Source organism: Devosia lacusdianchii, assembly GCF_022429625.1.
Taxonomy (GTDB): Bacteria; Pseudomonadota; Alphaproteobacteria; order Rhizobiales; family Devosiaceae; genus Devosia; species Devosia lacusdianchii.
Genome location: NZ_CP092483.1, coordinates 3604871 through 3702500, shown reverse-complemented (window position 1 = coordinate 3702500; position 97630 = coordinate 3604871). Strand labels below are relative to the sequence as shown.

Here is a 97630-nt window from a genome sequence, read left to right as displayed (position 1 = left end):
ACCTCGATGTCGGCTCATCACATCCTGGGGCTGGAGCAGGTCCCAAGGGTATGGCTGTTCGCCATTTAAAGTGGTACGTGAGCTGGGTTTAGAACGTCGTGAGACAGTTCGGTCCCTATCTGCCGTGGGTGTAGGAATATTGAGAAGAGCTGACCCTAGTACGAGAGGACCGGGTTGGACGAACCTCTGGTGGACCTGTTGTGGCGCCAGCCGCATTGCAGGGTAGCTAAGTTCGGACGGGATAACTGCTGAAAGCATCTAAGCAGGAAGCCTCCTTCAAAACTAGTATTCCCTTGAGAGCCGTGGAAGACCACCACGTCGATAGGCCGGGTGTGGAAGCGTAGCAATATGTGAAGCTTACCGGTACTAATAGCTCGATTGGCTTGATCGTTCTCATTAATCTATGTCCGCATAGACTGTGAAATACGATCGGTTCAGAAATACACCAGACATTGCTTCTTGCATGGGAAAGCAATGTCCGAATAACAAAACCAGAATTCACTCATACGTTTTTCGCTGACCTTGTGGTTTTTGCGAGGAGCCCAAGACCCGATCCCATCCCGAACTCGACCGTCAAATTCCTCCGCGCCAATGGTACTAAGTCTCAAGGCTTGGGAGAGTAGGTCGCTGCAAGGTCTGCCAAAAACGTATGATCTCTTTATGATGTCGAAACGAAATATGAAGACCCCTCACTGGAAACAGTGAGGGGTTTTTGCGTTCTGGGCTTGCCGCGGCCCTACGTGTTCTGCCTCAGGGCAGGGGGGGCGAGCAGCCGGAACGCCATTTGGCTTCCGCAAGCACAGCTGCGGTCACAACCGGAAGCTGCTATCCGCGAGGGGTAGCCACTTCGGACCCTTTTCGAAGATCTCATCGCGGTGACGTTCGAGATATCTGGCGTCGGGCCAGAACTGAACATTTCTGGGAAATTCGATGCGCTCGAAATTGGCAAACAGTGCTCGGGTGTCCCGCCCCGCTTGTCTGGCAATGAGCAGATCGCCGCTGTTGGTAAGGCTGATCAGGCCCTGGTCCCATTGATTGTTTACGTCCTTGCTCATTGGCAGCACGTTCTGAATGCTCTCCGGCCCACCCGCCGAACGCGGCCACAGATGCCCAACGTCGGTTCCAAATGCCAAGCCGTTCAAGCTCGGAAAACTACAGCGGATGAAGGCGCATCGCGGCCCGTATACATCGATCATCTCAAAACGGAGCTCTCGGTATCGGACTGGCTTGAGGGTCACGCGAGGCAATGGCGATGGCTCGAAACGTTGGGCTTCCTGTTCACCGAAGCCATTTGCAATGGCGCCGAGGGTCGCCAGCCCTCGGTAGTGCTCCTCGGCGACGAGCCGGATCGGGTGGGAATAGGTGTAGAAGGGCATCTCTCCTGCCCCTAAGGCGCGAAGCTCGTGCAGGGTGATTGCGCGGTCTAGAAACCTTTGATCGTGCAATGGCAGCCAATAAGAGCCTCGGTCCGAGGCATCAGGCACGGCCTCCCCCAACATGGCGGTGCCATAGTAGCCGCGCACATTCTCGCCTCGTGATGCGAAGAGCAATGCGTCATGTCCTGCAGCATCCAAGGCGGCTCGCAGGCTGAACCGACGCAGGCGGATCGCGCCGCGCTCGACATCGAGTTGCTCAGCACGGACGTTCAGTACGTAGGAGACCATAGTCCCTGATAGTACGTATGGAGCTGTTAGCACTCGCTAAACGGGCTGTGCCGTCAGGCAAGTATTGAATGTCCGTGCGTCAAGTCGCCCGATTTTGGGGCGCGTCAGTTCTGCGCTTTCAAAAACTCCAACACGGCAGCGTTGAAGGTCGCCGGGCGCTGCAGAGGAGCGAAGTGGCTGACGCCCGGTAGGGTGACCAACTTGGCGCTTGGTATGGTGGCGGTGAGATACCGCGCATGCTCGGGGCGGATGAACTCCTCGAATTCGGCTTGGACGATGGTGAAGGGACGCGACAGCGTGGCCAGATCGGCGGCGCCATAGTTCGGCTGGCTCCGCTGCATGGCGCCGACCGCTTCCACGAAGGGGCCGAAATCGTCTGGCGTTGCAGACAAGGCGGCATAGTCCTTGCCGTGACGCGAAAAGCAGCGGTCAATGACCGGGGTGCCGACAAAGGGCAGGGTACCGGTGTCATCCACATTGCAGGCAAAGAACATCACGCCGGTGGCGCGCTCCGGAGCCATGTCCGCGAGGACAAGGGCTATGCAGGCGCCGTCGCTCCAACCAACAAAAGCGGCCCGGTCGATCGACAGATGATCGAGAACGGCGAGAACATCGCCGGCCATCAGTTCATAGCTATAGGGGCGATCGTCACGCGTGCTGCGGCCGTGGCCGCGGCTGTCGATCGCAACTGTCCGGTACCCTGCGGCGAGCAAAGCCGGCACCTGATAGCCCCAATTGCCGGCGTGGCCGAGGCCGCCATGCAGGAGGACAACGGCAGGGCCAGTTCCGTGGCTGGCGTACCAGATCCGCGCGCCATCATGCGTGATGTGGCCACGGTCCGTCGTGTCCGGCAGCTCCGGCGCACCGTCTCGGGCAAAAAGGAAGAGATCGTCGTCGGAGAAGCCGACGGCTGTGGTCAGCAGGGCCTTGGCATAATTGGTGACGGAGCGACGATAGCGCGGCAGGTGGCCAGCCATCGCGCCGAGCGCGCGCGAGAGACCTTCGCGCTCGCGGCCGAGATCGGCCAGGAGCAGGGACTCAAACACCGCCAGTGCGTCGTCGAGGTCATCGCTGGCCTGAAGCCGCTCGGCGTGCAGCAGAGCCAAGCCCTCATCGGCACGGCCGAGATTGCGCAGCGTGCTCGCCAGTTGAATGGACGCCTGGCGACGCAAGGATGGCTCGAGGCCCAGACGCATGGCTGCTTCATAAAGCGGCGCGGCCGATGCCTCTTCGCCGATCGAGTCATCCGCGGAGGCCAGTTCAAACGCAGCGCGTGCATCACCCTGTGGGCGTTCCGTGGTCAGTGCGACCATACGGGCCAGAAAATCGGCGCCCGAAAGCGCATCAAACTCGGCCCAGAGAGCGGCGATCCGCGCCTCCCAAGCCTGTATTCCATCATAATTGGCCATTAGGTCTTCCTTTCGATCGAAAGTGCGCCGCTGCGGTTGAACCTTGTCACCGCCCCAGCGTATCCACATGGGTGGTCGTCTTGCCCGTGCGGTTTTCGACCTTTGTCCAGTTCAAGCTGTCGGAATATTCAATGCGAATCTTCATTCTGCTCTTCGCCCTCATGCTGTCATCGGCACCGGTACTGGCGCAATCGCCATTGCTACCCGCCGCCAGCGCCGAGACGACGAGCAGCGATGCCAGCATCGACGAGTTGGTTCGCATCATCGAGAATGACGAAACCCGGGCAGCGCTGATCGAGCGGCTGAAGCAGGGGAGCGCGAGCGTGGCGCCTGCGGAAGAGGCGCCGGCCGATCTCAGCATCGTCCGCCAGCTGGCCGAATATACCCGTGCGGCGGCAGAGGGCACATCGGCGACTTTGCGCTCTGTCGGCCAGGTATTCATCGATCTGCAGGAGGGATTGAGCGGGACCCAAGATGCCGATCTCAGCGCGTTTCTGACCGTGACGGCCGGCGTCGTGCTGGTGGGCGCGGCGCTGTTTGGCAGCTTTCTGGCCCTGCGTATTGTTGTCATCGCCTTGCAGCGGCAGATTGCCGGCCGGGTGGCCGGACGTGGGTGGATCGCGCGGATCGGCGGCGCCATCGGGGGATTGCTGGTGGATCTCGGTAGCGTGCTGCTGGCCTGGGGCATCGGCTATTTCGTGGCCCTGACCTTTGTGGGCGACGCGCCGGGCCGCATGGGCATCAATCAATCGTTGCTGCTCAACGCATTCCTTCTGGTCGAGATGGTGAAGCTGGTGGCGCGGACGGCGCTGTCGCCCCGCTTCGCGGCCCTGCGGCTCATTCCGGTCAGCGACGATAATGCGGCCTATTGGTCGTTCTGGCTGGCGCGGATCATTTCGCTCATCGGCTACACCTTCCTGTTCGTGTCGCCATTGCTGGCCGCCAATTTAGCGCCCGGCATTGCGGCGGCGGTGCAGGTGCTGGTCATGGCAACGGCGGTCATCATCGGCATCATCGTGGTGATGCAGAACAAGAACGATGTTCGGACCTGGCTGGTGGGCCTGGCTGAACGGCGCGGCAATGACGGCTATGGCCAGTTGCTGCTGCTACTGGGGCGCTATTGGCATGTGGTCGCCATCGCCTATCTCCTGGCGCTGCTGGTGGTGTGGTTTGCCAACCCGGACCAGGCGCTGCCCTTCATGCTGGCGGCTACCATCCAGTCGGTCGTGGCGATCGTGGTGGGTGTCGTCATCGTCGGGTTCATTCGCCGCTTTGTGAGTGTCGGCTTGCGGCTGCCAGAGGATATCAAGCAGCGATTGCCGCTGCTTGAAACGAGGCTCCAGGCTTTTGTGCCGACGGTCATGCAGGTTGTCCGCTGGATCGTGATCGCCGGGGTGGTGCTGGCAATTGCTCAGGCATGGTCGCTGTTCAACTTTGTCGGCTGGATCAGCAGCAATGACGGTCAGCAGGTTGCTGGTGCTACGATTTCCGCAGCGCTCATCATCATCTTCTGTTTCCTGCTCTACCTGGCGGTTTCGTCCTGGGTCGAATATCGGCTCAACAACACAATCAATGTGCCGACGTCGCGTGAGAAGACGCTGCTGAACCTGTTCAAGAACGCCTTTACCGTGGCGCTGGCCGTGTTCGGATTGATGCTGGCTCTGGGCCAGATCGGGGTCAATATCGCGCCGCTGCTGGCCGGCGCCGGGGTCATCGGCCTCGCCATCGGGTTTGGCGCTCAGAAGCTGGTGCAGGACATCATCACCGGCATCTTCATCCAGTTCGAGAATGTCATGAACGAGGGCGACGTGGTGGAGGCGGCCGGCAAATCGGGTGTGGTGGAAAAGCTCACCATTCGCTCGGTCACCATTCGCGACATGACCGGCACCGTGCACCTGATCCCGTTCTCATCGGTCGACCAGGTGAGCAATATGGTGCGCGGCTTCTCCTTCTACGTGGCCGAGTTCGAGGTGGCGCGCGACAGCGACATCGAGGAGGTCAAGCAGGCAATGCGCGATGCCTTCGCCAAGGTGATGGAAAGCGAGCACAGCAGCGTCATCCTCGACGATCTGGATCTGCAAGGGCTGATCGCGATCACGCCGGCCTCGATGAGCCTGCGGGCGCGCGTCAAAACGTTGGCGGGCAAGCAATGGGCCCCTGGCCGGCTCTATACCGAGCTGGTCATGCGCCTGTTCGACGAGCGTGGCATCTCGACGCCGACGCAACGCGTCTCCTATGTCCGCAGCTCCAACAAGGCCCTGCCATTCGATGAGGCCGCGCTGGCCGAGTGAAGCGTTTGTGATCGGCAGCGCCCGTTGCCTTAAGGCGATCTTAATTTGATCGGTTAAAATAGTGATACGCGCCTGTTGCGGCACAGGCTGCGCGTGCGAGCAGGGCCGGCAGAGCCGGCAGGTTCGTTCGTGACCTTTGTAAGTGCGTATCGCGAGGCCCGTCATGACCCTTGTCGTCGGCAAGAACTCTTCCCTATTCCGTCGCCTGGCGGCGCTGGCGATCGCCGGCGCACTGAGCCTTGGCGCGGTAGCACCGGCTTTGGCCAATAGCGCCGATTTCGTGCGCGGCCTCTGGCCACTGGCCGAGGCGCGCGGCGTCAGCCGATCGGCGTTCGAGGCGGCCTTTGCCGGCTACAATTACATGCCCAAGATCATGGAGCTGACGCGCAAGCAGCCGGAATTCAGCCAGACGGTGCAGCAGTATGTCGACCGCCGCGTCACCAATGCGCAGGCGGCGAAGGGCCAAGCCATGCGCGGGGAATGGGCGCAGACGCTTGGCGGGGCACAGCAGCGCTGGGGCGTGCAGCCCGAAATCGTCCTCGCCATCTGGGGCATGGAAACCAATTTCGGCGGCTTCATGGGCGGCGAGAACACCATCCATGCGCTGGCGACGCTGACCGAAGGCGGCTATCGCGCCGACTTTTTCCGTGGCGAGCTGCTGACGGCCCTGCGCATTGTGTCCGATGGGCATGTAAGCCCCGGTAACATGGTTGGCTCCTGGGCCGGTGCCATGGGGCATACGCAGTTCATGCCGTCGAGCTTCATGGCTTATGCCGTCGATTACAATGGCGACGGGCGCAAGGATATCTGGAACTCAGTGCAGGATGCGCTGGGCTCCACCGCCAATTATCTCAACAATTTCAAGTGGCGCCCCGGCGAAACCTGGGGCTATGAGGTCAAGCTGCCCAACGGTTTCGACTTCGCCCGCGCCCGGCAGATGGAGCGCGCGCCGCTGAGCCAGTGGCAGGCCATGGGCATCCAGCGCGTCTCCGGCAAACCCTTCCCCCGCGCCAGCGATGTGGGCCGGCTTTACATGCCGGCCGGCGCCGCTGGCCCGACCTTCCTGTTGCTACCTAACTTTGATGTGATCAAGCGCTACAATAATTCCGACAGCTACGCCTTGGCCGTCGGCCATCTGGCTGACAGGATTATCGGCGGCGGTGGCTTTGCGACGCCTTGGCCGGCTGGCGACTATGCGCTGACCAAAGCGCAGAAGGCGGAACTGCAGACCCTGCTGGGCCGGGCCGGTTTTGATGTTGGTTCGCCGGACGGCGTCATCGGTCCCAAGACCAGGGCGGCAGTGCTGGCCTACCAGACCCGCATGGGCCTGCCCGCCGACGGCTACATTTCCGGACGGCTGCTCGATACGCTCAAGCGTTAACCTGTCGTTAACCAGTTGGGGGCACCCTGTTACCGCTTAAGTAGAGGGCAGGCCAGTCTCCACACGTTCGAGGCGCCTGCCCTCGCCCATTCCGGGGCGCCACAAAATCCCCGGTTTTGGTCGCTAGGCAACAGCCTCCCCATTAGAACCATATGCCCATGTCCAGACTGATCTCGCCGTTCCGCCGCGCATTGATATTGCTTTTGGCGCTTGCCATCCTCCCCGTGCCTGCCTTCGCGCTATCGGTGATGGACCCGTTCAACCTGCCGGCGGCAATGGATGCCGGGACGGTCAAGGTGGGTGATGGCATCGCCTATGCCGATGGCCAGCGCCACAAGCTCGACGTTTACGCACCCGAGGCGCGTGGCGCGGCGGCGCCGGTGGTGTTCTTCATCTATGGCGGCGGCTGGAACCGGGGTGAGCGCAGCGACTACCAGTTCGTTGGTCGGGCCCTGGCCTCGCGCGGCTTCGTCGTTGTCATCGCCGACTATCGCCTCGTGCCCGAGGTGCAGTATCCGGAATTCCTCGAAGACAGCGCCAGCGCGCTCAAATGGGTGCAGGACAATATCGCCCAGTATGGCGGCGATCCCAACCGGCTGTTCCTCGCCGGCCACTCGGCGGGGGCCTATAATGCGGTGATGCTGTCGCTCGATCCGTCCTTCCTGCGGGAGTATGGCGTGACCATGCCGATCCTGGGGGTTGCGGCGCTGTCGGGGCCATACGATTTCTATCCGTTCGAATATGGCGAGGTGCAGAACGCTTTTGGCGCCGCGCCCAATCCGCAGGGCACCCAGCCGATCAATCTCGTCACCAACCAGACGCCACCCATGTATCTGGCGACCGGCACGACTGATCCCATCGTGCGGATGCAGAATACCGAGCGTTTCGCCCAGAAGCTCCAGGAGAGCGGCGTCTGGGTCACCACCCGCTATTACGAAGGCTTCGGACATATGGAGCCGGTGATCGCCATGGGCTCGCTATGGCGCTGGCGCATGCCTGTCCTTGACGACATGGTGGCCTTCTTCCAGATGTTCGGCGCCTTTCCCAGCGGCGTGCCCTATGTGGCAGTGGCCCCCGACCCGCCGGAGCAGCTGCCTGAATCAATCGCGCCGATGGACCAGATCGTCGACCAGCTGAACGCGATGTTCCAGCCGATCGAGAAGTGATGGATCTCCCTTCAAGCGTGGAAATCCGCTGATAGCTCTCATCCTGAGCTTGTCGAAGGACGAGGGCGTGGCAAGATGGTGTCACGCCTCGTGGTTCGACGGGCTCACCATGAGGCTATTGCATGTCTGCCGCCGACCATCTCCGATTTTCCGGTGCAGCCGCTGAGACGCAGCGCGGCGCGCTCGAAGCCATCATCCGTGCCCAGCCGGTGCTGATGGATGTGCTTGAAGGGCTGCGCTCCCTGGCGCTGCCTGATCATCTGCTGGTGGCCGGGGCTATCTACAACGAAGTCTGGAACTATCTGACCAGCCGGCCGGCGCTGACCGGGGTCAACGATATCGATGTGTTCTACTTCGATGCCAGCGATACGGGCTGGGACGCCGAAGATCGGGTGATCAAAGCGCTGGACCAGCGCTTTGCCGGCCTGCCAGTGCCGGTGCAAGTGCGCAATCAGGCGCGGGTGCATTTGTGGTTCGAACAGAAATTCGGCAGCCCGTTCAGTCCATTGACATCGTCGGCCGAGATGCTGGGGCGCTATGCATCCAAGACGCATGCCGTTGGTGCCCGGCTTGACGACGATGGCAGAATGGCGATCGTCGCGCCTTTCGGGCTCGATGACTTGTTCTCATTCCGCATGGTGCCCAATCCGGTACTCGACAACAGGGTGTCGCACACTGCCAAGGGCCTGCGTGCCAAGACCATCTGGCCGGAGCTGACGCTCATTCCTTGGCCGGAGTAGCGACGATAGGGTCCATCCGCACCGAAGCGGCCGAGCGGCGGACCGGGCCATGGAATACGGCCTCGATATTGTTGCCATCGGGATCGAGTACGAAGGCGCCGTAATAACCGGGGTGGTAATGGCGCTCGCCGGGCGCGCCATTGTCGGTGCCACCCGCCGCCAATGCGGCCCGGTGAAAGGCGTCGACCATCTGCCGATCCTTGGCCTGGAAGGCCAGATGCACATGGGTGGGCACGGTCTTGGCGTCGGCGGCATCGACAAACAGCTCATCGACCTGAAACCAGTTGCTGCCGGATTGCTCGATCTTGATGCCAAGCACGGCGAACACCGCCTCATAGAAATAGCGCGTGTTGACGAAGTTCTGCGCGCGCAGGTGAACGTGGTCGATCAGGCGGCCGGCGTGCCAGGTCATGGTTGTCTCTCCTTGCCCGGCATTAATGCGCGGTGTAAGACGCCGTTGCTAGCCGAAAAGCTAAGCCGGTATGGTAAGTCCGGCGTCTACCGATCCCCTCGCGGATCTGTCCTGCGCCGGAGGCGCAAGTGACCCACGGCAAGTTCGTCTCGGAATGTTTCCGGGATGGTCTTGCTTGTCGAGGTCCCGGTGTACCGCTTTCCCCTTGATGATCCGCATGCGCGCGCGCCGCCTGGCGCCGCTCCGCGCGCCCATTCTTCCCAATTTCTTGAAAGACAAAAAATGAAACTCAATCACGCCAATCTGGCCGTTGCCGATGTCGGCGCCACGGTCGCCTTCTTCGAACGTTTTCTCGGCCTTTCGCTCTTGGCCAATCGCAACAATGCCTTCGCCGTCCTCGACGACGGTCATGGCTTCACCTTCAATCTGATGGTCGCGGCCAAGGGCGAGACCGTCAGCTATTCGCGCAATTTCCACATCGGCTTCTTCGTCGCCGATGAGGCCGCGGTGCGCAGCAAGCATGTCGAATTGCTGGCTGCCGGTGTTGAAGCGGGCGAGGTGCAGTTCTACAAGCGCGGCCCCACTGGCAGCGTCGGCTTCTATTGCATGACCCCCGGCGCCTTCCTCATCGAGGTCGCCGCCAACCTCTAGCGCAAAACAAACCGCCCGATCGATGGATCGGGCGGTTCCAAATTCGTGGCCTGATGCCTATTCTGCTTCGTCGGCCGAAGCTGAATTGAGCTGGCCGTACTTCTCGACGCCGATCTTGTCGAGCAGTTCGAGCTGGGTTTCGAGGAAGTCGATATGGCCTTCCTCGTCGGTCAGCAATTCTTCGAACAGGTTCTTGGAAACATAGTCGCCAAGCTGTTCGCACAGCTCGCGGCTCGCCTTGTAGGCGGCGCGGGCGTCGTACTCGCCGGCCAGGTCGGCCTCGAGCACTTCCTTGATCGTCTGGCCGATTCGCAACGGCGCCACGCGCTGCAGGTTCGGATGACCTTCCAGGAAAATAATGCGCTCGATCAAACGATCGGCGTGGTGCATTTCTTCAATGGATTCAGCACGTTCCTTGGTGGCCAGCTTCTTGTAGCCCCAATCGTCGAGAAGACGATAATGGACCCAGTACTGGTTGACTGCGCCAAGTTCGAGGAAGAGGGCCTCGTTAAGCCGCTCGATGACTTGTGCTTCGCCTTTCACGACGTACTCCACTCTGCTGTTTCTTGAGCTTCTCCAGGCCGGTCTGGATGTGAACCAGATCCGCCGCCGGGTGGGCTTGCTGCGAGTGGTAGTTTTCGGTGACGCGGACGATAATGTCCACCACATTCGGCACGCAACCGCCGCATTTGGCGCGACGGTCAAGCTCGTTATAGACCTTGGCCGGAACCACCAATTGCCACGGATCAGCTTTCAGAAGGTCGAGGACGATATCCTCGATCTCCTTGGACGTGATCATGTTGCATTGGCAGACGAGCATGGGTGCCGAAATGAACGAGTGGAGCTTGCTGGGCGCATAAAGCGACTCCATTAGCTGAATGTCAATGTCCGATTATGTCGCATTCCTACCGGAATGCGCCGTACTCGGGCCACGCTGCGGCTGCGCCGCGCCTGTGGTCATAAGTTCGGTGGGCTAAGCTTTCGGGCGAGCGTCCAACCATTGCGACAGCATCTCGGCCGGCATGGGGCGGGCCATGTAATAGCCCTGGCCCTCGGCGCAGCCCAATTCGCGCAGGTGGGCATAGGCGTGGGCGGTCTCGATGCCTTCGGCGCAGACGCGGAAGCCCAGCCCCGTGGCGATCGAGATCACGTGGCGGAGCAGGAAGTCGTCATCGCCCGGTTCCTGCAATGGCCGCACGAAGGACTGGTCGATCTTGAGCACGTCGGCGGGGATGCGCGCCAGATAGGAGAGGTTGGAGTAACCCGAGCCGAAATCGTCGAGCGCGACGTCGATGCCGGCGTCGCGCAGATGGCCAAGCTGCAGCACGGCACGCGCCGAGTTGGTGGCCAGGGTGCCTTCGGTGAATTCCAGCTCGATATGGTGCGGCTCGAGCCCGGCCGCATCGCAGCGGTACAGCAGTACGTCGTCGAAGCCGGCTTCCGACAGGTTGACTGGCGAGGCGTTGATCGACATGCGCAGATCGTGCCCGGCGTCCAGAAAACGCCGGTTCTGGGCCATGGCGCGCAGCATGACCCAATCGGTCAGCGGGCCGATCAGCGCTGTCTGCTCGGCGAGGGGAATGAATTCGGCTGGCGGAATAGGGCCCAGCTCGGGGTGGTTCCAGCGCAGCAGCGCTTCGGCCCCATGGCAGCGGCCGGTCTGCAGTTCGATGCGGGGCTGGTAATGCAGCATCAATTGGTCGGGCGCCGCCATGGCCTGCGGCAAGTCGGCGAGGATGCGGAAGGCGCGCAGGTGCGCTGCGTCGGATTGGTGGTTGTAGAAGGCCACGCCATTGTCGGAGCGGCGGCTGTCCTGCGCCGCCACGAGGGCGGCACGCAGGGATTCCGCAGCGCCGCGCTCCAGGTCGAAGGGCACGAGACCCACGCCGACCTGCGACTTGATCGGGATGGCATTGACGGTGATGGCACCTGCGAATGCGCCCGCGATCACCTGGGCGATCTCTGGATGGCGCTCGGGGTCATCGACCGGAACTGCGGCAATGAAGCTGAGGACGCTCACATGGTAGAGAGTGGTGCCCGACGGCAGGAGCGAGGCCAACAAGTCGGCGCCGGCGCGGACGAAATCTTCGGCAAAGGCCATGCCGAGTGCGCGCAGGATCTCGTTATAGTGCTTGGCGTCGGCCAGCGTGACCAGCATCAGCACGGCGGATTGGCCGGGTCGGGCAAAATCGCTGAAATGATCGATGAATTGCAGTCTGTTGGGTAACCGGGTCACGTGGTCGTAGCGACCAAGTTGACTGAGGAATGCCGCCTCGAAATGGGAGAACGCTGCCCCATGACTGGTCGTGTCGTCTGCTTGCCGCGCCGGCTCGTTCACGCGACTGCCCCCCCTGACCCCGTTCTGGGGCTAATGTCAGACAATTTGCCGCAAGGCTCTTAAGCCTCGGTGAATCCCTGTATCTCCATGGTAGCAATCGGAAACAATCTTAGCGCTTGCCTCGTATCTTGGTGCACACAGCGGGGCGCACATGGCCATTTCCATTCTCGGCATCATCAACTTCCTCAGCCCCAAGGACCGCGCCTCGCGCCGGCTGGCGCGCGATGTTCCCTACGGGCAGGCGAGGCGGCAGAAGCTCGATATCTATGCGCCCGGCAAGGCCGATGCACCGTTGCCTGTGGTGTTCTTCGTCTATGGCGGCTCGTGGAGCGATGGCGATCGCCGCAATTACGGCTTTGTCGGCAGGGCGCTCGCGGCGCAGGGTTTCGTCACCGTGGTCGCCGATTACCGCCTGGTGCCGGAGATCGAATATCCAGGCTTCCTCGCCGATTGCGCGCAGGCATTTGACTGGGTCATCGACAATATTGCGCACTATGGCGGGGATGCCCAACGGGTGGCGGTGATGGGCCATTCCGCCGGCGCCTACAATGCGCTGATGCTGGTGCTCGATCCGGCCTATCTGGCGGCGAAAGGATTGCTGGCCCATGTGCGCTGCGCCGTCGGATTGTCAGGCCCCTACGACTTCTTCCCCTTCGATGGCCCGATCAGCCTCCGCACGTTCGGGGCGGTGACGCAGCCGGAGCAGACGCAGCCGATCAATCACGTGACTGCATCCGCGCCGCCGATGCTGCTGGCGAGCGGCGACAAGGATGCGCTGGTCTATCCCCGCAACACGGTGGCGCTTGCCGCGAGGCTGCGTCACGCCGGCGTTGCGGCGGAAGAGGTGCATTATCCGGGGCTCGGTCACCCGGGCACGTTGATGGCGCTGGGTCGGCCCTTGCGCCGCATCGCGCCGGTGCTGGCCGACGTCACCGCCTATCTGCGGCGCCACCTCGGCTAACCTTACCCCACAAGCGGACTTGCCCACCAAAAGGGGTTCGCTAGAGTGTGGCCGCGGCCGGACGACCGGCGGGAGACAAGCCATGACCGAATTTGCACGCCTTCTGGGACGTGGCATAGCGCGCGCCGGACTGATGCTGTCGGTCCCCCTTACGCTGATGGTAGGACCGGCCCTTGCCGGGCCAGAATTCGACGCCTGCGCCGCCGAAGCATCGAGCCAGTTTGAAACCGGCTTTGCCGATATTGGCCGCGAGACCTGGGAGATCGACGCGGACGCAGCCATAGCCGCCTGCCGCAAGGCGCTCGAAGCCGAGCCCAATTCGGCCCAGCTCAAGGGTTGGTTGGCGCGGGCCTATTTTGCCGCCGGCGATACCGATAGCGCCGTACCGCTGTTCGAAGAGGCAGCGGCCGAGGGACATGTCGTGGCCTTGGCCATTCTTGGCGACATGCTGACCACCGGCGACGGTGTCGAGCAGGATATGGAGCGCGGCGCGCGGCTGCTGACGCAGGGCGCCGAGGCCGGTTTCGCGCTGGCACAGAACAGTCTCGGCCTCTCCTATGATTTCGGTGAGGGCCTGGCCCAGGATTACACGCAGGCTGCGCGTTGGTATCGCGCCGCGGCCGAGCAGGGCATGAGCAAGGCCCAGTCCAATCTCGGCCTCATGTACCAGGATGGGCTGGGCGTGGACCGCGATTATGTGGCGGCGGCGGCCTGGTTCGAGCTCTCGGTGGCGCAGGGCGATCCGTCCGGTCAGGTCAACCTCGGCAAGCTGCTGCAAGATGGGCTAGGCCAGCCCGCCGACCCCGTACGGGCGGCCGACCTCTATCGGCTCGCGGCCGACCAGGACGATATGTATGCCCAGAACAATCTGGGCTTCCTCACCGAAAATGGCATTGGCATGGAAGCGGACGCCAAAGCCGCAGCCGTCCTCTACCAGAAGGCGGCCGACCAAGGGCTGACGCTGGCCAAGCACAATCTGGCGCTGCTCTACGAGGACGGCGACGGTGTGGAGCAGGATTATGGCCGCGCGCTGGAACTTTACCGCGAAGCCGCCGAAGGTGGCGAGATGCGGGCAGCGGTCAACCTGGGCTTGCTCTATCTCGATGGCCTGGGCACCAAGGTCGACTACGCGCAGGCGCTCAAATGGACGCAATTGGCTGCCGATGACGGCCAGCCGATCGCGCTCAACAATCTGGGCCATATCTATGAGAACGGCCTGGGCGTCGAGGCGGACCGGCAAGCGGCGATCGACTATTACCAGCGGTCGGCCGATCAGGGCTACGAGCTGGCGGCCGACAATCTGGCGCGGCTGACCGAAGCCGATGCTGAGCCCGCGGCCGTGCCGGGTGGCGGCAAGACCAAGACGAAATAGCCTATTCGGCCTTGCCCTGCTGGCGGCGCGCGGCGATCACCGCGGCCGATGCGGCGGTGCGGTGCGAGGACGAGAAGAACTCGCGATGGGCCAGGATGAGGATGGTGGCGATACAGGCCACGATGGGCAGCCATTCGGACACGAACCAGGCCACGGTCGCGACCGAGAAATAGTAGGCGCGGATACCGCTGTTGAAGTTGCGGGCGCCGAGCGCATTCATGCGGGTAATGGCCTCGATTTCTTCCTCGCTGGTCGGGGTAGAATGGTCGATGGCGCCCAGCATGATGCAGAAGTGATTGAACTGGCGCAACGACAGCGTGAAGGCGAAGAAGGCCAGCACGAACATGGTCAGCATCACAACCAGGTGCAATTGCACGTCGAGCGTGGTGTAGACCCGGCCGATCGACAGGGAATCGAGCGCTTCCATCAGCGAGGAAAGCTGGCCAAATACGGCGAAGATCGCCAGGATCAGCAGCACGGCGGTGGAGGCGAGGAAGCTCACAGAGCCCATGATGTTGCCCGAGAGGATCGCGTCGAACGGCGATTCCCGCAGCGTCGCATTGGCCACCCAGCGGCGGCGCTGCATGTTCATGATCGTCGATAGCGACGGCCGCAGCTTTTCCACCTGCGGCACGATGATGTTGTAGGCGAAGTAACAGATCAGCGGGAACAGCGTGGAGATGAGCGTCATCGACAAGGTGCAGCCCCGCAAATCGTGTTCGCCCTTTATAGCGCGGCGGCTGCAAAAGGCGACGGGTCGCGCTCCGCTATCCAAGGGTACGGGGATAGCGGCGGTGGATGGCGTCGATCTCGGCCAACAGTTCCGGCGCTAGCGTCACCTGCAACGCACCCAGCGAATTGGCGAGCTGGGCCGTGCTGGTGGCGCCGACAATCACCGAGGTGACGAAGGGCCTGGTCAGCGCGAAGGCTATGGCCATCTGCGCCGGATCAAGGCCGTGGCGGGTGGCCAGGGCGTAATAAGCCTTGGCGGCGGTTTCGGAATATTCGTTGAGGCGCCAAAAACTCTTCTGGTAGTCGGCGCGGCTACCCTTGGGCACCTGGCCGTCGAAATATTTGCCGGTGAGCAGGCCGGCGGCCAGCGGCGAATAGGCGAGGAGGCCCACATTCTCGTGGTGGCTGAGTTCGGCAAGGTCGAGATCGAAATGCCGGCGCAGCAGGTTGTACTCGTTCTGCACCGAAACCAGCCGTGGCAGGCCCTTGGCTTCGGCAATGCGCAGCCATTGGCTGATGCCCCAGGTGGTCTCGTTGGAAACGCCGGCATGGCGCAGCTTGCCTTCCTTGATTAGGGCGCCAAGCGTTTCCAGCATGTCCTCGATATTGTCGAGAACGTCGGCCGTATCCTGCTCATGCGGCGCATAGGTCCAGGCGCCGTCGAAATTGTAGCTGCCGCGGCTGGCCCAATGGATCTGGTAGAGATCGAGATAGTCGGTCTTGAGCCGCTGGAGGCTCTGCTCAAAGGCGATGCGGATCGAGGCGCCGTCGGCGCGACGCCCCTCGCGCAGGAATGAGCTGCCGCCACCGCCGATCTTGCTCGCGATGATCCACTGGTCGCGCTTGCCGGTCCGCTGCAGCCAACTCCCAATGATTTCCTCAGTGCGGCCCGAGGTCTGGGGGCTGCCGGGCACCGCATAGAGCTCGGCCGTATCCATGAAATTGACACCGGCGTCGAGCGCCATGTCCATCTGGGCATGGCCTTCGGCCTCGGTATTCTGGCTGCCCCAGGTCATGGTGCCCAGGCAAATCTCGGTGACCCGCAGGTCGGTGCGGCCAAGCGGCTTCAATTTCATGGAGGAAAGTCCCGATCGTGACGGAGGGTGGTGCCACACTAGCCGATGGGAGCGGAATTGGTAGGCGTTGGGCGCAGAAAATCAGACCGTCAAAAAAGCGTCACGCGACGCCGTTTTGGGGTTGAGCTATCCGTCCTGAGCCCCTATATACGCCTCACGTCGCGACCACGGTCGCACAGATGACGCGCCCAACCGGCATTGTTATCGACTTTGACGCGGGATGGAGCAGCCCGGTAGCTCGTCAGGCTCATAACCTGAAGGTCGCAGGTTCAAATCCTGCTCCCGCAACCAAAAAGGCCCAGTGAACTCAACGAGTTCGCTGGGCCTTTCCTTTTGCGGTCAGCGAAAGTTCGGTTGCGGGAGGAACTGCTGCTCAGCGGCGACCGCCAGAGGGTGGCGCTGGGCCAGCGGCAGGTCGCGGATGACCGGCCAGGTTGTATCGACCAGCGGGTGTCCGGTCTGCCAGTCGGGCAGGCCGTCGCGACGCCGCAGCGCCTGAACCGCCAGCAGTTCTACAGGAAATACCTGGTCGAAATAGTGTTCGAACTCGTAGGAGGTCCGGTCGGTACCGAACTTGCTGCGGGTGACGTGAAACTCGGCCGCAGCCTGCATTGCCAGCTGAAACGCGCCCATGTCCTCGCGTCGCCAGGTCCGCAGCAGGTCCTCGTATTGAGGTATGAGCGGCTGCGTCGGTTGGAAGGACGTTTCAATCCCGAAGCTTTCGGCGAACAGCCGGATCAGGAATGGGTCGACCGTACCATGCCGAAGCAGCCGGCGATCGGCATGGCGCAGGCGATGGTCCTTCTCGGCCATGGCGACATAGAATTCGGCACAGACGCGAGCCCCATGCCAGTCCGATAACAGCAGCGGGCCGGCAGCGTGCAGGCCGCACCAGAACTCTTGCGGCGTATTGGTGTCCTCGTCCGGATTGGTCACGACATAGGCGCCCTGAAGTCGGACCAGCAGGGCATTGAGATCAATGGTCCAGCCGATGAAGGTGGCCAGATCGGTGGCATCACCGCGTCCGAAGGCGTCACAGGCGGCGATGCTGTAATGGTTGGCCAGGAACATCAGCGCGGTGCCGATCTTGCCCGCCGGCGCCGCCTCGGCCAGCTTTCCGGCGAGGTAGTCCAGGTCACCCTGCAGTTTGCCGGGGCGGTCGGGATAGGCCAGCCACTCGGCTGACCTGCGGATAATGTTCTTTTGCCGGGGATGCAGCTTGGCAGGTTTCACGCTATTGGCCTCAGGCGAACTCGTCGCTCACCAGAGGCCGCGCGATGTCGGCGGCAATGTGGCTCGGTGCTGCCGCTATTGCCCCTGGGTCACAAAGGCATTGGTGTAGTAGGCCGAGAAATCCGGGCGGGTGGTGAGCACGTTGCCGTTGACGTCCTTGAGGATGCCGGCGCTGAGCATGTAGTCGCCGAGAGCTTCCATCTTGGCGCTGTCGATGGTGCCGATGACGCCGTCGGCCGTTGCCAGGTAGTGGCCGTCGATCAGGGTCTTCAGTGACGCCAGGATGAAGGCGCGGTCGGTCAGGGCGTCCCGATTGGCGGCGATGATGATGTCCGCGGCTTCCTCGGGATGCTCGATGGTATAGGCATAGCCGGCTTTGGTCGTCGCGATGAAGGCGGCGGCGGTATCGGTATTGGCATCGAGATAGGCCTGGCTCGAGCCGATGAAGGTCGTGTGCTGGTCGGGCACGCCGAAATCGGCGTAGCGGAAGGCGCGTTGCGGATCGCCATCCAGCTCGGCCTTGACGCCCTCCCAGGTATAGACTTCGAGGGTGAAGTCGACAGCGCCATTGGCGAGGGCCTCATAGGCCGAGGTGCCCAGGGTGACGGTCTCGAAATTGCCCTCGCCGCCGTCGAAACGGATCATGCTGGCGATCAGCGCATTTTCCCACTCGCTGCCGAAGCCGCCATAGGTCAGGCCGTCGAGGTCCTTGGGGCGCTGGATATCGGTGCGCTCGTCGTTGAACACCAATCTGCCGGTTTCTGTCTGCACCACGGCGTAAGCCGCGACGAGATCGGCGCCGGCGCTGCGCTTGGCGTAGAGGCTGATGGTGCCGACAATGCCGAAATCGGCCACGCCATTGGCAATCAGCGTCCCGGCTGACGTGTCGCTATAGGGCAGGATTTCAACGTCGAGCCCGGCGTCGGCATAGAAGCCCTTGGCCTCGGCGACATAGAGACCGATGTGATTGGTATTGGGCGTCCAGTCGAGAGCGACGGTGACCGGCGTCGATTGCGCGGCGGCTGGACCCCCGAGCAACAGGCTGGCGATCGCGGAAATGATGATCTGGCGGCGATTGGGCATGGCTGGTCCTTCAGTGGGCAGGTTTGAGCAGGGTCTTGAGGATGTCGGCCTCGATGGCGCTGGCCTCGGAGGCGGCCAGGTCGCGGCGCGGGCGGGGCAGGGGCACGACGATTTCGCGCAGGATGCGGGCCGGGCGGTGGGTCAGCACATAGATACGGTCGGACAGAAACACGGCCTCGCGCACATCGTGGGTGATGAGCAACGCCGTCCAGTTGTGGTGTTGCCACATGGTTTCGAGCCAATGCTGCATGCCGGTGCGGGTCAGCGCGTCGAGGGCGCCGAAGGGTTCGTCGAGCAGCAGCATGGGCCGATCCTGCACCACGGTGCGCAGCAGCGCCGCACGCTGGCGCATGCCACCGGAGAGTTGGGCCGGGTAGTGGTGCTCGAAACCGTCGAGGCCGAATTCGGCGAAGAGTGGCGCGACGGCTTGGCGCGCCGCCTTCCGCGACAGCCCCTGCACCTCGAGGCCCAAGGCGGTATTGTCGATGATGCTGCGCCAGGGCATGAGCGCGTCGTGCTGCGGCATGAAGGCGAAGGGGCGGCTCGTCCGGGACAGCGGCGCGCCGTCGAAGACGATATCGCCGCCACTGGGCGTCAGCCCGCCCGTCAGCAGCCGGAACAGCGTCGATTTGCCAGCGCCGGATGGACCGAGGATCGACACGAATTCACCCGGCTGAACATGCAGCGAAATGTCGGCGAGCACGTCGGCGTCGCCGAAGCTCTTGCGGAGATGGAGCAGGTCGAGGCGGGGCGGGGTCATGGCTTGCGGCGCTCCTCGAGCCGCGTCCATGGTGTGACGAGGCGCTGGATGAGCACGGTGCTGCCAAACAGCACCAGCGTCAGGCAAGCGCTGACCAGCACGGCGGCCAGCACGAGATCGGGCCGGAAATTGTTCTTGGCGTTGAGGATGTAGATGCCCAGGCCCTTGGCCGCGCCGGCATACTCGGCGAAAATCGCGCCCACCACTGCATAGGTGATGGAAATCCTCAGCCCGGCGAAGAAATAGGGCAGCGCGGACGGCAGACGTGCCAGGCGGAAGATACGCAGCCGCGAAGCGCCCATCGAGGCCAACAGCGCCTCGATATCGTCATCGGTCGCCTCATAGCCCTGTACCAAGGCCACGAGCATGGGAAAGAAGGTGACCAGCGCCACCAGCATGATCTTGGGCAGGAGGCCAAAGCCGAACCACAGCACTACCAGCGGTGCGATGGCGACCAGTGGCAGGGTCTGGCTGATGATGAAGACGGGGAACAGCGCCCGGCGCAGCGGTTGCCAGAAATCGATCAGCACCGACAGTACAAAGGCAGCGAGCAGCGAGCAGCCGAAGCCCAACAGTGTCGCGGTCAGCGTCGGCAGCGTGTTCTGGAATAGGGCGTCGCTATGCTGGATGGTCTGGGCCAGCACGCGCGAGGGGGCGGGCAGGGTGGTGGGGGAGATGCCTGATGTGTTGGCATAGATCTCCCAGGCCAGCAGCACGGCGCCGACCGACAGAAAAGCCGGGGCGGTTCTGGCAAAAATGGACGCGAGGGCGCGCGGGAGCGACGATAGCTTGGACATGGCTGACCTTGGTCGGGGCGAATGCGGACGCGCCGCTCAGCGCAGCGAGGGGCTGTTCGCAGAGACCGTCAGGTCGATTGTCACATGGCCTTCAGGCGGTCCAAACCGGCAGAGGGCGGCCTGCACCGTGGCGAAAACCGCGCCGGCATCGCCACCCAGCTTGGTGCAGAAATTCTTGGCGCGATCGAAGGTGCCGGACTGCTTGAGAAAGTCGATGCAGCCGTAGATTTCGTCCATGTGGTCGTCGGTATCCATCACATAGAGCGAGAATTGCGCGGCGCTGGACATATCGGTCACCGGCGCGCCCGCCACGGCCTGCAGCGCCAGTTGCTTGCGCTGATCGAGTGGCAGAACGGGGCCGCCATATTCGGTGGTGTAGCAAACCGCGTCGTCTGGCTCGCCGGGGCAGCCGCGCGAAATGGTGGCATGCAGTACGCAATGCGTACCGCTTTTCGCCGCCGCGACGAACAGGTCGCGCATGGCCGGAAACAGCACTTCGGGTGCACCGACCAGCAAGGTCGAGATGTCGTCAGTCTGGACCTGCAGGCGGTCACGATAGGGATCGAGGGCGCTCAGGGCCCCGAGAATGACACCGACAAAATCGTCGGCCATAGGGTAGAGAGAAATCTGTGCGCCAGAATACATAGCCCCGCCTCGCTCCGCTGGTATTACCCAGATCAGCTAATAGGGTTTACGGGCTTGGCGTCCGCGTCTCAGCCCCGGCTATACGGAGCACCCCTGTGGATGGGCGCAATCAATCACAGCGCGCGCTGCGCCGCAAGCGGTTGATTTTGGTGCTACGGTCCGATGGCCCGGCGCAAATTGCCGCTGGCGGCATCCAGCATCTGTTCGGCCGCGCGGCGATCAGCGGATTGGCTGAGCATCACCGTCGCCAGCTTGATGCTGCCATCGGCGGCGTCGAGCGTTGCCAGCGCGGTGTCATAGTCGGTGCCGGTGAGTGTCGCGATCATCTTTGCCGCCCGGTCGCGCAGTTTGACATTGGTGGGGCGCATCTCGACCATCAGGCCGCGATAGACGAAACCCAGCTTGATCATGACGCCGGTGGAAATAGCGTTGAGCGCTGCCTTCTGCGCCGTGCCGGCCTTCATGCGGGTCGAGCCGGACAGTACCTCGATGCCGGTTTCGATCAGGATGGGTATGTCGCAGACCTCGCCGATGCGGCCGCCGCGATTGTTGTAGATGCCGATGGTCAGCGCCCCCTTGCTGCGGGCATGGATCAGCCCGGCAATGGCATAGGGCGTGCGACCGCTGGCGGCGAGGCCGATGACCACGTCGTCGGGGCCGACATCGACTTCGTCGAGCGCGGCGATGGCCAGTTCTTCACGATCCTCGGCGCCTTCGACGGCTCGGAAGATGGCGCCCTGGCCGCCGGCCATCAGGTTGATGGCGCGCTCATAAGGCCAGTTGAAGGTGGGCGGCAACTCGGCAGCGTCCTGACCCGAAATACGGCCAGACGTGCCGGCGCCGAGATAGATCAGCCTTCCACCCCGGGCCAGTCGTTCGCTACCCTGGTCGATGGCCGTGGCAATGGGCGCACTGGCCGCTTGCACTGCGGCAATGGCGGCGAACTGACCCTCGACGATGGCGGCGACCAGGTCGGTGCTCGACCAGTCCTCCAGCGTGGCATAGCGCGAGGAGGCGGATTCGGTGGTGCTCATGGTCTGGCCTCGGTCTGATAGTTTTGCCGTGCCCATTGGGCAGCGTGGGCGGCGGCGTCGATCTGGGGAAAGCTGACAACGGCGCCCGGCAATTCGGCTTCTATGCCTGATTTGATCGCTGGATGCAGCGTGACGATGCCGCCGATAAAGGCGATAGGCAGCGGGCCGACGCGCGCGATCAGCGCCTTGGCCAGCCGCGCCAATTCCGCGGCGGCGCGCCTGATAATGTCGGTGGCGAGCGGGTCGCCGGCGGTTGCGGCGCGCGCCACGGCGGGGGCCAGCGTGCCGATGCGGCCACGATCGCTGCCATAGACGAAGCTGCGGGTTTCGCTCCAGCCGGTGCCGCCCACTTCCGCGAAAAGCTCGGCGGCGAGCCGCTCGGCCTCGGCCGGGCCGCCAGTTTCGTCGATGCGGCGATAGAGTTGATCGAGGGCGGTGAGCGCAATCCAGGTGCCCGAGCCGCCGTCATCGATCAGCAATCCCCGGCCACCGACGCGGATCAGGCTGCCGTCGGCACGCAGATGCAGACCGATTGAGCCGGTGCCGGCCGATACGAGATGCCCCGTGCCGGGCGCGAAGGTGGCGCGGAAGGCCAGGTCCATGTCGTCGCCCAGCAACACCATGGCCGGCTCGATGGCAAACAGCGCGCCGACCAGGTTGCGCGCTTCGGCATGCACAGCCTCGCCCAGGCCGGTAATGCCCAGGCATGCGGCGATGGGCGCATGCTGGCGTGCGCGGTCGGCAATGCCGGCCAGCGTGGCGGTCAGCCGTTCGCGCTCGACGGGGTTGAACAGGTGCCCGGTGGCGCCCGCCGCCGATCCGCGATCGATTACGATGCCGGTGTCATCAACAATCACCCAGCGCGACGCCGTCCCGCCGGTGTCTATGCCGAGGAAGGTACTCATTTCTTACCCCGCCCGATGGGAGCGAAGAAGGCGCTTGTCTCGATCATCCCGCCACGGCCCGCGCAAACCCCCGCGTAATCTCACGCGGGTTGGTGATCATCGTCCCCACCACCACGGCATAGGCGCCTGCGTCGATCGCGGCCCGGGCCAGTTCGGGTGTGTTGAAGCGACCCTCGGCGATAACAGGCACTGGGATGTGGGCGGCCAGGTTGCGGATCAAGTCCAGATCGGGCGTTTCGGGCTTGGGCTCAGTATATTCGGTGTAACCGGACAGCGTCGTCGAGACGTAGGTCGCGCCGAGTTCGGCGGCCAGCATACCCTCTTCGAGCGTGGATATATCGGCGAAGGTTTCGAGGCCCAGCTCGCCGTGGATGCGGGCGATGAGCTCGGCCGGCGCATCGCCATGCCGGGGGCGGGGCGTGCAGTCGAGCGCGATGATATCGGCGCCGGCCTCGGCCAGCTCTTTCGCCGCAGCGAATGTGGGCGTGATGTAAACCGGCACGTCGGCGGAAAACACCTTGTGGATGCCGATGACCGGCAGGCCGGCCGCCTTGACGGCGCGCACATCATCGGGGCCGTTGGCGCGAATGGCCCGGGCGCCGCCGTCGCGAGCGGCCAGGGCCATGGCGCCCATGAAAACAGATCCATGCAATGGATTATCGGCCCGTGCCTGGCACGAGACGATGAGGCTTCCCCGCTCCAGCTTCACTTGATGGCTCCCGAGGTCATGCCCGAGATGAACTGGCGCGACAGCACGATGTAGATGAGGATGATCGGCGCGGCCGAGAGCGTGAGCCCGGCGAACAGCACGCCATAGTCGGTGGCATATTCACCCATGAAGGTGGTGAGCCCCTGCGGCAGAGTCTTAAGGGCGTCGTTCTGGATGAAGACCAACGGAAAGAAGAAGTCGTTCCAGATCGGCACCACGTTCTGGATGCCGGCAATGACCATGGCCGGGCGCACCAGCGGCAGCATGATGGCCCACATGATGCGTGGCTCGCTGGCGCCGTCCATGCGGGCGGCATCCTCCAGCTCGTTGGGCAGGGTGCGGATGAAGCCGGTCATGATGAAAACGGTCGAGGGCAGGCCCATGGCCGTATAGACGAAGATCAGGCTGAGCTGATTGTTGAGAATGCCGAGGTCGCGCATCAGCATGAACAGCGGAATGATGGCGAGCTTGAGCGGCAGGGTCAGCCCGGCGATGAAGAACATCAGGATGAAGCCGGCGCCGAAGAATTCGTAGCGCGCCAGCGCATAGGCCGCCATCGTCCCCAGCGTCAGGATCAGCGCCATGGAGGCCCCGGTGATGACGAACGAATTGAGCAGGTATTGCAGGAAGTTGGTTTCGGTCCAGATCTTGGCGAAATTGATGAGGTTGGCAAAATCGGGGATGCTGAACGGCGCGGTGAAGATCTGCTGCGTCGACTTGAACGCCGAAAACACCATGATCAGGATCGGCACCAGCATGATGAAGGTGTTGGCGATGAGGATGATCTGGATCAGCCCGTCGCGGCCCAGCGTACCGATAATGCCCTTGCGATCGTAATAGGTCGTCTCCGCTGCGCTCATAGCTGGATCTCCCTGGCCCGCAGGCGGACGGTGACGACGCCGGCGATGACGGCGATGAACAGGAAAATCATCACGGCGAGGGCGCTGCCGAGGCCGAAATCCTGCTGACCGGACGAGACGTTGCCGAAGGCTGTGCGATAGAAATAGAGGCCCAATACGTCAGTCGAGCCAAAGGGCGAGCCATCGAGTCCAGCCATGATATAGGGCAGTTCGAACCAGTTGAAGGCGCCGACGAAGAGCAGGACGAAGACCACTGTCGTGCTCGGCGCCACCAGCGGCCAGACGATCTTGACGATCTTGACCCATTCGCTGCGCGTTTCCATGCGCACGGCGTCGAGGATTTCGGTGGGAATACGCTGCATGCCGGCCAGGAAGACCAGGGTGGGGAAGCCCACCATGTGCCAGGCATTGGCGATGATCAGCGCCCACAGCGCCGTCGAGCTCTGGCCCAGCCAGGGCTGCGCCAGTTCGGCCAGGCCCATGCCCTTGAGGCTGATATTCACCACGCCGAACAGCGGGTGCAGGAACAGCTTGAACAGGTAACCCACGATGATGGTCGACAGCACCACCGGCAGGAACACCGCCACGCGGTGGAATTTGGCGCCGGGCAGCTCGCGCCACAGTGCATAGGCGAGGAAGAAGCCGAGGCCGTTCTGCAGTACCATCAGGGCGAAGAACACGATGATGTTGTGGCTGAAGGCATTGCGCGTCCAGCTCGCATAGGGCTCTTCGAACAGCACGATGCGGAAATTTTCGAACCACACGAACTCGCCGCGCAGCAGTCCTTGCCAGTCGAAGAAGGCATAGGCGAAGGCCGAAACGATCGGATAGACGATGAACAGCGCCACAAAGGCCAGCGGCGGCACGATCAGCGCGGTAATCCACAGGCCACGGCCGGTCGGGCGAAGGTTGGGCATTGCTTGCGTCTATCCTGGATAATCACCCGGTACGGCAGTCGACACCCTCCCCCTTGTGGGGAGGGATCAAGGGTGGGGGTGAGCCGCGAGCACTGCACTCTCGGAGCGATACCCCCACCCTGCTCGATGTACGGACTTAGCAAGCTAAGTCCTATCTCGCATCCCTCCCCACAAGGGGAGGGCTGTAGTGGCGTGATTAGTCCTGGAACGGAGCGTACCAGGCCTTGAGACCGTCGGTGATCACCTTGCCGGCTTCTTCCGGCGTGGTTTCGCCGGCGAACAGCTTTTGGACTTCCTGCTGCACCAGCACCGAGCCCGAGGGCTCGCCAAAGCGGAAATGCACCAGGAACAGGTAGGGGATGGCGCTCTTGTTCAGCTCGGCGACTTCGGCCAGCAGCGGGTTGTCGAAGGTGACGCCCGGCACGGTCGAGATGTTGTTGAGCTGGTTGGCGAAGGCCTGACCGAATTCCTGGCTGGCGACGAAGTTCAGGAACTTCATCGCCGCTTCCTTGTTGGCGCCGGCAGCGTTGGCGGCATAGCCACCGTCGAAGTAGAGGCCAACGAGCTTTTCGTCCTCGGCGGTACGGCCCGGGGCGGCGAACACGCCCAGTTCGATCTCGGGGTTCTGCGTCTTGAAGGTGGTCAGTTCATACGAACCGCCGCCGAACATGGCCGCCATGCCCGAGGAGAACAGCTGCTGGGCGCTGGGATAATCCAGGCCGATGAAGCCGTCCGGGAAGTACTGGCTGAGCTCCTTGAGGCCGGTCAGGGCGCCGGTGAAGCGGTCGTCGGTGAAGTCGGTCGTGCCGGCGACGATCTCGTCGACAAAGGCCTTGCCCATCAGCGAGGAGGTGAAGTCGAAGGTCACCGTCTCGTTCTGCCAGGCGGTAGCCGTGCCGTTGGCGAACGGCATGATGCCGGCGTCCTTGAGCTTCTGGCTCAGGGCCAGGAACTCGTCCCAGGTCTGGGGTTCGCTGAGGCCATTATCGTCGAAGATCTTCTTGTTGTAGATCACCAGCTGGGTCTGGCTGGCGAACGGCACCGCATAGAGCTTCTGGTCGGCGCGCACGGTTTCGGCGGCGAGGGCCGCCGGTGCGAAGTCGGCCAGGGCCGGAATGGCTTCCACCGTCAGCGGCTCGAGATAGCCGGCCGTCGCCACGTTCTCCAGGCCACCATAGGCGCGCACCATCATCAGGTCCGGGCCGGTGCCGCCGGCCAGGGCCGTCGACAGGATGGTGTTGTAATTGGCGGCTTCGAATGTCTCGAACTTCACGGTGATGCCGGGATTGGCGGCCTCGAACGTGTCGATGAACTGCTCATACTGGGCGCGGTCTTCCTGCCGCCAGCTCCAGAAGGTCAGGTCCTGCGCCAGTGCCGGCGCGGCAACCATGACGGCCATCAGGCCAACGCCGATACGAATGAAATTGCTTGTCACTTTTCTTCCCTCTCTGTTCGAAACGTTTTTTGTTTTTGGATGGACATGATCCACGGATTTACGCGGATAACCGTCGGCCATCCTCGGCGGAAAAGAAATGCAGTGCCCCGGCATCGACCAGGAGGCCTACATGCTCGTCAGGCTCATAGAGGTCGTTGGGCAAGGTGCGGATGCCCACCAGCGTCCCGTCGGCCAGGCGTGCATAGACGAAGGCGTTCTCGCCCAGATATTCGGTGTAGATGACGGTTGCCGGAATGGCGTTGGCGGTGGGTTCGCGCGTCAGCGACAGCCCATCCGGCCGGACGCCGAGCTTCATCGGCCCATCGCCCGTCGGCAAGCCGGGTAGCGCGATATCGGCGCCGCCAATGCCCACATGGCCGGCTTTGCGCACGACATCGATCAGCGCCATTTTGGGCGAGCCGATAAAGCTGGCGACGAAGGTATTGGCCGGGGTCTCGTAGAGCTCGCGCGGGCTGCCAACCTGCTCGATGCGCCCCTGGTTCATCACCACGATGCGGTCGGCCAGTGTCATGGCTTCGACCTGGTCGTGGGTGACATAGATCATGGTGCCGCCGATCTGGCGGTGGAGGCGCGCGATTTCGAGGCGGACGTCGGAGCGTAAGGCGGCATCGAGATTGCTGAGCGGTTCATCGAGCAGGAACACGTCGGGCTTGCGCACCAAAGCCCGGCCGATGGCGACGCGCTGGCGCTGGCCGCCGCTGAGTTCGCGCGGCTTGCGCTGCAGCAGCGGCTCGAGCCGCAGCATGCGGGCGGCCTCGGCAATCCGGTCCTCGACCTCCTGCTTGCTCAGGCCCATGAGCCGGGCGCCGAAGGCCATGTTCTCGTAAACGTCCATGTGCGGATAGAGCGCATAGCTCTGGAACACCATGGCGATGCCGCGCTGGGAGGGGTGCACTTCATTCATGCGCTTGCCATTGAGCACGAACTCGCCGTCCGAAATCGGATCCAGGCCTGCGATCAGTCGCAGTAGCGTGGATTTGCCACAGCCGGAGGGGCCGACAAACACCACGAATTCGCGGTCGCCGATCTCCAGGTCGATGCCGTGCAGGACTGCGGTATTCTTGAAGCGCTTCTTGACGCCGCGCAGCGAAAGTTTGGCCAAGCTTCCTCCTTGGGTGACGCCGAAAGGGCGATACCCGCCTCCCTGAGGCCTTCCTCATCGGCCGTGGGAATACTGAATTCCAAAAATGACGACTGTCAAGAATAAAATATTACATCGCACTGATGTCGACACAAATGACCAACAGTAGAAACCGGGTCAGGCCTTGAGCACGGTAACGGCCAGCTCGCTCTTGTGGACATAATCCTGCGCATCGGCCTGTTGGCGCACGAGCAGAATGAACAGCATGTCCATGATCATCAGCTGTGCATCGCGCGAAGTGATCGCCGAGGATCGGACGCGTTCTTCGTCGGCGACGGTGAACAGGTGGATGTCGGCAATATCTAACAGTGGATTGGGCTGCATGCCCGTCACCGAAATGACCTTGGCGCCGCGTTGCCTGGCAACCTCGGCGATGCGCACGATTTCAAGGCTTCGCCCCGAATGCGAGAGGGCGAGCAGCACGTCCTGCCCATTGAGGGCCGACGCATTGGCGATCTGGATATGGCTGTCGCTATCCATCAGCACCGAGCGTCCGAGCTTGAGCAGCTTGTAGGAGAAATCGCGGGCCACGAGCGCCGAAGCTCCTACCCCCGCAAGCTGGACCTTGCGCGCATTGGCCAGCGCGTCGAGGGCCGCATCGATGGTCTGTTCGGAATTGGCGGCCGAGGTTTCGCGCATGGACAACAGCTTGCTGCCGATCAGCTTCTGCAGGATGGTCATGTAACTATCGCTGCCATCGATCGTGCCGTGGATTACGCCACCCGGCGCATGCCATTCCAGCGCCTTGGCCTTGTTTACGGCCAGCTTGAGCTGCTGGTAACCGCCGTAACCGAGCTTCTGGCTGAACTTGACCACGCTTGATTGACTGCGGCCGCTCGCCTCAGCCAGGGCAGCAGAAGACATGGTCAGCATCTGTTCGGGATGCTCGATGATGAACTCGGCGATCTGCCGGTCGGCAGTCGTCAGGGAATCAAGTTGGGCGCTCAGAGACTTGAGTATCGACATGCTTTCCCTCGCGGGCCGGACGGCGCGTAAGCACTAGCCAATGGCCGGCTAAATGCAATCGGTGCTCTGCACTCGGGGCTCTCGGACGGTCATCCTGCACCACACTGGCTTCGTTTGGAATATAATATTCCGTCTTGTGTTCATATGCAGAATTGTTCCTCCCAATGTCGCGGCGGATTTTTGCGCGAGGACACGATGGCAGAGAGCGTGGCGAAACGGGGCGGTCAGACGAGGACGTAGCGCGCCTCGCACACGCCATCGGTGGCGAGATAAACGATACTCGCGGTCAGCTCGGGCGCCGATCGGCCAACATTCTCTTGGTGGCGGAGATTGTCGATCGCCAGCTTGGCGAGGGCGATAGCGAGGCGCAGATGGATTTCGTCGGGCCCGGCATCCCCGGCGGGTTCGGGCTGGTACACTGTGGTTGGAAACGGATACATGGCTGATCCCTGAAGTAGCGGCGACTTGCTTCATGGTCGGGAACCTTGATTGCAGGATCATTGCCGCCAATCTCTTGCCAGGGTTGGCGCGCTGGCACTGTGCAATGCTGGTGCAATCTGGAAATGCCACAGGCCCGGCGGGGGAAGCGTGCGCATGCGTTTGCTGTTGGTCGAGGACGAGCCTGAAATGGCCGCCAATCTGAATGCAGCGCTGGTCAACCATGGGATCGTGGTCGATTGGGTCTCGACGCTGCAAGTGGCCGAAGAAGCCGTGGCCGAGCGATTGCATGATGCGGTCTTGCTCGATCGCAAGCTGCCTGATGGCGACGGGCTGTCCTTCATCACCTATTTGCGACGCAAGCGGCCCGGCGTTCCGGTCATCGTGCTGTCGGCACTCGACAGCAGTACAGACCGCGTCGCCGGTCTCGACGTCGGGGCCGACGACTATCTGGGTAAGCCGTTTTCGGTTGACGAATTGATGGCGCGGCTGCGGGCTGTGTTGCGGCGTGGCCCGGACATGGCGCAGGGCGAGGCCAAGGTCGGCAATCTGGTGTTCGACCTTGTCAGCCGCGAGGCGAGGGTCGCGGGCGCATCGCTCGCCTTGCGGCGGCGCGAGCTCCTGGTGCTCGAGGCGTTGATGCGCCGGTCGGGCCGCACGGTGGTCCGTACTGTGCTCGAGGAAGCGGTTTTCGGGTTCAACGACGAGATCCAGTCCAACTCGCTCGACGCCCATGTGTCGCGTCTGCGCAAAAAACTGGCGGATGGGCAGAGCAGCGCCGAGATTCACGCCATTCGCGGTATCGGCTATCTGATCAAGGAGCGGCAATGACCCGGGTTCGGCGCAAGTCGCTGCGGCGGGAGCTGACGGTAAAGCTCATTGTCCTGCAGAGCCTGACCTTGATCATCCTTGCCGTTGCCTCACAGTTTGCCGACTTTGTCGGCAACGGCGATCGCAGCGCCGAACTGCTCGATCCGACCTATTCGCGCGCCATCGCCGCGGCGGTGTCGCGCGGGCCGGACGGCGGCCTGCTGGTCGCCGAAGACAAGCTGGCCGAGCTTCGGGCCGAGGCTCCCGATCTCTGGTTTGTGGTGCAGGGCGAGGATGGCAGGTGGCTGGCCGCGGGCGTGGTGCCCGAGGTTCACGCCGCGCTGAGCCAGCATCTTGATAGCGTCGATTTCGCCGATATCCGCGACAAGCGTCCCGGTTCCCCCGGCGCAGCCAGCCTGCGGGTCGAGAATGCCGATGCGGGCCGGCTGCATGTGCTCTATGGCAACGCCCCGCTTTTGGGGATCGGGCTGGCCTTCGTCGATTTCTTCAGCACGTTTGTCGGTCCGGTGCTTCTGCTGGTCCTGATGGGCCTGGCGGTAGTGATGCTGATCACCACGCCATTGATCGTGCGCAGCGCCACCAAGGGCATCGTCGCTGCGGTGCAGAGTGCGGAGGGCATCGATATCGAACAGCGCGGCACCCGCCTGCCGACGGCGCAGGTGCCGGCAGAAGTCGCGGCTCTGGTCGTTGCCATCAATGCGGCCCTGGAGCGGCTCGACGAGGGGTACGAGCGTCAGCAGATGTTCCTGGCCGATGCCGCCCATGAGCTCAAGACGCCGATCGCCATCCTGCAAAGCCGGATCGAACTGGCGCCCGATGACCGGGCCCGGGCACGGCTGCTGCTCGATGTCGGGCGGCTGTCCAATATGGCCGAGACGCTGCTCGATATGCAGCGTCTCAAACATCGCGGCCTCAGCGGGCAGAGCGCCGATATCGTGAGCGTCTTCGCCCAGGTGGCCGCCGATCTGGCGCCGCTGGCGATCAGCGCCGGCTATGAGCTGTCGTTCGAAAGCGAGGTCAGGCATGCGGTGGTCAATGGCGACGCCAATGCGATCGAGCGCGCCTTGACCAATCTGGTGCAGAACGCCATTGCCCATGGCGCCAATCGCGGCAACATCGCCATCCGCGTGCGCAGTGACCACCGCGTGGACGTGTGCGATGATGGTCCCGGCATTCCCAGCGAGCAGCGCGACCTCATTTTCCAGCCGTTTCATCGGCTGAAGCCGCAAGATCGCGGGTCGGGCCTGGGCCTCAGCCTGGTGCGGGAAATCATGCACCGGCATGGCGGCTCGGTGTCGGTAAGGGCCAGCGATAGCGGCGGCGCCTGCTTCAGTCTGCGCTTCCCGCAGCCCGCCTGATCCGGGTTCGGATCGTTAACCCGCGCCGTGCAATGTCCGTGCAATTTGGCCCACCCATGGTCCGCCTCGCTGCGAGCGGGGCGCCGTTGGGGGGCCTCGATGGGCGATCGCGTGCAGCGTTTGCGTCCGTCATCGAACCTGGAGTTGCCGATGCGTCCTGCCCGCGTGAAAATCGCCGCGTCATTGTCCGTGCTGATCGCCGCCCTGCCTGCCGTGGCCGCGGAGTTCGACAGCTATGGCGCCGCACCTGCGGAATTCCCTGAAGCCACGTTTCAGCCCGACCTGATCATCGAACTGGGTCTGGGCACTGGCTACGCGCCGCTTTACGACGGCTCGTCCAAATATGGCCCAACCTTCAGCCCGATCATCGGCCTCGAACTGCTGGTCATTCCCGGCATCATCGAGATCGGCGGCGACGAGCGGCAAGGCGGCTTCTCCTTCGCACCGGCGCTCAGCATTGCCGGCGAACGCAAGAGCGAGGACAATGTGCATCTGCTTGGGCTGCCCAATATCGACGCCACTTACGCCCCGGGTCTGCGCGTCGGCTATGAATGGGGCGCGGCGGAAATCTATGGCGAGCTGCGCTATGCCTTTGGCGGGGCGCAGGGACTGCTGGGCGATGTCGGCGTCAATCTCACGGCGCAGCTGACGCCCGAACTTGAGATCGTCGGTGGTCCGGTGGTCAGCTTCGCGTCCGAGAACTACATGGACACCTATTTCGGTGTGACGGCGGCCGGCTCGGCTGCAACCGGCGGGCGCCTGGCCGCCTACGATCCGACCGGCGGCATCAAATCGGCCGGGCTCAATCTGTCGGCGCGCTACGAATTCATGCCCGACACGTTCATCAGCGCCAATGCGTCCTATACCCGGTTGATGGGCAGCGCAGCCGACTCCCCCATTGTCGAGAAGGATGCGGTCAATCAGTTTGTCGTCGGCATCGGCCTCTCGCGGCGCTTCACGCTCGATCTGTACTGATCAAATCGGCGGCTGTGGTCAGGCAGCCGCCTTGAGGCGCGGATCGAGCGTATCGCGCAGCGCATCGCCCAAGAGGTTGAAGCCGAAGGACAGGATGAGGATGGCAAAGCCGGCGAAGACGGCTGGCCATGGCGACAGCAGCAGGAAGTTGCGGCCCTCCGACAGCATCAGGCCCAGCGATGGGACGGGAGGCTGCGCACCAAGCCCGAGGAAGGACAGCGAGGCCTCGACCAGGATCGCCGCCGACAACAAAAGGCTCGTCTGCACCAGCACCACCGAGGCCAGATTGGGCAGCAGGTGGATGAAGATGATACGCCCATCGGAGGCGCCGATGGCGCGGGCGCTGTTGACATACTCGCTCTCGCAGATCACCAGCGCCGGCCCGCGCAGCAGGCGGGCAAAGATCGGCGTATAGACGATGGCAATGGCCAGGGCCGCGCTCCATGGGCTCGGACCCAGGACGGCGATGACGCCGATGGCCAGGAGCATGATGGGGAAGGCGAAGAGCACATCCATGATGCGCATGACTATGCGGTCGAACCAGCCGCCATAATAGGCCGCCAGCATGCCAAGTGTACCGCCGGCCAACAGGGCCAGCAACACAGCGGTGACGCAGGTCAGCAGCGAGGTACCATAGCCATAGACGATGCGTGCCAGCACATCGCGGCCGAGCTGGTCGGTGCCCAGCCAGTTGACGAGGTTGGGGCCCTTCATGCGCTGCACGACCACCTGGGTATAGGGGCTCTGGAAGCCGAGCACCGGCGCGAAGACGGCGATCAGCACCTGCAGCGTCACGAGGACGATGGCGAAGGTCAGCAGCTTGTTGCGGGCCATCCAGCTCATCGGCGTGACACCCGCGGATCGATGACGGCATAGAGCAGGTCGACGATGAAATTCACGATGACGAAGGCAAAGGTCATGACCAGGATGGTGGCCTGCACCAGTGGGTAATTGCGTTCGGCAATGGCGCCCAGCACCAGTCGCCCCAGCCCGGGTATGGCGAAGACCTGTTCGATGACGATGGCGCCGCCGAGCAGATAACCGGCCGAAACGCCGACGCTGGTGATGAAGGGGATCAGCGCATTGCGCAGAGCGTGGCGATAAACGATACGCCGCTTGCTGGCGCCCTTGGCCTTGGCGGTGCGGATATAGTCCTGGCTCAACGCATCGAGCATGGCCGAGCGCACTAGGCGGGAAAGATTGGCCAGCATGGGCAGCGACAGGGCGATAACAGGCAGGATCATGCGTTGCAGATTGCCGAGCGGGTCCTCGGTGAACGGCACATAGCCCAGCGCCTGCACGCCGGGCAGGAGCTTGGCGACGAGAAAGATCGAGACGATGCCGAGCCAGAACGAGGGGATGGTCAGCCCGGCAATGGCGCCGATGCGCACCGCCACTTCGGCGCCCTTGCCACGTGCCGTGGCCATGAAGGCGCCGATGGGAATGGACAAGCCCGCACCGACCAGCACGGAGAGCAGGGTCAATTCGAAGGTCGGCCAGATATTGGCGGCGATCTCGCTCATGACCGGCCGGCCGGTCCAGATCGAGGTGCCCAAGTCGCCGCGCAGAGCGCCGGTGATCCAGTTCCAATATTGCACCAGCAGCGGTTGATCGAGCCCGACCCGGGCGCGCAATTCGGCCATGCGCTCCGGGGTAATTTCGGTATTGGCGCCCAGCATGATGGCGACGGCATCGCCGGGGATGAGGCGGATCATCATGAACACCACCAGCGACACGCCAAACAGCACGACGACGAGGTCGATCAGGCGGTTGGTGAGGAAGCGGTGGGGCATGGGCAGATACTCAATGAGGCTGGTGCGCGAGGCCCACCCCCTCCTGGCCTCCCCCATCAAGGGGGAGGTACAAGTCAGTGGGTTGAACTGCATCGTGCCCCAAGAGTGGAGCGAACACCTCCCCATGATGGGGGAGGCCGGGAGGGGGTGGGCTATGCATCGAAGCCCACGGCTCCAACTACTCAGCCACGGTCACATTCACGAGGCTCGTCAGCCGGCCGTTCGGGTAAATCTCGAACCCGCTGACGCCGTCGGCCACTGCCGTATATAGCGTGCCATAGGCGATATGCGCGGCCGGACCGTCGCAGGCCAGCTTGGCCTGGACCTGGTCGTAGATGGCCTTGCGCGCCGCCGGGTCGATGGTAGAGCGGCCTTCGTCGAGCCAGGCGTCGAGCTCGGCATCCTCATACTTGAAGACGTTGGTCGAGCCGCCGCCACGGAAGGTGCGGTAGAAATATTCGTCCGGATCGGGGCTGCCGCCATTGGCGGAGACGAACATGTCGAACTCCGAATTGCGCCAGGATTGCACGAAGTCGCCGATTTCCTGGGTGATGAGTTCGACCTCGATACCGCCGGCCGCCAGCTGCTGCTGCACCACCTGGGCGATGTCGCGGGTATCCTGCCGCGGCAGCACGTTCATGGTGACCTTCAGTGGCGTGGTGACACCGGCTTCGGCGAGCAGCGCCTTGGCCTTTTCGACGTCCGGCGTGTAGCAGGCGAAGGTCGAGGGATCGACGGCCCAGTTGACCAAAGCCGGCGAGAGCGGGCCGGCCGGCACACCGGCGCCGAACAGGGCGCCGTCGATGATTTCCTGGCGATTGATCAGGTAGTTGATGGCCTCGCGCACCTTGGCATTGCCGAAGGGCTCGCGGCTCGCGTTCACGCCGAGCAGAGTATAGGCGATGTCGCGCGTTTCCTGCATGGTGACGCCGGGCTGGCCCTGCAATTGCAGCGCTGTAGCGGGGTCGATGGCCGGAAGCAGGTCATACTCGCCGGTGGTGATGCCGACCTGTCGGGTTGCCGCTTCCGGCACGAAGTTGAACCGGACCTCGTCGAGTTTGGGCTGACCCTCGATGTAGTAATCGGGGTTTTTGGCGAGACCGATGAAGCCGTTGGGCTGCCATTCGTCGAACTTGAACGGGCCGGTGCCAATGGGGGTCTGTTGCAGGCCCTCGGCATTGGTCTCGACCTCAGCCGGAACGATGGCGATGCCGGCCAGCGACGACAGGATCGGCGCGAAGGGCGCGTCGAGCGTCAGCTTGATCGTCGTGGGGTCGACCACTTCGATACCGGTAATGGGGGTGACGCGGCTGGCCAGCGGCGATGCGATGGCTTCGGCCTGCACGCGGCGGATCGAGGCGGCGACGTCTTCGGCGTCGAAGGTCGAGCCGTCATGGAACTTGACGCCGTCATGCAGCTTGAAGGTGTAGCTGACGCCGTCCTCGGAAATTTCCCAGCTTTCGGCCAGCGCCGGCACCACGGCCAGGTTCTTGTCGATGGCGGTCAGGCCTTCGTAAATGTTGCTCTGCACGATCACCACCGAGTTGAAGGCGGTGATCAGATGCGGGTCGAGGCCGGCTGGCGAAGAGTCGATGGCGACGTCCAGCGTCGCAGCCAAAGCGGCGCCGGTCAGCACGGTCGAAGCGAGCAGCGCGATACCAATTTTCTTGAACGTCATGATGCCTCCAAATGTGTCGTGCCGCTTGCTGCGGCTTATCCTTCGCAACGAAAGACCAATCTCAGACCAGTCTGGACTTATGCCACGCTATGGTACTAACTCAGGGTGTGCAAGCGGTTGCGCAATGCGCTTAGTCGATGGATTTGATGCCCGAAATTGCCCTGCTCTCCATCGAAAATCTCAACATTGCCGTGGGCAAACGGGCGGTGATCGAGGGCGTGTCGCTGACCATCCGTGCCGGCGAAATGCTGGGGCTGGTCGGCGAGTCGGGCTGCGGAAAGTCGGTCACGGCGCTGTCGATTATGCGGCTCCTGGCCGAGCCGCCGATGCGCATCGAAAGCGGCGCCATCCGCTTCGAGGGCAAGGATATCCTGGCGCTGGACGAGGCCGCACTGCAGCGCCTGCGGGGCGATGATATCGCCATGATTTTCCAGGAGCCGATGACCAGCCTCAATCCGGTCTTCACTATCGGCAACCAGATCGCCGAGGTGGTGCTGCTGCATCGCAAGGTGTCGCGGGCCGAGGCCGACCAGCGGGCCGTGGACCTGCTCACCCGCGTCGGCATTCCGGCCCCGGCCAACGCCATGGGGCGTTATCCGCACCAGCTTTCCGGTGGCCAGCGCCAGCGCGTCATGATCGCCATGGCGCTGGCTTGCGATCCCAAACTGCTGGTTGCCGACGAGCCGACAACGGCGCTTGACGTGACCGTGCAGGCGCAAATTCTCGATCTCATCGATGACCTGCGGCGCGAGACCGGTATGGCCGTGCTGCTCATCACCCACGACCTGGGTGTGGTGTCGCAATATTGCGACCGGGTCGCGGTCATGTATGGCGGGCGCGTGGTCGAGGAAGCGCCGGCTGCCGAGCTCTTCGCCCATCCGCGGCATCGCTATACCGAGGCGCTGCTGGCGACCATTCCTGCCTCCAATCCACCCGGCACGCTTCTCCCGGCTATCCCTGGCACCGTGCCCCCGCCCGGCAATCGGCCCGATGGCTGCACCTTCCACCCGCGCTGCCATGCCGTGGTCGAAGCTTGCCCAAAACAGATGCCGGAACTGGTCGGCCACAGCCACCTTGCCCGGTGCTGGAATCCAGCCGCATGAGCCTGCTCGAACTCGACCATCTCAGCAAAGTCTATCCCGGCGGCGTTCGGGCAGTGACCGATGTGTCGCTTGCCATTGAAGCTGGCGAAGTCCTCGGGGTGGTTGGCGAGTCCGGTTGCGGCAAGTCAACGCTCGGTCGCACCCTGCTACGGCTGATCGAACCGAGCAGCGGCACCATCCGCTTCGAGGGCGAAGACCTGCCCAAGCTCAGCCGCGGTCGGATGAAGGCGATCCGCCGGCAGATGCAGATCATTTTCCAGGACCCGTTCGGCTCGCTCAATCCGCGCCATACCGCTGGCTACATCATTGGCGAGCCGCTGGTGGTGCATGGTATAGGCGACCGCGCCTCGCGCCGCCAACGCGTCGCCGCGCTGCTGGCACTGGTCGGCCTGCCGCCGGGCTCCGAGAAGCGCTATCCGCACGAATTTTCCGGCGGCCAGCGCCAGCGCATCGCGATTGCGCGGGCTCTCGCGCTCGATCCAAAACTGCTGGTGGCCGATGAGGCGGTGTCGGCGCTCGACGTGTCGATCCAGAGCCAGATCATCAACCTGATTGCCGAGCTGCAAAAGCGGCTGGGGCTGGCGATCATGTTCATCAGTCACGACCTGTCGGTGATCCGTCACGTTAGCGATCGCATCGCTGTCATGTATCTGGGCCGCATTGTCGAGATCGGGCCGACCGAGCAGATCATGACCCGGCCGCGCCACCCCTATACGCAGGCTTTGCTGTCGGCGATTCCGCGCCCTGGCCTCACCCGATCAGACAGAATCGTGCTCAAAGGGGAGCTGCCGGACCCGGCCAATCCGCCCTCGGGCTGCGCCTTTCACACCCGTTGTCCAAAGGTCATGGAGGTGTGCCACCAGGTGCTGCCGGTTCTGGGCAAAGTGCGGCGAGACATCGAACAGGAGGAGGGTGACGTCGCCTGTCACCTCTATAGCGAATGACCCTCAGTAAACTGCTCGACCGCGCCTGGGCGCCGGTTGCCGAACGCATTGATGCCGGCCGCATACCGGGCGCCGTGCTCGGCCTTGTCAGCGCCGACGGAACGGTCAAGACCCGCCATGCCGGGCAAGCCCAGCTCGTTCCCAAGCCGCGCCCGATGCGCGAATATACCTGGTTCGACTTGGCCTCGCTGACCAAGGTCATCTACACGACGCCGGCCATTCTGAAGCTGGCGGAAGCGGGCACGATCGACCTCGATGCGCCGATCACCACGGTGCTGCCCGATCTCAGGCACTACAATCTCGACGCCTGGGAGCGGAAAGTCACGTTCCGCCAATGCCTTGGTCACCAGACGCCGTTTCCGGCGGTCGAGCCGATCTATACATATGGCCGCGATCCGGACCTGCTGCGGACCTTCGTGCTGCAGCGCGAATGGCAGGCCGGACCCTCGGTCTATTCCGACATCAATTTCATTCTCCTCGGCTTCGTCATCGAACGGCTGGCCAAGAAGAAAATCCGCGAACTCGACGCTGGCGAGGGCTTTGACTGGGAGGCCGAGCCGATCGAAGCCGCCGCCACCGAAGACTGCTATTGGCGCCATCGTGTGCTGGTCGGCGAAGTGCATGACGATAACTGTGCTGCTCTCCAAGGCTCCGGCCATGCCGGGCTTTTCGGCCCAGTGACCTCGGTGCTCGACTTCGCCAAGGGCCTGCTCGACGGCACCGGTGCTTCCGCGGAGGCCATCAGGCTGATGCGGACCCCTTTGTCTTCGCGCCGCACCCATGGCTGGGAGCATCCCCATGACGGCTGGTCGGGCGGCGACCATTGCGGCACAGAGGTCATCGGCCATACCGGGTTTACCGGCACGGGGCTGTGGATCGATTTCGAGGCTGGCCATGCCTGGACGTTGCTGACCAATCGCGTGCATCCGACCCGGCACTTCGACAGCGGCATCGGCCTGCTTCGTCGCGCCGTGGGCGATGCCATCAACGGAGCCTGACATGGAGCCGATCTGGGCGATTGGGCTGATGACCGGCACGGTGCTCGACGGCAATGTCGACGTCGCGCTGATCCGCACCGATGGCGAGCGCATCTTCGAATTCGGCGACTACAAGCTCATGCCCTACGGTGGCGAGCTGCGCGCCATGCTGGTCGAGACGCTGGCTGCGGCGCGGCAGTGGAATTTCGAAGGTCCCGATCCGGCGATTTTCGCCGAAGCCGAGCGGGCTCTGACGATTGCGCAAGCTGACGCCGTCCTTCAATTCATGGCAGGGCAATCCGTCTATTTTTCCGATGTCACCATAGTCGGCTTTCATGGGCAAAGCGTGCTGCACAGGGCGCCCCAGCCGGGCCGCATCGGCGCGACGCGGCAATTGGGCGACGGCCAGCTGATGGCCGATGCCTTCGGTAAGCCGGTGGCCTACGACTTCCGCAGCGCCGATGTGGCGGCCGGCGGACAGGGCGCACCGCTCTCGGCCATCTATCATCAGGCCCTGCTGCGCGGCCTGGATGCCAAGGGCGAGACAGCGGTGCTCAATCTGGGTGGCGTCGCCAACATCACCTGGTGGGACGGCGCCGATCATCTCATCGCCTTCGATACCGGCCCGGCCAATGCGCCGATCAACGATTTCGTCAGCGGGCTGGGCCTGGGCGATATGGACCGCGACGGGGCGCTGGCTTTGTCGGGCACGGTCGATGAAGCGCGCCTGGTTGAACTGCTCAAGCACCCCTACCTGACCGCCGCCTATCCCAAGTCGCTCGATCGCTTCGACTTCACCGCCGATATGGCCAAGGGATGCAATGCCGCCGATGGTGCAGCTCTGTTGACGGCGTTCACCACCTCCGCTGTAGGCAAGGCGCTCGACATGCTGCCGCGCCGGCCGGAGCGGCTGATCGTCTGCGGGGGTGGACGTCACAACCCGGCAATCATGGCCATGCTGCCGGAACGGGCGCGGGTCGAGGTGCTGCCGGCCGAAGCAGTGGGCTGGCGCGGTGATGCGATCGAGGCCGAGTGCTTCGCGCTGCTGGCGGTGCGCGCCTTGCGCGGTCTGCCCATCAGCTTTCCCACTACCACTGGGGTTCCCGAGCCGATGACGGGTGGCCGATTGGCCGGCCTAGGCTGGCCGCGCCCGTGGCGACCGGGCGGTGATGATACAGGCAGCCACGATTAGCGCGCCGCCCACCCAAAGCTGCGGGCCGGGGATTTCGCCGAAGAACAAAAAGCCGAACAAGCCGGCCCAGATCAGGCCGGTATAGTCGAGCACGGCAAAGACTGACACCGGCATGCGCTTGAGGCCGTTGATCAGCACCAGGAAGCCGACGGCGCCGAAGAAGCCGATCAAGGCGATCTGACCCCAGACCATCGCATCCGGTATCGAGACCGGGCCGAAGGCTAGGGGCGAGATGATGATCGCCGCGAACAGCGTTTGCGCCAGGGTCATCGCCGCCGCGCCTTCATTGCTGGAATGGTGTTTGAGGATGACCAGTGTGATCGCGTAGCTCAGCGGCGCGAGTACGGCCGCGATCCAGGCGAGTGTGTCGGTGGCGCCGGCGAGGTCCACAGGCGAGCCGGCGAAGATGATCACCGCCGACCCGGCTGCGCCAAGCCCGAGCGCGATCCACGGGCCGGCGCCGACATGCTCTTTGAAGATTATCGCGCCGAGCACGGTCACATAGACCGGCGCCGTCATGCCCAGCGCCGCGACGACGGCCAGCGGCAGCCGGGCGATGGCATAGAAAAACAGCGTTGCGGTAACCACCAGCATGATGGCGCGTAGCAAATGGCGGCGCAGGTTCTCACGCCTGGGCCAGTCGCCGCGCGTGAGCACGATCCACAAAGCCAGCCAGATGGCGGCGCCCAGGCAACGAACGAACACGACCTGGAAGGTCGTCAAGTTTGCGCCAAGCGCCTTGGCGACGGCGTCCATGGCGCAGAGCAGCACGATGCCCGCCGCCCCCAATGCAATAGCACCGTCCGTCGATTTCATGGGAATCTCTTGGCTAGAAAGCTGCGCGTCCGACCTTCCGGGAAGTCGGGCAACTCGCCGAAGACCTCATAGCCCGCCTGCCGGTAGACCCTAAGCGCGGTCGGATTGAAGGTGTCGATATAGGCGCCGTGGCAGCCGCGTATCCGCGCTTCGGTCTCGGCTAGAGCTAGCATTTGGGCCGCGTAACCTTGCCCGCGCTGCCCCTCGGCCAGCCAGAGCCACTGCACGTAAAGCCAGCCCCAGGCGGTGTAACCAGAGAGGCCTCCATGCACTGTCTCGCCATCGCGTAGGATCACCGCCAATGCCCGCCGATTGGCTGGTCCGACGTCGTGTTCATTGAACCCCGTCAGCCCTTTCCCAATCGTCTCAAGATCGGCTGGATCGGGCGTTTCTGTGATGATGAGATCGAGGGGCATAGCTTTGGCGATAAAGTGTTTGCCCAGAGCGGGCAAGCCGGCTTCGCCTTGAAGCGTCCGCCCATCCGTGGCAAGCACCGCTCGATCTCAACGCTTCCAGGGTATGGCATGCGCTCCGCAGTTCTCCTTTTTGCTCTTGTTGCGGCGCTGGCGATGACAGCCGTCGCGCCGGAAGCGGGCAACATCCTCTATCTTGCTGCGGGAGGTATTGGCCTATTGCTGCTGCGCCCAGCCGATGGCGCTGTGATCAGGCGGCCGATCGTCTGGATGCCTCTGTTGGGTATTGCCCTGCTGGCAGTGGCCTATCCCATTGGCGCGGGATCGACCTCTGGCCTGATCGGCGTGGTATTTGTCGCGCCGTTCCTGGCGGTGATTCCACTCGTTGCGCTTGCCAGAACGGATGGCGCAGTACATCTGCCGTTCGTTCCGACGCTAAGCCTTGCCGGCAGCGCCGGAGCGGCGGCGATGGCGACGAACGAATTTCTGCTGACCGGCGTAGAGCGGGCGGGCGAAAGCGTCGCCAATCCTATCCATTTCGCCGATGTGGCGCTGGCGCTGGGCTTCCTGTCCTTGCTCGGGCTGACTTCGAACAAAGGCGCCTGGCGCTATGCGTTCCTGCTTGGCCCCATGTTTGCAGGCTTAGCCATCGCCCTTTCGGGCACGCGCGGCGCCGTGGTCGCCGAGGTCGCCATGGCTGCCGTCGCCGTCATCCTGGTGGCTTCGCTTGGCCTGGTTCAGCGCCGGACAATGATTGTCGGTGCCTTGGCCGGCGTCGGCGTTATCGCGGTCGCTCTGCTTGCCGGGCTTGGACAGACCTCGGCCGTTCAGCGCGTTCTCGTTGATCTGGGTGATCTGGCCCGTTTCAGTCTACCAACCGACTTATCTACCTCCATCCGCCTCAACATGTACGAAAGTGGTTTCAGGGCATTCCTCGCGTCGCCGATCTTTGGTCACGGCCCGCTTAACTTTGTCGCCGTTGCCGACAGCCTCGCCGCCGTCCCGTTCGGCGCTGCGCCGCACCTGCATAACGATCTCGCCGATTTTGCCGCCAGCGCCGGGATACTGGGCCTGCTGGCCTACGCGATGCTGTTGCTCGCCCCTGTCGTCGAAGCGATCACCGCCCCAGATTCAGCGCACAAGCGCGGGGTGATTGTCGTCGCGGCGACGCTGACCGCGGGCTATTTCGTGATGGGGCTGACCAACGCCATGTTCGGCATCCTCACCGTGACGGTGGTCTATACGGCCATCTGCGTCGTCGTAGCCATGGCCACACAGGCCGAGGCGTAGTGCCTCAGCACGCCACGACGTTGACGGCCAATCCGGCCAGGCTGGTTTCCTTATAGCGCTCGCTCATGTCGAGGCCGGTCTGGCGCATGGTCTCGATGCAGGCGTCGAGCGGTACCGCGTGGGTGCCGTCGCCCTTGAGGGCCAGCGAGGCGGCGGTGACAGCTTTGACGGCGCCAAAGGCATTGCGCTCAATGCACGGGATCTGCACCAGCCCCGCCACGGGATCGCAGGTCATGCCCAGATGGTGCTCAAGCGCGATTTCGGCGGCGTTCTCCACCTGCTCCGGTGTGCCGCCCATAATGGCGCAAAGGCCCGCCGCGGCCATGGCGGAGGCGGAGCCGACTTCGCCCTGGCAGCCTACTTCAGCGCCGGAAATGGAGGCATTGTGCTTGATGATGCCGCCGATGGCGGCGGCGGTCAGCAAATAGTCGCGCACAGCCTGCGGGCCGGCGGCGGCATTGAACTTGAGGAAATACTTCATCACCGCGGGAATGACCCCGGCGGCGCCATTGGTCGGGGCGGTCACCACGCGCCCGCCGCCAGCATTTTCTTCGTTCACGGCCATGGCATAAAGACTCAGCCAGTCATTGGCCATGAGTGGGGTGAGTTCGTTGCTCCGCCACTGCGCATCGAGCTGCAGGAAAATGCCGCGTGCCCGGCGCTTGACGTTGAGCCCGCCGGGCATAATGCCCTCCTGGCTGATGCCGCGATCGATGCAGCCGCTCATCACGGACCAGATTTCGTCGATGCCGCGATCGAGCGATAGCCGATTGCGCGTCGCCTCTTCGTTGGCCCGCTTCATTCCGGCGATGGAGAGGCCCGACCTCGCGGCCATGGCCAGCATGTCCTTGGCATGGGCAAAGGGGTAGGGCACATCGGCTTGAGCCGGCGAGGCATCCTTGAGCGCCTCGAGTTCCTCGGCACTGACAACGAAGCCGCCGCCAATCGAATAGTAGGCGCGGCGCAGCAGGAGCTGGCCGTCGGTGTCGTAGGCGGCAAACTGCAGGCCGTTGGGGTGGCCGGGCAGGGGCGTCTTCTTGTCGAAGACGAGATCGATCTGCGGGCGGAACCGGTAGGCGGGGTGGTCGGGTGGTTGCACCGACCCGGTGGCCTCGACGCCGGCGATAATCGTGTCCATCGTGTCCGGATCGACCGTCTTGGGGTCCTGCCCGCAGAGGCCCAGGATCACTGCGCGGCCACTGCCGTGGCCGATGCCGGTAAAGGCGAGCGAGCCGTGCAGGCTGGCGGTCAATGCCGCCGGTCGTGCATTGGCAGCGCGGGGCCAGTCATTGGTCCGCAATTCATCAAGGAAACGCCGGGCAGCGGTCATCGGCCCCATCGTGTGGGAGCTCGATGGGCCGATGCCGATCTTGAAGACGTCGAAAATCGAAAGGAACATGGCCGGCATAGTGCATGAAAGGCTTCGGTCGGCAATCAACATAAGGTCGATATTGTTCTCGAAACGGCAACAGTGCGTGGCGCGCGCCGTGATTGCGCCACGTGGCGACGTGGCCGATATGTGGGCCAACAGCAAAGGAGACAGGTTATGGCCGGGTATCAGTATCGCGAAGGGCAAGGCGCCACTGCCGACGCGCCCCTGTTTTTCGTATTTCACGGCACGGGTGGCGACGAAAACCAGTTCTTTGATCTCGCCGGGGAATTGGTGCCCGGTGCGCGCGTGATCGCGCCGCGCGGCGATGTCAGCGAGGGCGGCGCCCTGCGCTATTTCCGTCGTACCGGCGAGGGAGTGTTCGACATGGACGATCTGGCCCGCCGCGCGGCGGCCATGGTTGATTTCGTGGCGACCACCAAAGCACGATATGAAGGGGCCAAGTTGATCGGCCTCGGTTATTCGAACGGCGCCAATATCCTGGCGACGGTGCAGTTTGGCGCCCCGGATCTGTTCGATGCCACCGTCCTGATGCACCCGTTGATCCCGTTTGCGCCGCCGAAAGCCGATTTTGTGGGGAGGCGGGTGTTGATCACCGCGGGGCAGCGCGATCCCATGGCGCCTGCCTCGACCACCCAGCAACTGGCGGATTACTTCACCGCCAGCGGGGCCGAGGCATCGCTTTTCTGGCATGCGGGCGGGCACGAACTGCGGCAGGAAGAACTGCTGGAAACGCAGCGATTTCTGACGCCGTTTCGTGGCTGACGCTTGCTCCCATCGTAAGGTCCGGCAATATGGCGCCGAACCGGAGGATGGATATGATACGGGCAGTCGGATTGGCGCTGATCCTGGTATTGGCAGTTTCGAGCGGGGCATCGGCGCAGGTTCAGCGTAACATAGTGGAGGCCACGCTCTGGGAGTACGAGCAGGTCGTAGGCCAAGCGCTGGGCCAAGAGGCGGCGCGGTGCCTCTCCGCCGATAGTGCGCGCTGGAATACTGCGCTGTTCACGACCTGCCGAAGCGACGCCTGTTTCAACGCCGCTTACGCCGATCGACTTTCGAGCTTGCTGGTCTTTCTGCCCGAGGCCGAGCCAGTCGAAGGGTTGGACTTCGTCACCACGCCGCAACTCGTTGCAATCGTCGCGCCGGAGGCCGAGACCGCAGAGCCAGCCGATGACTTTGCCGCGCCGGAGTTTGAAGTTCAGGGTACGCTGGTCCATGCCAGCGCCGACAAGAAGCATATGGGCCTGGCGGTGCAAACGGGCGGCGGCCCAGCCATGGTGATCGTCCCCGACATGGATATCGGCAATCAACCCAGCCATGCCCTATTGCAGTCGTTGATTGCCGAGGAGCAGGAACAGCAGTTTCTGGTTGTCGGTGGCGTTGCCGAGACCGAGAATGCCCTCGATTTCAAGACCAATCATTGCCGGTTCGTCTATCGCATGCCCATACCCGATAACTAAACGAGGCCATGTTCCTGCATGGCCCGGTCTTCGTCCGGCGTGACATAAGCGAAGATCTTGGCGCTGCCGTCGGCTGTCGTGACGAAGTAGAAATTGGTGAAGGTCACATGCCCGCTTTTGCCGGCTTTGTTGGTGTAGGCAAAATCCCAGTCGACATCGGCGATGGCGTGTAGCCCATCAAGTTCGGTCACCTTCAGGCCTTTGATGGTCATGTGCTTGCCGCCGACCTCGCGGTAGCGGGCATAGCCGGTCGGGACCACTTCCCGGAACTTTGCGTCGTTGGCGCCGCCCATCACGCCTTTGGGGCTGGAGCCGACGAAGTAGGCAGCAAAGGACCTGACGATGCCGTCGAGATCTTCTCTCGGCGGGTTCTGCAAGGCGTTGTCGGCGCGTTGACCATAGGCATCAAACAGCGCGCGAACCTTGGTTTCGAGCGGGCTCATGGGCGGTCTCCTCTGGTTGTGGAGTAGAACGCGGCAATGGCAGCAGGGTTCACATCGCAATAAGGAGCAATGTGTTAACGGCTTTTACAGGCACAAACGCTATGTCTGAAAGGCCGACCGAGCGAAGGTCGGGACCTGTTGCCAGCGAGGCGCCAAATCCACGGCCTTCGACACCAGATCGCCAGCAGCTTGCGGGTGCGCGTGCTGATATTCGTGCTGCTCGGCTTCGCCGTGGTGGCGGTGCCGGCCTATGTTGCGTTTCAGTGGATCGTCGGGACGACGGTCGTTCAGCTTGGCACGCTGTTCGCGGAAAAGCAGGTGCTCTACGACCGCTATCGCGGACAGGAAGCTCTGACGCGCGAAGTGTCGCTGGCCGAAGCGCTGGCGGGTTCGCAATCGATCCGCGACTGGGCCCGTAACGAGACGGACCCTATCCTCAAGCGCCGAGGGATAGCGGAGCTCGAACATTTCCGGCAGTCCTTCGTGGACAAGAGCTACTTCTTCGTCATCGGCGCTTCGGGCAATTACTATTTCAACGATGCCGGCAATTCCTACGCGGGTGACCAGTTCCGCTACACGCTCGACCCCAGTAATCCGACCGATGCCTGGTATTACGCCACCCTCAAGGCTGGTCCGGGCTGCCATCTCAATGCCGACAGCAACGCCAATCTGGGCGAGACCAAGGTCTGGATGAACTGCGTCATCCTCGAGGGCGGCGACGTGCTGGGTATTTTGGGCACCGGCATAGACCTCACCGCCTTCGTCCAGGAGGTGGTCAATGTCCCGCAGGTGGGCGTCACCTCGATGTTCGTCGATCGGCAGGGCGTGGTCCGGGCGCATCGCGACCAGAGCCTGATCGATCTGCCCAGTGTGACGCAGGAAATGGCGGGCCAAAGCACGGTGTTCAACCTGCTGGACCGGCCAGGCGATCAGCAGGCCCTGCGGAGCCTGATGGACGAGGTTGCGGCTGGCGGCGAGCTGGTCGGGTCGCGTTTCATGCAGATGGGCGGCAAGCAGATGCTGGTTGGCGTCGGTTATCTCGACAAGCTCGGCTGGTTCAACATCACGGTAATGGACATCGACACCATTATCGACAAACGCCTGTTCGCGCCTATCGGGCTGCTGCTGGCGGCGGTGGCGGGCCTGGTGGCCGCCCTAATGGCGCTGGTGTTCAAGCGGCAGGTGCTGGACCGGCTGCGTCGCCTGGAGAACGTGGTTCGCAGCGCGCGCGCCGGTGATTATGCTCCGGCGCTGAGGATGGGCGAGCAGCATCAGGATGAAGTCGGGCGGCTTTCGGCGGCCTTCACCGAAATGGCTGTTGCAGTCAGCGACAATACAAGGGCGCTGGAGGCCCGTGTGCAGGAGCGTACGCTGGAGCTCGAGCAGCTGGTCTTCCGCGATGGACAGACGGGCATCGCCAACCGGCGCGGTTTCATGGCCGCCTTTGGCGCCGCCGGCGCTGCGCAGCGGCATGGCCTGATCATGGTCGATATCGACCACTTCAAGGCCATCAACGACAATTTCGGCCATGCTGCGGGCGATGCGGTGGTGATCGAGATCGCCCGACGCATCGCAACGGCCATTGGCAGCGAGAATGTCTGTGCGCGCTGGGGCGGTGACGAGTTCATCATCCTGCTGCGCGATAGCGCGCCGCATTTGTTGCGGGCCTCCGCCTTCGCGGTGATTGCCGGCATCAGCGAGCGCGCCGTCGAGCTGCCGGAAGGGCGGGCGGTGATCGTCACGGCCAGCCTCGGCGCCTGCCTGGTCGAGCCAGGAGACTCGATCGAGACGGCGACTGAAATGGCCGACGCGGCGCTCTACATCGCCAAAGGCGAGGGGCGCAACAAGGTGTCCATCCTGGATCGCGAAAGCGCTTGGAACCTGGCCCCCAAAACCGCGCTGCACCAGTAGGTTCCAGGCGGTTGACGCCTCGTCCTCCACCTGCCAGCGTGCGCGGCGTTCGCCAAAGGAGTGTCCCATGATCGTTCGTCCATTCGCCGCGGCTGCGGTGCTATTGGGGCTGCCGGCCTCGCCGGCCTTCGCCGCCAGCTTCGATTGCAGCAAGGCGGCAACGCCTTTCGAGCGCGCCATTTGCGACACGCCCGCGCTTTCGGCCGCCGACGAGCTGCTGGCCAAGGCATTCGCGACGGCGACGGGTGGGCTGACCAAGGAATCCGTCGTGGCGATGCGCGCCGACCAGCGCAACTGGCTCGATTACGCGCAGGCCGTCTGCACCGACGACGCCAAGCCGCTGACATCGGGCAGCTATGACGAGACGGCCAGCGCGTGTATTGCCGAGCAGTTCCGCTCGCGCAGCACGACCTTGGAACAGAGCCGAATGCTAGGCGGACATCGGTTCTACCTGCAAAGCAATTATGGCGCGCTCCCTGACCCCAACGAGGCCGACAATCCGGATTCCTATTGGAAGGTCGCGAGCCACGAAACGGTTCTGCCACTGCTCGATGCCGATGACCCGCTTGCCGAGGGCTTCAATGCCTATACCCTTGGTTTGGGCGAGGGTCTGTCCGACGGTGATGAGGGTGAATTCGATGCATCTGCTGACTCCGAGGTCAGCATGGTGGTCAAGGAGGTTGCCGGGACCAGTCGCATAACTCTTGAGGTCAGCAGTTATTGGTACGGCCACGGCGCGGCGCACGGCAATTGGGGTGTGAGCTATCGCCACTACTACATTCCCGAGGCGCGGGAAGTGATCGCCGGCGATATCTTCAACGGCGACGATTGGGCCAGCGTGCTGACCGACGCTGCCTGGGAGCAGTTGCAGGCGCAGCACAAGGAATGGCTCGACGTGGATTCCGCCGGCGACATCGCCGAGATCGTCGCCGACCCCACGCGCTGGAGCTTTTCAGACGATTATGGTCTGGTGATCCAGTTCCAGCCCTACGAGATCGCGGCCTATGCCTATGGCGCGCCGACGGTCACCATACCTTGGGAGAAGCTCGACGCCATCAAGGCCGAGACGCAGGAAAGCGTTCGTTTCGGCTACTAAGGCTTAGGCAAGCAGGTCGGCCCATTCCGGATGCCGGCGGAACTGCGCCACCACATAGGAGCAGACCGGCTTGATCTTGAAGCCGTTCTGCCGCGCATCGGTGATGGCGTGGTTGACCAGCTTGGCGGCAATGCCGCGCCCCTCGAAGGCGGGCGGTACGCCGGTGTGATCGATGATGATGCTGTCGTTCTCGCCCTTGCGGAAGGTCATCTCGGCTTCGGCGGTGGGCGAGAGTTTGATGACGTAGCGGCCGCGGGTGGGGCCGTCCTCGCGTTCGACCGTCAGTTCATTGTCGTTCATCAATTTCGTCCCGCTGGTGCAATCATGGACATATGGGCGAGGCCGGGCCCCGTGGCAAGGCGCGGTTCATCACCTCAAGCGCGCGTGATCTCTTCCTGGAGCTCGGGGAACAGCGAGCGCTCGACCAGGAACGGGTGAATGGCCAAAGCGCGGGTCATGGCCTCGATGGCAAGCGATTGTTCGCCCCGGCTTTTGTAGATCACCGCCCGACCCACCAAAGCCCCGAAGTGACGCGGCTCGAATTCCAGCACCTTCTCGATATCGGCCAGCGACGCCTCGTTATTGCCCAGCAGGTAATAGAGCGTCGCCCGCTGGTTCCAGCCCTCGGCATAGGTTGGGTAGTCCACGACAATGTCGTCAAGCAGCGTGATGGCATCGGGGAAGGCGGCGCGCTGACGCAGCATCAGCACATCCTGCATCTTCGATGCCAACACCGGATCGGCCGGTGTGGTCCAGTAGATCCAGATTTGCTGGGCAATCTGGCGGGCAACCGTCTCGTCGGGGGCCGATTTCAACTGTGCAAAAAGAGCGTCGAGGGCCGCGGCCTCCCGCTCGGTTTGCGCCATGGCGGGGGCGAAAGCGGCAACAGCGCCTACGGACCCGAAAAGGGCCAGCAGAACGAACCGATAACGGGCGATCCAGCGGCGCATGCAAGGAGAGTGATCCTCTTTCGCGCCGCCTGCAAGCCCGGCGTCGGATTAGTGCGCGGCGTCCTGTTTGCCCCAGCGCGCCTGCAGCGAGCGGCCGAAGCCGCCCAGCCATGGGGCGAAGAACAGCAGGATGCGGCGGTGGTAATGCACCAGGATGAACAGGCCCGCCAGGATGAGCGTGCCGAAGACGATCACCAGTTCGAGCGACAGGCCGATCGATTTGAGCCAGGCTGTCAGCAACATGCCGGGCAGGATGTGCGCCGCTGCCCAGGCGAAGGCGGAGGTGACGTTGATGATGGTGAAGTGGCCATACTTCATGCCCATGATGCCGGCGACGCCTGGAATGACGGCTTTGACACCCGGAATGAAGCGGCCGATGAAGACCGCCTTGCCGCCGTGTTTGGCGAAGAAGATCTCACCCCGCGCTATGAGATCGCGGTGATTGCGGAAGGGCCAGACCTCCTTGATCGAATCCTTGAGGAAGTGACCGATCGTGTAGGAAATGGCGTCGCCGATAATGGCGCCGATGACGGCTGCGAAATAGACTTCCCAGAAGGGCAGGCGGCCTTCGGCGATGATGCCGCCGGCCATCAGCAGCACGGGCGTTGACGGCACGAAGAGCCCGAGAATGAACACCGCCTCGCCGATGGCGACCGCGAAGATGAACCAGAAGGTCAGCCAGAAGTTGCCCGATATGGCATCGAGAAAGGTTTCGAGGTAGGTCGAGATGGTGTGGAAGAACTCGAACATGGCCGGTTGATCTCATTGCGCGGGAAGAACGGTGCGCAACGCCCACCGACAGTTGACTTATGGCGGTCGGCTCGTCGAGGCTCAAGAGCAATAATGTCGGAGTATCCCGGATGAGTGCGCTTGAATATCACATGATCGCCACAGGGCCCCGCCCGGTGGCGCCGTTTTCTCATGCCGTTGAGGCCGATGGTTGGGTGTTTGTGACGGGGCAGATGCCCACGGACCCCGCTGCGCCGGATGCTCCGCTGCCAGCCGGTATCGAAGCGCAGACGCGCCGGGTCATCGACAACCTCAAGGTGGTGCTTGGCGGCATCGGGCTGGGGCTCGAGCACGTCACCATGGCGCGCATTTATCTGACGCAGTTCGAACGTGACTATGCCGCGCTTAATACGCTCTGGCCGACATTCTTCGCGCCGGGCAAGCTGCCCGCTCGCACCACGATCGGCGTCACGGCGCTGGCCGTCGGCGCGCTCGTGGAGATCGATCTGGTGGCGCGGCGGCCCTAGTGCGTACCCCACCTCTCCCTAGGGGGAGAGGTCGACCCTCTTGGGTCGGGTGAGGGGGCCTTCCCCAAGCACCTCACCCAGTAAAGGCCCCCTCACCCGTCGCTACGCGCCGACCTCTCCCCTAAGGGAGAGGTGAAGGGTGCCGACCTAAGTCCGGCCGAACTCGTCCTCGATGCGGATGATGTCGTCCTCGCCCAGATAGGAGCCGGTCTGGACCTCGATGAGCTCCAGTTCGATCTTGCCCGGATTGGTCAGACGATGGGTGCAGCCGAGCGGCAGGTAGATCGACTGGTTTTCGCTCAGCGTGGTGATGGTGCCGTCAATGGTCACTTCAGCGGTGCCGCGCACCACGATCCAGTGTTCGGCGCGGTGGTGATGCTTTTGCAGGCTGAGCTTTTTGCCCGGCTTCACGAACAGCCGCTTCACTTGGAAGCGCTCGCCGCTCAGCACGGACGAATAGCCGCCCCAGGGCCGATAGGCGGTCTTGTGTATCTCTGTGAGTGGCGCGGTCGCCTTGGCGGCGCGCAGGGTCTTGACCATGGCGCCGACCTTCTGCGCCTCGGACAGCTTGCCGACATAGATGGCGTCGCTGGTGGCGATGACGGCGACGTCCTCGAGGCCGCTGACAGCAATGTGGGCGTGATCGCTGACGATCAATGAGCCATTCACGTTGTCGAGCGTCACAGCGCCCTGGGTGACATTGTTGGCGGCATCCTTGGCGGCGTTCTTCCAGACGGCGTCCCAGCTGCCGAGATCGGACCAGGCAAAGTTGACGGCGATGACGGCGGCCTTCGTGGTTTTCTCGAAGATGGCGTAATCGACCGAGATGTTGGGGGCCGTCTCGAAGGCGGCCTGATCGAGGCGAATGAAGTCGAGGTCGACCTTGGCGGCATCGACCGATGCACGCGCGGCTGCCAGCGTCTCCGGCGCCAGCGTCGCGCATTCGTCGAGGAAGGCGCCAGCACCGATCATGAACATGCCGGAGTTCCACAGATAGCCACCTTCGGCCAGCATTTGTTCGGCCTTGGGCAGATCAGGCTTTTCAACGAAGCGCTCGACCGGGCTGGCGCCGGCGCCGATCTGCGCGCGGGACTTGATGTAGCCGTAACCGGTCTCGGGATGGGTCGGAACGATGCCGAAAGTGACCAGCGAACCCTTGGCGGCGGCACTGGCGGCCTGTTGGACCGCGTCGCGATAACCGGCATCGATTACCACGTCATGATCGGACGGCAGGATGTGCAGCACAGCATCGGGCCCAAACCGCTTGCTGGCAAAGGCCGCAGCGGCGGCGATCGCCACGGCGGTATTGCGCGCGACCGGTTCCAGCAGCACACCGGCGAGCGGCGCCGCAAGTTCGGCGGCCTGCTCGGCCACGATAAATCGATATTCGGAATTGGTGATAACAATGGCCGGTGCATAGATCGCCGGGTCGGCCACGCGGTGCAGCGTCTGCTGGAACAGGCTGGTGGAGCCGGTCAGCGCCAGGAACTGCTTGGGGCGGGCGGCGCGCGACATGGGCCAGAGCCGCGTGCCCTGGCCGCCGGCCAGGATGACGGGAACGATCAATTTTGTCATGGCAGGCAGCCTTTTACACGGAACACGATCTTCTGGCGTTCGGTGTCGATAGCATTTTCGCCTTGAGAAAACGTCAAGCCGAACGCGCCAATCGCTGCCTAAAAATGCACCGGCGCTAATAGCGCCGGTGCCAATGTTCTTCTCAGGCCGAGTAGGCCTTGACGTTCTGGCGCTGCTCGCCGAGGCCGTCGATGCCCAGATGCATGACGTTACCGGGCTTGAGCCAGACCGGGTTTGGCTTGATGCCCATGCCGACGCCCGGCGGGGTGCCGGTGGTGATGATATCGCCGGGCTGCAGGCTCATGAACTGGCTGACATAGGAGACGACATTGGCGACGCCGAAGATCATCGTCTTGGTGGAGCCATTCTGGTAGCGATGGCCGTCGACGTCGAGCCACATGCCCAGCTGCTGCGGGTCAGCAACTTCGTCCTTGGTCACCATCCAGGGGCCGATGGGGCCGAAGGTGTCGCAACCCTTGCCCTTGTCCCACTGGCCGCCGCGCTCGGTCTGGAAGTGGCGCTCGGAGACGTCGTTGACGACGCAATAGCCGGCCACATGGTCCATGGCGTCGGCCTCGTCGACATAGCGGGCTTCCTTGCCGATGATGACGCCGAGCTCGACTTCCCAATCCGGCTTGATGGCGTTCTTGGGGATGATCACATCGTCATTGGGGCCGATAATGGCGCTGGTGGCCTTGAAGAAGATGATCGGCTCGGCCGGTATCGGCGCGCCCGTTTCGGCGGCGTGGTCGGCATAGTTGAGGCCGATGCAGATGAACTTGCCGACATTGGCCACGCAGGGGCCGATGCGATCGCCGGCATCGAGCTTGGGCAGCACGCCGATATCGACGGCGCGGATCTTGGCCAGGCCTTCCGGTGTCAGCGCCTCGCCGCCAATGTCCTGCACGATGCTGGACAGGTCGCGGATGGTGCCGTCGTCTGCCAGGATGGCGGGCTTTTCAGCGCCCTTGGCGCCAACGCGGAGCAATTTCATATCGGTAAGTCCCTTTGCCGTTTGACATCGCTTTAGCGGCTAACATGTTAGCCTGTCGAGGGCGACCTTGGTTCAATCCGTTCGATCGCGCGGCATTTACGCTTTGGGTCGGATAATACCCTTCTTGAGGATGATGTTGCCGTAGAGGCGGCTCTCGCCAGTCTGGACGATGGCATAGCCTTGCTTGACCCGGTCATAGAAGGCGAACCGCTCAAGCGAGCCGAGGCCCATCTTGGGTTCGTGCTGGCGCACGATCGCCTCAAACGCATCCATCACCGGTTCACGCTTGCCGGCATCGCCAACCACCTGCATGCAGATGGCGGCTTCATCGACGAAATCGTCGAGCGGCATCAGCGTCAGGATGGCGTCGAGCACGTCGGTGGCCGAAATGCCGTCGAGCCGCACCAAAGCGGGGCCCGCCGCATCGGCCGGATAGTTGGCGTCGACGATGGCGATCTCATCGCCATGACCCATGGCCCGAAGGATGCCGAGCAGATCAGGGCCGAGGATCGGCGGTATGTTCTTGAGCATGTTGTCTCCTTGGGCGGTGTCGCGCCGCCGTTGTATCATCCTGCCACATCATTCCCGCGCAGACGGGAATGACGCCTGGGGGATCTCCTACCCAAACGGGAAGCTGTCCTTGTCGGTGCCCAGTGTTTCACCGTCGGCGAACAAAGACGGGCGCTCGCGGGCAAAGGCGAAGAGTTCGACCATGACCGCGTCGATATGGGCGCGGATGGCTTTGGTCGCCTGATCCTGATTGCCGGCCAGGATGCCATCGAAGATGGCCTGGTGTTCGGCAATGGTCAGCGCCAGGCGGCGCGGGGTGATGATCAGCCGGCGGGCGCGATCGAGATTGGCCCGCGCGCTATCGATGATCGTCTTGATCTTGGTGAAGCGCATCGAGCGGAAGATGATGTCGTGGAAGTCGATATCAATCTGGTGGAATGCTTCAGCATCGTCGCGGTCGGCCGCCTCGCGCTGAGCCGCCATATTGGCGTGCAGCGCCTCGACCAGCTCGGGCTCGTGCGCGCCGATCAGCACACGCAGGGCCTCCGACTCCAGCGCTTTGCGGATCAGCATGTATTCGCGGACATCAGCAATGCGCACCAGCGAAACGGTCGAGCCGCGCTGCGGCGCGATATCGACCAGCCCTTCGATCTGCAGTCGCGCCAGCGCCTCACTGACCGGAAACCGCGAGACGCCGAGTTCGGCGCAGATCAGCGATTTGTCGATGACACTGCCCGGCGGCAGGGCCAGGGTGACAATGGCCTGGCGGATGGCATTGGTCACATCCGCCGTGACGCTGCCGCGGGCAAGTGTCGTCGGCCGGACCAGAAAAGAATAGGGACTTGCTTCCGTTCTCATGCTAACATGTTAGTTAGTGCCGTGGTGCTTTACAACGCCCATCGCTGCCAATTGCGAGCGCAATCTGGCGGCAAATGGGGACGGCGTAAAGCGAAGTTGAGACCCGTCCCCCGAAAGCTTGTCATGTCTGAAACGATGATCCGCCCCCAGGCCCGTACGCTGGTGCTCAATGCATCAGACAATATCGCGGTGGCTCTGGCCAATCTCGAACCTGGTTCCGAAACGCCGCAGTGCGTCAACATTGTCCGTCGCGTGCCGCGCGGACACAAGTTCGCCACGCGTGGCATTCGCGCCGGCGAGGCGGTCGTCAAATTCGGGCAGATCATCGGCTTTGCCAAGGAAGCGATTCCGCCGGGCGACTGGGTGCATGAGCACAATTGCGGCATGGGCGGCGAAGATGGCTCGCTCAAGCACGACTATGCCTTTGCCGAAGGCGCGGTGGCCCCTGACATGATCCCGCTGGCGCAGCGCTCCACTTTCGAGGGCTATCGCCGGGCCAATGGCCAGGTGGGCACGCGCAATTATGTCGGTATCCTCACCTCGGTGAACTGTTCGGCGACGGTGGCCAAGTTCATCGCCGAGGGCATCAACCGCTCCGGCATTCTCGACGACTATCCCGAAATTGACGGCGTGGTGCCCTTCGTGCACGGCACCGGCTGCGGCATGGAAAGCCGGGGCGAGGGGTTCGACATCCTCAAGCGCACGCAATGGGGCTACACCTCCAATCCCAATCTGGGCGCCGCCATGCTGGTCGGCCTGGGCTGCGAAGTGTTCCAGATCGGCCGCATGAAGGAGATGTATGGCATTATCGAGAGCGACACGTTCCAGACCATGACTATCCAGGAGAGCGGCGGCACCAAGAAGATCATCGAATGGGGCATCGAGCGCATGAAGGAAATGCTGCCGGTGGCCGCACGCGCCAAACGCGAGACCATCGATGCGTCCGAGCTGACGCTGGCCCTGCAGTGCGGCGGCTCTGACGGGTATTCGGGCATCACGGCCAATCCGGCGCTCGGCTATGCCGCCGATATCCTGGTGCGCAATGGCGGCACCGCCATCCTCAGCGAAACCCCGGAAATCTACGGCGCCGAACACCTGCTGACGCGTCGCGCCGTGTCGCGCGAGGTCGGCGAAAAGCTGATCAGCCGCATCCACTGGTGGGAAGACTACACCCAGCGCAACCATGGCGAGATGAACAACAATCCATCCCCCGGCAATAAGCTGGGCGGGTTGACGACCATTCTCGAAAAGTCGCTGGGCGCAGCGGCCAAGGGCGGCACGACGCCGCTCACCGCCGTCTATGAATATGCCGAAAAGGTCACCGAGAAGGGCTTCGTCTTCATGGACACGCCGGGCTTCGATCCGGTGTCGGCAACGGGGCAGGTGGCTGGCGGCGCCAATATCCTGGCCTTCACCACCGGGCGCGGCTCGGCCTATGGCTGCAAGCCGGTGCCATCGATCAAGCTCGCTACCAATTCGGACATGTATGCAAGGATGACCGAGGACATGGACATCAATTGCGGCGATATCGTCGAGGGCGTTTCCATTGAGCAGAAGGGCCAGGAGATTTTCGACTTGATGCTGCGGGTCGCCTCGGGCGAGAAGACCAAGTCGGAAGCCCTGGGCTATGGCGACAACGAATTCGTGCCGTGGCAGGTCGGGGCAACGATGTGAGCACGCAGCAGAAAACGGTCGACTATATCCTCGAACAGAGCGCTGGTGCCGGCGGCATGACGGCCAAGAAAATGTTCGGCGAATACGGCATGTATTGCGACGGCAAGGTCATGGCCTTCATCTGCGACGACCAGCTGTTCATCAAACCGACTGAAGCTGGCCGCGCCCATCTCGGCGAGGTCACCGAGGCCGAAGCCTATCCGGGTTCGAAGATGTATTTCCTCATCGACGGTGACCGCTGGGATGATGCCGATTGGCTCGCTGGTCTGGTCCGGGTGACGGCTGCCGCGCTACCGATGCCTAAGCCCAAAAGGCCGAAGGCCTAGCCTGTGACCTCTTCGGGCTCCGCATTGGCGCGAGCGAAAAAGATCGAAACCTTGACGCCAGCGCCGGGTACTGAGTCCACGGTTACCTTGGCCTTGGCGTTCTGGCCCAGCGAGTGAACGATCAACGCGCTGAGCTTGCCCGGCTTGGGCCAGTTCACGCCTTCCGCCAAGCCGACGCCATCATCGGAGATGGTGACGCGGCAGCCGGTTTCGTCGACCAGCGAATGCAGCGTGATGGTGCCGCCGTCGCGGCCGACAAAGGCATACTTCAGCGCATTGATCATTAGCTCGTTGACCACGAGCCCTGTCGGCATCGCCACATTGACCGATACGGGCCAGGTGTCGACCTGCAGGTTGAGCCGGATGCCCTCCACGGCATGTGCCGCCATCACCGCGGATGCCACCTGGCTAAGATAGACACCGAGGTCGACGCTTTCGGCGTGCCCGTCCTCGGACAGCGATTGGTAGAGTAGCGCCAGCGAACTGATGCGCCCCGCAAGGCGCTGAAAGGCCTGGCTGCCGGTATCGTCGGGCATGTTGCGCGCTTCCAGCCGGATCAGCGCGGTGATCATCTGCAGGTTGTTTTTGACGCGGTGCTGCAGTTCGCGCAGCAGCGTGTCCTTTTCCTGGATCTGGGTCTTGAGGTCGGCCTCGCCCTCCGGTGTCCGCGCGCTCGTTTCCGCCAGGGCGACCAGCCGGAATGCCGGCTTGCCTACATCGTCCTCTATGACGTTGGACCAGGCGTCGACGGTGATTGATCCTTCGCCGCGCTCGATGATGAAAGTGCCGATATAGTCGTCGCGCAGGGCCACGGCCTGACTGAGCGGTTCGCCGTCAGTGCTGGCGACGGCGTCGGGTGGCAAGGCTGCCCAAGGCTTGCCTTCCAGGCGCCCCGCAGGCGTCCCGATCAGCCGCTCGAACTCGATATTGGCGTAGGAAAGTCGTTCCTGGGGGTGCAGATCGGCCACCGCAACACCGAAGGGCACGTGGTCGAGAAACTGCTTGAACCGGTCGCTTTCCAGCGCGTCGGCCAGGTTTGGCGTGTCGAGCAGCTCTTCGACTGGAGCCGTCTCATGATCTTTGTCGGTCAATACAAAATTCCGCCTCTACGCTGCCCCTCGCCAATCATAGCATGATCGATCGGCGTCTGGGCAGGGATTACCGCATTCGAGCGGCCTTCAGGCGAGTCGGTAAACCGATCCCGATCGATCGGCGCTTGCCCTTGCGTCACCAACGTCGCCAACGGCGTACGAAGCCACGCGCTCCAACCGGTCGAGCGGCAAATCCCGCCGATCGGGATCACCGATCAGCACGGCCATTCCGGCCGCCCGGCAAAGCTGCAAAAACGGCAGCATCAGCCGGCCAACCTCGGCATTGTAGAACACGTCCCCTGCTGCAATCAGGTCGAAGCCTTCAGGCGCTTCGGCCAGATCGACATCGGTCAATGAGATCACAACCCCATTAGCTTCTGCGTTGAGAGCAATCGCCGCCTGGCCGTTCGGATCAATTTCCGCGGCGAACGCCCTTGCCCCGGTCCTGGCCGCCGCAATCCCGACAAGGCCCGAACCGGCTCCGAGGTCGAGCACGCGTTTGTCCGTCACCGCTTCCGGGTACGCCCGAAAATGATGCGCCAGGGCCAATCCGCCCGCCCATTGATAGGCCCAGTAGGGTGGTGGCGGATCGGGGTCGTCGCGATCGGCTAAACGAGACAGCCGACTACCGGGATGGGCGGTATAGAGCCTGATCTCCGGCAGCGACGGCACGGGTTCGAGCCGCAGGTTTTGCGTGATGAACGCCGCCCGATCGAACCTCAAGGGCGCTGCAGGCCCGTCGCGCCGACATAGATCGACATCAGGTACTGGCTGGAGGTGATGAACAGCCGGTTGCGTCGCGGTCCGCCAAAGGTGACGTTGGAGGTCGACTGGCCGGTGCGGATACGGCCGAGCAGACCACCGGCCGGGTCGTAGACATTCACATTGGGGCCGGCACTGGTCCAGATATTGCCATCGGTATCGAGCCGGAAGCCATCGGGCAGGCCGCTGTCGATATGGGCAAAGATATCCGGATTGGTCAGCCGGTCGCCATTGACGGCGAACTTGCGGATATAGGCCGGCACGTCGGGGTTGTGGCTGCGACCGGTATCGGAAACGTAGAGGATGCTCTCGTCGGCCGAAAAGGCCAGGCCGTTCGGCTTGGCGAAGTCGTCGGCGACGACGGTCAACGCGCCATTGGCGGGATCGAAGCGATAGACATAGCAGCCGTCCTGCTCCTGGTCCGACTTGTAACCTTCGTAATCGGTCAGGATGCCGTAAGTGGGATCGGTGAACCAGATGGTGCCGTCGGATTTGACCACGACGTCATTGGGCGAATTGAGGCGCTTGCCCTGGTAGCGGTCGACCAGCGTGGTGACGGTTCCGTCCAGCTCGGTGCGCAAAACCGCCCGCGCGCCATGCGAGCACGATATCAGCCGGCCCTCGCGGTCGCGGGTATTGCCGTTGATGTAATTGGACGGCGCGCGGAAGGGCGCGACGCCGACATCGGGTATCCAGCGCAGCAAGCGGTCGTTCGGAATGTCGCTCCAGACCAGGTAATTGCCATCGCCGAACCAGACCGGGCCCTCGGCCCAGCGGCATTGGTCATACAGCACCTCAAGCGCTGCGCTGCCATGCGTCATGGCCCCGAACTTTCTATCGATGACCTCGAGCGCCGCGCCGCCTTCTGCCATTGTCGTCCTCCATTTTGCCGGCATTTGATGGGTAAGCCGGGAATCATGCAAGGGCTACCCACCGGCCGTCACCCTCGGGCTTGACCTGAGGGTTCTGCACTTGCGGCGGCTTCACCAAGTATAGACCCCTCGGGTCAAGCCCGAGGGCGACGATCGGGGACGAGGGTAGCACCTGCGAGCTATCCCGCTTATCCCCGCCCCCAGAAACTGTGCCATCCTCTCCCCATCACCCCGGATTGACGGGTGGCGCTGCAGCGAACTGCGGCCGGGGTGGTGCCGGGCCGTGCGTCGCTGCGCGTGCAGGTTCGAGTACTGGCCGGCTGCGGCGAGCGTCCGCAGTCCGCGATCCCCGAGTACTGTTCCAAAAACCGGCAACCCCGAGGCGGCTAACGTCTCATACAAATTCATACACGGGGCGGTGGCCGCCTCGGGGCCCGCTCGTTGACGATAACCGCGATCCAGGCGGCAAACTTGGCTGCGCCACTCCACCGATTGACGACTAACATGTTAGTTGCTACGGCAAGTCAAACCGGAGTTTCCGCATGCCCGCGCTCGATAAGATCCTCACCGTTGACGAGATGAAGACGGCTGCGCGCCGCCGGGTGCCCAAGATGTTCTTCGAGTATGCCGATAGCGGCAGCTATACCGAAGGCACCTATCGCGACAACGAGAGCGACTTCAACAAGATCAAGCTCAAGCAGAAGGTCGCGGTCAATCTCGAGGGCCGCAACCTCAAGACCACGATGCTGGGCAAAGAGATCACCATGCCGGTGGCCATCGCGCCGGCGGCGACCGGCGGCATGCAGGTGGCCGATGGCGAGATCAAGGCGGCCAAGGCGGCCGAGAAATACGGCATTCCCTTCGCGCTCTCGACCATGAGCGTGTGCTCGATCGAGGACATTGCCGAGAATACCAGCGCGCCGTTCTGGTTCCAGCTCTACGTCATGCGGGATCGGGCCTTCATCGAGCGGTTGATTGACCGCGCCAAGGCGGCCAAGTGCTCGGCGCTGGTGCTGACCATGGACCTGCAGATCCTGGGGCAGCGGCACAAGGACATCCATAACGGGCTGTCGACACCGCCCAAGTTCAATGCCTATTCGGTCTGGCAGATGATGCAGCACCCGCTGTGGTGCCTGGGCATGCTGGGAACGAAGCGGCACACCTTCCGCAATATCGTTGGGCATGTTGGCGGCGACCACGACCTGGCCTCGCTCTCGGCGTGGACCGCATCGCAATTCGACCCGACGCTGAATTGGGCCGACATCGCCTGGGTCAAGAAGCGCTTTGGCGGTCCCGTCATCGTCAAGGGCGTTCTAGACCCGGATGACGCCATCGCAGCGGTCGACAATGGTGCCGACGCGGTGATCGTTTCCAACCACGGCGGGCGGCAACTCGACGGCGCGCCGTCGACCATCCGGGTGCTGCCCGAGATTGTCGATGCCATCGGCAAGCGGACCGAGGTTTATCTCGATAGCGGTATCCGCTCCGGTCAGGACGTCCTCAAGGCCATGGCCTATGGCGCCAAGGGGACGTTCATCGGCCGCCCCATGCTCTATGGCCTGGGTGCGGGCGGCGAAGCCGGCGTCACCCGCGTGCTCGACATCATCCGCAAGGAACTCGACACGACCATGGCCCTGTGCGGCGAACGCGACATTCTCAATGTCGGCCTGCACAATATCTACTCCAACGACATTCCCAAACGGAACGCGCCGGTGGTTATCCCCGATACATCCGGTCGGCGCTAACATCGCCCTCGGTGAGCTGGTCATAGACTGCGCCGGCCACTGCCTTCATCTGCGCTTCCGGCAAGGTGCCGACCACCGTGCAGGTGATGCGAGCATTGGCCCAGTAAAAGGCCTCGGCGCCTTCGTATTGGGTGAACTGATAGGCCGGTTGGCGGTCGGGCAGGGCGGCGGTGACGTAGATGGTGATCCGATCCTTGGCGGCATTCTCATACATCAGTTGTGCAGCCCGGCCGCCCTTGTCCGGCTCACCGGGCAGCAGGCGTCCGCCGACCAGGGTAAAGCCCTGGGCATTGAGGTCCGGCATGCCGAGCGGCGTGGCCAGGCGGTTGGACAGCCAGGTGGACAGATGTTCGCTGTCATTGCTGGCGACTTCCACGGCATGCCGGTTTTCGGCGACATAGACTGTGTGGGCGTTGACCGCGTCGGCGATCAGGGAGGCGCTGGCGGGGCGGGCGTCGAAGAGCGGCCGCGCGAACCAGCCTGCGCCCAGGCCGAGGCCGACCAGCACGATGGCGGCGGCCGCCCAGCCCCAGGAATTGGCGCGGCGGCGGCTCAGTTCGGCCGCCAGGCGGCGTGGCTTGAGGCGGGCCGGAACGGCTTCAGCGCCAGCTGGGGCGAAGAGGGTCTTGATGGCGTCGGTCTGGCGCTGCAGCAGCGCCACTTCCGCCGCTGCGTCCGGATTGGTCGTCAACGCGGTCTCGACGGTGGCGCGCTCGTCAGCGTCGAGTTGCCCATCGGCATAGGCCATCAACATGTCGCGGGTGACCTCGCTCATTTGACCGTCCTCAGATGGGGCTCGACCGGAGAGCCGGTGATTACGCGCAAGGTGGCGCGGGCCCGCCCCAGGCGGCTCATCAGCGTGCCCATCGGCACCTTCAGAATGCCGGCGGCTTCGGCATAGGGCAGGCCTTCGAGGGCAACGAGCAGCAAGGCTTCCTTTTGCTCCAGTGGCAATGTGTCGATGGCACGGGCCATTTCGGCCAGCGCGATATGGCCCGGCTGCGGGGCCGGGGTCGATGGCTCGGGAACCGCATCGATGTCGACGGTCTCGCCCCTTCTATGGGAGGAACGAAGCGCATTGCGATAAAGGTTCAGCAGGATCGTAAACAGCCAGGCGCGGACCGGCCCTGACGGACGGAACAGGCCGCGCCTGGAGATGGCGCGTTCGAGGCAGTCCTGAACCAGATCGTCGGCCAGGTCGGCATTGCGCGTCAGCGCCCGGGCATAGCGCCGCAGGGCCGGTACGCAGGCTTCGACCTGATCGAGAAACTGATCCACAGACAGCCTAGAGCTTATTCGACGGCAACATGCCAGACGCCACCGACGCCGTCACCTTTGGTCTCGCCGGCCGCCATGTCCTCGTACCAGTAGTACAGCGGCCAGCCCTTATAGGCCCACATGGTCGAGCCATCGTCGCGGGTCACAACGGTGAAGTCGCCTTCGGGAGCTGCACCGGCTTCGGCCATCAGCGGGGGCCATTTGACGGCGCAGTCACCGTTGCAGACGCTCTTGCCGTCGCCATTGGTGTCCTTGTCGAAGGTATAGAGCACCATGCCGTTGGCATCGGTCAGCAGCATTTTGCCGCCGATGTCGGTCGATTTCACAGCGCCGCCCAGATAGTCGGCAGCGAAGGCAGGCATGGCAAGCAGAGCAAGCGCGGCGGCGCCGGCGAGGATCGAACGGAACTTCATGGGATTTTCCCTCCATGTTACGGGGCCGTCGTCGCAGCCCTCACAGGCGTCAACACCGGCCCCTCGCCTTTAATCCTCCGCGGACGAAATACGCCTAAACTTTCGAGCGAGAGCCAATCGTTGATTTGCAAATGAGTTTGAGCATGCCATTGATTGCGCGACGCAAACGACAAGGGAGGGTCGGACGTGTCGATAGTGTTGCGCGTCATACGCGCCATCGATGAGATCAGCCGCATCTTTGGCCTCATTGCCATCTGGATGGTGCTGTTTTCTGCACTACTGACCGCGTTCTATGCGGCGTTCCGCTATTCCAGCAGTGCCATGCTCTGGTTCGACCGCACGAATAATGTTGCGATCTTCGGCTGGGCGGTCAGCGCCTTCGGGCGCAATTCCAACTCGCTGGTCGAGGCGGTGCAGTACATGTTTGCCGCGATGGTGATGTTCGGCGGCGCCTGGGCGCTCAAGATCAACGAGCATGTTCGGGTCGATCTGATCTATGGCGCCATCAGCGAGAAGGCGCGGACCTGGATCGACCTGCTCGGCGGCCTATTCTTCCTGATGCCGCTCTGCATCCTGATGATCTATTTTACCTGGGGCTGGGCGCTACAGGCCTTCGTGCGCAATGAGGGTTCGCTGAATGCGGGCGGTTTGCCCCTTTGGCCGATGCGTTTCATGATCCCCATCGGCTTCGCGATTCTCGGGCTCCAGGGCATTGCCGAGATCGTCAAATGCATCCTGGCACTCACTACCAATTACGTGCGTGAATTCGCCTATGAGAAACCGCTGCAATGATTGATTTCATTCGCGCCAATATGGCGCCGTTGATGTTCGGTGGGCTGATCCTGTTCATGGTGATCGGCTATCCGGCCGCCTTCGCCCTGGCTGCGGTCGGGCTGTTCTTCGGGCTCGCCGCCATCGAGTTGGGGATGATATCGCCCAATTTCATGGGCAACCTGACTTATCAGCTGTTTGGCGTGCTCAATAACCAGCTCCTCCTGGCCATTCCGTTCTTTACCTTCATGGGGGTGATCCTCGAAAAGTCGGGTCTTGCAGAAGATCTTCTCGAGGGTTTCGGGCAGCTGTTCGGTGGCGTGCGCGGTGGCCTTTCCTATGCGGTGATCCTCGTTGGCGCCGTGCTTGGCGCCATTACCGGCACAGTGGCGGCCTCGGTGATCGCCATGGGGCTGATCTCGCTGCCGATCATGACGCGCTATGGCTATTCCACCCGGCACGCCACCGGTGTCATCGCTGCCTCGGGCACCATCACCCAGCTCATTCCGCCCTCGCTGGTGCTGATCGTGCTGGCTGACCAACTGCAGCGCTCCCCGGGCGACATGTATATCGGGGCCACAGGCGCCTCGATCGTGCAGGTGCTGCTGTTCGCCGGTTGGGTGTTTATTCTCTCGATCATCCGCCCGCAGGATGTGCCGGCGCTCCCGCCCGAAGCTCGCACGCTGCGCGGCTGGGCGCTGGCCGGCAAGGTGGCTCGCGGCATCATCCCGTCTCTGGCGCTGATTTTCCTTGTGCTCGGCACGATCTTCCTCGGCCTGGTTACGCCAACCGAGGCGGGGGCGATGGGCGTGGTCGGTGCGATGGTGCTTGCCTGGTTCAACAAGCGCCTGACCTGGAAACTGATGTGGTCGGGCATGGAATCGACCATGCGGCTCACGGCCATGGTGGTCTTCATCCTGTTGGGCGCGCGGGTATTTTCGCTGATCTTCCAGGGCGTCGGCGGCGGTCACTGGATCGAAGATATGCTGACCAACCTGCCGGGTGGCGTCGTTGGCTTCCTGATCTTCGTCAATATCTTCGTCTTCGTTCTGGCGTTCTTTCTCGACTTCTTCGAGATCGCCTTCATCGTCATCCCGCTGCTGGCGCCGGTGGCCGATGCGCTTGGGATCGATCTCGTTTGGTTCGGGGTGATGATCTGCGCCAATATGCAGACAAGTTTCATGCATCCACCCTTCGGTTTCGCACTGTTCTATCTGCGAAGTATTGCGCCCCGCGAAACGGTCAAGACGCGCGACATCTATCTGGGTGCGATCCCGTGGCTGGTGTTACAACTCATCCTGGTCGGGCTGCTCATTGCCTTCCCGGAATTGGTGACCTTTTTCCTCGACAAAGGTCCCGAGGTCGATCTGAACACCATCCAGATCACCCTGCCACCTGCGGGCGGGGGCGACCTGACGGCGCCACCGGCGTTCGATCTCAGCGCGCCGCCGAGTTTCAACTAGAGGGCGTTCTCGCGTCTTTGTCCACGTGCCACCGTCAAGGCGTAAACTGTCGCGGTCAGGTGCAGGTGGGTGAGATGCGACTGTGCGAACAACAAAGGCCCGGAGCATGCTCCGGGCCTTCGATATGGGTAGCCGGACTACAGCGTGCCGGCGCGCTGCTGGCCCATCATGAACTGGTCGTAATTGAGTTCTGCGATCTGGCTCCAGAGATAATGGTCCTTGCGGAACGCGGTGATCGAGTCCCAGACCTTCTTGAAGTTCTCGTTGCTGCCGAGCAGTTCGGTGTAAGTCTCGGTCGCCGCCTTGTAGCTGGCTTCCATGATTTCCTGACTGAACGGACGGAGCTGGGCGCCAGCGCCCACGAGCTTCTTGATCGCAGTGGGGTTCACATAGTCGTACTTGGCCAGCATGTCGGCGCTGGTCGCCTGGCAGGCAGTTTTGAGCAGCGACTGATAAGCCGGCGTCAGTTCGTCGAACTTGGCCTGGTTGATGAGGGCGTGGACGGTCGGACCACCTTCCCACCAGCCGGGATAGTAGTAGTAGGGCGCCACCTTCTGGAAGCCGAGCTTTTCGTCGTCATAGGGGCCAACCCATTCGGCCGCGTCGATCGTGCCCTTTTCCAGCGCCTGGTAGATTTCGCCACCGGCGAGCTGCTGCGGGATAACCCCCAGTTTCTGCAGAATGGTGCCGGCAAAACCACCGACACGGAACTTGAGCCCTTCGAGGTCGGCGACGGTGTTGATTTCCTTGCGGAACCAGCCACCCATCTGCGCGGCAGTATTGCCGCAAGGATAGCCTACAAGCCCTTGCGTCTTGAAGAACTCGTTGGAGAGCTCAAGGCCGCCGCCGTAATAGTACCAGGCGTTCATGCCACGGGCGTTAAGCGAGAATGGGATCGAAGCCAGTGCCGCCCAAGTGGGGTCCTTGCCCCAGAAATAGTAGCAGACAGTGTGGCAGATTTCGACCGTACCAGCGGCAACGGCGTCGGCAACTTCGAATGGCGGCACCAGCTCACCGGCGCCAAAGACATCAATAGTGAAATTGCCGTCCGTGGCCTCGCTCAGATATTTGGCCAGCGTTTCGCCGCCGCCGTAAATCGTGTCGAGGCCGGGCGGAAACGACGATGCCATGCGCCAGGAGACCTTGGGCTGGCTCTGGGCAATGGCCGGCATGGCAAGGCCCGTGGTGGCGGCCACAGCGCCAGCGCCTACGGCACCAGCCTTGGTGAAGAACTTACGACGATCCAACTGCAATCCTCCCTGTTGACGCCACAACCCTCCCGCTGCAGCGCAGGGCAACAATACACGGGCAAGGCGGTGAGTAAAGCGGCTGGCGGGGCAAGTCCTTGGTGTATCTGGCAAAGCCGACGCGTTCCGGCTAATTGACAAATGAATTTGTCAATTATAGCTTTAGCCCATGGAAAGCGGGCAACAGACAGCGCTGATTGAGGATGCCGACCGGGCCCTGCTAGTGCTCGATCCGCTCAAGCGACGGCTGCTCCAGGCCCTGCGCGAGCCGGGCTCGGCGGCAAGTCTGGCCAAGCGGCTCGATCTGCCGCGCCAGCAGTTGGGCTATCACCTGCGGGCGCTGGAGCAGGCCGGGCTGGTTCGGCTGGTCGAGGAGCGCAGGCGGCGCGGCTTCGTCGAGCGGGTGCTGGTGGCGACGGCGCACGACTATGTGCTCGATCCGGCCATGCTGGGTGTAAGTCACGCCGTCGATGCCCAGGATCGGCACGCGGCGGCACACCTGGTCAATGCCGCCAGCGCTGTGGTGCGCGAGGTGACGCGGATGCGTAGCGCTGCCGAGGCCGAAGGACGGCGGCTCCTGACCTTCACCATCGAAGCCGATCTCGGGTTCGAGCGGCCACAGGATTTCGAGGATTTTTCCGCAGCGCTGGCACGATCGATCGCCGACCTCGCCACGCGCTACGCCCCCGGCGGGGATCGACGCGCATACCATCTGCTTGTCGGCGCCCACCCGGCAGTAGCCAACACGCCGGCCAAACCCGTCAATTGAGGAAGAGACGAATGACCGAAACGCCAAAACAGGTTCTGGTCGACATCACCATTGCCGCCCCCATCGACTCCGTCTGGACGGCCCTGCGCGACCCGGCGCAAATCGAGCAATGGTTTGGTTGGGACGCGCCCTCGCTGGCCGAAGAGATCAAGTACATCTTCGTCGATAATGTCACGGGCGATGAAGCTAACCGTGTGGTGCAGTTCGACGAGTGGGAGGGCGAGGGTATCTCCGAGCGGATCGAGCTGGCGACCGTGTCAGGCGGCACGCGGTTGCGCCTCATACGATCGGGCGGAGCGCCTATCGATTGGACCGGCGTTTATGAGGATATCAGCCAGGGGTGGATCAACTTCTTCCAACAGCTTCGGCTGACGTTGGAGGTGCATCCGGGCGAGACGCGGCGGACAATCTATCTGTCGGGGCCAAGCAGGCCAGGCATTGGCGAGCCTACCGCAGAGTTGGGCCTGGGCGAGGCGGCCGACCTTGCCCCAGGCCAGGTTTACGCCGCACGACTGGGCACCGGCGACAGCGCCTCGGGTACGGTGTGGTACGAGACGCATTTCCAGACGGCGCTGACGGTGGAGCAATGGGGCAATGGTTTGCTCGTCGTCACCGATATGGGCATCTCGCCCAAACGGCCGCATGGCGGCGGCTCGGTGCTGCTCACCACCTACGGCCTAAGCGATGCGGATTTCGCGACGCTGGAACAGCGTTGGACCGACTGGTGGGCTGTGCGCTACCCAAAGCCCAACGACTGAGCGATTGCTCACTTAGCTGGTGACAGCATGGCCAAAAATGCTATGTCGCTGCCGACTGCGAGGTGGTGTCGCGGTGGCCGGGGAGGGCATGCATGTTTGTCGTTGGTGGTGAGAGCCTGATCGATCTCAAGGCCGAAGTGGTGCTGCCCGATGGCGCCGTGATCGGCCGCGATGGCGAGAACCAGATCGTGATGACGGCGCATCCCGGCGGCTCGCCCTACAATTGCGCCATCGCGCTTTCCAAGCTCGGCAACGCCACCGGCTTCCTTTGTCCGATCTCCGCTGACGCGTTTGGCGACTATCTTCTCGGCCCGCTGGCCGAAGCTGGCGTAAAGCCGCTGCTGGCCGAGCGCGTCAAGGAATACACCACGCTGGCCGTGGTCAATTTCGACGCCAACCACAATGCGCGCTATGGTTTTTATCGCTCAGCCGACGGTGCCATCGAGGCGGCCAAGGGCATAGCCGCCTTGCCCGGTGATCTCGATCTCTACCAGATCGGCGGGTTCTGCCCGATCAAGCCGGACGAGGCGGCCATCTGGCTTGAGATCGTCAAGGCGGCGATCTCCAAGGGCGCGACCATTTCCATCGATCCGAATGTGCGCCCCAGTCTGGTCGACGACTTTGCCGGCTACAAGGCGCGGCTGTCGACTTTCCTCGATCTCGCCCACGTCGTGAAGGTCAGCGAGGAGGATCTGGACGCGCTCGATAGCGCCAAAAGCATTGAACAGCATGTGGCGGACCTGTTGGCGCGGCCAAATTGCGAGCTCGTCGTGGTTACGCTGGGCGACAAGGGCTCGCGCGCCTTCACCGCTACCGGCAAGGCTCATGCCGCGATCTACTCGCCGCCGGTATTCGGCGACACGGTAGGTGCCGGCGATAGTCTCATGGCGGGTGTGCTCTCCTGGCTGCATGAGCGCGGCCTGCTCAAGCGCGGCAAACTCGCGAGTCTGACCGATGGCGCGCTCAGCGACATGCTCCGTTTCGGGGCCGTGGTCGCCGGCATCAATTGCGGCCGCAAGGGTTGCAAGCCCCCGACCCGCGCCGAGGTCGACGCCGTTCTCGCCGGTTAATCCCACGGCCGCGGCTAACATTTCCGTTAATTGTCAGGCGCATCCGGCTCTGCTCTGTTGGCACGGTCAACACGGGGATAGCGAATGCGGCGCTGGTTTTGGCTTCTGGGCGTGCTCGTCGTCGTCTGTATCGGCGCTGGCGTCTATTTTCTCCGGCCGGTGACCGGCCCCGCGCGCGATCTGACGCTGATCGGCAATGTCGAGCGCGGCAACGACCTGATCCTGCTTGGCGGCTGCGTGGCTTGCCACACTGACAGCGCTGGCGGTCGGGCATTCCTGTCGGGCGGGTCGGGTCTACAGACCCCGTTCGGCACTTTCGTACCACCCAACATTACGTCCGACCCCAATGCTGGCATCGGCGACTGGACCCTGGCGCAGTTCAGCGACGCCATGAGCAATGGCATCGGCCCGCAGGGCCATCTCTACCCGGTGTTCCCCTACGAAAATTACACCTTGATGAGCGATCAGGAGATCGTCGATCTCTATGCGGCGCTGATGGCTACCGAGCCAGTGAGCGAGCCGGCCGGCGAAAGCCAGATTCCGTTCCCGTTCAATCTTCGGCTGGCCATGGCTGGCTGGCAGAACCTGTTTTTCGCACCCGCCCGCTTCGCGCCGGAAACGGGGCGATCGGACACATACAATCGCGGCAAGTACCTGGCCTATGGGCCAGCTCATTGTGTCGCCTGCCACACCCCGCGCAACGCGCTCGGCGCGCTGGAATGGGACAAGGCCCTGGCAGGCTCGCCCGGCGGCACCGGCGGACGCGCGCCTGCCCTCACCCGCGCGGCGCTGCTCGAAGAAGGCTACGACGTCGCGACCCTGGCACAGACCCTCGCCGACGGCTTCACCCCCGGCTTCGATGTGCTGGGCGGATCGATGGGCGAGGTCATCAAAGACGGCACCTCGCAATGGACCGACGCCGATCGCGCGGCGATCGCGGAATATCTGCTGGCGGAGTGATTGCGCATGTCCTGAAATACGTGGTTTCCTGAATGCCTCGGAAATTGGCATGAGAAACCTTGAGCAGTCTGGCAATCAATTTTCAGCGTCTTACTAGCGTCGCGGACGACATCTGGACCTTCGACGTTACGCCGAATTTCGCAGTTCAGTATCAGAAGCATCGTGACAAACAGGTATTGCTCTTTGAGGACAATGGGGCCTGTCGTGTTGTCGGTGTGGCGACGCTGAGCCGTTTTGTCGATGGCCTTGCTGTCTACCTGACGGATGTCCGAAAGCTAGATAGACCTCTACCTCTCCCGGCAAGGCCGGAAGGCGCTGTTTGGGTCAACCTATCGAAAAGAGCTGCCGAGCTGCTGATGCAGCAAGTTCTCGGCAATTTGTCTGCGCCGGTGGCATATGAGCGGACGCCCATCGAACCACCCATTCCGGAGGCACTTTCCCGACAGGCCATTGATCGGATGGTTGGTCGATGCCAACTAACCTGGCTGAACGAGAAAACCGAGAACAACAAGGACGTTTCGGTTGTACTTGTTCGACCTGTAGCGGATGGCGGCCGCCATGACATCAATAACTGCCTTGTTCTTTGCAAAATGATCGCCGGGTACTTCGCTTCCTTTTCAATCAGCGTCGGTCAGAATCGCGGGATACTGATGGATGTACCCACGACGCGAGGCATTGTGGGTTTGCTCAACCCCAACGGTCGTTTGTGGATGCCGGACGGCGTGTCCGACACGATGTTTGCCAGCAATTTCAAGTGGCACTCTGATTCTTTTGCTGTAAGGCGGGGCTGGATCTAAGCCCCGGCGCGAATGGCCAGTGCTTCTTCCAGCGTCATGGTGGTGTGGTGCTCCCAGTTCTCGTCCGTCTCGGGGTAGTCGGTGCGGAAGTGGCCGCCGCGGCTTTCGGTGCGCTTGAGCGCGGCGGCTGCGACTAGCGTGGCCGAGGTGGTCATGTTGAGGTAGGCGCTGGTGACGTGTTCGGCATTGGCCTCTAGGGCGGCGATCTGGCGTAGCGCCTGCCTGAGGCCGGTTGCGTCGCGTTCCACGCCGACGAGATCGGTCATGATCCGGCGCAGTTGCTGCACCGCGGGCAGGTCACGCAGGACCTGCTCGGCCTTTTCGCCCTCGGCCTCGTTCCACTCTATGCCCTTGAATGGCGCCAGGTTGCGCACCGGTTCCAAGCCGCCGATATCTTCGGCGATGCGCGCGCCGTAGACGGTCGCCTCCAGCAGTGAGTTGGAGGCGAGGCGGTTGGCGCCATGCAGACCCGTGCAGCTGGCCTCGCCGCAGACCCAGAGGCCGGGCAGGGAGGAGCGTCCGCGTTCATCCACCTTGACGCCGCCCATGTGGAAATGGGCCGCCGGGGTGACCGGGATCATGCCCTTCACTGGATCGATGCCGGCATCGAGGCAGTATTTCGAGACGGTGGGGAAGCGGGTCAGGATGGCCTCGCCGAGCACCTGGCGCGTGTCGAGGAAGACCTTCCTTCCTGCCTGGATCTGGCGGAAGTTGGCGCGGGCGACGACGTCGCGGGGGGCGAGCTCGGCATCGGGGTGAATTGCTGGCATGAAGCGCTCGCCCAGGTCGTTGACGAGAATAGCGCCCTCGCCGCGCAGCGCTTCGGTGGCCAGCGGTGCCGGATCGGCGCCGGTGGCGATGGCAGTCGGGTGAAACTGCACGAACTCGGCGTCGGCGATCAGCGCGCCTGATCGAGCCGCCATGCCCATGGCGTGGCCGCGTACGCCGGGTGGGTTGGTGGTGACGGCATAGAGCCCGCCCAGCCCGCCAGCGGCCAGCACGGTGGCACGGGCGCGGATGAATACAGGCTCGGAATACCGGTCGCCGAGCCTGCGGCAGAAGACGCCGACGATACGGCCATTGTCGCGGGCGAGACTCAATGCGGTGATGCCCTCGACGACGCGGATCGAGGGGGTGCGCCGTACCTCGGCGATGATGGCCTGCATGATGGCCCAGCCGGCGCGGTCGCCCTCGACCTTGACGATGCGGTTGGCCGAATGGGCGGCCTCCTTGCCCAGTTCGTAATTTCCGAAGTCGTCGCGGTCGAACGGCGTGCCCCAGCGCGCCAGGTCCTCGATACGCGCCGCCGCTTCTGCCGTCACGCCTTCGGCCGTGCCGTGATCGACGATGCCCGCCCCGGCCATTTCCGTATCGAGGGCATGGGCGTGCGAGCTGTCGCCCTTGCCCACTGCGGCAGCGACGCCGCCCTGGGCCCAGGCCGACGAGGCGCCCATGCCAAGGGGCTTGGGCGACAGCACCGTCACGGGGCGCGGCGCCAGCTTGAGGGCGGTGAAGAGGCCGGCAAGCCCGGCCCCGACGATCAGCGCGCCATCGGCATTGAGGGTGTTGTCGAAGGTGGTCATGGACGGTTCCGGACTGTTCTCAAACTACGTATTTGCCCCTAAGGTCATAACCGTGGAAACGGTCGGAACCGCGGGCATGGCAAGTTCGGACGACAAGAAAGAATTCGGCGAGCTTGCGCAACCGCGTTTTGCCGAGGACGAAGCGCTTGACGCCTATGTCGAGCTCTACAAGTCGGTTCTGACGGCCTATGGATATCGTTGCGCCCTGACTGGCGAGCGATTCCGCCCAAGCCCGGCTCTGACGCATCCCGACCTCGACGTCGTGGCCATACGCCGTCGCGAGGCCGGCGGGCCGCTGGCGATCGATAATTATCTGCCCATGATCGCCATTGCCGCGCGGGCCTTTCGTGCTGGGCAGATCATTATCGGCAGCGATTACACCGTCTTGGCGGACTTCAAGGTGATCGCCGCGCCTTTGGCCGGCAGGCTGCGGCCCGATGCCCGCCTGGTGCTGCCGGATGACCGGCGCTTCTGGCCCAATGCCGCCCATCTTGCCTATCACCGCCGCAGCGTGCTCGGCGCCTAATCGCCCTTCCGGCTCATTTCGATCATGCGTTCCACTGCGGCGCGGGCGGCCGGGATGATGGCGGGATCGACCACGACTTCCTCGGTCATGGTGTGCAGGCTCCACAGCACGTTTTCGAGATTGATGCGCTTCATATGCGGGCAGATGTTGCAGCCGCGCAGGAAGTCGACGCCTGTGGTTTCGCTCGCGACGTTATCCGACATCGAGCATTCGGTGACCATGACCACGCGCGGCGGCTTGGTGGTCTTGACCCAGTCGATCATGGCGGCAGTCGAGCCGGCGAAGTCGACGGCATCGATCACTTCGGGCGGGCATTCGGGGTGGGCGATAATCTTGGCGGTCGGATAGGCGTGGCGCAGTTCGGAAATGTCGTCGGCGGTAAAGGTCTCGTGCACTTCGCAGGCGCCGGCCCAGGTGATGACCTTCTTGGTCGTCTTCTTGGCGGTATTCTTGGCCAGGTATTGATCGGGGATCATGATGACGGTGTCGCCATCGACGCGATTGACGATATCGAGCGCGTTTGACGAGGTGCAGCACACATCGGTCACGGCCTTCACGGCCGCTGATGTATTGACGTAGGTCACGACAGGGACGCCGGGATACATTTCGCGCATGGCGATGACGTCTTCGGCGGTAATCGAGGACGCCAGCGAGCAACCGGCGCGGCTGTCGGGGATCAGCACGGTCTTGTCGGGGTTGAGCAGCTTGCTGGTCTCGGCCATGAAGTGGACGCCGCACTGCACGATCACCTGCTGCTTGACCTTGGTCGCCTCGATGGCGAGCTGCAGGCTGTCGCCGACGATATCGGCAACGCCGTGATAGATTTGCGGCGTCTGGTAATTATGAGCCAGGATGACCGCGTCCTTCTCCCGCTTCAGCCGATTGATCTCGAAAATCAGCGGCGCATAGAAGGGCCATTCGATCTCGGGGATCTTGTCGCGCACGCGATCGAAGACCTTTTCGGTGGCGCGCTCGACGGCCTTGGAGAATTTGAGGTCGAAATGGTTGGCGAGGATGGCCCGGGCTTCTTCGAGAGGCGTAATCGCGTTGATCGTCTGCACCATCGACAGTCCCTCCTGAGGCCGAGCCGGAACCTAGGGATTTTTTCAAGGCTTTTCAATGAACGGGGTTGCGAGAATTTGCCCAAGCTCCTAACCGTTCCCCAACACCAATGACGAGGCCGATCATGCCGCAAGACGCCGCTGCCATCCGCTCCATCCTGTCGCTCGCTCCGGTGGTCCCGGTCATTATCCTCGACGATGTCTCCCAGGCCCGGCCTCTAGCCGAGGCGCTGGTTGCCGGTGGCCTGCCGATCCTCGAGGTGACACTGCGCACCCCCAATGCGCTCAAGGTGATGGAAGAGATGGGCAAGGTGCCCGGCGCCATTGTCGGTTCGGGCACGGTGCGCAACGCGCTGCATATGAAGCAGTCGGTCGACGCCGGCTGCCGTTTCATGGTGTCGCCGGGGATTTCGCCGCGCATTCTCGACGCCGCCGACGATATCGGTATTCCGCTGCTGCCGGGCATTGCGACGCCAAGCGAAGCGATGACGGCGGCCGAGCGTGGTTACAGCTTCCTCAAGTTCTTCCCCGCCGAGGCCAATGGCGGGGCGCCGGTGCTCAAGGCGTTTGCCTCGCCGCTGCCCGATATCACCTTCTGCCCGACTGGCGGAATCGATCCTGCCAAGGCCAAGATCTATCTCGGTTTGCCCAATGTCATTTGTGTCGGTGGATCGTGGATCATGCCGGCCGATGCTCTGGCCGCCAATGACTGGGGTCGCATCGAAGCGCTGGCGCGCGAAGCCAGCGCGCTGCGCGGCTGAACCATGACGCAGGTGCCCGAGGATGGCCTCACCCACCTGCGGGTAACGCTCGATGAAGCCGCCTATATCGGGCCGGGTCGTGCCGACCTGCTGGAGCTGATCGACAAGACCGGCTCCATATCGGCCGCCGGCAAGGCCATGGGCATGAGCTACAAGCGGGCCTGGGGGCTGGTGCAGGCGCTCAATGATGGCTTCGGCCAGGCGCTGGTGGAGTCGTCTCGCGGCGGCGCTAGCCAGGGCGGAGCCCATCTCACCGAGGCCGGTCGCTTCGTGCTCGATCGCTACCGCGCTATGCAGGGCAAGACTCGTGAGGCCATTGCCGAGGATGTTACCGCGCTGCGGCTGAAATTCGATATGTCCGTTCGGAAATAACGCTTGCGCGGCGCCATGGATCTGCGCCAGAAACCGATATGGATTTCAAACCATATCGGACCTTTTTGATGAACCGCGCATTCCCGGCCCTGCTGCTCTCCGCCTTCTTGTTCACCACAGTCGCTCACGCCGATAGCGTCAGTGTCGCCGTCGCTGCCAATTTCACCAAGGTGGCCGAGGAACTGGCGCTGATCTTCAAGGCTGAGACCGGCCATGACGTGACCTATAGCTTTGGCGCTACCGGCCAGCTCTATACGCAGATTTCCCAGGGCGCGCCGTTCGAGATTTTGCTCGCGGCGGATGACGAGCGTCCGACCAAGGCGGTGGCTGACGGGCTCGGCGTTGATGGTTCGGTTTTCACCTATGCCATTGGGGCGCTGGCGCTTTACAGCACCACGGTTGACGTGGCGGATGGTGAGGCTGGGCTCAAGGCCGACGCGTTCGACAAAATCGCCATCGCTGACCCGGCGACGGCGCCTTACGGGCAGGCGGCCGTCGAGACCATCGAGGCGCTGGGGCTGACCGCCGCGATCACCCCGAAGCTGGTTACCGGCGAGAACATCACCCAGACGCTGCAGTTCATCGAAAGCGGCAATGCCGAGCTCGGCTTCGTTGCCGCTAGCCAGGTTGCCGGCAAGACCGGCGTCTGGATTGTCCCGTCGACGCTCTATCAGCCCATCCGCCAGGACGCGGTGCTGCTCAAGATCGGCGAGACCAACCCGGCTGCCACGGCCTTTGTGGATTTCCTCAAAAGCGAGAAAGCCGTGGAAGTGATCAAGGCCGCGGGTTACGTCGTCGAGTAGGTCTTTGTGTGGCAGAGTAGCGCCACGCCCACAGCGCGGCGCCTCCCCCTCGATGGGGAGGATGGGAGGGGGTGCGGGAGCCACGATATTGGGGCCAACCCACCCCCACCCTTGATCCCTCCCCGCAAGGGGGAGGGTGTCGACTGAGAGGGCAGCGATAAGGTGTGTTCGTGAGCTTTGCTGATATCTGGACACCGGTGAGCCTGACGCTGAGCCTGGCCGCGATCAACACGCTCATCCTGCTTCTTATCGGCACGCCGATCGCCTGGTGGCTGGCGCGCAGCAAGGGCCGCTACCGCGAGCTGGTCGGCGCGGTGGTTTCGATGCCGCTGGTGCTGCCGCCGACCGTGCTCGGCTTTTACCTGCTGATCGCGCTCGGCCCCAATGGGCCGGGCGGCTGGATCGCGGGGCTGTGGGGTGGGCGGACACTGGCGTTTTCCTTTACCGGCCTCATTATCGGCTCGATCTTTTATTCCATGCCTTTCATGGTGCAGCCGCTGCGCAATGCGTTCGGCGCTATTGGCGATGACGCGTTGGAGGCGGCGTCGTGCCTTGGCGCGAGCAATTGGCAGCGCTTCTGGCGCGTGGCGCTGCCGCTGGCGCGGCCGGGTTATATTACCGGCGCTGTGATGACCTTTGCCCATACGGTGGGTGAGTTCGGCGTGGTGCTGATGATCGGTGGCAATATTCCGGGCCAGACCAAGGTCATTGCTATTGCGCTTTATGATTATGTCGAGCGTCTGCAATGGGGTGAGGCGCATGTGATCGCGCTGGGCATGGTGGTATTTGCCTTCGTGGTGATTGCAGTGACGCTGACGATCGACCGGCGGGTGAATGTGCCCATGCCCTAGGCAAGCGGAGGCGCTGCCTGTCGGATGGTGTGATTGGGCGTTTGGGAGATTACGTCTTGGGGCCGTCCACGGCGCTCCACATCGCCTTGGTAATCGACTGGGTGGTGGAGAAATAGCCCTTCCATGGGTCGGCGCCCTTGGCCCTCGCGGCGGCGTCGGCGAGGCCGAATTGGTTGGCCGCTTTGACTGCGTCCAGCTCGTCCCAGGTCACCGGCACGGCGGCGGGGGCGCCTTCGCGGGAGCGGCTGGACCAGGGGGCGATGGCGGTGGAGCCGCGCTCGTTGCGCAGATAGTCGATGAACAGCTTGCCCTTGCGCTTTTCCTTGCGGATGTTGGCTGTAAAGCGATCAGGGAGCTTGTCGGCCAGGCGCTGGGCGAAGGTTTTGCAAAACCCTTTGACCTCGGGCCATTCCGTGGTCGGCCGCACTGGCGCGATGACGTGGACGCCTTTGCCGCCGCTGACCAGCGCGTAGCTTTCGAGTCCCCAGGCTTCGAGCTCCTTACGGATGTCGATGGCGGCGGCGCGCACATGTTCAAAGCCGAGGTCCTCATCGGGGTCGATGTCGAAGATGATGCGCTCGGGCTTTTCGACGTCCTTGGTGCGTGAGCCCCAGAGGTGCCATTCGAGCACGTTCATCTGCGTGCCGGCGATGAGGCCGGCGAGATCGTCGATGTAGAAATAGTCTTCCTTCTGGCCGTCCTTTTCCGCGATCATCAAGGACTTCATCGCGTCGGGGAAACCGCCGGTATCGTGCTTCTGGAAGAAGCAGTATTTGGTGCGGCCCTGGGGGCAGCGCAGCAGGCTCAGCGGCCGGTTCTCTATATAGGGCAGCATGCGTTCGGCCACGGCGGCGTAGTAGGCGACGAGGTCGGCTTTGGTGACACCTTGGCCGGGATAGACCACGCGATCGGGACTGGTGAGCTTGATGCCCGCAGCTTCGGCGGCATTGATGCCGGATTGCGCGCTGAGCGCGATGGCGGCTCTTGGTGTCTTGGCTGCCTTGTCCAGGGTGATCTCTCCCGCCGGCTTGTCCTCGCGCAAAGCCAGAAACGAGGGGTGGCGTAGTATGCCATCGGGGGTGAATTCGGTGTAGCCGATTTCTGCGACCAGTTCCGGGGACACCCAATGCGCTGCTTTGGCGATCGCCTTGGGTGCATTGGCGAAGGGGTTGGTCTTGCGGGCTCGGGCATTGAGCTGGCTTTGCAGCGTCTCGGCGACATCGACGGTGAAGCCGGTGCCGACCCGTCCGCGATAGATCAGCTTGCCGTCTTCCCAGGTGCCCAGCAGCAGCGAGGCGAAGGTTTTCTTGCGCGTCGAGGCCGACCAGCCGGCGATGACGAATTCCTGGCGCTTGGCGCATTTTATCTTGAGCCAGCTTCGGGTGCGCTCGCTGCGATAGGGCGCGTCGGCCTGTTTGGCGACGATGCCTTCGTGGCCCTCGCGGCAGATCGTATCGAACACCTTCTGCCCGTTGCCGGTGACGTGGGGCGAGAATTGCACCAGCGACGATGCCTCGACCTTGCCCAGCAGCTTTTCCAGCCTGGCCTTGCGTTCTGTCAGCTTGAGGGGGGCCAAATCCTCGCCGTCCTGTTCGATCAGGTCGAAGGCGAAATAGGTCAGGGGACCGCCGTTGGAGAGGTGGTCCTTGAGTGTTGAGAAATCCGTTCGCCCCCTGGCGTCGAAGGCGCAAAGTTCGCCGTCGATGAGCGCGGTACCTTTGGTGATGCGGCTGAGGGGCAGGATGATGGCGCCGAACTGTTCGGACCAATCCTTACCCGTGCGGGTGAAGAGGCGGACCTGCTCGCCCGAAATGGCGGCGAGACACCGGTAGCCGTCATACTTCATCTCGAAGACCCAGTCCGGGCCCTGGGGCACATCGGCGACCAGTGTCGCCAATTGCGGTGGGCGGAAATCGGGCAGGTAGGCCGCCTTGCCCTTGCGCTTTGCCGGCTTGGGATTATCAACGACCTTGTCGACGTCGGAGTGCCAGACGGCGTCGTCGGGCGTTTTGGTCGGTTTCTTCGATTTGAGCCCCTTGGCGATGCCGTCGAGGTCGCGGCCAGTCGAGACCGATTTGGTGAAGCGCTCGGTCAGCGTCTCGTGATCCCTGGCGTAGTCGTCGCGGTGCTTGATGAGCAGCCAGTTTTCGCGATCGGGGCCCGACTTGCGCTTGCTGTCGCGTCCTTTCATGTGCACAAGCACCCACTCACCCTTCATGCGGTGGCCATTGAGCTTCATCTTGAGGTCGCCGCTTTCGAGGGCCGCATGGGGATCGCCGATTGGCTCCCAGGTGCCCTCGTCCCACAGCATCACCGTACCGCCACCGTATTCGGCTTCGGGGATGGTGCCTTCGAAACTGCCATAATCGAGCGGATGATCCTCGACGCGCACGGCGAGGCGCTTATCCTCCGGGTTGTCGGAGGGGCCCTTGGTGACCGCCCAGCTCTTGAGCACGCCATCGAGCTCGATGCGGAAATCGTAGTGCAGGCGGGTGGCGTCGTGCTTTTGCACGACGAAGCGGTAGCTCTTGCCGCGACCGGCGCGAGCTTTGGCGCCCGAGGGCTCCTGCGTCTTGGTGAAGTCGCGCTTGGCTTTGTATTCCTTCAGCAGGGTCTCGGCTTTAGTGGCCATCGATCAGCTCGCCTTCTTGCGCGGTGCAGCTTTGGTCGCCGGTTTCTTCGCCGGGGCCTTCTTGCCGCCTTCGAGGCTCGATTTCAGCGCCGACATCAAATCCACCACATTGGATTTGGTCGGCGCGCTCTCGACCGGCTCTTCCTTGGTGCTGATCTTCTTGCCCTTGGACTTGAGCTTGCGGGCGATCAGTTCGCGCAGCGCGGATTGGTAGTGATCCTTGAACACGCCAGCATCGAACTTGCCGGTCTTCTTGTCGATCAGCGCGGTGGCGACCTCAAGCAGGTCGGGATCGGCCTTCTTGGCCGGGATATCGGAGAAGTATGGGTCGGCATTGCGCAGTTCGGTTTCGTAATGCAGCGTTTCGAGCAGCAGGCCCTTGCCCGCCGGTTTGATGGCGACGAGGTATTCCTTGCCGCGCAGGGCGAGTTGGCCGAGGCCGATCTTGTTGCTCTGGCGCAGGGCATCGCGGATGACCACGAAGGCGTCGTCGGCCAGATCGTCGGAGGGCACCAGGTAGTAGGGCTTGTCGAAATAGAGCGGGTCGATTTCCTGGCTATCGACGAACTGGGTCAGTTCCAGCGTCTTGCGGGTTTCGAGCTTGACCGCATCGATCTCCTTGTCGGTCAAAAGGACATAGTCGCCCTTCTCGTATTCGAACCCCTTCATGATTTCGTCTTTGTCCACCGGTCCAATGCCATCCACGACCTTTTCGTAGTGAATGGGTTTGCCGGAGGGCTCGTGAATTTGGCGGAAGCTGGGCTTGGCGTTTGCCTTTGTCGCCGTGTAAAGCTCCACGGCGATGGAGACCAGAGAAAGACGCAACTGGCCTTTCCAGATAGGACGGGACGCTGGCATGGCTGGCTCGTAGCGCTATTGGGTTCTGCCCCAGCAACGAGTCCGCACTGGCCTTCGTTCCGAAAAGCACGACGTTGCGCCCGGATGCGGGCGTCCATAAGGTCACGACTATGAAGACCAAGGGAGAATCGGCGATGGAATTATTTGAGGGCTTTGCGCTCGATGGACTCAGCATCACGCTGATCGGCCTTGGTATTCTGGCGCTGCTGGTGCTGTTCGCCGGCGCCAAGACAGTCCCGCAGGGCTACAATTACACGATCGAGCGGTTCGGAAAATATACGCGCACGCTCAAGCCCGGACTCAACCTCATCGTGCCGTTCATCGACAGCGTCGGCAAGAAGATCAATGTCATGGAGCAGGTGCTCGACGTTCCCCACCAGGAAGTCATCACTCGCGACAACGCCTCGATCACCGCTAATGGCGTGACCTTCTACCAGATCCTCGATGCGGCCGCGGCAGCCTACGAAATCTCGGGGCTGGAGAACGCCATCCTCAACCTGACGATGACCAATATCCGTACGGTGATGGGCTCGATGGACCTCGATGAGCTCCTGAGCCATCGTGACGAGATCAACGAGCGTCTGTTGCGCGTCGTCGATACGGCTGTGTCGCCCTGGGGTATCAAGATCACCCGTATCGAAATCAAGGACATCGATCCGCCCAAGGACCTGGTGGATTCGATGGGCCGGCAGATGAAGGCGGAACGCGAGAAGCGCGCCGCCATTCTGGAGGCCGAAGGCCGTCGTCAGTCGGCGATCCTGCAGGCGGAAGGCGCCAAGCAGGCGCAGGTGCTGGAAGCCGAAGGCCGGCGCGAAGCGGCGTTCCGCGACGCCGAGGCGCGCGAGCGTTCGGCCGAAGCCGAAGCCAAGGCAACGCAGATGGTGAGTGACGCCATTGCCTCGGGCAATGTGCAGGCCATCAACTACTTCGTGGCCAACAATTACATCAAGGCGCTGGAGGCGATCGCGACCTCGCCGAACCAGAAGATCCTGATGCTGCCGGTCGAGGCATCGAGCGTCATTGGCGCCATCGGCGGCATTGCCGAAATCGCCAAGGAAACCTTTGGCGGCCAGGCCCCGGCGGCGCCGCGACCGGGCCGTCCGCCGAGCGCCGGCCAGCAATAGGGGCAGAGCATGCAGGTCATCGATTTCATCGCCGCCAATGGACCGTGGTCGTGGATCGTGGCCGGGCTAGTGCTGCTGGCGCTTGAACTGGTGGTGCCCGGCGGCTTCATGCTGTGGATGGGCATTGCCGGCATCATCACCGGGCTGATCACGCTGTTCCAGCCGATCGGCTGGCCGATGCAGTGGCTGATCTTTGGCGTGCTGTCGCTGGTCGCCATCGCCATATGGGTACGCTGGAATCGCAGCCGGCCGGCGCCGACCGACCGGCCCTATCTCAATCGCCGGGCCGATACCTATGTCGGCCAGGAAGCGGTGCTGGAGCAGGCCATCACGCAGGGGTTTGGGCGGATCGTGCTGGGCGACACCGTCTGGCGCGTTGCCGGTCCGGACCTGCCGGTGGGCCAGCGCGTCCGCATCACCGGCAGCGATGGGGCCGTGCTCAAGGTCGAAGCCGTCCGCTAACTCAAGGTTTCGTTAACCATAAGATGGAAGGATCGCCCCGAGCCCGGTGCGCCTTTGCGCGCGGGCCGAATCGGGACGCCGATTCGTTTTCAATCGGCTGGCGGAGCAGATCTTGTCCTTGCGGATGCGGCATTTGATATGGCGGACGGGAGCGGTTTGCGCCCTCTGCATCGCCGTGCCGGCCTTGGCTGCGTCCGATCATGCCACCGGCGATGGCTCGGACGCCGATAACCAGCGTCTGCTGCCGGGGCTCTATCCCGCCGATCCGGTGCTGACCAATGGCGAAGCGCTGCGCGAGCCTTATGATCCATTTTTCGATGTCGATTGGTCGGTGGCGCTGCGCGGTACCTATACCAACGCCACTGCCGGCAACCGTTTCGACGTGCGGCTGGTGCCCAGCGTCAATTTCGATCATCAGGGCAGCCGTTCGGCCATCAGCATAACGGGCAGCGCCGAGGTCACGCGCCCGCTCGAGGGACAGATCGATGTCACCGGGCTGCGGCTCGGACTGACGAGCGGCTATGCGCTCGATAGCAACACGGCGCTCACCGCGAGCGGCAACCTCTCGCTGACCCAGGCGTTGGCCGGTTCGCCTGGCCTTGCGACCAATGTCGCGATCGCCTCGGAGACCTTGAGCGGCGATGTCGAGTTGGGCGTAACGCGGCAATTGGGCCGGTTCAATGTCGGGGTGACCGGGGCCGTCGAGCGCAATGTCTATGGTCCCACCACGCTGGTAAATGGCACGGTAGTCGATAATTCCGACCAGAATCTGTGGTCGCTCGACAGCGGGCTGCGCGTGGGGTTCCAGGCAACGCCAATCTTCGAGGTTTTTAGCACAGCCGATGTCGGCCGCGACATTTTCGATCTGCCGTCATCGGCGCTGCTGGTCAAGAGCGATGCGACTACGGCCAGTGTTCAGGGTGGTGTTACCGGACGCTGGAATGGCATTCTCGAGGCGACGGCGTCCACCGGACTTGGCCTGCGCCGCTTCGACGAGGCGAGCCTGGGCGAGGTGGTGACGCAGCTCTATGATGCCAATGTCACCTTCACGCCGGACCCCACCTGGCGCATGCGCGCCGGGTTCACCACCAAGGTCGAGCCGCCCGGCCCCGATGCCGGCGGTACGACGCGCATCGAATATGCGGCCACGGCGGAGGTCGGCTACACGGTCAATTCCTGGCTGGCGCTGCGGGCGCTCGCCGATTGGCGCAGCGCCCGGTTCGTGGGCAATGCCAATACCGAGAGCGGCTACGGTTGGGGCGCAGGCGCCGACTACAAGGTCAACGCCCATACCGCCGTTACCGCCGATTACGACTACGACCACGCCGACAGCACCGCCAACGGGCCGCAGGACGCGCATCGTGTGACGCTGGGAATTACACTGTCGCGCTAGGCGCTACCACCTCTCCCCGGAGGGAGAGGTGAATACGGCACGTGCTAGAGGTGTTCGTCGAGGTCGAGCTTGCGCAATTCGCGGACGAAGCCGGGGCGGATATCGTCGCGATCGAGGGCGTAGACGACATTGGCCGTCAGGAAGCCGATCTTGGAGCCGCAGTCGAAGCTCTGGCCGACATATTTGACGCCGGTGAACTTCTGGCTGTGGATCAGGGTCTGCATGGCGTCGGTGAGCTGGATTTCGCCGCCGGCGCCGCGCGGCTGGTCGGCGAGCAGGCTGAAAATTTCCGGCTGCAGGATATAGCGGCCCGAAATGATCAGGTTCGACGGCGCGTCCTCGCGCTTGGGCTTTTCGACCATGCCGGTGAGCTGGAAGCCGTTGTCGGGACCTTCGCCACGCTTGACCACGCCATAGGACGAGACGTCGCTTTCGGGCACTTCCTCTACGGCGATAATGTTTCCGCCGGTTTCCTCATAGGCGTCCATCATCTGCTTGAGCACGCCCGGCTGGCCCTTGAACAGCATGTCGGGCAGCAACAGGGCGAAGGGGTTTTCGCCCACGATGTCACGGGCGCACCAGACCGCGTGGCCCAGGCCGAGCGGTTCCTGCTGGCGGGTAAAGCTGGTGCGGCCGGCCGAGGGCAGGTCCTTGCGCAGCTCATCGAGCGCTGCGGACTTGCCGCGCAGTTCCAGCGTAGTCTCGAGCTCGAACTGGCGGTCGAAATGGTCCTCGATGACGCCCTTGTTGCGGCCGGTGACGAAAACGAAGTGCTCGATGCCAGCTTCGCGGGCCTCATCGACGGCGTACTGGATCAGCGGCCGGTCGACGACGGTCAGCATTTCCTTGGGCAGGGCCTTGGTCGCCGGCAAAAAACGGGTTCCGAGGCCGGCAACGGGAAACACGGCCGTTCTGACGCGTTTGGGCAAATCGAGTACTCCATATCTGCGATCGACGTATAGCTATCTGAAGCTCCCTAAAATATCATCTGGGCAAAATAGCGTTTGCGATACGGGAGTTAACAGATGGCCGTGCTGGTAACCGGAGGCGCTGGATATATCGGCAGCCATATGGTGCTGAACCTGACCGATGCGGGTGAAACCGTTGTCGTGCTTGATAATCTGGTGACTGGTTTCGATTGGGCCATCGACGGCCGTGCGATTTTCGAGCCGGGCCATGCCGGCGATATCGAGCTGGTGCGGCGGCTGATCGACAAGCACGGCATCACCGAGATCGTGCATTTCGCCGGCTCGATCGTGGTGCCTGAGTCGGTCACCGACCCGCTCAAGTATTATGGGAACAACACGGCGACCTCGCGCAACCTGATCGAGGCGGCGGTGAAAAGCGGGGTCAAGCACTTCATCTTCTCGTCAACCGCAGCAGTCTACGGCATGACCGGACTGGCGCCTGTGGTCGAGACCACGGCGCTCAACCCCATGTCGCCCTATGGCCGCTCGAAGCTCATGACCGAGTGGATGCTGGCCGACGTCGCCGCCGCCCATCCCATGACCTATGGCGTGCTGCGGTATTTCAACGTCGCGGGCGCCGATCCGGGCAAGCGCAGCGGGCAATCGACGCCGCTGGCGACGCATCTGATCAAGGTGGCGTGCCAGACCGCGCTCGGCCAGCGCGAGAAGATGGACATATTCGGCACCGATTACGAAACGGCCGACGGCACCTGCGTGCGCGACTATATCCATGTGACCGACCTGATCGCGGCGCATGCGCTGCTGCTCAAGCATCTGCGTGCGGGGGGCGACAGCACGACGCTCAACTGTGCCTACGGGCAGGGCTATTCGGTGCGTCAGGTGGTCGACACGGTGCGCAATATCTCCGGCGTCAATTTCCGTGTCGACGAGGGTCCGCGCCGGGCCGGCGATCCGGCCTCGATCACGGCGACCGGCGAGAAGGTGCGCAGCCTTCTCGGCTGGGTGCCGCAGCATGACGATCTCAACGAGATCGTCGCGTCGGCTTATGCCTGGGAACGGCATTTGATGACGCGGAATCGGTAGGCGATTTCGCTACCAAGAACTTGATCGTCATCCTCGGGCTTGACCCGAGGAGTCTTCACTTCGACGATAGCTCCGTAAGTGCCGAGCCCTCGGGTCAAGCCCGAGGGTGACGTGCAGTGGGTGGGAGAAATTTTGTGCGTTTCATACTCGTTATTCTAACGCTGCTGACTTCCACCCCCACCTTCGCGCAGCCTGTTGAGAGCTTTGACAGTTTCATCGCCAATTTTCGGGCGAAGGCGCTGGCGGCGGGGGTGAGCGGGGAGACCTATGATCGCGCCATGGCGGGCATGACGCCCGATCCGCGGGTGCCGGATCTGGTGACGGCGCAGCCCGAATTTACGACGCCTATGTGGGACTATATCGAGGGGCGCGTCACCTCCGGCCGCATCGAGCGCGGCCAGGCGGCGATCAGCCGCAATGATGCGCTCTTTAGTGCGGTGGGACAGAGCTATGGCGTCGATCCCTACCTGCTCGGCGCCATCTGGGGCATGGAGACCGATTATGGCGCGGTGCTCGGCAATGACGGTTTGATCCGTCCGATCGTCCGCTCGCTGGCCACGCTGGTGCACCAGCGGCGCACCCGGCTGGTCGAGGATGAGGCCGACCTCATCGCGGCGCTGCAACTTGTGCAGCGTGGGCCGCTCGATGCACAGAGCCTGGTCGGTTCGTGGGCGGGGGCCATCGGGCATTTGCAGGTCAATCCATCCAATGTCGTGGCGCATGGCACTGATGGCGACGGTGATGGACGGGTCGATCTGCACAATTCGCTGGCCGATGCACTGGCGACCAGCGCGCGGTTCCTGCGCGACCTCGGCTATCAGCCTGGTGTCGACTGGGGCATGGAAGTGGTGGTGCCGGACGGATTCGACTACCTGCTGGCGACGCGGACGCAGATGCGGCCGGTGTCGTTCTTCGCCGAGCGCGGCATTACCCGCGTAGCCGGACGGCAGTTCAACGATCCGAACCTGCCGGTCTTCCTTTACGTGCCGACAGGTCGGGATGGCCCCAAATTCCTGATGACCCAGAACTATCTGGTGCTAAAGGGCTACAATTTCTCCGACAGCTACGCCATGTCGGTGGCGCATATGACCGATCGCCTCAAGGGCGGCGGCGGCTTTGCGGATGACTGGCCGCGCAGTACGCGTTTCCCCAACCTGTCGCAGCGCAAGGCCATTCAGGAGGCGCTTATCCGCCTCGGGCTCTACCAGGGCGCGGTGGATGGGCGGTTGGGCCCGATCACGCAGGAGGCCTATGCCCGCTTCCAGGCGGCGCGCGGCGAGGTGGCGGACGGCTTCATCACCGAAGCCGCCTATGAGGCATTGGCTGCCGCGCAGTAACGTTGGGGCGACCCTGGTGGCGCTCCGGGCCCGATTTTGCTAGATGAGAGGCATCGGTTCGTTGCGTGAGTTTGACGTGATCCGCTTCGTCTTAGCATTGGTGGTGGCGCTGTTCGTCTTTGTCGACGTGGCGCCGGTGTTTGCCCAGAACGAAACGGTCTTGGTGGCGCAGCAGCAGCGGCGCCGTACCCTGTTCGACCTGCTGTTCGGCGAGCCCGAGCCGCAGCCGGCACCAGTGGAGCAGCCGCAACAGCCAAGGCGCCAGCCGCAGCCACAGGCCAGCCTACCGCCGCCCAAACCACAGATCGAGAAGGCGGCCGACGCGACGCGTGTTGCCGTGTTCGGGGACTCGCTGGCCATCGACCTCAGCAAGGCGCTGGAGCGGCTCTATGCCGAGGACCCCAATTTGGTGGTGATCAACCAAGGCGTCAGCTCATCGGGCTTCGTGCGCGATGACTTCTTCGATTGGGACAAGGCGATCGCCGAGCAGACCGCCGCCGATAGTTTTGACCTGGCGGTGGTAATCATGGGGATCAACGATCGGCAGGAACTCAAGGTCAATGGCGAGTCGGTTGCCCCGCTGACCGACCCGTGGAACGTGGCTTATCAGGCCAGGATCGCCGAATTCCTCGGCACGCTGCGCGCCGCGCGCAAGCCGGTGATCTGGATCGGCCTGCCGCCCATGTCTAAAACCGAATACTCGGCGGCGATCAGCCAGATCAGCAATATCCAGCGGCTGGCCAGCTTCTCGGGCGGGGCGGAATTCCTCGATATCTACGAGCGGTTCCTGGGTGAGGACGGGAAGTATTCCTCGCACGGTCCAGACGTGAACGGCCAGAATGCGCGGATGCGCAAGGATGACGGCATCCACTTTTCGACCGCCGGGTCGGACAAGCTGGCCTTCTATCTGAGCCAGAGCATCCGGACATTTTACCGTGGTGGCAGCATGACCGTGGCGGTGGCCGATCCGCTGCAGGGCACCGATGCCGCGGCCATGCTGCGGCCGCCCTATCAGGGATTGGGGCAGATCCGGTTGCTCGAAGTGGCGGGGGCGGTGATTCCGCTCAGCCGGATTCCGCAGCGGGCGGGGGATCTGTTGACGGCGAGCGGTGTGCCAGCCAGCGCGCCGCCGTTTACACTCGAGCAGCTAATGACCGCGCCGATCGGCCGGGTCGACGCGTTCGGCGTCGGCTTCGATCCGCTGGCGGAGGCCGAGAGCAATGACAGCGGCCGCTAGGCGGTTCAGTCAATGAAGCGGACGGCGCCTATATGGGGCAGGTTGCGATTGCGCTGGGCGTAGTCGATGCCGTAGCCGACGACGAACTTATCGGGAATATCGAAGCCGACCCACTTGGCTTGCACGTCGGTCTCGCGGCGGCTGGGCTTGTTAAGCAGGGCGCAAACCGCGATGCGGCGCGGGTGGCGGGTCTCGAGGATTTCGAGCACGTGCTTGAGCGTGTGACCGGTATCGACAATGTCTTCCACGACCAGCACGTCGCGGCCCTGAATCTCGCCGCGCAAATCCTTGAGGATGCGGACCTCGCGGCTCGATTCGGTGGAATTGCCGTAGGACGAGGCTTCGAGAAAATCGACCTCAACCGGCAGGTCGATCTCGCGCACCAGATCGGCGATGAAGATGAAGGAGCCACGCAGCAGGCCGACGACCACCAGTTTGTCGGTATCGGCAAAGTGGGTGGAAATCTCTTTGGCCAGGGCCTCGACGCGGGCGGCGATGGCCTTGGCGGAGATCAGCTCATCGACGACATAAGGCTTCTGGGTCATGCGCGATTCCGGTTAGCAGAGGGTCGAATTGGCCAGCAGACTGTTAGCATCGACGTTGCGGATGCGCTACAGCGCGGCCTCGATCACACCCACCGAGCGTCACCCTCGGGTTTGACCCGAGGGTGTTGCACTTGATGATGGCACGGCAAGTGAAGAGCCCTGGGGTCAAGCCCGAGGATGACGCGCTGTGGCGGATTGGATCAAACCTATCCAGCCTTGCCGCCGTTACCGCGGCAGATCCGTCTTGCCCATGAGGTCGTAGTCGATCGAGCGGGCGGCCTGGCGGCCTTCGCGGATGGCCCAGACCACCAGGGACTGGCCGCGGCGCATGTCGCCGGCGGCGTAGACCTTGGGCACCGTGGTCTTGTAGCTCATGGTGTCGGCAAACAGGTTGCCGCGCTTGTCGAGCTGGGCGCCGAGTTCGGTCAGCATGCCTTCGTGGATAGGATGGGCGAAGCCGATGGCGAGCAGCACCAGGTCGGCCTTGATGATGAATTCGGTGCCGGGGATAGGCTGACGCTTGCGGTCGACGCGGGCGCATTCGACGCCGGTGACCTGACCCTTGGCATTGCCGATGATTTTCATCGTGCCGGCGGCGAATTCGCGGATGGCGCCTTCGGCCTGCGACGAGGAGGTGCGCATCTTGACCGCCCAGTTGGGCCAGTTGGTCAGCTTGTTTTCGAGCTCTGGCGGCATGGGGCGCACATCGAGCTGGGTGACGGCAATGGCGCCCTGACGGAAGCTGGTGCCGACACAGTCACTGGCGGTGTCGCCACCGCCGACGACGACCACGTGCTTGCCGGCAGCGGTCAGTTGGACTTCGTTGCTGACATCCTCGCCGCCGAGGCGGCGGTTCTGCTGCACGAGGAAGGGCATGGCGTAGTGGACGCCGTTGAGGTCGGTGCCTTCGCTATCGACGTCGCGCGGCTTCTCGGAGCCACCGCAGAGCAGCACAGCGTCGTGTTTGCCTTGTAGTTCGGCCAAGGGCGTGGTGACGCCGACATTGACGCCATAATGGAAGGTGACACCCTCAGCCTGCATCTGCTCGACGCGGAAATCGATGTGATCCTTCTCCATCTTGAAGTCGGGAATGCCGTAGCGCATCAGGCCGCCGGCCTTGGGTTCGCGCTCATAGACATGCACATCGTGCCCGGCGCGGGCGAGCTGCTGGGCGGCAGACATGCCAGCGGGGCCCGAGCCTACGATGCCGACGGACTTGCCTGACTTGCTCGGGTTGATCTGTGGCTTGATCCAGCCATTCTTGATGGCGCGGTCGGCAATGGCCTGTTCAACGGTCTTGATGGCGACGGGCACGTCTTCCAGGTTCAGCGTGCAGGCTTCCTCGCAGGGGGCGGGGCAGATGCGGCCGGTAAATTCGGGGAAGTTGTTGGTCGAGTGCAGGTTGCGCGCGGCTTCTTCCCAGTCGCCGTTGAAGACGAGGTCGTTCCAATCGGGAATCTGGTTGTGCACCGGACAGCCGGTATCGCCGTGGCAGAAGGGAATGCCGCAATCCATGCAGCGTGCTGCCTGATCGACGATGCGGCCTTCGCTCATCGGAATGGTGAATTCGCCGAAATGGCGAATGCGGTCGGACGCCGGTTCGTACCGGGGCTCTTCGCGTTCGATTTCGAGGAAGCCTGTTACCTTGCCCATGGCTTGTCTCCTAATTCACTGCCGCAAGGGCAGGTAGTCCGAGTTCTTGTTCGCAGGCGGCAATCCAGCGCCGGATGGCGGGCCGCCCCGTGAGATCGAAACCGCCCTGCGGAGACAGGCGGGTATAAGCCAAGAGCGCGATATCGGCGATGGTCAGAGCCGGGCCGGTGAGGAAGTCACTCCCGCTCAAAGCCTGTTCCAACCGATCGAGCGCCTTTTCGGCACGCGCCACCAGATTGGCGTCGCGGCTTTCAATGGTGTGACCTTTGTAGACCACATGCGCCCGCGCCACAGCCACATAGGGCTCATGGCTATATTGCTCCCAAAACAGCCATTCATCGACCTTGGCCGCCGCAAAGGCATCGGCCGGCAGGAAGCGGCTGTCCCGCGCCAAATAGCGCAGGATGGCGTTGGATTGCGCCAGCACCCTGCCGTCATCGAGCACGATCACCGGAACCTGCGCCGCCGGATTGAGGGCGAGGAATTCTGATGTCGTGGTGGCGCCGGTGCCGCTGGGCACGTCGCGCCATTCGTAGGGCACGCCGAGGGCATCGGCGATATACTTGACCTTCAGGCAGTTGCCCGACTGAAGGTCGCCATAGACCTGCATCACCACGCTATTCCGCCGCCGCCATGCCCATGCCGGACGCGCGCTTCTTTTCCATCTCCTTGATGGCGCGGCGGTATTCGACCGGCATCACCTTGACGAATTTCGGACGCATCTCGACCCAGTTGTCGAGGATGAACTTGGCGCGGGTCGAGCCGGTATAGTGCAGGTGGTTGGAGATAAGCTGGTGCAGGCGCTCGTCGTCATGCTTGGTCATGTCGCCCGATATGTCGACGCGACCATGCCATTCGAGGTCCCCACCGTGGTGGTGGAGCTTCTGCATCAGTTCTTCTTCCTCGGTCACCGGTTCGAGTTCGACCATGGCGAGGTTGCAACGGCTGCGGAAGGTCTCGTCCTCGTCGAGGACATAGGCCACACCGCCCGACATGCCGGCGGCGAAGTTACGGCCGGTCTGGCCGATGACGACGACGACGCCGCCGGTCATGTATTCGCAACCATGATCGCCGGTGCCCTCGACCACGGCGACGGCGCCCGAATTGCGCACGGCGAAACGCTCGCCGGCGATGCCGCGGAAGTAGCACTCACCTGAGATGGCGCCGTAGAGCACGGTGTTGCCGACGATGATCGACTTTTCCGGCACGATGCCGATCTTGTCGGACGGGCGCACAACGATGCGGCCACCGCTGAGGCCCTTGCCGACATAGTCGTTGGCGTCGCCCACCATGTCGATGGAAATGCCGCGGGCGAGGAACGCGCCGAAAGCCTGTCCCGCCGTGCCGTTGAGCCGGATCGAGATGGTGTCGTCAGGCAGGCCCTCATGGCCATACTTGCGCGCCACCGCGCCCGAAAGCATAGCGCCGGCGGACCGGTCGCGGCTGCGAATGGGCAGCTCGATCTGCACCGGGGTGCCATTGTCCAGCGCGGGCTGGGCCAGTTCGATCAGCTTGCGATCGAGCACGGCTTCCAGATGATGGTTCTGGAATTCGGAGTGATAGAGTGTGTCGCCGCCAATCGGCTCGGGCTTGTAGAAAAGCTTGGTGAAGTCGACGCCTTCGGTCTTCCAATAGTCGGCCAGCTTCTTCTGGTCGAGCAGATCGGAGCGGCCGGTCAGCTCGCGCAGGGTGCGGGCACCCATTGCGGCCATCAGGCCACGCAGTTCCTCGGCGATGAAGAAGAAGTAGTTGATGACGTGCTCGGGCGTGCCCTTGAAGCGCTTGCGCAGCACCGGATCCTGGGTGGCGACGCCAACCGGGCAGGTGTTGAGGTGGCACTTGCGCATCATGATGCAGCCGGCCGCGATCAGCGGCGCGGTCGAGAAGCCGAACTCGTCGGCGCCGAGCAAGGCGCCGATCAGCACGTCGCGACCGGTCTTGAGACCGCCATCGACCTGGAGAACGACGCGCGAGCGCAAGCGGTTGAGCACCAGGGTCTGGTGGGTTTCTGCCAGGCCGATTTCCCAGGGCCCGCCGGCATGCTTGAGCGAGGTCAGGGGTGAAGCGCCGGTGCCGCCATCATAGCCGGAGACGGTGATGTGATCGGCGCGCGCCTTGGCGACGCCGGCTGCAACCGTGCCGACACCGACTTCGGAGACCAGCTTGACCGAGATATCGGCCTCTTCGTTGACGTTCTTGAGATCGTAAATGAGCTGGGCGAGATCTTCGATCGAATAGATGTCGTGGTGCGGCGGCGGGGAGATAAGGCCCACGCCGGGCGTCGAGTGACGGGTCTTGGCGACGATCCAGTCGACCTTGTGGCCGGGCAGCTGGCCGCCTTCGCCGGGCTTGGCGCCCTGCGCGACCTTGATCTGCAACGCATCGGCATTGACCAGGTATTCGGTGGTGACGCCAAAGCGGCCCGAGGCGATCTGCTTGATGGCAGAGCGGAGCGGGTTCCGGCTGCCATCGGGCAGCGGCTTGTAGCGATCGGGCTCTTCGCCGCCTTCGCCGGTGTTGGACTTGCCGCCAATGCGGTTCATGGCGACGGCCAGCGTCGTATGGGCCTCACGGCTGATCGAGCCGAAGCTCATGGCGCCGGTGACGAACTTCTTGACGATGTCTACCGCCGGTTCGACTTCGTCTGTTGGTACGGCGTCGCCCAGCGGCTTGATGTCGAACAGGTTGCGGATGGCGAGATAGCCGTTTTCGCCCGAGTTCACGCGGGCGGCGAAGCTGTTGTAGCGGTCCTGCGCGGTTTCGGGGGACTCATCCTTGGTGCGGACGGCGTGCTGGAGGTCCGACACGACGTCGGGGCTCCAGGCGTGCTTTTCGCCGCGGATGCGATAGGCGTATTCCCCGCCGACATCGAGCGAGCGGCGCAGCACCGCGTCGTCGCCGAAGGCCAGGCTGTGGCGGCGCACGGTTTCGGCGGCGACCTCCTTGAGGCCGACGCCTTCGATCGAGGTGGCAGTGCCAAAGAAGTACTTGTTGACGAACTCGGTGCTGAGACCGACGGCGTCGAAAATCTGCGCGCCGCAATAGGACTGGTAGGTCGAGATGCCCATCTTGGACATGACCTTGAGCAGGCCCTTACCCACCGACTTGATGTAGCGGTAGACGACTTCGTCTGATGACACTTCCTCGGGGTAGTTACCCTCGGCATGCAGAGCCTGCAGCGCCTCGAAGGCCAGATAAGGGTTGATGGCTTCGGCGCCGTAGCCGGCCAGCATGGCGAAGTGGTGGATTTCGCGGGCTTCGCCGGTTTCGACCACCAGGCCCGTCGAGGTGCGCAGGCCCTTGCGGATCAGGTGGTGATGCACGGCGGCCAGCGCCAGCAGCGTCGGGATATCCAGCCGGTCGGCGGCAATGCGCCGGTCGCTGAGGATGATGATGTTGTATTCGCCACGGACGGCGGCCTCGGCCTCTTCGCAGATGGCTGATATGGCCGCTTCCATGCCCACCGCGCCCATATCGGCGGGGTAGGTGATGTCGATGGTCTTGGTCTTGAACTGGTTGTCCTGCATATCACCGATGGCGCGGATCTTTTCGAGATCCTCGTTGGTGAGAATGGGCTGACGCACTTCAAGGCGCTTCTCGCGGCTGCCGCCGACGAGATCGAAGATATTGGGGCGCGGGCCGATGAACGACACCAGGCTCATCACCGATTCCTCGCGGATCGGATCGATCGGCGGATTGGTGACCTGGGCGAAGTTCTGCTTGAAATAGGTATAGAGCAGCTTGGGCTGCTGGCTCAGCGCCGACAGCGGGGTGTCGGTACCCATCGAACCAACGGCTTCCTGACCGGTGGTGGCCATCGGCGCCATCAGCAGCTTGACGTCTTCCTGGGTATAGCCGAACGCCTGCATGCGATCGAGCAAAGCCTCGGTGGTGATCGGGGCCTTGGGCTCGGTCGGCGGCAGGTCTTCCAGCACGATCTGCGTGCGGGCCAGCCATTCGGCATAGGGATTCTTGGTGGCGAGGGTGCGCTTGATCTCTTCGTCGGAGATGATGCGGCCTTCTTCCAGATCGAGCAGCAGCATGCGGCCCGGCTGCAGGCGCCAGCGCTCCACGATGTCCTCGTCTGGGATATCGAGCACGCCGGATTCGGAGGCGAGCACGACGTGGCCTTCGCGCGTCACCAGGTAACGGGCGGGGCGCAGGCCGTTTCGATCGAGGGTGGCGACGACGTAGCGGCCATCGCTGAGCGACATGGCGGCGGGGCCGTCCCACGGCTCCATCAGGGCAGCGTGGTACTCATAGAAGGCGCGGCGCGTCTCATCCATGAGCGGGTTGCCGGCCCAGGCTTCGGGGATCAGCATCATGGCCGCATGCGGCAGCGAATAGCCGCCGCGCACGAGGAATTCGAGCGCGTTGTCGAAGCAGGCCGTGTCGGACTGGCCTTCGTAGGAGATCGGCCAGATCTTGGTGATGTCGTCGCCGAAGAGCGGCGAGCTGACCGATGCCTGGCGGGCGGCCATCCAGTTGACGTTGCCACGGATGGTGTTGATTTCACCATTGTGGGTGGTCATGCGGTAGGGGTGGGCCAGCTTCCAGGACGGGAAGGTGTTGGTTGAGAAGCGCTGGTGCACGAGCGCGATGGCCGATTCGAAGCTCTCGTCGGACAGGTCCGGATAGAAAGCGCCGAGCTGGTAGGCCAGGAACATGCCCTTATAGACAATGGTGCGGGCCGACATCGACACGACATAGAAGCCGTTATCGCTGTTGCTCTCGGGCACTTCAGCATAGACGGTGTTGGAGATGACCTTGCGCACGATGAGGAGCTTGCGCTCGAATTCATCCAGCGTCAGGCCTTCGGGGCGCGCGATCACCATCTGCTCGATAGCGGGCTGGGTGGCGATGACGCCTTCGCTTAGCTTGGAATTGTCGAAGGGAACGACGCGTTCGCCCAGCAGCTGCAGGCCCTCGCGGGCGAGGCAGCCGCGCACGGCCTCGGCGCAGCGATCACGCAGCGCAACAATGTTGGGATAGAACAGCATCGCCACGGCGTATTGATGCTTTTCGGGCAGCGCGAAATCCATGACCTTCTGGAAGAAGGCATGCGGGGTCTGCACCAGAATGCCGGCGCCATCGCCCATCAGAGGATCAGCGCCCACAGCGCCGCGGTGCTCGAGGTTCTCGAGGATTTCGAGACCCTTCTCGACCACTTCGTGGCTGGGCTTGTTCTTGATGTTGGCGATCATGCCGATGCCGCAGGCATCATGCTCGTTGGCCGGATCATAGAGGCCTTGCGCCTCGGGACGGCCGGTGGCGACGCGGCGACCGTGCTCGATCAAGGTTTTGCGATTGGTGCTCGTCGTGACGGGAGTTTGGGATCCGTTCCGCGCGTGGGCCATATCGTGTTCCTCGTTCGTTGGTCGCGCCCGCTGCCGGGCTCTGTCGCTATGTCGTGTGCATCCTGATGGTGCCGTTGTCGGCGGGCTGGATGCGGTCTCGTCCTCTGGTGGGCGCGTTGTTCAAGCGGGTCGTACTACGGTACGGCTCGAAAGAGCAAATACGTCCATGCGTGGGGAGCGGCGCTGCATCCAAATGGCCGCTCAAACTTCGAGCTATATTAGCTCCGCCTATCCGTTTCCGCTCATGTAAAGCGGGCCAGCCGGACCAGCGTGCGTGCTTGCCGCGGAGAGCGGGGCGACGCGTCAGATAGGACAGGCGTGCTGCCCTAACGACTGCACATTTGCATAATTCCAAACTGTGAGCAAGCGCCTTTGCCACCATTCCGTCACAGAAAATAGGAAATTTCCAACTTTTGTATAGGAAAGCGTAGGAAAGCAGTATCTGCCGGCTCATTCACGGCGGGCGATGAAGTCAAACAGGTGCCAGTGCTTGGTGCCGCCGCGCAGGGTTTGGCTATTGGGGTCGTCTTCTTCCCGAAAGGCCAGAACATTAAGCGGAGCGAGCAGGGCCTGGGCGGCGGCGGCCGAGTGAAATGTCATGCCCGGCAGGCCCACCCATTCGTCGCGATCGCCGAAGAACTGTCCCACAAGGATGCCCTGCGGTCTCAACGAGGCGAGAATGGCGGCGAACACCCGGTCAAAATGATCGGGCGGGATGAAGGGTAGGGCATATTGCGCGCTGACCAAGTCATAGGCACCCACCGGGAAGGCGTGATCTTCAAAGCGAGAGATAGCGTAGGTAAAACGATCGGCGGGCAACGTATCGGCGGTGGCCTGCGCGATTGGTGCGCCGTCCACAGCGGTAACCTCAGAGAAGCCGGCATCGAGAAGAAAGCGGGCGTCGTTCAGGGCACCTGAGCCGATATCGATGGCCGTGTCGCGTGCAGCTGCAAGACCGGCGGCCTCAACCAATAGCGGTCGCGGTGGCTGGTTTCTGGCGCTCTCGGCGTATTTGTACCAGCGCTTGAACGTTGGGTCCGTCATGCCCGAATTGTGGTTGGATGACGTGACCGGCGCAACTGAAAAGGCGCAGCCCTTGCGGACTGCGCCCTCATCGTCACCGGGAGGTGTCGTTGGTCTACGGGACCAGCCGACGCGGAAGACTGCGCGGCTAGTTAACCGACTTGTCCTCGATCGTGGGCTGGGTGCCGCCATTGATCTGGATCGAACGCGGCTTCTTGCTTTCGGGCAGCTCGCGCTTCAGTTCCAGATGCAGCAGGCCGTTCTCGAGAGTGGCGCCGTGGACCTCGACATAGTCGGCAAGCTGGAAGCGCAGTTCGAAGGCGCGCTCGGCAATGCCGCGATGGAGGAATTCACGGGCTTTCTCAGCGGTATCGGCAGGCTTGGCGCCCTTCACGACCAGGCTGTTTTCCTTGGTCTCGATGGCAATGTCGCCATTGGCGAAGCCGGCAACGGCGATCGAGATGCGGTAGGCGTCTTCGCCGGTGCGCTCGATATTGTAGGGAGGATAGGTCTTGGCTTCCTGCCCAACAAGGTTGTCGAGGCGGTTGAAGACGCGGTCAAAGCCGACGGTGGAGCGATAGAAGGGGGAAAAATCGATGGTCTGCATGTCACATTCTCCTGTGAGCAACGTGGATGTCCCGGTGGTCTCGTCAGCGCTCCCAGCAATAGGCGAGCGGTGATGCGCGAGGTCGGGGTTCCCGGGTAACCCGGCGAACGATTGAAATATGGGGGACCGATTTTCCGGTTCAAGGGGGTCAGTTTGTTGCAGAAATTGGCACATGCGCGATGTCATTCCGGCGGAGGCCGGAATCCAGCTTGAGGTTGCCATTCGAGCTTAGCTCTCATGGCCTTCTTGCCTAAAATCGCTCCACTGGAGCCATTTTGCCTGCGGCCCGGCTAGAAGATTCTGAACCGAATATGAACGGTCCAGTCCGTTCGAGTTCAGGCTGGCGGGGCTATAACGGGGCATGTGCTGAGGGACACCTCTTCACAACCCCAATGCGGCTCCGTCACCCGCCCCCCGCACGGGCCGCAAATAAAGGAAGCCAGCGTACCTCAAAAGGTGCGCTGGTTTTCTTTTGGCAACGGCT

General features: G+C 63.1%; 95 protein-coding genes, 1 tRNA gene, 2 rRNA genes and 1 riboswitch (1 of these 99 only partly in view). Of the genes, 44 read left to right on the top strand and 54 right to left on the bottom strand.

The window, feature by feature from the left end; all coding sequences use genetic code 11:
• Together MF606_RS18240 and rrf are read left to right on the top strand one after the other, a co-directional pair.
• Positions 1-391 (top strand): 23S ribosomal RNA (locus MF606_RS18240); it begins 2332 nt to the left of the window's first position.
• 129 nt (positions 392-520) lie between these two features.
• Positions 521-636: ribosomal RNA gene (rrf, locus tag MF606_RS18235) — 5S ribosomal RNA — on the top strand.
• Between the two features lie 173 nt (positions 637-809).
• On the opposite strand, the gene MF606_RS18230 is transcribed toward rrf, so the two are convergent.
• Positions 810-1664, bottom strand: a complete 855-nt coding sequence (locus MF606_RS18230) for an HNH endonuclease (RefSeq protein WP_240230748.1) — start codon at positions 1662-1664, stop codon at positions 810-812.
• A gap of 104 nt (positions 1665-1768) precedes the next feature.
• Entirely contained in the window at positions 1769-2977 is a 1209-nt protein-coding gene (locus MF606_RS18225) for a tetratricopeptide repeat protein (RefSeq protein ID WP_240233892.1), read from the bottom strand.
• A gap of 227 nt (positions 2978-3204) precedes the next feature.
• On the opposite strand from MF606_RS18225, the gene MF606_RS18220 reads away from it, so the two are divergent.
• The 4 genes from MF606_RS18220 to MF606_RS18205 all read left to right on the top strand — a co-directional run bounded on the left by MF606_RS18220 (position 3205) and on the right by MF606_RS18205 (position 8651).
• A complete protein-coding gene (locus tag MF606_RS18220) occupies positions 3205-5364 on the top strand; it encodes a mechanosensitive ion channel domain-containing protein (RefSeq protein ID WP_240230747.1) in 2160 nt (719 codons plus the stop codon).
• Positions 5365-5527: 163 nt separating this feature from the next.
• Positions 5528-6745 carry a lytic murein transglycosylase gene (locus tag MF606_RS18215; protein WP_240230746.1) on the top strand — a complete coding sequence of 406 codons (1218 nt, stop codon included), beginning with the start codon at positions 5528-5530 and terminating at the stop codon, positions 6743-6745.
• A gap of 158 nt (positions 6746-6903) precedes the next feature.
• Positions 6904-7911 carry an alpha/beta hydrolase gene (locus MF606_RS18210; protein WP_240230745.1) on the top strand — a complete coding sequence of 336 codons (1008 nt, stop codon included), beginning with the start codon at positions 6904-6906 and terminating at the stop codon, positions 7909-7911.
• Between the two features lie 122 nt (positions 7912-8033).
• Positions 8034-8651 carry a nucleotidyltransferase family protein gene (locus tag MF606_RS18205; protein ID WP_240230744.1) on the top strand — a complete coding sequence of 206 codons (618 nt, stop codon included), beginning with the start codon at positions 8034-8036 and terminating at the stop codon, positions 8649-8651.
• Here MF606_RS18205 and MF606_RS18200 read toward each other — a convergent pair.
• Entirely contained in the window at positions 8632-9063 is a 432-nt protein-coding gene (locus tag MF606_RS18200) for a VOC family protein (RefSeq protein ID WP_240230743.1), read from the bottom strand. The genes MF606_RS18205 and MF606_RS18200 overlap by 20 nt on opposite strands.
• Before the next feature lie 282 nt (positions 9064-9345).
• On the opposite strand from MF606_RS18200, the gene MF606_RS18195 reads away from it, so the two are divergent.
• Positions 9346-9714 (top strand): VOC family protein, encoded by a 369-nt coding sequence (locus MF606_RS18195; protein ID WP_240230742.1) that lies wholly within the window; start codon positions 9346-9348, stop codon positions 9712-9714.
• A 57-nt stretch (positions 9715-9771) separates the two neighbouring features.
• On the opposite strand, the gene bfr is transcribed toward MF606_RS18195, so the two are convergent.
• From bfr to MF606_RS18180, 3 genes are all read right to left on the bottom strand, one after another.
• Positions 9772-10257, bottom strand: a complete 486-nt coding sequence (gene bfr, locus MF606_RS18190) for a bacterioferritin (RefSeq protein ID WP_240230741.1) — start codon at positions 10255-10257, stop codon at positions 9772-9774.
• The gene (locus MF606_RS18185) at positions 10223-10534 is read right to left on the bottom strand and encodes a (2Fe-2S)-binding protein (RefSeq protein WP_240233891.1); all 312 of its coding nucleotides are present in this window, start codon (positions 10532-10534) and stop codon (positions 10223-10225) included. The genes bfr and MF606_RS18185 overlap by 35 nt, the downstream gene beginning before the upstream one ends.
• A gap of 153 nt (positions 10535-10687) precedes the next feature.
• Positions 10688-12052: a putative bifunctional diguanylate cyclase/phosphodiesterase gene (locus tag MF606_RS18180; protein WP_240230740.1), complete on the bottom strand. Its 1365-nt coding sequence runs from the start codon at positions 12050-12052 to the stop codon at positions 10688-10690.
• A gap of 151 nt (positions 12053-12203) precedes the next feature.
• On the opposite strand from MF606_RS18180, the gene MF606_RS18175 reads away from it, so the two are divergent.
• Positions 12204-13013: an alpha/beta hydrolase gene (locus tag MF606_RS18175; RefSeq protein ID WP_240230739.1), complete on the top strand. Its 810-nt coding sequence runs from the start codon at positions 12204-12206 to the stop codon at positions 13011-13013.
• 82 nt (positions 13014-13095) lie between these two features.
• Positions 13096-14385 (top strand): SEL1-like repeat protein, encoded by a 1290-nt coding sequence (locus MF606_RS18170; RefSeq protein WP_240230738.1) that lies wholly within the window; start codon positions 13096-13098, stop codon positions 14383-14385.
• Between the two features lies 1 nt (position 14386).
• Here the strand turns inward: MF606_RS18170 and MF606_RS18165 are convergent, their stop codons facing one another.
• The gene (locus MF606_RS18165; RefSeq protein WP_240230737.1) at positions 14387-15076 is read right to left on the bottom strand and encodes a DUF599 domain-containing protein; all 690 of its coding nucleotides are present in this window, start codon (positions 15074-15076) and stop codon (positions 14387-14389) included.
• Between the two features lie 76 nt (positions 15077-15152).
• Entirely contained in the window at positions 15153-16193 is a 1041-nt protein-coding gene (locus MF606_RS18160; protein WP_240230736.1) for an aldo/keto reductase, read from the bottom strand.
• A 214-nt stretch (positions 16194-16407) separates the two neighbouring features.
• On the opposite strand from MF606_RS18160, the gene MF606_RS18155 reads away from it, so the two are divergent.
• Positions 16408-16484, top strand: a tRNA-Met gene (locus MF606_RS18155).
• A gap of 48 nt (positions 16485-16532) precedes the next feature.
• On the opposite strand, the gene MF606_RS18150 is transcribed toward MF606_RS18155, so the two are convergent.
• The 14 genes from MF606_RS18150 to MF606_RS18085 form a co-directional block, all read right to left on the bottom strand.
• Entirely contained in the window at positions 16533-17426 is an 894-nt protein-coding gene (locus MF606_RS18150) for a hypothetical protein (protein WP_240230735.1), read from the bottom strand.
• Positions 17427-17501: 75 nt separating this feature from the next.
• The gene (locus MF606_RS18145; protein ID WP_240230734.1) at positions 17502-18509 is read right to left on the bottom strand and encodes an ABC transporter substrate-binding protein; all 1008 of its coding nucleotides are present in this window, start codon (positions 18507-18509) and stop codon (positions 17502-17504) included.
• Between the two features lie 10 nt (positions 18510-18519).
• Positions 18520-19269: an ABC transporter ATP-binding protein gene (locus MF606_RS18140; RefSeq protein WP_240230733.1), complete on the bottom strand. Its 750-nt coding sequence runs from the start codon at positions 19267-19269 to the stop codon at positions 18520-18522.
• Positions 19266-20066 carry an ABC transporter permease gene (locus tag MF606_RS18135; RefSeq protein ID WP_240230732.1) on the bottom strand — a complete coding sequence of 267 codons (801 nt, stop codon included), beginning with the start codon at positions 20064-20066 and terminating at the stop codon, positions 19266-19268. The genes MF606_RS18140 and MF606_RS18135 overlap by 4 nt, the downstream gene beginning before the upstream one ends.
• A 36-nt stretch (positions 20067-20102) precedes the next feature.
• Complete coding sequence (locus tag MF606_RS18130) at positions 20103-20711, bottom strand: Ykof family thiamine-binding protein (protein ID WP_240230731.1); 609 nt, start codon at positions 20709-20711, stop codon at positions 20103-20105.
• A riboswitch (TPP riboswitch) is annotated at positions 20703-20816 on the bottom strand. It overlaps the preceding gene by 9 nt.
• 47 nt (positions 20817-20863) lie before the next feature.
• Positions 20864-21745 (bottom strand): N-acetylmuramic acid 6-phosphate etherase, encoded by an 882-nt coding sequence (locus MF606_RS18125; RefSeq protein ID WP_240230730.1) that lies wholly within the window; start codon positions 21743-21745, stop codon positions 20864-20866.
• Positions 21742-22650, bottom strand: a complete 909-nt coding sequence (locus MF606_RS18120) for an N-acetylglucosamine kinase (RefSeq protein WP_240230729.1) — start codon at positions 22648-22650, stop codon at positions 21742-21744. The genes MF606_RS18125 and MF606_RS18120 overlap by 4 nt, the downstream gene beginning before the upstream one ends.
• 43 nt (positions 22651-22693) lie before the next feature.
• On the bottom strand, positions 22694-23359 hold the full coding sequence (locus MF606_RS18115; RefSeq protein WP_240230728.1) for an N-acetylmannosamine-6-phosphate 2-epimerase: 666 nt from the start codon (positions 23357-23359) through the stop codon (positions 22694-22696).
• Positions 23356-24219, bottom strand: coding sequence for a carbohydrate ABC transporter permease (locus tag MF606_RS18110; RefSeq protein WP_240230727.1), 864 nt, complete (start codon positions 24217-24219; stop codon positions 23356-23358). Before MF606_RS18110 ends, MF606_RS18115 begins: the two co-directional genes overlap by 4 nt.
• Positions 24216-25136, bottom strand: a complete 921-nt coding sequence (locus tag MF606_RS18105) for a carbohydrate ABC transporter permease (protein ID WP_240230726.1) — start codon at positions 25134-25136, stop codon at positions 24216-24218. The genes MF606_RS18110 and MF606_RS18105 overlap by 4 nt, the downstream gene beginning before the upstream one ends.
• Positions 25137-25332: 196 nt before the next feature.
• Positions 25333-26571 (bottom strand): extracellular solute-binding protein, encoded by a 1239-nt coding sequence (locus tag MF606_RS18100; RefSeq protein ID WP_240230725.1) that lies wholly within the window; start codon positions 26569-26571, stop codon positions 25333-25335.
• Positions 26572-26629: 58 nt separating this feature from the next.
• Entirely contained in the window at positions 26630-27694 is a 1065-nt protein-coding gene (locus MF606_RS18095) for an ABC transporter ATP-binding protein (protein WP_240230724.1), read from the bottom strand.
• A gap of 156 nt (positions 27695-27850) precedes the next feature.
• Complete coding sequence (locus MF606_RS18090) at positions 27851-28699, bottom strand: MurR/RpiR family transcriptional regulator (protein WP_240230723.1); 849 nt, start codon at positions 28697-28699, stop codon at positions 27851-27853.
• Positions 28700-28923: 224 nt separating this feature from the next.
• Positions 28924-29139, bottom strand: a complete 216-nt coding sequence (locus MF606_RS18085; protein WP_240230722.1) for a hypothetical protein — start codon at positions 29137-29139, stop codon at positions 28924-28926.
• A 154-nt stretch (positions 29140-29293) separates the two neighbouring features.
• On the opposite strand from MF606_RS18085, the gene MF606_RS18080 reads away from it, so the two are divergent.
• From MF606_RS18080 to MF606_RS18070, 3 genes are all read left to right on the top strand, one after another.
• The gene (locus tag MF606_RS18080; protein WP_240230721.1) at positions 29294-29968 is read left to right on the top strand and encodes a response regulator transcription factor; all 675 of its coding nucleotides are present in this window, start codon (positions 29294-29296) and stop codon (positions 29966-29968) included.
• Positions 29965-31326 carry a sensor histidine kinase gene (locus tag MF606_RS18075; protein WP_240230720.1) on the top strand — a complete coding sequence of 454 codons (1362 nt, stop codon included), beginning with the start codon at positions 29965-29967 and terminating at the stop codon, positions 31324-31326. Before MF606_RS18080 ends, MF606_RS18075 begins: the two co-directional genes overlap by 4 nt.
• Before the next feature lie 150 nt (positions 31327-31476).
• Entirely contained in the window at positions 31477-32301 is an 825-nt protein-coding gene (locus tag MF606_RS18070; RefSeq protein ID WP_240230719.1) for a MipA/OmpV family protein, read from the top strand.
• 18 nt (positions 32302-32319) lie between these two features.
• On the opposite strand, the gene MF606_RS18065 is transcribed toward MF606_RS18070, so the two are convergent.
• The 3 genes from MF606_RS18065 to MF606_RS18055 form a co-directional block, all read right to left on the bottom strand.
• Positions 32320-33144, bottom strand: a complete 825-nt coding sequence (locus MF606_RS18065) for an ABC transporter permease (RefSeq protein WP_240230718.1) — start codon at positions 33142-33144, stop codon at positions 32320-32322.
• On the bottom strand, positions 33141-34094 hold the full coding sequence (locus tag MF606_RS18060) for an ABC transporter permease (RefSeq protein WP_240230717.1): 954 nt from the start codon (positions 34092-34094) through the stop codon (positions 33141-33143). Before MF606_RS18060 ends, MF606_RS18065 begins: the two co-directional genes overlap by 4 nt.
• 178 nt (positions 34095-34272) lie before the next feature.
• Positions 34273-35772 (bottom strand): ABC transporter substrate-binding protein, encoded by a 1500-nt coding sequence (locus MF606_RS18055; RefSeq protein WP_240230716.1) that lies wholly within the window; start codon positions 35770-35772, stop codon positions 34273-34275.
• Between the two features lie 146 nt (positions 35773-35918).
• Between MF606_RS18055 and MF606_RS18050 the strand changes: the two genes are divergently transcribed.
• Genes MF606_RS18050 through MF606_RS18035 form a run of 4 tightly spaced genes read left to right on the top strand, consistent with a single transcriptional unit; the run spans position 35919 to position 39988 of the window.
• Positions 35919-36875: an ABC transporter ATP-binding protein gene (locus MF606_RS18050; RefSeq protein ID WP_240230715.1), complete on the top strand. Its 957-nt coding sequence runs from the start codon at positions 35919-35921 to the stop codon at positions 36873-36875.
• Positions 36872-37819 carry an ABC transporter ATP-binding protein gene (locus MF606_RS18045; protein WP_240230714.1) on the top strand — a complete coding sequence of 316 codons (948 nt, stop codon included), beginning with the start codon at positions 36872-36874 and terminating at the stop codon, positions 37817-37819. Before MF606_RS18050 ends, MF606_RS18045 begins: the two co-directional genes overlap by 4 nt.
• Positions 37816-38817 (top strand): serine hydrolase domain-containing protein, encoded by a 1002-nt coding sequence (locus MF606_RS18040; protein WP_240230713.1) that lies wholly within the window; start codon positions 37816-37818, stop codon positions 38815-38817. The genes MF606_RS18045 and MF606_RS18040 overlap by 4 nt, the downstream gene beginning before the upstream one ends.
• Before the next feature lies 1 nt (position 38818).
• Positions 38819-39988 (top strand): anhydro-N-acetylmuramic acid kinase, encoded by a 1170-nt coding sequence (locus MF606_RS18035; RefSeq protein WP_240230712.1) that lies wholly within the window; start codon positions 38819-38821, stop codon positions 39986-39988.
• On the opposite strand, the gene MF606_RS18030 is transcribed toward MF606_RS18035, so the two are convergent.
• Both MF606_RS18030 and MF606_RS18025 read right to left on the bottom strand, forming a co-directional pair.
• Complete coding sequence (locus MF606_RS18030) at positions 39932-40804, bottom strand: DMT family transporter (RefSeq protein WP_240230711.1); 873 nt, start codon at positions 40802-40804, stop codon at positions 39932-39934. The genes MF606_RS18035 and MF606_RS18030 overlap by 57 nt on opposite strands.
• On the bottom strand, positions 40801-41220 hold the full coding sequence (locus tag MF606_RS18025; protein WP_240233890.1) for a GNAT family N-acetyltransferase: 420 nt from the start codon (positions 41218-41220) through the stop codon (positions 40801-40803). The genes MF606_RS18030 and MF606_RS18025 overlap by 4 nt, the downstream gene beginning before the upstream one ends.
• 153 nt (positions 41221-41373) lie before the next feature.
• On the opposite strand from MF606_RS18025, the gene MF606_RS18020 reads away from it, so the two are divergent.
• On the top strand, positions 41374-42507 hold the full coding sequence (locus MF606_RS18020; RefSeq protein WP_240230710.1) for an O-antigen ligase family protein: 1134 nt from the start codon (positions 41374-41376) through the stop codon (positions 42505-42507).
• Positions 42508-42511: 4 nt separating this feature from the next.
• Here the strand turns inward: MF606_RS18020 and MF606_RS18015 are convergent, their stop codons facing one another.
• A complete protein-coding gene (locus MF606_RS18015) occupies positions 42512-43906 on the bottom strand; it encodes an L-serine ammonia-lyase (protein ID WP_240230709.1) in 1395 nt (464 codons plus the stop codon).
• A 147-nt stretch (positions 43907-44053) separates the two neighbouring features.
• Here MF606_RS18015 and MF606_RS18010 point away from each other — a divergent pair, with 147 nt between their 5' ends.
• A complete protein-coding gene (locus MF606_RS18010; protein WP_240230708.1) occupies positions 44054-44662 on the top strand; it encodes an alpha/beta hydrolase in 609 nt (202 codons plus the stop codon).
• Positions 44663-44715: 53 nt separating this feature from the next.
• A complete protein-coding gene (locus MF606_RS18005) occupies positions 44716-45360 on the top strand; it encodes a hypothetical protein (RefSeq protein WP_240230707.1) in 645 nt (214 codons plus the stop codon).
• On the opposite strand, the gene MF606_RS18000 is transcribed toward MF606_RS18005, so the two are convergent.
• Complete coding sequence (locus MF606_RS18000) at positions 45357-45803, bottom strand: hypothetical protein (protein ID WP_240230706.1); 447 nt, start codon at positions 45801-45803, stop codon at positions 45357-45359. The genes MF606_RS18005 and MF606_RS18000 overlap by 4 nt on opposite strands.
• Positions 45804-45998: 195 nt before the next feature.
• Between MF606_RS18000 and MF606_RS17995 the strand changes: the two genes are divergently transcribed.
• Together MF606_RS17995 and MF606_RS17990 are read left to right on the top strand one after the other, a co-directional pair.
• Entirely contained in the window at positions 45999-47714 is a 1716-nt protein-coding gene (locus MF606_RS17995) for a sensor domain-containing diguanylate cyclase (protein ID WP_240230705.1), read from the top strand.
• 67 nt (positions 47715-47781) lie between these two features.
• Complete coding sequence (locus tag MF606_RS17990; protein ID WP_240230704.1) at positions 47782-48810, top strand: DUF3298 domain-containing protein; 1029 nt, start codon at positions 47782-47784, stop codon at positions 48808-48810.
• A 3-nt stretch (positions 48811-48813) separates the two neighbouring features.
• Here the strand turns inward: MF606_RS17990 and MF606_RS17985 are convergent, their stop codons facing one another.
• From MF606_RS17985 to MF606_RS17975, 3 genes are all read right to left on the bottom strand, one after another.
• Complete coding sequence (locus tag MF606_RS17985; protein WP_240230703.1) at positions 48814-49110, bottom strand: GNAT family N-acetyltransferase; 297 nt, start codon at positions 49108-49110, stop codon at positions 48814-48816.
• A 74-nt stretch (positions 49111-49184) separates the two neighbouring features.
• Positions 49185-49760, bottom strand: a complete 576-nt coding sequence (locus MF606_RS17980; RefSeq protein ID WP_240230702.1) for a tetratricopeptide repeat protein — start codon at positions 49758-49760, stop codon at positions 49185-49187.
• Positions 49761-49808: 48 nt separating this feature from the next.
• Positions 49809-50510: a DedA family protein gene (locus MF606_RS17975; RefSeq protein ID WP_240230701.1), complete on the bottom strand. Its 702-nt coding sequence runs from the start codon at positions 50508-50510 to the stop codon at positions 49809-49811.
• 131 nt (positions 50511-50641) lie between these two features.
• Here MF606_RS17975 and MF606_RS17970 point away from each other — a divergent pair, with 131 nt between their 5' ends.
• Positions 50642-51016 (top strand): RidA family protein, encoded by a 375-nt coding sequence (locus MF606_RS17970; protein ID WP_420842266.1) that lies wholly within the window; start codon positions 50642-50644, stop codon positions 51014-51016.
• Positions 51017-51163: 147 nt separating this feature from the next.
• Here MF606_RS17970 and MF606_RS17965 read toward each other — a convergent pair whose 3' ends face one another.
• The 4 genes from MF606_RS17965 to MF606_RS17950 all read right to left on the bottom strand — a co-directional run bounded on the left by MF606_RS17965 (position 51164) and on the right by MF606_RS17950 (position 54953).
• Entirely contained in the window at positions 51164-52591 is a 1428-nt protein-coding gene (locus tag MF606_RS17965) for a mannose-1-phosphate guanylyltransferase/mannose-6-phosphate isomerase (RefSeq protein ID WP_240230699.1), read from the bottom strand.
• Between the two features lie 142 nt (positions 52592-52733).
• Positions 52734-53585, bottom strand: coding sequence for a fumarylacetoacetate hydrolase family protein (locus MF606_RS17960; RefSeq protein ID WP_240230698.1), 852 nt, complete (start codon positions 53583-53585; stop codon positions 52734-52736).
• A 96-nt stretch (positions 53586-53681) separates the two neighbouring features.
• Positions 53682-54116, bottom strand: coding sequence for an RbsD/FucU family protein (locus tag MF606_RS17955; RefSeq protein WP_240230697.1), 435 nt, complete (start codon positions 54114-54116; stop codon positions 53682-53684).
• An 87-nt stretch (positions 54117-54203) separates the two neighbouring features.
• Complete coding sequence (locus MF606_RS17950) at positions 54204-54953, bottom strand: GntR family transcriptional regulator (RefSeq protein ID WP_240230696.1); 750 nt, start codon at positions 54951-54953, stop codon at positions 54204-54206.
• A 123-nt stretch (positions 54954-55076) separates the two neighbouring features.
• On the opposite strand from MF606_RS17950, the gene MF606_RS17945 reads away from it, so the two are divergent.
• A complete protein-coding gene (locus MF606_RS17945) occupies positions 55077-56627 on the top strand; it encodes a UxaA family hydrolase (protein ID WP_240230695.1) in 1551 nt (516 codons plus the stop codon).
• The gene (locus tag MF606_RS17940; RefSeq protein ID WP_240230694.1) at positions 56624-56953 is read left to right on the top strand and encodes a TfoX/Sxy family protein; all 330 of its coding nucleotides are present in this window, start codon (positions 56624-56626) and stop codon (positions 56951-56953) included. The genes MF606_RS17945 and MF606_RS17940 overlap by 4 nt, the downstream gene beginning before the upstream one ends.
• Here the strand turns inward: MF606_RS17940 and MF606_RS17935 are convergent.
• From MF606_RS17935 to MF606_RS17925, 3 genes are all read right to left on the bottom strand, one after another.
• On the bottom strand, positions 56950-58044 hold the full coding sequence (locus MF606_RS17935) for a sensor histidine kinase (RefSeq protein ID WP_240230693.1): 1095 nt from the start codon (positions 58042-58044) through the stop codon (positions 56950-56952). The two genes, MF606_RS17940 and MF606_RS17935, sit on opposite strands and share 4 nt — an antisense overlap.
• 87 nt (positions 58045-58131) lie before the next feature.
• On the bottom strand, positions 58132-58593 hold the full coding sequence (locus tag MF606_RS17930; protein ID WP_338084387.1) for a class I SAM-dependent methyltransferase: 462 nt from the start codon (positions 58591-58593) through the stop codon (positions 58132-58134).
• Positions 58594-58763: 170 nt separating this feature from the next.
• Positions 58764-59678, bottom strand: coding sequence for an SMP-30/gluconolactonase/LRE family protein (locus MF606_RS17925; RefSeq protein WP_240230691.1), 915 nt, complete (start codon positions 59676-59678; stop codon positions 58764-58766).
• A 542-nt stretch (positions 59679-60220) separates the two neighbouring features.
• On the opposite strand from MF606_RS17925, the gene MF606_RS17920 reads away from it, so the two are divergent.
• Positions 60221-61423, top strand: coding sequence for an alpha-hydroxy acid oxidase (locus MF606_RS17920; RefSeq protein WP_240230690.1), 1203 nt, complete (start codon positions 60221-60223; stop codon positions 61421-61423).
• Here MF606_RS17920 and MF606_RS17915 read toward each other — a convergent pair.
• Genes MF606_RS17915 through MF606_RS17905 form a run of 3 tightly spaced genes read right to left on the bottom strand, consistent with a single transcriptional unit; the run spans position 61395 to position 63114 of the window.
• Positions 61395-62198: an anti-sigma factor family protein gene (locus MF606_RS17915; protein WP_240230689.1), complete on the bottom strand. Its 804-nt coding sequence runs from the start codon at positions 62196-62198 to the stop codon at positions 61395-61397. The two genes, MF606_RS17920 and MF606_RS17915, sit on opposite strands and share 29 nt — an antisense overlap.
• Positions 62195-62701 (bottom strand): sigma-70 family RNA polymerase sigma factor, encoded by a 507-nt coding sequence (locus tag MF606_RS17910; RefSeq protein ID WP_240230688.1) that lies wholly within the window; start codon positions 62699-62701, stop codon positions 62195-62197. The genes MF606_RS17915 and MF606_RS17910 overlap by 4 nt, the downstream gene beginning before the upstream one ends.
• A gap of 14 nt (positions 62702-62715) precedes the next feature.
• Positions 62716-63114, bottom strand: coding sequence for a COG4315 family predicted lipoprotein (locus MF606_RS17905; protein WP_240230687.1), 399 nt, complete (start codon positions 63112-63114; stop codon positions 62716-62718).
• A gap of 186 nt (positions 63115-63300) precedes the next feature.
• On the opposite strand from MF606_RS17905, the gene MF606_RS17900 reads away from it, so the two are divergent.
• Complete coding sequence (locus tag MF606_RS17900) at positions 63301-63906, top strand: TRAP transporter small permease subunit (RefSeq protein WP_240230686.1); 606 nt, start codon at positions 63301-63303, stop codon at positions 63904-63906.
• A complete protein-coding gene (locus MF606_RS17895) occupies positions 63903-65348 on the top strand; it encodes a TRAP transporter large permease (RefSeq protein ID WP_240230685.1) in 1446 nt (481 codons plus the stop codon). The genes MF606_RS17900 and MF606_RS17895 overlap by 4 nt, the downstream gene beginning before the upstream one ends.
• 137 nt (positions 65349-65485) lie before the next feature.
• Here the strand turns inward: MF606_RS17895 and MF606_RS17890 are convergent, their stop codons facing one another.
• Positions 65486-66595 (bottom strand): TRAP transporter substrate-binding protein, encoded by a 1110-nt coding sequence (locus MF606_RS17890; protein WP_240230684.1) that lies wholly within the window; start codon positions 66593-66595, stop codon positions 65486-65488.
• Between the two features lie 169 nt (positions 66596-66764).
• Between MF606_RS17890 and MF606_RS17885 the strand changes: the two genes are divergently transcribed.
• From MF606_RS17885 to MF606_RS17865, 5 genes are all read left to right on the top strand, one after another.
• Positions 66765-67364 (top strand): ArsR/SmtB family transcription factor, encoded by a 600-nt coding sequence (locus tag MF606_RS17885; RefSeq protein ID WP_240230683.1) that lies wholly within the window; start codon positions 66765-66767, stop codon positions 67362-67364.
• An 11-nt stretch (positions 67365-67375) separates the two neighbouring features.
• Positions 67376-68122, top strand: coding sequence for an SRPBCC family protein (locus MF606_RS17880; protein WP_240230682.1), 747 nt, complete (start codon positions 67376-67378; stop codon positions 68120-68122).
• Positions 68123-68214: 92 nt separating this feature from the next.
• Positions 68215-69192, top strand: coding sequence for a PfkB family carbohydrate kinase (locus MF606_RS17875; RefSeq protein WP_240230681.1), 978 nt, complete (start codon positions 68215-68217; stop codon positions 69190-69192).
• An 84-nt stretch (positions 69193-69276) separates the two neighbouring features.
• Positions 69277-70152 carry a c-type cytochrome gene (locus MF606_RS17870; RefSeq protein WP_240230680.1) on the top strand — a complete coding sequence of 292 codons (876 nt, stop codon included), beginning with the start codon at positions 69277-69279 and terminating at the stop codon, positions 70150-70152.
• A gap of 59 nt (positions 70153-70211) precedes the next feature.
• Entirely contained in the window at positions 70212-70949 is a 738-nt protein-coding gene (locus MF606_RS17865) for a hypothetical protein (protein WP_240230679.1), read from the top strand.
• On the opposite strand, the gene MF606_RS17860 is transcribed toward MF606_RS17865, so the two are convergent.
• Positions 70946-72532, bottom strand: a complete 1587-nt coding sequence (locus tag MF606_RS17860) for an L-aspartate oxidase (RefSeq protein ID WP_240230678.1) — start codon at positions 72530-72532, stop codon at positions 70946-70948. The genes MF606_RS17865 and MF606_RS17860 overlap by 4 nt on opposite strands.
• Positions 72533-72608: 76 nt before the next feature.
• On the opposite strand from MF606_RS17860, the gene MF606_RS17855 reads away from it, so the two are divergent.
• Positions 72609-73058: a hypothetical protein gene (locus MF606_RS17855; protein ID WP_240230677.1), complete on the top strand. Its 450-nt coding sequence runs from the start codon at positions 72609-72611 to the stop codon at positions 73056-73058.
• On the opposite strand, the gene nadA is transcribed toward MF606_RS17855, so the two are convergent.
• Positions 73055-74122, bottom strand: a complete 1068-nt coding sequence (nadA, locus tag MF606_RS17850; protein ID WP_240230676.1) for a quinolinate synthase NadA — start codon at positions 74120-74122, stop codon at positions 73055-73057. The genes MF606_RS17855 and nadA overlap by 4 nt on opposite strands.
• 122 nt (positions 74123-74244) lie before the next feature.
• Between nadA and eda the strand changes: the two genes are divergently transcribed.
• The 4 genes from eda (at position 74245) to modB (ending at position 76906) form a co-directional block, all read left to right on the top strand.
• Positions 74245-74880, top strand: coding sequence for a bifunctional 4-hydroxy-2-oxoglutarate aldolase/2-dehydro-3-deoxy-phosphogluconate aldolase (gene eda, locus MF606_RS17845; protein ID WP_240230675.1), 636 nt, complete (start codon positions 74245-74247; stop codon positions 74878-74880).
• 3 nt (positions 74881-74883) lie between these two features.
• Positions 74884-75252: a winged helix-turn-helix domain-containing protein gene (locus MF606_RS17840; RefSeq protein WP_240230674.1), complete on the top strand. Its 369-nt coding sequence runs from the start codon at positions 74884-74886 to the stop codon at positions 75250-75252.
• 68 nt (positions 75253-75320) lie between these two features.
• Positions 75321-76055: a molybdate ABC transporter substrate-binding protein gene (modA, locus tag MF606_RS17835; protein ID WP_240230673.1), complete on the top strand. Its 735-nt coding sequence runs from the start codon at positions 75321-75323 to the stop codon at positions 76053-76055.
• 170 nt (positions 76056-76225) lie between these two features.
• Positions 76226-76906, top strand: coding sequence for a molybdate ABC transporter permease subunit (gene modB / locus MF606_RS17830; RefSeq protein ID WP_420842220.1), 681 nt, complete (start codon positions 76226-76228; stop codon positions 76904-76906).
• A 49-nt stretch (positions 76907-76955) separates the two neighbouring features.
• Here modB and ligD read toward each other — a convergent pair whose 3' ends face one another.
• Positions 76956-79538 (bottom strand): DNA ligase D, encoded by a 2583-nt coding sequence (ligD, locus tag MF606_RS17825; protein WP_240230671.1) that lies wholly within the window; start codon positions 79536-79538, stop codon positions 76956-76958.
• A gap of 3 nt (positions 79539-79541) precedes the next feature.
• A complete protein-coding gene (gene ku, locus MF606_RS17820; protein ID WP_240230670.1) occupies positions 79542-80396 on the bottom strand; it encodes a non-homologous end joining protein Ku in 855 nt (284 codons plus the stop codon).
• A 134-nt stretch (positions 80397-80530) separates the two neighbouring features.
• Between ku and MF606_RS17815 the strand changes: the two genes are divergently transcribed.
• The 3 genes from MF606_RS17815 (at position 80531) to MF606_RS17805 (ending at position 83375) form a co-directional block, all read left to right on the top strand.
• The gene (locus tag MF606_RS17815) at positions 80531-81520 is read left to right on the top strand and encodes an SPFH domain-containing protein (RefSeq protein WP_240230669.1); all 990 of its coding nucleotides are present in this window, start codon (positions 80531-80533) and stop codon (positions 81518-81520) included.
• Between the two features lie 9 nt (positions 81521-81529).
• Entirely contained in the window at positions 81530-81982 is a 453-nt protein-coding gene (locus MF606_RS17810) for an NfeD family protein (protein ID WP_240230668.1), read from the top strand.
• A gap of 184 nt (positions 81983-82166) precedes the next feature.
• Positions 82167-83375, top strand: a complete 1209-nt coding sequence (locus MF606_RS17805; protein ID WP_240230667.1) for an outer membrane beta-barrel protein — start codon at positions 82167-82169, stop codon at positions 83373-83375.
• Positions 83376-83419: 44 nt separating this feature from the next.
• On the opposite strand, the gene galU is transcribed toward MF606_RS17805, so the two are convergent.
• Entirely contained in the window at positions 83420-84304 is an 885-nt protein-coding gene (gene galU / locus MF606_RS17800; RefSeq protein ID WP_240230666.1) for a UTP--glucose-1-phosphate uridylyltransferase GalU, read from the bottom strand.
• 96 nt (positions 84305-84400) lie between these two features.
• Between galU and galE the strand changes: the two genes are divergently transcribed.
• The 3 genes from galE (at position 84401) to MF606_RS17785 (ending at position 87961) form a co-directional block, all read left to right on the top strand.
• Complete coding sequence (gene galE / locus MF606_RS17795) at positions 84401-85387, top strand: UDP-glucose 4-epimerase GalE (RefSeq protein ID WP_240230665.1); 987 nt, start codon at positions 84401-84403, stop codon at positions 85385-85387.
• Between the two features lie 134 nt (positions 85388-85521).
• On the top strand, positions 85522-86724 hold the full coding sequence (locus tag MF606_RS17790) for a lytic murein transglycosylase (RefSeq protein WP_240230664.1): 1203 nt from the start codon (positions 85522-85524) through the stop codon (positions 86722-86724).
• Between the two features lie 43 nt (positions 86725-86767).
• The gene (locus tag MF606_RS17785; protein WP_240230663.1) at positions 86768-87961 is read left to right on the top strand and encodes an SGNH/GDSL hydrolase family protein; all 1194 of its coding nucleotides are present in this window, start codon (positions 86768-86770) and stop codon (positions 87959-87961) included.
• A 5-nt stretch (positions 87962-87966) separates the two neighbouring features.
• Here MF606_RS17785 and hpt read toward each other — a convergent pair whose 3' ends face one another.
• The 6 genes from hpt to MF606_RS17755 form a co-directional block, all read right to left on the bottom strand.
• Positions 87967-88506 carry a hypoxanthine phosphoribosyltransferase gene (gene hpt, locus MF606_RS17780; protein WP_240230662.1) on the bottom strand — a complete coding sequence of 180 codons (540 nt, stop codon included), beginning with the start codon at positions 88504-88506 and terminating at the stop codon, positions 87967-87969.
• Positions 88507-88731: 225 nt separating this feature from the next.
• Positions 88732-90159, bottom strand: a complete 1428-nt coding sequence (locus MF606_RS17775; RefSeq protein WP_240230661.1) for a glutamate synthase subunit beta — start codon at positions 90157-90159, stop codon at positions 88732-88734.
• 10 nt (positions 90160-90169) lie between these two features.
• Positions 90170-90769 carry a glutathione S-transferase family protein gene (locus MF606_RS17770; RefSeq protein ID WP_240233889.1) on the bottom strand — a complete coding sequence of 200 codons (600 nt, stop codon included), beginning with the start codon at positions 90767-90769 and terminating at the stop codon, positions 90170-90172.
• A 7-nt stretch (positions 90770-90776) separates the two neighbouring features.
• Positions 90777-95516, bottom strand: coding sequence for a glutamate synthase large subunit (gltB, locus tag MF606_RS17765; RefSeq protein WP_240230660.1), 4740 nt, complete (start codon positions 95514-95516; stop codon positions 90777-90779).
• A gap of 450 nt (positions 95517-95966) precedes the next feature.
• A complete protein-coding gene (locus MF606_RS17760) occupies positions 95967-96488 on the bottom strand; it encodes a class I SAM-dependent methyltransferase (protein ID WP_240230659.1) in 522 nt (173 codons plus the stop codon).
• A gap of 199 nt (positions 96489-96687) precedes the next feature.
• Positions 96688-97146 carry an Hsp20 family protein gene (locus MF606_RS17755; protein WP_240230658.1) on the bottom strand — a complete coding sequence of 153 codons (459 nt, stop codon included), beginning with the start codon at positions 97144-97146 and terminating at the stop codon, positions 96688-96690.
• Positions 97147-97630: the final 484 nt, after the last annotated feature.

What these genes read in the sequence shown, in the direction of transcription:
- MF606_RS18230 (WP_240230748.1), bottom strand. Translation starts at nt 1,664, where the DNA reads ATGGTCTCCTACGTACTGAACGTCCGTGCTGAGCAACTCGATGTCGAG.
- MF606_RS17875 (WP_240230681.1), top strand. Translation starts at nt 68,215, where the DNA reads ATGTTTGTCGTTGGTGGTGAGAGCCTGATCGATCTCAAGGCCGAAGTG.
- MF606_RS17755 (WP_240230658.1), bottom strand. Translation starts at nt 97,146, where the DNA reads ATGCAGACCATCGATTTTTCCCCCTTCTATCGCTCCACCGTCGGCTTT.
- MF606_RS18030 (WP_240230711.1), bottom strand. Translation starts at nt 40,804, where the DNA reads ATGAAATCGACGGACGGTGCTATTGCATTGGGGGCGGCGGGCATCGTG.
- MF606_RS17925 (WP_240230691.1), bottom strand. Translation starts at nt 59,678, where the DNA reads ATGGCAGAAGGCGGCGCGGCGCTCGAGGTCATCGATAGAAAGTTCGGG.
- MF606_RS18020 (WP_240230710.1), top strand. Translation starts at nt 41,374, where the DNA reads ATGACAGCCGTCGCGCCGGAAGCGGGCAACATCCTCTATCTTGCTGCG.
- MF606_RS18085 (WP_240230722.1), bottom strand. Translation starts at nt 29,139, where the DNA reads ATGTATCCGTTTCCAACCACAGTGTACCAGCCCGAACCCGCCGGGGAT.
- MF606_RS18035 (WP_240230712.1), top strand. Translation starts at nt 38,819, where the DNA reads ATGGAGCCGATCTGGGCGATTGGGCTGATGACCGGCACGGTGCTCGAC.
- MF606_RS18200 (WP_240230743.1), bottom strand. Translation starts at nt 9,063, where the DNA reads ATGACCTGGCACGCCGGCCGCCTGATCGACCACGTTCACCTGCGCGCG.
- MF606_RS18175 (WP_240230739.1), top strand. Translation starts at nt 12,204, where the DNA reads ATGGCCATTTCCATTCTCGGCATCATCAACTTCCTCAGCCCCAAGGAC.
- galE (WP_240230665.1), top strand. Translation starts at nt 84,401, where the DNA reads ATGGCCGTGCTGGTAACCGGAGGCGCTGGATATATCGGCAGCCATATG.
- MF606_RS18220 (WP_240230747.1), top strand. Translation starts at nt 3,205, where the DNA reads ATGCGAATCTTCATTCTGCTCTTCGCCCTCATGCTGTCATCGGCACCG.
- MF606_RS18185 (WP_240233891.1), bottom strand. Translation starts at nt 10,534, where the DNA reads ATGCTCGTCTGCCAATGCAACATGATCACGTCCAAGGAGATCGAGGAT.
- MF606_RS17785 (WP_240230663.1), top strand. Translation starts at nt 86,768, where the DNA reads ATGAGAGGCATCGGTTCGTTGCGTGAGTTTGACGTGATCCGCTTCGTC.
- MF606_RS18000 (WP_240230706.1), bottom strand. Translation starts at nt 45,803, where the DNA reads ATGAGCCCGCTCGAAACCAAGGTTCGCGCGCTGTTTGATGCCTATGGT.
- MF606_RS18195 (WP_240230742.1), top strand. Translation starts at nt 9,346, where the DNA reads ATGAAACTCAATCACGCCAATCTGGCCGTTGCCGATGTCGGCGCCACG.
- MF606_RS17965 (WP_240230699.1), bottom strand. Translation starts at nt 52,591, where the DNA reads ATGACAAAATTGATCGTTCCCGTCATCCTGGCCGGCGGCCAGGGCACG.
- MF606_RS17945 (WP_240230695.1), top strand. Translation starts at nt 55,077, where the DNA reads ATGTCTGAAACGATGATCCGCCCCCAGGCCCGTACGCTGGTGCTCAAT.
- eda (WP_240230675.1), top strand. Translation starts at nt 74,245, where the DNA reads ATGCCGCAAGACGCCGCTGCCATCCGCTCCATCCTGTCGCTCGCTCCG.
- MF606_RS18225 (WP_240233892.1), bottom strand. Translation starts at nt 2,977, where the DNA reads ATGGTCGCACTGACCACGGAACGCCCACAGGGTGATGCACGCGCTGCG.
- MF606_RS18160 (WP_240230736.1), bottom strand. Translation starts at nt 16,193, where the DNA reads ATGAAATTGAAGCCGCTTGGCCGCACCGACCTGCGGGTCACCGAGATT.
- MF606_RS17950 (WP_240230696.1), bottom strand. Translation starts at nt 54,953, where the DNA reads ATGAGAACGGAAGCAAGTCCCTATTCTTTTCTGGTCCGGCCGACGACA.
- MF606_RS18055 (WP_240230716.1), bottom strand. Translation starts at nt 35,772, where the DNA reads ATGACGTTCAAGAAAATTGGTATCGCGCTGCTCGCTTCGACCGTGCTG.
- MF606_RS18075 (WP_240230720.1), top strand. Translation starts at nt 29,965, where the DNA reads ATGACCCGGGTTCGGCGCAAGTCGCTGCGGCGGGAGCTGACGGTAAAG.
- MF606_RS17815 (WP_240230669.1), top strand. Translation starts at nt 80,531, where the DNA reads ATGGAATTATTTGAGGGCTTTGCGCTCGATGGACTCAGCATCACGCTG.
- MF606_RS18140 (WP_240230733.1), bottom strand. Translation starts at nt 19,269, where the DNA reads ATGACCCCGCCCCGCCTCGACCTGCTCCATCTCCGCAAGAGCTTCGGC.
- MF606_RS18110 (WP_240230727.1), bottom strand. Translation starts at nt 24,219, where the DNA reads ATGAGCGCAGCGGAGACGACCTATTACGATCGCAAGGGCATTATCGGT.
- MF606_RS17810 (WP_240230668.1), top strand. Translation starts at nt 81,530, where the DNA reads ATGCAGGTCATCGATTTCATCGCCGCCAATGGACCGTGGTCGTGGATC.
- MF606_RS18065 (WP_240230718.1), bottom strand. Translation starts at nt 33,144, where the DNA reads ATGAGCTGGATGGCCCGCAACAAGCTGCTGACCTTCGCCATCGTCCTC.
- MF606_RS18070 (WP_240230719.1), top strand. Translation starts at nt 31,477, where the DNA reads ATGCGTCCTGCCCGCGTGAAAATCGCCGCGTCATTGTCCGTGCTGATC.
- MF606_RS17885 (WP_240230683.1), top strand. Translation starts at nt 66,765, where the DNA reads ATGGAAAGCGGGCAACAGACAGCGCTGATTGAGGATGCCGACCGGGCC.
- MF606_RS17880 (WP_240230682.1), top strand. Translation starts at nt 67,376, where the DNA reads ATGACCGAAACGCCAAAACAGGTTCTGGTCGACATCACCATTGCCGCC.
- ligD (WP_240230671.1), bottom strand. Translation starts at nt 79,538, where the DNA reads ATGGCCACTAAAGCCGAGACCCTGCTGAAGGAATACAAAGCCAAGCGC.
- MF606_RS17870 (WP_240230680.1), top strand. Translation starts at nt 69,277, where the DNA reads ATGCGGCGCTGGTTTTGGCTTCTGGGCGTGCTCGTCGTCGTCTGTATC.
- MF606_RS17895 (WP_240230685.1), top strand. Translation starts at nt 63,903, where the DNA reads ATGATTGATTTCATTCGCGCCAATATGGCGCCGTTGATGTTCGGTGGG.
- MF606_RS17840 (WP_240230674.1), top strand. Translation starts at nt 74,884, where the DNA reads ATGACGCAGGTGCCCGAGGATGGCCTCACCCACCTGCGGGTAACGCTC.
- MF606_RS17855 (WP_240230677.1), top strand. Translation starts at nt 72,609, where the DNA reads ATGGCAAGTTCGGACGACAAGAAAGAATTCGGCGAGCTTGCGCAACCG.
- MF606_RS18130 (WP_240230731.1), bottom strand. Translation starts at nt 20,711, where the DNA reads ATGTATTCTGGCGCACAGATTTCTCTCTACCCTATGGCCGACGATTTT.
- MF606_RS18060 (WP_240230717.1), bottom strand. Translation starts at nt 34,094, where the DNA reads ATGCCCCACCGCTTCCTCACCAACCGCCTGATCGACCTCGTCGTCGTG.
- MF606_RS18025 (WP_240233890.1), bottom strand. Translation starts at nt 41,220, where the DNA reads ATGCCCCTCGATCTCATCATCACAGAAACGCCCGATCCAGCCGATCTT.
- MF606_RS18050 (WP_240230715.1), top strand. Translation starts at nt 35,919, where the DNA reads ATGCCCGAAATTGCCCTGCTCTCCATCGAAAATCTCAACATTGCCGTG.
- MF606_RS18170 (WP_240230738.1), top strand. Translation starts at nt 13,096, where the DNA reads ATGACCGAATTTGCACGCCTTCTGGGACGTGGCATAGCGCGCGCCGGA.
- MF606_RS18215 (WP_240230746.1), top strand. Translation starts at nt 5,528, where the DNA reads ATGACCCTTGTCGTCGGCAAGAACTCTTCCCTATTCCGTCGCCTGGCG.
- MF606_RS18135 (WP_240230732.1), bottom strand. Translation starts at nt 20,066, where the DNA reads ATGTCCAAGCTATCGTCGCTCCCGCGCGCCCTCGCGTCCATTTTTGCC.
- MF606_RS17915 (WP_240230689.1), bottom strand. Translation starts at nt 62,198, where the DNA reads ATGAGCGAGGTCACCCGCGACATGTTGATGGCCTATGCCGATGGGCAA.
- MF606_RS17775 (WP_240230661.1), bottom strand. Translation starts at nt 90,159, where the DNA reads ATGGGCAAGGTAACAGGCTTCCTCGAAATCGAACGCGAAGAGCCCCGG.
- MF606_RS18120 (WP_240230729.1), bottom strand. Translation starts at nt 22,650, where the DNA reads ATGAGTACCTTCCTCGGCATAGACACCGGCGGGACGGCGTCGCGCTGG.
- MF606_RS17970 (WP_420842266.1), top strand. Translation starts at nt 50,642, where the DNA reads ATGATCGCCACAGGGCCCCGCCCGGTGGCGCCGTTTTCTCATGCCGTT.
- MF606_RS18205 (WP_240230744.1), top strand. Translation starts at nt 8,034, where the DNA reads ATGTCTGCCGCCGACCATCTCCGATTTTCCGGTGCAGCCGCTGAGACG.
- MF606_RS17905 (WP_240230687.1), bottom strand. Translation starts at nt 63,114, where the DNA reads ATGAAGTTCCGTTCGATCCTCGCCGGCGCCGCCGCGCTTGCTCTGCTT.
- MF606_RS18210 (WP_240230745.1), top strand. Translation starts at nt 6,904, where the DNA reads ATGTCCAGACTGATCTCGCCGTTCCGCCGCGCATTGATATTGCTTTTG.
- MF606_RS17770 (WP_240233889.1), bottom strand. Translation starts at nt 90,769, where the DNA reads ATGCAGGTCTATGGCGACCTTCAGTCGGGCAACTGCCTGAAGGTCAAG.
- MF606_RS17975 (WP_240230701.1), bottom strand. Translation starts at nt 50,510, where the DNA reads ATGTTCGAGTTCTTCCACACCATCTCGACCTACCTCGAAACCTTTCTC.
- MF606_RS18080 (WP_240230721.1), top strand. Translation starts at nt 29,294, where the DNA reads ATGCGTTTGCTGTTGGTCGAGGACGAGCCTGAAATGGCCGCCAATCTG.
- MF606_RS17980 (WP_240230702.1), bottom strand. Translation starts at nt 49,760, where the DNA reads ATGCGCCGCTGGATCGCCCGTTATCGGTTCGTTCTGCTGGCCCTTTTC.
- MF606_RS17860 (WP_240230678.1), bottom strand. Translation starts at nt 72,532, where the DNA reads ATGACCACCTTCGACAACACCCTCAATGCCGATGGCGCGCTGATCGTC.
- MF606_RS17955 (WP_240230697.1), bottom strand. Translation starts at nt 54,116, where the DNA reads ATGCTCAAGAACATACCGCCGATCCTCGGCCCTGATCTGCTCGGCATC.
- ku (WP_240230670.1), bottom strand. Translation starts at nt 80,396, where the DNA reads ATGCCAGCGTCCCGTCCTATCTGGAAAGGCCAGTTGCGTCTTTCTCTG.
- MF606_RS18010 (WP_240230708.1), top strand. Translation starts at nt 44,054, where the DNA reads ATGGCCGGGTATCAGTATCGCGAAGGGCAAGGCGCCACTGCCGACGCG.
- MF606_RS18145 (WP_240230734.1), bottom strand. Translation starts at nt 18,509, where the DNA reads ATGCCCAATCGCCGCCAGATCATCATTTCCGCGATCGCCAGCCTGTTG.
- MF606_RS18125 (WP_240230730.1), bottom strand. Translation starts at nt 21,745, where the DNA reads ATGAGCACCACCGAATCCGCCTCCTCGCGCTATGCCACGCTGGAGGAC.
- MF606_RS18165 (WP_240230737.1), bottom strand. Translation starts at nt 15,076, where the DNA reads ATGACGCTCATCTCCACGCTGTTCCCGCTGATCTGTTACTTCGCCTAC.
- MF606_RS18045 (WP_240230714.1), top strand. Translation starts at nt 36,872, where the DNA reads ATGAGCCTGCTCGAACTCGACCATCTCAGCAAAGTCTATCCCGGCGGC.
- MF606_RS17990 (WP_240230704.1), top strand. Translation starts at nt 47,782, where the DNA reads ATGATCGTTCGTCCATTCGCCGCGGCTGCGGTGCTATTGGGGCTGCCG.
- MF606_RS18015 (WP_240230709.1), bottom strand. Translation starts at nt 43,906, where the DNA reads ATGTTCCTTTCGATTTTCGACGTCTTCAAGATCGGCATCGGCCCATCG.
- hpt (WP_240230662.1), bottom strand. Translation starts at nt 88,506, where the DNA reads ATGACCCAGAAGCCTTATGTCGTCGATGAGCTGATCTCCGCCAAGGCC.
- MF606_RS18005 (WP_240230707.1), top strand. Translation starts at nt 44,716, where the DNA reads ATGATACGGGCAGTCGGATTGGCGCTGATCCTGGTATTGGCAGTTTCG.
- MF606_RS17985 (WP_240230703.1), bottom strand. Translation starts at nt 49,110, where the DNA reads ATGAACGACAATGAACTGACGGTCGAACGCGAGGACGGCCCCACCCGC.
- nadA (WP_240230676.1), bottom strand. Translation starts at nt 74,122, where the DNA reads ATGGTGCAGACGATCAACGCGATTACGCCTCTCGAAGAAGCCCGGGCC.
- MF606_RS18105 (WP_240230726.1), bottom strand. Translation starts at nt 25,136, where the DNA reads ATGCCCAACCTTCGCCCGACCGGCCGTGGCCTGTGGATTACCGCGCTG.
- MF606_RS18040 (WP_240230713.1), top strand. Translation starts at nt 37,816, where the DNA reads ATGACCCTCAGTAAACTGCTCGACCGCGCCTGGGCGCCGGTTGCCGAA.
- MF606_RS18090 (WP_240230723.1), bottom strand. Translation starts at nt 28,699, where the DNA reads ATGTCGATACTCAAGTCTCTGAGCGCCCAACTTGATTCCCTGACGACT.
- MF606_RS17920 (WP_240230690.1), top strand. Translation starts at nt 60,221, where the DNA reads ATGCCCGCGCTCGATAAGATCCTCACCGTTGACGAGATGAAGACGGCT.
- gltB (WP_240230660.1), bottom strand. Translation starts at nt 95,516, where the DNA reads ATGGCCCACGCGCGGAACGGATCCCAAACTCCCGTCACGACGAGCACC.
- MF606_RS17960 (WP_240230698.1), bottom strand. Translation starts at nt 53,585, where the DNA reads ATGAAATTGCTCCGCGTTGGCGCCAAGGGCGCTGAAAAGCCCGCCATC.
- modA (WP_240230673.1), top strand. Translation starts at nt 75,321, where the DNA reads ATGAACCGCGCATTCCCGGCCCTGCTGCTCTCCGCCTTCTTGTTCACC.